Origin of the sequence: Actinorhabdospora filicis (genome assembly GCF_030269765.1) — a bacterium.
Taxonomy (GTDB): Bacteria; Actinomycetota; Actinomycetes; order Mycobacteriales; family Micromonosporaceae; genus Actinorhabdospora; species Actinorhabdospora filicis.
Genome location: NZ_BSTX01000005.1, coordinates 214,554 through 304,032, shown reverse-complemented (window position 1 = coordinate 304,032; position 89,479 = coordinate 214,554). Strand labels below are relative to the sequence as shown.

The window sequence follows — 89,479 nt, the reverse complement described above, 5'->3', positions numbered from 1 at the left end:
CTGGCTGGCGAAGGTCGTGGCGCGCAAGGGGAGGCTGGTGCCCGCCTACGCGGTGCCGGACTCCTCGGCGGTGCTGACGCCCGGCGCGCTGTCCGACCGGGTCCGCAAGGCCGCCGACAACGAGCAGTTGCTCGGCGGGCGCATCCCGATCCGGGACTAGAACGACGAAAAGCGCCCCCGCCAATGTGGCGGGGGCGCTTCAGTATGGGCCGTTCAGATAGTCGACGAGCCGCCCAACGGCGCGCTCCAGGCGGCTGACGATCGTTCGGCGGGGCGCCTGCTGTATCTGCGCGATCTCAACGGGGATAAGGTCCCGCGCGTATCGCAGGCGAAGGGCTTCGCGCTCCTCGGGTGGCATGTGCGTGCGCGCTACGGCGGTGCTGACATCGATGATGGTCGCCAGTACCGTGCCGGTCTTCGACGGGTCACCGCTCGCCCGCGGCATGTCGCGCGGGGCCGCAGTGGGATCGGGAACACCGTAGGCGTAGGCGTGGGACCGGTCCCAGACGTAGGGCAATGCGCGCTCGATCGTGGCGCGGTCATACGTTAGAGGCAGCGGACCTCCCGGTTAGCGCGCCGTGCCTGCGGCCGGGCCCGGTCGATCAGCCGAGACCACAACCAGCGGTGCAGACCGCGGGGCCCGAGGTAGCCGCCCAGGTAGTCGCGCACGGTGTCGTGGTTGGTCGCCAGCAGAATCGCTCCGTCCTGCCAGACGTCATCGCGCTCAAGGATGGTCGCGTAGTCGCGGGCGACTTTGGTGGCCACGGAGTCGAGGACTCCGCGCACGCCGGGCAGCCCCAGCACGCTCCAGTCGACATACGGCTCATCGAGAACTTCGCAGGCGTTCGGCAGGCCCATTGCGCGCGAAGCGGTATCAGCGGTAATCGTGGTCGTCTCCCTGCTGTTCGATGTGGACGGATTCGATCTGGTGGAGCCGGCCGTTTCTGGTGACGGCGACGATGAGGCCGGGGTCGCCGGTGCTGCCCTGCTTGTGCCGCCACCAAGTCGATTCGGCTTCGAGCGCGGGAACCTGCACGAAGCGGCGCGGGCCATCGGAATCGATGCGGAATCCGTGGTAGTGCCCGGCAACCAGGAGATCGGCGTGGTGCATTGGCGAGTCGGCGTTGAACGCCTGCCCTTTCCACCAGGCGAAGTGCTGGTTGGGGCGCCACTGGTGTCCGTGTGCGTGGGCGATGACAGTTCCGGCGACGGCGGTCACCACGGTCAGTTCGTCGCGTTCGGGTAGGTGGTACTCGACGTGCCCGTACGCAGCCGGGTTCTGAGCGGTGGCTTCGGCCACCGCCATCACGGTGTCGGTGTCGTGGTTGTCGTCGTAGCGGGTGATCCCGGCTCTCCCGAAGCGCTGCGGTTCCCCGTGGTTACCGGGAACGGCGGCCACAGATACGCGCTCGGCCAAGGGGGCGAACGTGGTCACCGCGTGCAGAACCAGGCGGCGGGTGAGCCGCAGCTGCTCGGTGAGCGTGAGGCCGGTTCGCCACGCCTGGGCCCCAGCCTGGGAGGTGAATCCCTCGATGTGATCCCCGAGCAGTCCGATGTGTACGTGCCCGATGTCGAATCGCTGCCGGTAGGTCTCCAGCAGGTCGGCCGCCTCGTTGATGCAGCCGATCGTGCGGGCGACGGTGCCGCCGGCACCGTCGCCGTCGACCTTGCCCAGTTGCATGTCACCGAGCAGGACGAGGAATCCGAACTCACCATGCGGCCGGACTGGAACGGGGGCGTGCGGTGTGATGAGTGCGGCCAGCTCGGCCACGTCGGGGCGGTCGGGACCGCGATCCACACGCCGGAACTGGCAGCGGACCGATTCGCCGAGGGTGCCGTCGGCCATGGTCCATTCGGCGGTGCGCAGGCCGGTGAGCTGCCAGCTCTCGGGGCTGAGTCCCTTCTCCGCCAGCAGTCGCCGTGCGGCGTCCTCGCCGGGTTCGGCGTCGGCTGCGGGGCGGCGCAGTTCGGCCGTGGCGGCATCGGCGCGGATCATCAGGCGAGCGGTCCAGCCGCTCGGCGGATCGCGGCGGGGTACCGCGGGCGCGGTGGGTGTGGCGAGCAGGTCTTGCAGGAGTTCGTCACTCAAGGGCATCTCCTCCGGCGCGGCGCACGGAGCGCCGATAGGTGCGGATGGTGGAGGCCGACACGGTGAAGCCGTGGCGGCGCAGGATGGCGGCAAGTCGTTCGGCGGGCATAGCGCCGAGAAGGCGATCGAGGAAGGCGGCGCGGGCGTCATCGGTGAGGGCTTCGCTGATCGCGGTGATGGTCGGACCCGGGGCACCAGGAAGCGTCACGCTGGCACCGCCTTCCACTTCTCCAGCGGGCCGCAGGCGATGAACGTCCCGTCGAAGACCAGCTCGCCGCGTAGGTTCCGCGGCTTCGCGTCGCGCTGGAAGCGGGTGTGGTCTTGGCGCTGCGTGGTCCAGGTGCCGCAGGTCGCGCAGCGCCACACCGTCACGGGCTCACTCAATCCCGCCTCGCAGTGCGATGCGGATTCCCTTCGCGGCAGCGGTGTCGATGGCGGTCTCCAGGCGCTGCCGGGCACGGCGTGCCCGTGCGGCCTCGATGCCGTACCAGGCGGCCAGCGCCGCCGTGGTGGTCAGCGCGACCGCATGGACCGGGGCCCACATCAGGCGGCCTTGTCGAGGTCGGCGACGGCTGCCAAGGCGTCAGCAGCCAGGTCGAGCAGAGCACCACGTGCCGTGCTGGCCTCGGTCGCTCCGAGCGCTCGGTAAAGGCGGGCGAGCATGTGGGCGTCGCGGCCGTCAGGGTGGTCGCGCTCGGCGTAGATGCGTTCCCAGGAAGCCGCGCGGTCGGCGTAGTGGCCCTGGGCGCGATCGGGGTTGGCTCCCCCGCGCAGCGGGATGTTCAGGCGTTCGGCGGCGAGAGCACGCACGTCGGTGATCACGGCCGTCATGGGGTCGGGTTTGCGGCCGGGCTTGCCGCGGGTCGGTGTTGGGGTGGTCACGGTGTTGTCCTCCTAGGTGATCAGGGCGTGTAGGGCGGCGGCGCCGCCGGATAGATAGGTGTCGGTCACGTCGCCCGCCGGGAGGCGGGCGGCTCGTGCTGAGCGCAGGGCGGTGCAGACGGTGCGGTTGAATGTGTCGCCGGCGTCGTCGCGATCCCCCCAGACCCACACCCGTGTGAAACCGGCCAGCATCCGCTTGTAGTACGGCTTCCAGTTGGTCGCGCCGGGGATGGCGATGGCGTGTAGTCCGAGCTGGGTGAGGATCAGCGCGTCGAGTTCGCCTTCGCAGACGTGCAGCTCATGCGCCGCGCGGTGGATCGCGCCGACGTTGAACACGCGCGAGGTCTCGCCGCTGATGGACATGTACTTGCCGTGTCCGGCATGGCGGTGGTCGTGGTCGGCCAGGCAGCGAAATCGCAGGCTCAGCGGGTATCCGGTGTGGGACAGGTAGGGGATGGCCAGCCAGCCGGTGAAGCGGGTGTGTCCCGGGCGCGGGTCAGCGACGGTGCCAACGCGGAACGAATGCGCCGTCTCGCGTGTGATTCCCCTGGCGTCGAGGTACTGGGCGGCGTCCAGCGTGAGCGCTGCCTGATAGGCCGCCGTGGCTTCCTCCAGGTCGGCCCGCGTCGAGGCCGAGAGCGGTCGCATGGGTTCGCGCTGCGACAAAGGGCAGGTTCTCCTTCAGCATGATCAGGGTGTAGACGTCGCCTCCTTCCCCGCAGCTGTGGCATTTCCAGACCTCGCGGTCGAGGTCGTAGCTGAAGCTGGGGGTGTCGTCGGTGTGGAGCGGGCAGTTGGTCATGCCCCGCTCGGCGCGGTGCTGGATTCCGTAGTGGTCCAGCACCGCCGCCAAGGCGGGACGACTGTCCTCAGTCGTCATGGGCAGCGCTCGTACATCTCCCGCAGCGTGGTCAGGACATAGGAGTCCAGCGGGCTCTTCATGCGGCGCTTGATGACGGCCAGGCCCAGAACGTCGCGGCGATCAAGGCCGCGATGGGCGGCGAAGTGGTTCGCCTCGCGGATCGCCTCCTCCACGAACTCGCTGGCTTTCAGTGCTCCGGACTTCGCCTCCCAGATGTGCAGGCGCGGGATGTGGAATCCGGCGGGGAGCCTGACCAGGTGGTCACCTTCGTCTTCGGCGCCCGCTCTCGCGGTGCGCTCGACGTCGAGCCCGAAACTGCGGCCGGCGTGCATCGCGTCGACCTCGAATCGGCTGCCACGCCGCTTGTTGGCGCGGTTGCGGTCGGCGGGGCTCACGTGCAGTGCGGCTCCTCGAATGCCGCAGGCCGGATCTTCGCCAGCTCCTCGGCGAAGCTCGTAACGTACTGGTCGGCGAACTCGGTGGGGTCCTGCTTCATCAGCTCCACCGCCGCCGCCCAGGAACCGACCGGCGTGAGGTCCGATTCGGTAAGGCCGTACCCGAACCAGGTGCAGGAGCAACCGGAGTCGGAGGCGTAGTAGAGCTTCCCGTCGGGGCCGCGCAGCAGGGCGGCTTCGTTCCAGTCGTAGCCGTACATGCCGGAGCTGGCGATGACGCGGAAGATCTTCTTGTTGATCTCAACGGCGTTCTCGTAGATCACGTGGTGGTGTCCTCCTCTGGGTTGGGGATGCCCCAGTACCCGTGTGCGTTGGGGGCCAGGCCGATGGCGGCCGGAGCGTCGCAGGGGGCGGATCGTCGGCCGCTGCGGTGGTAGTCGAAGTCGGCGACGGTGGCGAACGTCTGGTGGCAGCCAGCACAGTGAGCGGCGCGCATCCCGCTCCAGCTGGCAGAACAGTCGGTGCAGGTCGTCACTGCGGTGTCTCCTATCGGTTGAGCGGTGAGTGGTCGTAGAACCGGGTGCGGGCCGGGTCGGCCCATAGCAGGGCATAGGTCTGCCCGCTGGGGTCGCAGGGGCCGGAGCGGTTCTTCACGACCGCCACGCGGTAGGTCAGGTCGTCGGGGTGGAGCGCAACGGTGAGCGTGATCGTCGGCTTCTCGGACAAGCCGCCCTTGATCTCGCTTCTGGAGGGCGGAAGCCAGGGATCGACCTTGCTCCAGGTCTTGTCCGAGGCGTGATGCAACACGAACACCGCCGCGCCGGTGGCGCGTCCCAGCTCGGTGATGGAAGCCATCGCCGCCATCTGAGCGGCGTAGTCGGATTCGGCCTCGGCAATGTCCATCAGGTTGTCCACCACGATCACGCTGGGGTACTCGTTGTGCAGCTCAACGAAAGCGTCAAGCTCGGCGTCAAGCCCGTCCCAGGTGATCGGGGAATCGAACGAGAACGTCATCGGCAACCCGGCCAGCTTCTCGGCGTAGCGCGACGGCATGTCGCCGGACTGGATCGCCTTCGAGACCTCCTCGAAGGTGTCGCCCGAGCCCATCGCCGCCAGCCTTGCTGAGGCGGTGACCCGCTGCATGTCGGCCGACAGGTACAGCGTCGGCAGGCCCATCGCCGCAGTCCAGTACAGCGCCAGCCCGGACTTCTGCGACCCGGACCGCCCGGCGATCATGATCAGGTCACCCCGCCGGGGGTGGCATCCGAGCCGGTACAGCGGCTCGAATGCCTTCACCCGTGGCAGCAAGGCCCCTTCGTCACCGCGTTGCGCCAGCGCCCGTATGGGGGTCAGCACTGCGGCGGCTCCTAGAAGGGCGGTTCGTCGTCGAAGGCCGGGGCCGCCGGCGGTTCGTCGAAGCTCGGCACGGGATCGGGCTGGCTCGCGCCGCGCTTGTCGTAATACGCTTTGAGGAGCTGCGCGACCTGGCTGCTCGGTGCCCGCCACACGAAGCCCTTGCGCTTGGGCTCCAGGGACGCCACGACCGTCGGGAAGGCCCCGCCGATGAGACGCGAGGCGTCGGCAGCAAGCATCCGATGGGTGATCTTCTGGACGGAATCACTCGCGGGGGAACCGGCGCGCAGCTCGTCCATCGTGGCGAAAACCGTGACGCGCGCGGTGACCTCGTCGCGCCGGGTCTCTTCGCCCATGTAGACCGAGGGAACGTCACGAGCGATGCTGCGCGGCTCGATGAGCAGCGCGGTGTGGTTCAGGTGCTTCTTGGGATCGAAGAAGGGGGCCATGCCCCCGAAATCATCGAGAGACTGAAAACCGGTCAGTTGGGTCCTCCAGGTTGTTGGGTTAGTCGGGTAGCGTGGCGCCCTTGCGGCGCCACGCGGCCAGCAGCTCGGGATCGGCCGTGAAAGCCGCAGTGTGCTGGGTGTACAGGCTGCGCAGCTCGGCTCGGCTGCGCGCCGCCTCGATCGCTGCCCGAAGGTTCGGGGACTCCGGGGCCCCGGCGATACCAGCCCTCGGGCCGGGGTCGTCACCGGGCGGAGTGATCGGCTGAGCGTCAAATGCGGCGGCGATGCGGTCGGCGGCCAAAACCGCGATTCCCGCGTCGGCGATTACCTTCGCCAGCGGCACGCCGCGATACTGGGCGGGGTCGAAGCCGATACCGGCGACGATGCCTTCCTTGACCTCAGCCTCGCCGCCTCGCACCGTCCACCATGGAGCCGTGCCAGCGCCGAACTTGATGGTCACGCTGTGTTCGAAGTGCTCCCATGGGCAGGTCACTGAAACCCCCTTTCGTTGCTCCCACTTTCACTTTGATGTATCCAACCTAGCCAGACGAGCCCCGGGACGTCCACGCATCGTGACGACCATCACTCCCACTTTTACTTTAGGGCGGCGGGAACAAGCTTGGGCCTCATGCGTCGAGATGCCCGAATGGCACTTGCGAACTGGGCGTTAGCCCAGCCACTTCGCAGGTCGGCCCAGTACAGATCGCAGCGAGCCTTTCCGGTGGGAAGGTGGATCACCAGGCCCCATTGCTGGTTGACGTCTGGCAGGGGGCCATATGCTGCGGCGGCTTCCTCCGCCGTGCGCGCCGTCTTCTTCCACGCGGCGAAGCCTCGCGGGTCGGTGGTGTCGACCGGGAAGCGGCGGTGGTCGTACTTGCGGCCGCGCGAGTAGGAGGCCAACTGTGCTTCGATCTTGGCGATGCCGTAGTCGAGGCGGCCGGTCTTGATGTCGGCCACGACGATGCCGGCGTCCTCGCCATCGGGGGTGCGGGCATCGACATGCGCCAGACGATCGGCGGTACCCGCTGCGGCCAACTCTGGGATGACCACGAAGGTCTCCACCGCCAGGTGAGTCAGACGCGCGGTCGTCAGTAGGTAGGCTGCCAGGTCGTCGAGGTCGGCCCGGGATGCTCCCGCTGGAAGCGGGAGGCCCTTGTCTGCGTGCTCGGTCAGGGTGTGTCGCCAGGTTCCTTGGTCGGCTTTGGTGTCCTTGCCGCTCAGTCGGTCGGCGGTCAGCACGAGCTCATCAAGGCGGCGCTTGTCGGCCTCGGGGTCCAGGCGTGCGGCCTCGCCGACTATGGCGGGTGAGCAGCTCGCTCCGTAGAGGGTCATGCGCTTGTCATAGCGGCGAAGCGCCGTCTCATCCTCAAGGCAGGCGATATGGGTCGTAACGCGCGTGTGTGGCCTCGGCCGTCCGCCGCCGGGCGGGATGACCAGTGGCCGGTTTCGTCCGTCACGCGGGACGTCGCTTCGGGTGAAGTCGATGACGATAAGAACTCCTCGATGTCGAAGGGGTTGGAGGGTGTCAGGTGGATGACGTACGCCCCGTCCTCCAGGACGTCGGCCTCGTAGTCGCCCCAGTGCTCGACCAGGCACAGACCCATCCCTGCGGCGATCTGGATGCAGGCCGCAAGGTCACCGCGGGCATAGCCGGGACGCGCGATGATGTGCATCTGCCAGTCGGCACGCTCAACGTGCACGGTTACGCGCCCGTCGCCGGATCTGTGTACTTCGGGCACCGCGTACGGGTCGTGGGCCACTCGACCGCCCTCCCAGGGTAAAAGTGGGAGGCGGCTGGGCAGCCGCATCCCGTCTCAACTTCCCCCCGGTCGTGGGCACTTCCCGGTGGGGTTGATCACAATACAGTCCGCTCGGGGAATGTGTCCACGCAGTGTGCGGTCCATGACAAGGCGCAACCGTGTGACTGTCCACATAGTGCAGTCACGGTTCAGAATATGTGCGGTGATAGCCGGATCGGCTATATCTCGCCGGGAATCTCAGCGCCCGCAGGGAGAAGTTCGCGCGAACCTGGGCGCGCCACGAGGTCACCGTCGCCGGGCTCGCGCGGGACGTAATAGAAGCCATTGGGCCAGGTTGCGTCATAGTAGACGACTTGGCCGAGTTCCTGGCGTTTCGCCTTCCAGAGCTGGAGCTCATGGGAACGTGCGGTTTCCTTGCCAGCGCGCACTCTCGCCTCGGCACGGAGCATCTTGGCGGGGAACAGATGACGATGTTCGGGCGCCAGGCTCCAGGGCATCAGTTCGGGGTCGTGCACGATGGTTGAGTCGTAACCGAGCTTTCGGCGAATCGCCGTCCACATTGCCGGCGAGGTCTCCTCGTGATAGTTCTCAAGGTAGAAGCGCCGCATCTCGGCCATCGTCCAGCCGTCTTCGAACCAGCGGCGGACTTGTTCCATATCGCGGATCTTGGTGCGATTAGCCATGCCGACATCCAGCCGCAGTCATCCCGACTCCCCTAGAATCCCATGCAAGACGCGCACCTAGTCACCGACGACGTCACGGTACCCGTGGGCATTACAAAGTGCAAGGTGGGAGCAACGAGCGCCCACATACACTTTACGTCAAGAGACGATGGTGCGTCGCGAACTCTCGCCTGTTGAGAGGATCGGAATGCGAGTAACGGTAAGACATACGGTGTGTGACCTCTGTGGTGGCAAGGAGGTCAAAACCCGGCGTTACGAGGTGAGTCGGACACGCCGCAAGGTGACACTGGACATCTGCCAGTCCTGCGCGGGCCCCATCGAGGCAGCGTTCGGCCGCGACACTTCACCACCACGGCAACAGCGAACGCCAGTACTGTCGCGCGACGATGTGCGCCTGACCGGGGACTGACGAGACGACCGCCCCGCCACATGGCGGGGCGGTCGCTTCCGGGGCCTACTTCGGCTGCGTCACCAGCGAAGCGAGGACGCGCCGGACGCCGGCCTCCACGGCCACGACCAGGGCGTCGTTGCTGATGCCGTCCGCCAGCCCAGCACGCACGGCCGCCACCAGGGCGGGAGCAAGCACCTTCGGCAGGGAATCCAGGCGGGCTTCGAGGCCAGCAACACGTGTGTTCGCCTCGGATGCCGCCACGTAGGCGGCGTGGGCCTTGTCAACGGCGAGCCACCACGCGAACCTGGCCTGAACCGTTGTATTGGTCTTCGCGTCGTCTCGCCAGGGCCAGTTGTTGACGCCGGTTTCGTCGTCACCGGGGTCCCAGGTGAAGATGTTGGCGATGTCGTTCTTGGTCAGGTCTTGTCCTCCTTCGTGCATGGCGCGCAAGATGCCGCGCCCGGTCGATTCTTCGAACGTACGTTCGTAGGACAGGTGCAAATGCTGGTCGTCGCTTCGAACATATGAGCTAAAGTTGTTGTTCTGGTTGTAGTGGCGGCCCGCGATGTTGAAGTACTTGAGCTGCGGAAGTTCGCCACTTCGGGCGAGTTTGAGGATCTGGTCGCGGACCCAGGTCTTGCGGGCTTCGGGTACACCGATGTCGATGGCGTAGACCCATCCGCGCAGAGGTGCGCCCTTGCGGCCGACGTGGGTGGAGCGGGCGGTGTGGTCGCCGGCGGGGACGTCTTGCCAGTGCTGGGTGTTGCCGATGATCCCCAGCAGGGGCCACTTCAGGACGTCCGCCATGTAGTTGGCGTCATCGCAGACGGGCTGCACGATGCGGACGCTGAGTTTCGTGCCCGTCTTGGGGTCGCGGAAGGACCGCGCTGCGGTGGTCCAGGTCATCGGTTGGCCTCGCCGTCGAGGTGGGCGCTGAGGCGTTCGGCGAGGGTGGCGCGTTGTCGGCGTTCATCGGCGAGGTCTTCGCGGACACCGTTGAGGGCGCGGCCGTGGTCGAGGAGTACGGCGTCCTGGCGGGCGAGCCCGGCGAGGATTTCGGCTTGGCCATCGGCGATCTTGTCGATGTCCTCGCGGAGATTCGACTTATGGCCGTTGCTGACCTGTTCGGTCACGGTGGTCAGCTTCGCGGAGGTGGTCTTGTTCTGGCGGGCGGCCAAGACGCCGCCGGTGCCGCCGAGGGCGGCGATGACGGCCAGGATTCCGGTGATGATGGCGTTGGGGTCGAGGTTCAGGGGCGGGCTCCTAGTGCGGCTTCGAGGGCGGTGACGCGTTCGGTGAGGGCGCGGACGTGATCGAGGAGGGCCAGGCCGATCAGGTCGTAGCGCACGGCGTCGGGCTCACCGTTGGCGTCGATGACGGCCAGTTCGGGAACCGCGGCGGCGACGTCTTCGGCCACGAGGCCGTATTCGTCACGTGGGCCGGGAATCTCCTCACCCGTGTCGGGGTCGGTGGTGGGGCGCCGGTCGTAGAGCAGCGGTGCCAGCTGGCTCAAGCGGTTCCAGCCGATGACGTGGCGGCGGAAGTTCTGCTTGTGGGCCCGGCGGGATGTGTTCTTGGTGAACCGATCGGAGCCGTCGATCCAGACGGTGTACCACGTTGCCGAACCGCCGGGAGTGCTGCCGCGTACGCGGCGGGAGCCGTTGCTCCAGGCCACGGTCCCGTCGGATTCGACGTATTGGTCGTGGTCGTGCGGGTCGGGGTTGTACGACCTTGGGGTGTTGAGCAGTTCCCGCCATTCGTGGCGGTGGTCGCCGGCGGCAACGGTGCCGGTTGCGGTGCCGACTGGCAGGCGGGCGGCATTGATGGTGCCGGTGGAGATGTCGGCTGCCGCATGTGCGTGCGGTGATGGCGGCAGGGTCGCGGGCAGGTCGGCGAGGGTGTGGCTGTGGGTGGTCGGCTGGAACGCGGTGGGGCGTCCGGCGATGTCGCCCCATGCGATGCTCGGGGCGAGGTCGGACCAGTCGGTGCCGGTCCAGTACTCCCACCTGCCGGTGGTTTCGTTGAGGCCGAGTCGCGCTTTTCGGGGGTTGGTCGGCCTGGTTGCGCTCGTCCAGCAGCCGAGGCGATGCCCGACGTAGCGGCGTTCGTCGCTGATCCGCTCGGCGCTGATGGTGACGGCGTTGGCATCGACGTAGACCAGCGCCAATGGCAGCTCGTACAGGTCGGTGTCGGTGGTCGTCAGGACTGGTGCGCCTGCGCCGGGTGTGCCGGTGAGGACTGCGAGGCTGATGCCGTTGGCGGCGGGGTCCAGTCGCAACACCACGCGGTCGATACGGCTGGCGGGCCCGGCGTTCTCGATCGGCAGTGCCTCAGGCGCGGTGGAGTGCGCGGCGTGTCCGCGCAGGATGGCCAGTCCGGGTGCGACGGTGACGGCCATCGCCGAGGAGTCGGCGCTGACGCGGTAGCCCGCACCGCCTGCGGAGTCGGCGACGCCGGAGTCCTGGAGCTCGCGGAACAGCCGGGAGAAGTCGGTCTCGGTGGTGTCTTGGGCGTCGAAGGGGTAGCTGTGCAGCAGTCGCGGCCTCCTAGGTTCAGGTGGTCCACGGATCACCCGGCAGTACGCCTTCGATGGCGCCGCCGGTGGTGATCGTGGTTCCGGGGTTCTGGTCGCGCAGTAGCGCGAGGGTGGTTTCGGCGATGGCGCGCACGTGCGCCACGCAGGCGTCTTGTGTCGCGCCGGGCAGGTCGAGGGTGATGTCGATGCGGCCGGCGGACAGGTCCGCGCGGATGGTCGCCGACGTTTCGGTGGCGGCATCGGCCAGGGACAGGCGCATACGGGTGGCGGTGTCGGGGACGGGCACGTGGGTCTCCTATTGGATGGCGATCCAGCGGACGCCGGTGTCGGTCTGGTTGGTGCGGGCCATCTGGATCACGGCTCCCGTCGTGGTGACCTGGTCGACGGTCACCTCAAGGACCACACCCGGAACCGACGACATGGCCGAGGCGACCAGAAATGGCGGGACGGTGAAGCGTCCCGCTGGGAACGTGATTGTGAGAGAGCCGCGGTAGTAGGTGGACACCGCCGTGCTGAGCACTACGAGCCCTTCGCCCACCGCGATGCGCGGCATCGCCGACGCTCGGATCAGCTCGTCCCACGGACCCCAGGCGGTGCCGTTCCAGTGGCGCAGCCATGTGCGCCCGGTGGCGGGCGTGCTATATCGCTGTTCGGCGGTGGTGGCGGTGCGGGTGGTGACGGCCTGGCCCGATGGCGCCGGCCATCCTGCGGTGCTACCGGTCGGCAGAATCGACACGCCGAGCGGGAAGGCGCCGGCCGGATCGGCTGGACCTCGCGCGTCCTGGCTGAAGGTGGTGACTCCGGGCGAGGATTCGACCGCCGCCAATCGTGCGTCGAGCTGCGCGGCGGTTTCGGTGAGGCGGGTATCGAGCGGGGCGAGGTCGGTGGGTTCCGCGCTCTGTTCGAGGGCGGCGACCCGGGTACCGATCGCCTTGATGCGCTTGCCGAGGGCGGCGCGCATGTCGTAGCCGGTGGGGTCGCCCAGTAGTACGCCCGCGCGGAATCCGTCGCTGTCGGCCTTGATGGTGTAGCCGGTGACGGTGGCGGTCACCTCTTGGTGCTCAACGACCACCGCCACGTCGTCTCCCTGGCGCCAGTCGGAACCGAACCGCATCGGCCTGGTCCCGTTGGTGTCCTCCATGGGTACGGCCTGCACCGCCAGAGCGGTGCGTCCGCCGTCGTCGAGGGCTTCGAGCCCGGCTTGGCGCAGTTCCTCGGTTTCCTTGGTGGCGCGCTTGTCGATGAACGATTCGATCCGCCGTCCCCATGCCGCCTCCGCGGCAGTGGCCTCAGGGGTGGTGACGGCGATGAACTCGCGTCCGGTTGCCTGTCCGTCGCCGCCGACGATGGCGCGCGTCAGCTCGGGCGTGGCGATGGTGACGCGGTGCCCGGCGAGGCTGTTGTGGTCGACGTCCAGGCGCACGAGCTTCGTACGGTCGCGGATGCCGAAGGTCTCGAACACCAGGGCGTTGCCGCGCTGGATGATGCGGAATCCCAGGCGGGCCGGTCCCGCCAGTTCACCCAGGACGTTGCCGAGAACAGCGAAGCGCGCTCCCTTGGTGACCTGCGGTCCGCGGCCTCCGTCCGTCCCCATGGTCAGGTGCGCGGCGAGGGTGCTACGGCGCGCGGATGGAGCGGCCGGGCCGATGTTGGCGCGCACGAAGGCGTGCATCACGGTTTCGGCCGGGCCGGTGCGCACGTCGCGGGCGACGGCCTGGGTTTCGGGATCGGGGTTGGCCGGCTGGGGCCAGGCCAGGGCGTCACCGAGGAGAATCGAGTCGGTGACTCCGCTGTAGACGATCACGCCGCTCGGTTCGTCGGGGGTGGCGGCGTACTCCGATGCGCTCGTGGGCCCGGAGTACAGCTCGTGTCCGTCCGGGCCGGTGACGACGATGCCCGATCCGGGTTGCCGCAGGTCGTCGGCGAGGTGGTGGTCCGCTGGGAGGCGGATCGACCATTCCCCCACTCCGTTGTGAACGTCGGTGAAGGCGATGTGCAGGTGTTCGGAGGTGATCTGCCCGAGGCGGTGAAGCGCGCGGTCGCGCACTTCCACGGTGATGTCGCTGAGTCTGATCAGACCACCGCCCATCTGCGCGCCTGCCAGGCGCACGTGATCGAACTGGCGGAGGTCACCCCGAGCAGGGAGGCCCGCACCGTGGTGACTCCCGCCGGAAGTGAGAACAACTTCGGGGCAGGGGCAAAGTCGGCGTAGGCGTTGGCGCTTCCCCGGTAGGCGGTTCCGGCTTTGGTGTCGATGACCAGGCGCTCCCCTGCGGTCAGGGTGCCGCGCCAGGTGAACCCGACGCCGCCGGGAAGTCGGACGTCGAGGTCATGGCCGGGGCCGTTGACCGTCCATGCGGGGTATGCCGGTGCATCGGAGAGGGTGTTGTCGATCGCCATGGTGCCGATGGCCTGTGAGCCCGAGACGCGCAGTGCGACCAGGCGCGAGACCAGTCCCCTGCCGCCACCGGCGTTGCTGATCCGGCGGGTCTGGGTGCGTGAATGCGTCCAGAACGGGTCGGCGGCCCGCAGCGTGATGACGGTCTGGAGATCGCGAGTGCCGGTGGTGTCGGCACCGTACACATAGGAGCCTCCGCCGACACGGTGCACGCGCAACGTCCAGGAGGTGCCGTCATCGTCGACCAGGCGCAGCACCGCTTCCTCTGCCAGGGCAAGGGAGAGGCGGCGCTGGAGCTGCTGTAGCGCGGGCCGGTTGGCGGCGAACAGGTAGAGCGGGAGATCGATGTCGCGGGGCTGGACGCGGGTGCCGCGGTAGACCGCGCCGTGTCCGGCGCCTGCGAGGTACTGCACCGCCACGGGCGGCAGGCCGAAGCCGGCCGCTCCGGCGAGGGCTTCGAACCCTGCGCCGGAGCGGGAGATCCCGCCGAGGTCGATGACGTCGCGGGGTGTTTCGAACTGAAGAAACATGGAGTCACCACCCCACCATTCGGGATCGGCCCACAGCGTCGAACAGCTCCTCTTCGGAGCTGAGGGAGTTGCCGGGGGCGGCGTAGTAGTTGAAGACGCGCCCACCGCCGCTCAGGGCGGCGTCGAACTGGCCGGGAAGGCGGCCGGTGGCGATGCCGGGTGACACGGGGTCGAGGGCGGCGATGTCGGAGGTCAGGCCGCGAAGCGACTGGCGCACCGCGCCATAGCGCGACTCCATGCCGATGATCAGGCCGTCGATGATGAGGCGGCCCGCGCCGGTCAGGAGCGTTGCGTCCCGGCTTGGCGGGCCCTTCCAGGACGTCAGGCTGTCGGTCAGGCCGGACAGCTTGTCCTTGACGGTCCCGAACATCGACGTCAGTCCATCGATGAAGCCCTGGATCAAGGACTTTCCCGCTTCGAGCAGGGCCGTTCCGATGTTGACCAGCGCTTCCTTGGCCTTCTCCGGGAGCTTGCGCACCCAGGTCACGGCGTTGCCGACGCCGGTGGAGATCGCCTCTACGGCGTCGGTCCAGCAGCCGGCGATGAACCCGCCGATCATGGACCAGAAGCCAGAGAAGATTTCCCACCACTTCTGCGCGGCCCAGACCACGACGTCGACCGCCAGGCCCAGGCCCTTCTTCAGTCCGCCGAGGATGAACCCGAGGCTGACTTGGAGGAGCCCGAGGACGGCCGACCACAGCCCGGCCCACGCCTGCTTGACGCCCTCCCAGGCGGCATCCCAGTCGCCGCGGAAGATCGCGCTCCAGGCGTTCCAGATGCCCATGATCACACCGAAGGCGCCTTCGAACACCTGTCCGAGTCCACTCAGGGCGATGATCAAGCCATCGAGAGCACCGCCGACCAGGACGCCGATCGCCGGACCGAGGACATCGATCAGTGTCGATGCAATGACTCCCAGCATCTCGATCAAAGGCTGCGCCGAGGCGCTGAGCTGGGAAAACGCCTCTTGGAGGCCGGGCATGGCCTCGGAAACGATGCCCATGATCATCTCGGCGAGGGGCTGGATGATCGACACGCCGAGGTCGAGGAGCGCCACCGCGAGGGGCAGGACGGCGGTGAGCAGTCCGCCCGCCAGGGCGGCGAGCTGCGCCACCAGGGGCATGACGGCCTGAAGGGCCGTGAGCAGCGCGCTTCCCAGGGGCGCGATGAGCGCGTTGACGGGGCCAGTAAGGCTGCCGAGGGCGGTGGACAGTCCGCCATCACCGAGGATCGCGCCCAGCAGTGGCCCGAGGGCGGCCAGCAGCGAGCCGATGATCGGGCCGAGGGAGCCCAGCGCGGCCCCTACGGGGCCGAGTGCGGGCGCCAGGGCCGACACCCCGGATTGCAGTCCGGCGAACAGGGCTTGGAGCCCGCCACTGTCCACAAGCGACTTCAAGCCGGTGGCGACGGCGGCCAGGGCGGTGCCCAGGGTATCGCCTACGACGGGCAAGATCGCCTGTACAGCGGTGCTCAGCGACTCGAAGAACGCGATCACCGATGGGCCCGCGATACTGCTGATGCGGTTCATCGCGTCGTGCGCGGCAGACAGGACTCCGATGAGGTGCGCCTGTCCGGTGGTGCTGTTGAGGGCGTCGCCGATGGCGTTGATCGCGTCGGCGAGGGTCGCCAGCTGCGTACCGCCTGCGGCGGTTGCCGCGGTGCCGATCGCCAGCAGGGTCTTCCCGACGCCGCCGAGGACGCGCCCGAGGTCGGACAGCGCGGTCATCGCCGTGTCGATCCAGGTCTTGAGGCGTCCGTCCTCGCTGGCTCCGGTCAGGAACTCAGAGAAGCGCACACCCAGGTCCACGAACCAGGCCGAGAGTTTCGGCAGGTAGCCGGCGCCGACCTGGCCGAGGATGGCGATGATGTTGGCCAGGGCCGAGGTTCCGCCGCGCGCGATGTCGATGGATGAGCTCAGGTCGGCGAACATGCCCGGAAGCGCCGGGCCCAAGGCGGTGCCCAGGTGCACAGCGAGGTCTCCGAAGAGCCCGCCGAGCTGGGTGGCGGTCTGTTGCAGACCGGCCCGGAAGCCGGGAAGCAACGTCGTGGCCATCTCGCGGATCGGCGCGGCTGCCTGCGCCCAAAACGCCGTGGAGATGGTGTTCTGAAGGCTGGAGAAGGCCGACTTCACGTCGGGCAGGACCGTCCCGAAGTCCTTGAAGGCCGCGGCGAGCACGCCTCCGGCGATCGCCGCACCCGCCAGAATCCCGGGGATCACCAGGGCTGCGGGGGCGATGCTGGCCAGGCTCGCGCTGAGGGAGGCGAGATTGCTGGCCGCGCTCAGGGCCCACGCGCCGACACCTGCGATCGCTGCGGCGATGGTGCCGATGATGGGCGCGGAGCGGTCCAGACGCATCAGGCTTTCCCCGAGCGACTTCACCCAGTCACCGGCGACTCGCGCGCCGGACAGCGCGGCGAACGCGGCGACCACTTTGGACATGGCGACCTGGGAGACGTTCGGCTTGAAGTCCACCGATCTGGGGCGGGCCAGGTACATCAGCGTCGCGGTGACCTTCGCCGCCCACGGCTGCGACACATCCGGTTTGATCTCGCCCCGAAGGTCTTTGATCTTGTCCTGGAGGTCTTCGATCTGGCGTTCTGCGTGCCGCCGGGAGAGCGGGTCCATCTCCCACGTGATCGTCGCGCGGAGCCGTTGGATCGCTTCGAGATGTGTTTCGATCTGGCGTGTGGCACGGCGGATCGAAGCATCGTCGGCTTTCGCGCCGACCGGGACGACGACGGGATTGCGGGCGACTTCGACGCGCAGCGCGGTCAGCTCCACCCGCGCGGCGTCGAGCTTGGCGTGGGCCTGGACGTCGAGCGCCTGCTGTAGGCGCTGGCGCGCGGTGGCCAGGGAGGCGTCGTCGAGGGTGACAGCGATGGCGGTTTCGCGGCGGCCGGCGATCTCGGCGTCCAGTCGCGCCAGCTCGCGCTTCAGGGACTCCTCCGAGCTGTGGTCGACGCTGAGGCGAATCGCGGCGGTGGGGGTGACCCAGGCGATTTGGCGTTCGAGTTCGGCGCGCACCGCGGCGAGGTCGCCGGAGGCGAGGTTGATGTGGAGTTCGGTTTCGCGGACGCGGCCTAGTTCGGCGTCGATCTGCTCGACCGCCCGGCGAAGGGAGTCCGCCGAGGAGCGATCAACCCGGATGTCGAGGGAGGCAGTTTCGGCCAGGCGCTCGGTCAGCAGCTCGCGCGCGGCTTCGAGGTCGCCTTGGTTGAGGTTGACGCCGATCTCGATCTCGGCGAACTTCTCCAGCTCGCCGGTCACGGTGGCAAGTGCACGCTTCACCGATGCCGTCGAGGAGGTGTCGACGCTGAGCTTGACTTCGGCGACGTCGGCGAGGCGTTCGGCGAGCAGCGCTCGCGTGATCTCCAGGTCTTCGTCGTTGAGCGAGACGTCGACCTGGATCTCTCGGCGCCGGGCGATTTCCGCGTCAACGGTGGCCAGGGCCCGCTTCAGCGAATCGGCGGCCGACTCATCGACCTGAATGGTGATCGTGGCGGTGGCGTCGAGGTCGGCTTGCAGCATCTCGCGGGCGGCGGTCAGCTCGGCTTCGTTGAGCTTGACGCCCAACTCGATCTCGCGCAGCCTCTCAAGCTCGGCGTCGATCTGCCCGATGGCGCGCTTGAGGGACGCGGTCGAGCCTTCGTCGATGCGGAGCTTGATGTCGGCGATCTGGTCCAGGCGCTCGGCGAGGAGCGCTTCGGCTGCGGTCAGGCTGTCGCGGTCGAGGTCGACGTGCAGGTCGATCTCACCGAGCCGCACGAGTTCGCGCCGAACGTTGGCCAGAGCCGACTTCAGGGAGCCGGCGTCATCGACGTTGACCTTGAGGGTGAGGTCCTGCATCGCACGCTGCGCGGCTTCGCGGGCGGCTTTGGCGTGCTCGGTGAGTCCGGCGGCATCGAGGGTGATGCCGACTTCGATCGCCTTGACGGAGTTCTCGATCCGCTTGAGATCGCGGTACAGGCGTCCCTTGAACTCCCCCGTTTCGGGCATGATCTTCACGCCGAGGCGGCCGACGAGGGGCAGGTCAGATGCCATGCATCACCCCCTCTGCTGGAACTGGGCGTAGATGGCGGCCAGCGTCGCCTTCGGCTTGGCGGTGTCGGTGTCGGTGTTCCCCACCGTCTTCGGGCGTGGCTGGGTGGGGAGTTTCGGGGCCTTCTTGTTCCAGTTCCCGGCCGCGCGGGTGTTGAGCTGCACGGCGTCGAACAGGTCCGCCAAGAGATGCCGATCGCGTCCCCAGCCGAAGTGTTCGCGTCCGCCGGTGGCGTGGGCAACGGTCAAGCTGGTGTCGGGAAGCCTCATGATCAAAGCGAGGACGAGCATGGGGGCCGGGCCGCGGCCATCGATGACGGCGGTCAGATCAACCTGGTAGTGGTACATCAGGTCGGCGTACAGCGCGGCCCCGTACTCATCTACTAGCTCTGCGAGGCGCTGGCTTCCCCCACCTGGGCACCTTCGCTGTAGCGCTCGATGATGGTCGCCAGGACCGCCAGGTCTCCGCCGGTGGCCTTGATCAGGGCGTCGCCGGCACTGCGGGTCTCGGCCACGCAGCGGATCATGTCGGTGATCGCCTTCTCCTGGTCGGCGCCTTCGGCCTGGATCGCCTCCTGGAGCGCGGCGAGTTCATCGCGGCGGGCCCTGGGCAGGCGAAGGGGGTTGAGCAGGCGGACGGTGCGGGCCTCGTCGATGGCAATGTCGGTGGAGCCGTAGCGCGCTTCGGCGGCGTTGCGGATGTCGTCAAGGGTGAACTGCAAAGGGGTGCGGACCTCTCCTCGTATATATAAGGTGTCGCGCGGACCTGGGGGCATGGCGAGGGGCCCGGCTGGCGGTCGGTCCGCGAGGCATCCGCCAGCCGGGGAGCAAGGTGGTTAGGGGGCGATGCCGGTCGCCCAGGCCGTTCCGGTCCAGTGGGCTCGGGAGTTGTCGGCGAGAGTCACGTACTGGCCGGTGGTCCATGCCGAGGCCGGGGAGGCGGTGACTTCGGCGATCAGCTCGGCGAGATTCGCCGGGGCCAGGGAGTCGGCCGGGGTGAAGCTCCCGGGGGTTCCGGCGGTTGCGCCGGTCGCCTCGGTGCTGGCGCCCATCGGAGTCAGCGCATACGTCCAGCTGTTCGAGCCGTAGGCGACGGGCTTGACCGAGATCGGCAGGCCCGCCAGTGACTCGGTATCGGACAAGGCGAGGTCATCGCCGCGGAAGATCTCCGCCTTGGGAACGTAGATCGCGAAGTGGGCGTCACCGTCGCGGAACACCGCCAGAAACGCGGCGATCGTGGGGATCGGGTCGAGCGGGACGCCGAGGTTGCCGTCAGGCAGGGTGACGGCGTTGGCTCCGTAGTACAGGCGAAGCCCGGGGGTGTCCCACTGCTGGAGCGTGAGACCGAACGCCTCAGTCCTCGGGCTGTAGCGGGTTCTCAGGGCCTTGGCCTGAAGAGTTCCGAGGGTCGTGCCCTCGCCGCCCTCACTGGTGAGGGAGAGAACGTCTTCGAGGGAGGTGTGGCCCACGGTTTCCCATGGGGAGATCGGAGCCAGGAGGTCGGCCGGCATGGGCGCGCCGACGGGTGCGGTATAGAAATGGCCACCGCTGACTACGAGGGTGGCTGCGTCGTTAAGGGCCAGGTGTACTCCAGGGCATGCAGAAACGCCCCGGTCCCTTGCGGGAGCGGGGCGTGTATCGGGTGAGGGTCAGGGGATGTGGCGGGCGCGGGGACGGCGGATCTCGACGCGGTAGACCGTCTCGTAGCGCCACACGCCATCGGGCAGGGAGGCGTACTGGACGGGGCCCTGCGCGGAGGCGAAGTCGGGCGCACGGCGCGGCGCCGAGGTCATGGCGAATCCGACGAGGTAGCCGATGCCGGGTGTGCCTGCTTTCGCCGCTGCGGCGTCACGCAACGACACCCGGACGGCTTCGGCGAGGATCGCCGCGTCCTGGTCGCCATCGGGATCGACGGCGAAGCAATGGATCACGACGTCGGCCTGATCGACGAACCGCGCATCGCCTTCCCAGATGCCGATCTGGGGCATGCGGCGCACTAGGACCAGCGGCCAGGACTGCCGGTTGGAGATGAGCGTTTGGACGTGCACGCCGGGTAGGCGCTCGCGGAGGATCGCGACGAGAAGGTCTTCGACGGGGGACATCTCCGCCACGCGGCGCACGATGTCAGGAAGGCCGGCCACGCGGGTCGACCTCTACCTTCGGGCGCTTCTTCTTCGGCAGGTTCGACGCCCGGGTGAGGACGTAGAGGCCCTCCATCGCGCCGTAGGTCACTTCGATCTCTTCGCCGTTGACGACCTTGATGTAGGACCCGGCTGCGCGGCCCCACTCGATCGACTTCGCCGCGTACTGGCCGCGCTTGTCGTTGAGGATCACGTAGTGGTCGACCCAGCCCTTGTCGATCTCGATCTTGGCGTCTCCGTCGTGGCGGTGCTCGGCGAGGATCGCTTCTGCACGGGCCTTGATCTCGAAGGCCCGACCACGAAGGTCGGCTTGCACCCCGCGCATCTTGGCGATGTATTTCTCGGTCTGGACACCGTTGATCGACCGGAACACAGAAGGCATGTGTCAGTCACCTCCTGGGCGTTCGCGGATGTCGATGGACCAGTGCCGTGTGGCGCGGGTGCCGGTGTGCAGGGCCGGAGGTGCGGCGATGTCCCAGTGCCGGCCGTCCCAGACCACGCGGGACTGCAACGTGACGTTGGGGATGTCGGCGCGGCACAGCAGGCGCACGACGTTGATGGCGAGCTGGCCGGGAAGCTCGGCTTTGCCTGAGCGCTGGGGGATGATCGCGGCTCGGACGGTGTGTGGTGTGTCCCAGTCAACGATGTCGATGGAGTTTCCGCGCGCATCCACCACGGTCTTGCTGGGGTAGATGGTCACGAGGTGCCCGCGGCGGCGTTGCACGCTCACCATGGCGAGTCCGGCGAGGGATACAGCGGGAAGTCCGTGCCGTTCTCGGCTGGCACGTATCCGGGTTCGCCGCGCAATCGGCGGCGGGCGCTGGCACGCATCGGGCCCCATGCGGTCAGCGGGACGGAGATGACGCCGGGGCGGTCGGCTCGGCCCGCAAGGATGCGCAGGGTCGCGATCTCGTCAAGGGTGAAGGCGACGGTCATGGACGCCTCGGCGGCGTCCTCTCCCCAGGCAACGGTTTCGTCTCCTGCGCGAGACTGGACGTGGCCTTCGGGGTTGGTCAGGTGCCGCCGGACGGCGGCCAGGACGATCGTTTCGACCAGCGGCGGCGCGGTCTGCGGGTCCGGCCAGGCGGCACCGTAGTGCCGGGCCCAGCGAGAGGCGTCATCGAGGGCGGCCAGGGCGAGGCGCTGTTCGTCGGTGTCGAGTTCACGATCGAGGCGGGCGGTCAGGGCCGTGAGGGTGGCCAGCGGTGGAACCACGAACCTCCTAGCTTCAGCGCGGCCCGACGGTTCCGCGTCGGGCCGCGCTGCGGTTAGGCGTTGGCGGGGTCGGTCTCCGCGGCGCGCTTGGTGGGGGTCCACACGTCGGCGTCGGTGATGCCGGTGATGCGCGCGAGTTCGCCGCTGGCGGGCGGGTAGTTCGACGCGCCGTCGAGGGTGAGTTTGATGCCGCGCACGAAGTGCTCGCCTGCCGAGACGATCTCGGTCTGGTTCGCCTCGTCCCAGCCGACCAGGACGTCGGTGACGGTTCGGGTGCCGGCGTAGCAGTTGACGACGGAGCGGTCCTGCATGTAGGCGGAGTCGTAGTCGCGGACCCAGCGGAGTGCGTAGTCCTCGAAGGTCGTGGTCGCACCGAACGGAACGGACGCCGGAACCGAGGGCGCCGCAGTGGCCAGGACAAAGCCGGACGAGGAGAACGCGTAGGCGTCGTTGGGGCCGATCTCGTTGGACTTCACGATGCGGAAGCCGAATCGGTCGTCGATGACGGCCTTGGTCAGGGAGGTTTCGGCCTGGCGGTCGCCGACGTTCTGGGCGAGGTTCAGGTCCTTGTCGGCGAGCATCGCGGCGCGGAAGTTCGAGCCGACGAGCATGTACCGGTCCTCGCCGGGGGCGTGGAAGGCGTCGAGAACGCGTTCGGCCTCGATGAGCGCTCCGCGAAGGTTGGCGCCCGTGTTGCCGATGACCACGTTGTAGGTCTGGCCGGTGAGGGTGGACACGCACTTGCGGCTGAGTCCTCGCGCGACGGCCTTCGCCTGCGGGTTCATGAGCTTGGCCCACTGGGCGATGTCGAAGTCGAGCTGCTCGTCAGTCGCCCGGACGCCGGAGTAGTAGTTGCCGCTGAACGAGATCGAGATCTTCCGCTCGGCGTAGGTGTCGAACACGATCGGCTGCGAGCGGTCGTTGCGCCACGCATAGCTGTGGAACGGGAGCACACCTTCAACGGCAAAGGAAATCGAGTCGTTGTCGGCGCCCTTGAACTGGTCGACGCCGGTTCGGGTGAACAGGCCGGGGACGACGAGTCGGGCTTCGAGCATCCCGACCGCAGCGGACACGATCTTCTCGGGCTTGACGATAATGTGTTGGGGCGTAGCCAAAGGCCCTCCGGGGCATGGGGATAGCCCCCGGCCTTGTGGCTCGGGGGTGGTCTGGGATGGGGTTTAGCGCAGTCGCGGGCCGTAGAGGCGGGCGAGTTCGCGGGGGTCGCCGGGACCGTCGTCACCGGGGGTGCTCGGGTCGAGTCCGCCGCTAAGGGCGGCGGGTGCAGCGGCGGCGATGTGGGCGGCGACGGTTTTTGCCGCGGCCTCCAGGGCGTCGCGGTCGCTGCCGTTGAGTGCGGCGGCGACTGGCGCGGGGAGGCCGTACTGTGCGGCGAGTTCGGCGCGGGCCAGGTCGAGTTCGAGCGCGGCGGTCTTGGCGCGTTCGGCGTCGAGGGCGGTGCGGATCTCGGCGGGGTCGTCGAGCCCGGACAGTTTCTCTTCGAGTTCGCGGAGCCGGACGCGGAAGCCTGCGGCCTCTGCATTGGCGCGGGTGAGGCGATCGCGCAGAACTGCGGCCGGGATCTCCTCGGTCTCGGGCTCGGGAGCCAGTGCCTCCGGGGCGGATGCATCGGCGGGAATATCGGTGCTGGGCGTGGCTTCGTCGGTCAGTGTGTCTCCTGGACGGTGCGCGCCTCCTGGGCGCGGGATTCTCTGATGAAGCGCCGCCAGGCGGCCACGGCCGCCGTTCCGGCGTGGCCCTTGGTGGCCTTCTCCCACCGCGCGGCGTAGTGGCGGTTGAGGTCGTAGGCGGGGCTGTTGTACTGCTCGCGGCTGTGGATCTGCTCCGAGATGCACCAGCAGTGTTCGTGGAAGAGGTCGCCCTCGGCGTAAGCGCCGGTGCGGCCTGTCCGGTCGACGCCTTTGCGGACGGTGGCGGCCTTCGCCGTCTTCGCCCCGCCGCTGGCGGACGACTTGTAGACCGCGCCTCTGGACAGCAGCATTGCGCACCAGTCGCAGGGGGTTCCGGTGGTGGAGCGGCGAATCCAGCCCAGCACGAGGCGGTCTCGCCGGGCGAGGCGCGATGTCGTGTGGCGGGCGCCGTTCATCACCAGTCGCGCCGTTGAGGCGGCTTGGGCTCGACCGGCCTTGCGGTGGGCATCGTTGCGGGCGGTGTCGATCTTCTTGGCGGGCTTGTCGGTGTCGAGGGCGGCGAGCAGGGTTTCGAGCCGGTGGGGGCCGCGGGCGATGAGGGTGTACCGGGCTTCGATCTCGTCGCGCTCCTGGCGGACGTCGTCGGTCTCGGTGTCCTCATCGTCGAGCACATCGACGGGGATGTGCTCGACAGGCTCATCGCCTGGTGCTGGCCGGTCGGGTTCGTCGCGCGGTTCCTGCGGAGGCGTTGGTTTCGCGGCGACGGGAGCCGGTGTTTCCACAGGTCTGTCCACAGGTGCGGCCGGTTGTGGGGTGGGCGGTGTCGGGTTGTTGTACTCGGGGGCGAGTAGGGCAAACTCGTGGCGCAGGCTCGCCAGCGTGACCGAAGCGGGCACGGGTAGGCGTGGGTCGGCGATGGTGCGGCCTGTGCGGAGTGCCCGCACGAGGCGATAGAACGCGATCGCGAGGGAGCGCGCGAGGGCGCGGCGGGTCATGATCAGGGTGATCGCCTGCCGCAGCCAGGCCGATGTGGTCGCCGCGGCGAGCGTCGCCGGCATCGACGCCCACAGTTTCGCGGCTTCGTCGAAGGCGGCAACGCCCATCGCGGCGAGGGCAAGCTGATAGGCGCGGGTGGCGCGCTCGGCTTCGGCTTCGCGGGCTGGTGTCGTCATGACGGCTCCGCCGGGCTGAAAGCGTCACCACCGGTCACCCGGTCAATGGCGCGGGCAAGGGCCCCGTCTGAGTCCTCGGCCGCAATCCGCTCGAAGTAGTCCAGTTCCTCGCCGGTGATGCCCGGGATTCGCGTCCACAAGGCACGGGGCGGAACGCCGAGCTGTGTCGCCAGCTTTCCGAGGGCATCGGCGATGGCCGCCATGGAGCGCGAGCCGATGTCGCGCCAGACGATTTCGCCGTCGTCGGCGAGGGCAGCTTCGGCCTGCCCGTCGAGTTCGGCGGCCAGGCGGAAGACGCGCTTCCAGGGGGCGCCGAGCATGGTTTGCAGGCCGCCGAGCATCCGTAGGAATCCGGCTTCGCTGGCGTCAAGGGCTTCGGCTGCGACGTTCACCAGCTCGCCGACCAGGTAGGCGGGTGGAAGCTGCGCGAGGGCGCTGAGGTGGCGGAATGCCATCCCCACGGCCTCGATGTAGCCGGACAGCGGCGTGCCGGGCAAGGAGCCGAACTTGCTGTCGGGGTCCGGCGCGAACAAGAAGCGGCTGGCGTTGTGGTTGATGGGCGCCGGGATCGGCTGGCCGTTGGCGTCGAGGCGTGGCTTGGTGCCGATGATCTCGGAAGTCGGGTCGTCAGGGTCGGCGTATACCGGGTCGGTGAGCATGGGCGGGGCCATGCCGGTGGCCCAGCGCACGGCCCACGAGGCGTAGGACTGCGCAATCAGAAGATCGAAGATCACCTGGTTGATGCGGTCCTGGAGCCTGCGGAACGGGCCAATCACGCCGGTGGTGCGGCCTTCAAGGTCGACGTTAACCGCGAAGCGCGTCACGGGGCAGGCCGAAGAGCCGTGCTTGAAGCCGCGTGAGATGCGGACATCGGTGCCGCGGCCTTTGAAGTGCACCTCGTATCGGTGGGTGGCCGTCCACAGGATCGCGTGGCCGGGCACGCCCTTCCCGTCGGTGTTGGTCGGCCAGGCCGTCACGGTCAGGGCGCACACCGGGTCGAGGTCCGAAGCTGGATCGGTGTAAAGCGCGGCGGTTCGCATCGGGCTAAGGCCCCGTGTGCGCGCACCTTCGGAGGTCTGCTCGGTGACGGTGAAACTGTGCCCGAAGATCAGCGCTGCGCGGTGAATCGCATCCTGACGGATCGCCAGGTCAGAGGCGCGCCAGTGGTTCCATTCGGTCGAGTCGGCCGAAGAGCCGCGTCGGTAGGAGTCGACGGCCAGGGACTGCGCGGGGGCGTTGACGAGCAGCTGCATCACGTTGGTGACGGCGCGTCGGGCGAGTAGGTGGTACTCGTCGGAAGCGTTGGCCGGCATGTAGGGGTCGGGCTGGATGCCGCGGTGGTAGTTGTCGAGGTCGCGCAGCTCGTGGAGGTCGCTGTACAGGGTGTCGAGCAGCTGGCGGGCGTAGGCCAGGGCGGTGCGCGCGGCGGGGAGGATCGGCAGGTGTCACCCCCAGGGGATCAGAGGAAGTAGCCGACGCCCGCGCGCGCGGTCGTCTGGGCACCACGGCTTCGCAGGTCGCGTAGGGCTTCGTGGGCAAGGAGGAGGGCGGCGTAGAGGTCGATCTTGCGGGAGTTGTGGAGTTTCCCGAAGGAGACGCCGTGCCAGTTGGTTCGCCGGCCGACGTTGAGAACGTGGCGGCGAAGACGGGCGTCTCCGTCGTGGTGAAGGCGGCCGTCGAGGATCGCGCGGACTAGCCGCTCGTTGGCGAGGGTTACCCGCTTGAGCGATTGCCTCATGTCCCAGGCAACGCTGTTGCGGCCATCGGAGCGCACCGCCAGGCGGTCGCCGTAGGTCTGGGCCCACTCGCTCACGTGGCTTTCCCATAGAGCAACGTCGGCGTAGAAGCCCTTCACGTCGTAGAGGCGGAACATGTCGTGCACCGCGCTGTCAACGACATCGCGGTTGACCTCCCAGCCGTCGCCGGCCGGGCCGTCCGGGCGCTCCCACAGCCCCAGCACGAAGGCCGCGCCGTCGCTGATTCTGATCGCAACCAAGCCGGTCGCATCGTCGCGAAGACCACCGTCGAAGCCAGCAACAATCGCGTCGTCAGGGGCCAGTACCGCGCCCGGCTTCTCCAGCGGCACCCAGTTCTCAGGACCGAAGAGAGCGTCTTCCTCGGCAACCACCTGGTTCAACCACATTCGCCGTGAACGCGATGGCGCCATGGTCGTGTCGAGAACAGATTGAATGATCGTCTCGATGGGAAGCCACACGGCATCGCCGCGGATGCGAGGCAACACGAGGCGCAGTGCATCCGGCGTGAGCGGAGTCAAGACGTGCGCTTCGATGCTGTCGTACAGGAAGGCGACGTCGGCCGCACGGCCGTCCTGGATCTTCTGCCAGGCGTCGCGCATCTGCTCGGCGACACTGTTTTCACCAGGCTGAAAAGCGTTGGTGATAGCCAAGTAGCGGTTGTTCTTCTTGGTGGCGTTGCCGTCGATCGTCTGGTACATGCGATCGCCGGAGTTGCCGGTAACCCAATGGTGGGTTTCATTCAGGACGATGAACGTGGAGTAAAGACCGCGCCCCCTCAAGGGCGCGATAACTACTGGTCACCGCCTCAAGCCGTTGCCTGCCATGGTTAGCGCGGATGACCTCGATACCGGGCTTGATGCCGTAAGCGGCGATGAGCTCGTCCGACATCAGCGACGGCATCAGAGTCATCGTGTTACGGGTCTGGTCCCGCGAGACGGCGGCGACCTGGACCCATGCCTGTGGGTGAGCCTTGCCTACGGGCTCGCCGGTGAGCGGGCTCCAGTGAGAGAAGCGACTGGGTCCGACGAATTCGACGATCGCCAAGGTGGCGGCGAGGGGATCTTTTCCCCACCCTTTGAGTCTTTGCAGAACGGCTTTCCGATGAAGGAACCTGCCGTAATTGTCCACGGCATAGAACCAAAGCAGGAAGCGCATCTGTTCATCGGTGAACTTCCAGAATCCACCGTCTTCAGCGCGCAGGTAGCGGCTGCACCATCCGGCGATTTCCCAGCCGAGGCTGAATTCCGGTAGGCGCCAGGTGCCATCTGGATGCTTGGCCCAGGTGGGGCCCAGATAGGTGGGTTCGAGTTCGGCAATTCCTTCGAGGGTGAGCGCGATGCGGCATCACCCCCGGACCTGGCTAGGTGGCTACGCCCAGGCGCCTTTTGTAGTCGGCGATCGCGGTCACGCTGGCGTCGTCGTCGGCATCGGCGGGTAGGTCCAGCTCGATGCGGGCACGCCGGCGGTCTCCTTCGGTGACCAGGAGCGAGCCAAGCGCGGAGTAGATCGTCTGCGCCATCTGCGCCGACCGCTTGGCGGAGCGCTTGAAGTGCGACAGGTCATCGCACAGCGAGAACAGGACGGCGTAGTCGGACTGCTGGTAGAAGTCGGCCTGCCCGGAGGCGATCACGGCTTCCCAGAGCTGTGCGGCGATCGGGTGCCAGGACGGATCGGATTCAGGAGCATGTGTTTCGCGGGCGGTGCCGCGGGTGACGGCCTGTGTCTCAACGCCCTTGCGGCTTCGTGGTCGGGCAAGGTCGTCTTCGCGGTTGGGGACGGGCCCCCTGGAGGAGAAGGACATGGCTCACCTCCTGGGTTCGCGTATGCTCGCGCGATGACTCCCCGCCTGCGTGTTGCCGCGCATCTCTCCGGCGGTGCCCTGCTGCTGATCGTCGGTCTCGCAGTTCAGCGGCTCGCGATCGTTGCCGTGCAGGGGTTCACGGTGCCTGACGGGATGTCGTTGATGCTCCTGGTCGCGGTCGGGGCTTTCGACGCTTGGGTGTGGGTGAAGTGCCTGCGGCTGGCTCGGGTTCGAGCTGCGCGGCGGTAGTAGCGGAGACCGGAGTCGAACCGGCTAACGGCGGCTTATGAGGCCGATGTGCGACCGACGCACCTCTCCGCGCTGGAGGCAGGCTAGACCCATCCCCCGGTGAGGAAGTGAAGGCACAGCCAGGCGAGGCCGGCGACCAGGCCGACGCGACGAAGCTGTACCCAGCCGCTCTTTCGCGGGCGGTCGCCGGGGGTTCCGATGGCGAACCACTTCCAGATGTGTTCGCTCAAGGTGTCGTTCTTCTCCTTGCGAGCCAAGGCGACGCCTTCGAGCACGCCGAAGATGCCGAACCAGGCGAGCCAAACGATTTCCCAGAAGTCCATGTGCGCTCCGATCGAGAGAAGGTGTCCCCGCTCGGCGGGGAGGAAGACCGAGCGGGGACAGCAGGAGGGGACCGGGAACCGGTCACACCCTCCGCGCTCAACAGGCCGAAGACCTGGAGCGCTGCGGGGTTACAGATCGCCGGGGTGCCGCTCGTGACGGCGAAACCGGCGAAGGTGCCGCCGCCGAACCGCGGCGGAAGCCGCGGCGCCTTCGGCGGCCGACTTTCTGGCGTGGTGCCAGGTGCACAAGGAAGTCAGGTTGGTGTCGCGGTGGTCGTCACCGGCCTGGCGGTGATCGACGTCCGAGGCTGGTTCCGTGCAGCGTTGGCCGTAGCCGTTTCGCGCTGTGCACCTGCCGCCGTCTCGGGCGAGAATGCGGCGACGAATAGCTTCCCAATTCGACGGCAGGCGTCGGCGGCGGTCAGAATTGGTCCAGGCGATAGCGGCTCCGGCAGGTTAATCCTCGGCGGCGTGTGCGAGTCTTCGCGGACCGACCCGAGGCAAGATTTACAGACGGAAGGATTGAGCAGCTAAACCGTCTATCCCCAACCCCCTAAAAGGGGGGTTGGGAGATGAGCTGTTAAACTCGCTCTCCTTGTTCCTCTGTATGGATTACGGCCCCAGCTCGCCGAACTGGCGACGCTTGTGGTGGCCGTCACCAGACGAACAGAGCGAACGGCTCTGACCAGGGATTCCTTTTCCAGCCGGGATCGGCCGGCGGCCCTGGTCGACCCTGAAACCGTGGCAACCAGCCACCGCCTAACACGCAGTGGTCCAGATTTTCTTGCCGCAGGGGGTTACCCCCCTGTCTCCCTGCACCATGGCCAGCCATGGATACGCGCTACGTGCGCGTATTGATCCATCACACGGGCACTCAGGCTCGGGCGCGAACGACGTGCGCTCCCACCGCCACTTTCGTCGTCAATGCCGGAAATGCTCACCACTAAGGAGTGTTGACCTGGGCAAACGCTGCGCTTGACCGAAAGTATGAGTCGGAGATAGCCGATCATCCGGTACCAAAGTGAAAGTGGGAGCGTAGGTTTTGAGACGCACCACCGAGCACTGCCGGAACCGCAAGGCTCCAACACGTTGTTTCACAAGTGAATGCACGGGCGCACTACCGATAACCGACCGCGACAGCGGTGGGTGTTTGGAAGTCAATCGAGAGATGATCGCGTTAGAACGGGTCCAAGGACGCCGCATCGCAATAGGTCACGCTCGACGTGATGAACGCTTGACCGCATAGCGGTGGCCTTCATTGCGAATCTTGAAAGTGCGCCGGTCATTCACGAGTAATCGCACGATCCGTAGGGACTTCAGGTAGCGGGGCGGAAACGCTTCAGGACCTGTCGCTTGCCCATGTTACTTGAGTCATCCATAGTGGAAAGCTTGCTGATTGATTCGGCTCGCTAGGAGTATCCGCCTGTTCTGTGCGTCGTCCGACGTGCCAGGGGATCACCGCGTCGCATGCGGCCAGCGAGACCGAATCCGATCGGGCGGCAGGACAGTTCACATCCGTCTTGCCGCCCGATGCCCAAAAGTGAAAGTGGGAGCGATGGATTGCCCTGCCCGCCTGGTTGAACCCGACAGGCAGGGGAGCTCATCGCTCCCCGAACGAAGGGATCTGATCATGCCGACAGAGATCATTCACACCGTCCTCGGACGGAAGACCTACCTGTATCCGAGCCGCAGTGGGCGGCGCTGGGAGGTCTGGGCATGCAATGTCGACGATTCGCCGGGTGAGGTCGGTGAAGTCCTCCGTAAGGGCGACATCTGGATCTCCTATCTGTACCGCATTATCGGCGATCCCGGGGCCATCAATGACGGGCCCGACCCGGAATCACTCGCGCTCGAACTCGCCGATGTCGCAATACGCAGCGGGAACGTCTAGCCCGCCAGCGATGCATTGCCGTTCGGAGTCCGGATTCACCGGACTCTGTTCGGGAGCGCATCGCTCCATTCGCGAACTGAGAGGCGAAGATCAGTGACCGCACTAACCCGTGACCACTGTTTCACGAAAAGCGGAGATGCCGTCTACGTCGTACGCAACGGGAAAGTGATTCCCGTGGTCATCGATTCTATCGAACGCGACCGGGCAGAGGTCTCCACGGAGGACGGTCGTCGACTAACGGTCTTGATTTCAGAGGACATCTACAGCGATGCACAGGAGATCGGCCGGTGGCCCTAGGGGACCGCCTACTCCGGGTCTGCATGGTGGTGGACGGCTCTCGGGCCGTCCGCTCGCCACGGGCACCCGGCCCGAACGGAAGAAGGAAGTCATGTCAGCAATTCGAATCAGCCGCGATCACGTCGACCTGTTGCTCACTCTCGCATATATCCAGCGCGAGCCGTTGTCATATCGCGGCGGGGAACTGCGGCACTGGGATGCAGAGTGGTTCCGGTTCGCCGGTATCGACCTTATCCGGACCAACCTGAGGAGCGTCCAAATGGTCGACACTCCCGAATGGGATGAAGCGGATACGTACATTCCGACGTTCACTTACGGCATCCCCAAGAATGGGATCTCACCAGCATTCGCACTCAAGCAAGTTCAGTACTACGAATACCAGACCTGCGACTGGAGCGAGTGGGACAAGAGCGACGCGAAGGCGTTCTGTGACGCACTGAAATCCCGGCTCATCTCTCGGCTTCCCGGTTGGGAAGAAGCTCCCTGGGGATGGCATCGCGACATGGGCCTGAGCTAGTACCGGGTCTTCATGGTGGCAGACGGCTCTAGAGCCGTCTGCCCGCCACGGGCACCCGGCCCGAACAGGAGAATCAGGAGAGATTCATGGCGGACGATGACGTCTTCTTCATTGTCTACTACTACTTCGGTCCGACCTGGGATAACGAATCTGGATGGCGTCCCGTATGGGCACCTAACGGCACGTACGCGCTAGCACTCAAGATCGCTCGTCGGATTGCTACCGAAGGGCGTCAAGCTCAGGTGCACGCATATCGAAACGGCGAGATGTACACGCTAGACCGGCCCGTCTATCAGGCGGGGTGACCAGAGGTGGACGAGAACTGGAACCCCTTCCATGCCGTTCTTGACACGATCGCCAAGTACGACCCTGAGGGTGGGGAAACGGAACCGACCGAATCAGACCGTGATGCTCATGAAGCGTGGGCCCGAGAACGGTATGGGGACGAGACTTGGGAAGCCTACCGCCGTGGTGGATGGCACGACCCTTACGCGTTCTAAAAGCACCAGTTCCTGCGTAAAGCCGAAACGCCGTGAGGCGTCGGCGCGAGCGGATCTCGCGTCCTGATGATAGGCAACCATCGCAAAGGAAGAATCATGTTCGAAGGCAAGCTGTACAAGTCGACGCAGTCTCTCTCCGTTCCGGACGTCGCTAAGCGCCTGAGGGTGGATGTCCGCCGGAAGCGAGAGCAGCAGGTGATCACGCCGATGGCGTCGTACTCGGTTACCTCCGACCCGGGCGCTATCCGGATCGTCGTGAAGGACCGCCCGGACTCCTGGGTGTTCACAACCGACGATCAGGGGGTGCGGCGGTACTCGTCCGACGCGGAGCGGCTGCACAGGCAGCTCAAGGGGATCGCCGACACGTACAACTACGAGAAGAACGGAGAGTTCCGTTTCCACTTGTCGATCGACTTCCAGTCCGACGCCGAGGCCGCTCGTGAGAAGGCGGAGAAGTACCGGCGCGACATGGAGAAGCTGATCAAAGAGGCGGAGGACCGCGAGCGGCTGGTGTACAGGCCCGCCGCAGATGGGCAGTCGGTCAGCATCGACGGCAAGCCGGTGGGTCACATCGGCTTCACCAAGCTCGGGCACGAGGATGCCCCCTGGCACGCCACGCAGAATGAGCCCGGGTCGGTGACCGAGTGGTTCCCCGACCGCATTGCAGCCTTGATCCACGTGTTGAAGAAGCGCGAGGACAAGCCGCAAGCCGCCCCGCCTGCCGCACCGTCCAAGCCGCTCGCCGAGGCACCGAAGGTCACCTTCTCCGCGCCCGAACCGTCTGCGCCTGCGGTCACGCCGCCCGCTACGCCCTCGGGGCCGGTGACGGTCTATGAGAGCCCCACCGCGGGCGCGGCCCCGGAGAAGGTGATCGTCATCGAGCACACTCGGGCGCTCGGGACGCTCGTGCGGAACACCGTCTTCCCCGACGGCTCCCGCTACGTCCTGCGCAAGGCCGGATGGCAGTGGGACAAGAAGGGCGGGACCTGGCACAACGCAGACACGATGAATCAGGCCGCCAACCGGCCGCTCATCGACAGAATCACGGCCGCGCTGGAGACGCTCGACCTCGCGGTCCGCGTCACGATCGACGACACTCCCGCCGCGCCGGTGAAGCCAGAGGCGACGACGGCACCGATCCCCACCCCCGCACCGAAGGTCATTCCGGCCGTCCAGGCGGCCACCGACCCGGTTCGGCCTGCACACGTCGTCGGCACAGGGAACCGCCTGGTCCGGGCCGTGGCCGAAGCCAAGACACCGATCGTGGAATCCCGTTCCGATGGGGCGCCTGAGGAGTGGCGGCTTGTCCAGCGCATCGCACAGCTGAAGGAGCGCGCCGAGCGGGTTGAGAAGGCAGCGGGTCTTCTGGCCCCGACCGCCTTGGCTGAGGCGGCATGGTTCAAGCGAGAGGCCATGATCTACGACGAGGAGATCGCCGACCTACAGGCCGCGCTCGACGCTCTTGACGAAGAGGCCCCGGTCTGGTTGCCGGAGCACTTCCAGACCGGCGACCTGGTCTCCAAGGCGGGAGAGTGGATGCGCGTGGTGTCGGTCCATCCCGATGGACTGCACGTGATCACTCTGACCAGCTCCAACAAGTACCGCCCTGCCTACGACTCGATCCGGGGCCGCATGCGAGACGGTGTTGTCGAGACCTGGCCTCCCGCCCCGCAGCCCGTGAAGCCCGATGAGCCGATGGCGAACGTCTTCATCGTCAGCGCGGGCAAGAACCCCGCGAAGTCCCGCTGCCTATACCGGGTGAGCGTCGCCGACGCACGCAAGATCTGCTCCGACCCTCGCACGGCCGGTCGGCACTTCGGGCTGCACTACACCAGCGCCGACATCGACTCCACCGTCTTGTACTCCTGGGGTCACGACGACGGCCGCTATGACGAGCTGCTGGCAGAACTGGGAGTGAAGCTCCACCCCACGCCCGAGCAGCACTGAAAGTGAAAGTGGGTGTAAAGCCGCACCCACTTTCATCAACAAGAGCCGCCGACACGGTGCATGTGTCGGCGGCTCCCCAACCACGAAAGGCCCCTTGAGGATGGAAGCTACTTTCGCAGCGACCAGCGTACTTGCCTGGATCGACTGCATCGGCTGCGCACGGGAAGGCCGCCCACTCGGGCGCGCGATCCCCGCCGCCGAGCTGAGCCGCTACAGCACCGCCGACCTGCACGACGGCGGTATCGCCCCCGCCGGACACACCGAGTTCGCCGTTACCGAGCTGCGCGGCTTTCACGGCATGGCCGTCCACACCGACCCCGTGGACGTCATCGAGAACACCGCCCGAGCCCTGGCATTCCTGGAGCCCGACGACCGCCCGCGATTCGCCGCCTACATGCGCCTCCGCCGCAATCGCACAACCCCTGGCGACGGTCTGCGCTTCCGCAATCGGATCACCATCGAGGCGCTGATACGCCAGCGCGAGAAGGCCACCTACGGCTATCCGCTTCCCCGCCCGGCGGACCCCACCGACTAGCAACTCCCCCGGCGGCATCGAGGTGATGCCGCCGGGCCGACCCCTGGAGACCAGTGCCAGCACGAACCACCGACGTCCGTTCCATCGTCCTGGACTACCTGTCCGAATCACCCGTCAGCGGCCTCACGGTCTACGAGATCGCGGACGTCCTGCGACTCAGCACCCGGGATCTCAAGTACCTGCTGTCTGAGGCATGGCACGACGGTCAGGTCATCGAGATCCGGCGGCCCGCCTGGGTTCGTCCCACGCCGCGCCCCGACTCAGAAGGCGACTGGTACATCCGACGCTGGTCGATCCCACCGCACCCGGAGACATGCGCATGAACGACACCATCCGCGCGATCCTCGCCGACATCGACGTCGCACACACCCGCTGGGAATCCGAGCGGGCACCACACCAGGTGAACGGCACTCCCACCGACTATCGCCGCTGGGACGAGCTGATCGCCGATCAGAACGAAGAGGCCGCCGAACTGCTCGCCACCATCTACGGCCGTCTCCATGACGCACTGACGCCGCCGTCGACCTGACCACTTCACCCAACGCAAGCACAGGGCTCCGCCATCAGGCGGGGCCCTTTCTTACGCCCTGGAGCACGCACATGACCTTCTCGATCACCGATCGGGTCGTCTCCCTGATCGAGGCGCCTGATATCGAACGCGGCGAACCCGGCCGCATCATCGCCGTCAAGAACCGCCGCTTCCCGGTCGACACCGAGTATCAGGTGGAGTTCCGGTCCTTCGTGCACCGCTGGATGACGGCGAATCATCTCGGCGCGATCCCGGATGACGTCGCCTATCCCGCGCCGTCCCTCCTGATCCGCCCCCTGCTCAGCATCGGTGGATGCGACGTCGCCATGCTCCTAGCGCTGCACGTGTACCACAGATGCGCAGAGCTGGTGCCGATGAGCCGTGACGAAGTCATGCGGGTTGTCACGACCTTCCTGTGGGACCACGGACGGGGTGCGTTCGACGACTTCTACGTGGAGTTCACCCCCAGCGAAGCCGCCCCATTCATTCAATGGGCGGTAGGTGAAGTGCGCCGCCACTTCCCGCACCTCGATGACGCCGAACTCGCCGACCTGCTGGCCAGCTACGGCCCCGAAGCCACCACGGAGAACCCAAAGTGGTGACCATCGACGCCCGCCCGGCCAGTTGGCAGCCGCGCCACCGCCGCCCGCAAGCCCTGGTCTCCGGCCCCGTGGCGGCCCTTGCCGTTGTCCTGGCGTGGCTGGCGATCCTGGGATCGGGAGTCGCAGCGGGCATCGATGCCCGCAGCGTCACCGTGGGCCTGATGACCGGCGCCGCCGTCCTGTTCGCGCTCCTGGGATGCAGCGTGGTCGTGCTGGGATTCGCAGCCCTGATCCGCGGAGGCCGCGACTGAGAATCACGCCCCGCCGCGACGAGATCGCCGCCATCACCGAGATCCTGACGTCACAGGACTACCCGACGCCCGAGGCGATGGCCAAGGCCGTCATCGCCGCCGCGGCCGACCTGCTGGAGATGCGCGACTGGCAGGCGCTGACGCTGGTGAATCCCGACGGCTCGCGCTGGCTCTCATTCGGGCCCATGTCGTCGGTGAAGGAAGCCGAGAAGCTTGCCAAGAGCATGGCGATCGGCGGCCGGTTCGGCATCACGACCCTCTACAGCGTCGGACACATGCGCGCCGCATGTACCGGCAAGGCCGGACTCAAAGGGTTCTGCGGTCACGCCGGCTGCGGACACCCCCCGTGGGCGCACGCCTTCGATGCCGCCTCGCGCGGACGGTGCGTCATAGGCGGATGTGCCTGCCCGAAGTTCTGCAAGTAGACGCCCGGCCGACGTGTGTCGGCCGGGCCCCACTCCGAGAGGAACCCATGTACCTGCCCGAAATCCCGAGCATCGCCCCGGACTTGCCCGTGGCCGAGATCTACTTCATGCACTGCCGGACGTGCGATGCACACGGCCCCTGGGTCGGTGCCCTCGACTATGGGACCCGAGACCACCTTTGGGACCTCGACCACCGACAGGCGACCGGTCACACCAAGTTCTACCGCTGGTCCGTGACCCGCCAGACCGCCGACATCATCTGACCCGCAGTCCGACACGAAAGGAGACGGCTGTGACCAAATGCGTCCCGTACGAAGTGTGCGGGTGCGGCAAGCGCGGATTCTTCGACGAGCACGACGCGGCCAAGAGCCTTGGGCGCGCACAGACCAAACGCGACCGCGCCGCCCAAGCCTGGCCGACCAGACGCGGCATGGTCCGCGAGTCCCGCTACTACGCCTGCCCGGACTCCGGGCTGTACCACCTCACCAGCGAATCCAAGCAGCGGAAGGCGGCGCCCATGACGAACTACTAGGAGGACACCCCTGATCGAGTTCCAGAAGTACCCCAAGACGCCCCGTCTCTACCGGAGCGTCACCATCACCGAGAAGATCGACGGCACCAACGCCACGGTCATCGTGAATCCCCTGTTGCCGATCTTCACGCCGGGCGACGCGTTCGCCGATGGCGTGGTCGTGCAGCTAGGCGAACACCTGTACCTCGTCGGCGCACAGTCCCGGAACCGCGTGATCACCCCGGACGCCGACAACTACGGCTTCGCCGCATGGGTGCACGCCAACGCCCAGGCGCTCGCCGATGTCCTCGGCCCCGGCCGACACCACGGCGAGTGGTACGGGCACGGCATCAACCGCGGATACGAGATGCCGCAAGGCGTCCGGCGCTTCGCGCTGTTCGACGTGAACAGGTACGCCGAAGCGCTCGCCATGGCGGTGCACCTCCCGTACGGCCTCGGCATGGTCCCGCTCCTCTACGACGGGCCGTTCGCCGATGTGTCCGTACAGCAGGCGCTAACGCGCCTGAAGGTGCGCGGGTCGTTCGTGACACGTCCCCCCGCCGACCACGCCGGCGGCCCCCTGCCGCCGTACCGCAACCCCGAAGGCGTCATCGTCCGACACGAAGACGCCAGGGCGGTCTTCAAGGTCCTCATCGACCGCGATGAGCTCCCGAAGTCCATGGCCGCCTAACAACCCCTCGCGTCAGCAAGCGCCGCACGGTGACTTGCTGACCATGTGGCGCTTGCTGGCGCTCCCAACCCCAGCAAGGAGCGCCCAACGTCCATGCCGAAGAAGTCCACCACCGAATCCCGCCCGTACATCAGCTTGGCCTACATCCTTGATGACCTCGGGGACGAGACTGGGCCTCTACCAAAGAGCACCTTTGCTGACTGGCTGGTCAAGGGCCGCGCGCCTCATGGAATCAAGTTGCCTAACGGCCAATGGAGGTTCAATCGTGAGGACTACCGGGCATGGAAAGAAGCGCTCCCCCATAGCAAGGGAGCCACATGCAGAACTTGAACATCAAGTTCAAAGAACTGGACGTCAGAGTAGGAAAGAAGCGAACCACCTATACCGTCATCTGGACCATCGAGGGTGTAGTCAAAGAATTCCGGGCCCCCTACGGCTCGAAGACAGTCGCCGATGCAGAGCGCTCGCGGCTCATGACCGCCTATCGCAACGGGGAACCGTTCAGCATCGAGACCGGCCGACCGGTTGCCGACAATCCGGCGCCAGAATCCGAGCCGGAGCAAGAAGGAATGCGCTGGTTCGAACTCTGTTGCACGTACCTGGACGTGAAATGGAAGTCAGCATCGGGCGGCTATAGACGAGCCCTGGCCGACGCCCTGGTCGATCTCACAGAAGCACTGGTGGTCAGCGCACCTGACCCGAAACCCCCGCTCAAGGAGCTGAGGGCCGCCATGCGTTCCTGGGCGTTCAGCGGTCGGCTGCAACAGAAGAGCGCGACGGCTCCGGAGGAGTTCGAAGCGGCGCTGAAGTGGCTCGCTGAGAACACTCCGCCCGTCGCCGCCCTGAAGAAGCCCCGGGTTGGGTCCGAACTGACACGGGCCATGTTGACCCGGATCGGCAGTAAGAAGAACGGTAAGCCGGCCGCGGCCAACACCTCGACGCGTAAGCGTCAGACGATGACCAACATCATCAACTACGCGATTGAGCTCGACATCTTGGAAGCGAGCCCAATGGTCAAGGTACGCAAGCGAACGGTCAAAGCCGACAGCGTGATCGACCCTGCAACGCTGCCGAACGACGAACAGGCGATAAGGCTGCTTGCGGCCGTCGAACGCCAAGGAGAGCTAGCGAAACGGCTAGTAGCGTTCTACGCCTCGATCTTCTGGTCCGGGCACCGCCCGGAAGAACTCATCTTCGCACGAGATTCCAGCCTACCCGCAGAACTGCCTGTCCCTGGAGAAGTGGGGGAATGGCGATTGACGGGCGCCGAACCAAAGCCAGGTGGAATGTGGACGGATGACGGTAGCCCCCGAGAGGCTAGGGGTCTTAAGCATCGAGACGAGGGAACGGTGAGGACCCCGCCCATCCCCCCCGAGCTGACGCCGTACCTTTCTCGGCACCTAACCCTCTACCCAGTCCCCAAAGGGGGCCGCCTCTTTGTCGGCCCGCGCGGCGGCATCCCTGGCCCGGAGGGATACGGCGAGATTTGGCGAAGGGCACGAGAGGAGGCGCTGACGCCGGAGGAGTTGAAGCGTGGCGTCGCAAATGAAGTCCGCTCTCTCCGCCGGGCATGCGCCTCACGCTGGCTGAGGAAGGGAATCCCTAGCACCCAGGTTGCCGATTGGATGGGCCACTCTGTTGCCATTCTTCACCGCAACTACGCCAAGGTGATCGACGGCCAGGCCGAGGAGGCGAAAGAGAGCCTTCGCCGCGTCGAGTCCCCCCGTCGTCGCCGTCGCCGGGGTCGACCTCGTCGCTAACAGCCGTGCGTTAAATACCAGGTCAACCCCAAGATCAATCCCAAGGTTGACGCATCAGCATTTTTTCGATTTTTTTCTCGGCCCGGCCGGAAGTGACCGGTAGGAGCCGGACACAGCCGAGACGCACCAAGATCAGCCTTGCAACAACGGAACGCCCCCCGACCTGGATAAGTCCAGGTCGGGGGGCGTTTTTGCTGCTCCAGAGCGGAAGCTGTGGGATTCGAACCCACGGAGGCTGTGACACCTCAGCAGTTTTCAAGACTGCCGCCCTCGGCCACTAGGCGAAGCTTCCCGTGTCGGGCCCCACCGTTGAGGTGAAGTCTTCTCACCCCGGTGGTGAAGGTCCGGTCGCGGTCCAGTTTGCCAGATAGCATCCAGATCATGCGAGCGGTGGTAGTGCGGGATGGCGAGTTGAGCTGGGGTGCGGTCGCGGATCCGGAGGTGGGTGAGGGCGAGGTGCTCATCCGGGTGGCGGCGGCGGGGGTGAATCGGGCGGACCTGCTGCAGCGGCGGGGTTTGTATCCGGCGCCGGTGGGGGCGCCGGCGGGGGTGGGGCTGGAGTGTTCTGGTGAGGTGGTCGCGGTTGGGCCGGGGGTGACGCGTCGGCGGGTCGGGGAGCGGGTTTGCGCGCTGTTGCAGAACGGTGCTTACGCGGAGCTGGTGGCCGTCCATGAGGGACTGACGATGTCGATCCCGGCGGGGTTGTCCATTGAGGACGCCGCGGGGGTGCCGGAGGTGGCGTGCACGGTCTGGTCGAATGTCTTCGAGGTGGCGCGGTTGCAGCCGGGTGAGTCGCTGCTGGTGCACGGGGGTGCCGGGGGGATCGGGACTTTCGCGATTCAGCTGGGGGTCGCGAAGACGGCGAGGGTGTTCACCACGGCGCGCAAGGAGAACCACGCGGACCTGCGGGAGCTGGGCGCGGAGGTGACCATCGACTACCGCGACGGGGATTTCGTGAGCGTGGTGCAGGGGCTGGGTGGGGCCGATGTCATCCTCGACAACATCGGGGCGGCGAACCTGGCGGGCAACATCGACGCGCTGGCGCCGGACGGGCGGATCGCGGTCATCGGGTTCCAGGGCGGGCGGCACGCGGACGTGGACTTGGCGCGGCTCATGGGGAAGCGGGGGACGCTGTACTCGGCGGGGCTGCGGCAGCGGCCCCTCCATCAGCGGGTGTCCATTGTGGAGGCGACCGAGCGGGGGGTGTGGCCGCATTACGCGGACGGCACGATCCGCGCGGTGACCAGTGAGCGGGTGCCGATGAGCGAGGCGGGCCGGGCGCACGACCTGCTGGACGCCGGGGGCAACCTCGGGAAGGTGCTGCTCATCCCGGGCTGAGCCATGGGACGCGGCCGCGCGACGAACGAACCGAACAGGCCGAACAGGCAGCGCCGAAACGAGACGAACGGCGAGCCCCTACATCCCCGCCAGATGCGCCAGCAGGTACGCCTCCGTCCCCGCCAGCCCCACCGAGCAGAACAGGACCCCCGGCCCCGGCGCCGTCACCTCCCCCGCCAAGATCGCCCCCAGCGACACCGCGCGTTCCGCGTGAGGTGTGCCCACCAGCACGAACGGCGGGTCGTACGCGTTCAGCTGGGCGATCGAGTCGGTGACCACTGTGGACGCTCGCGCGGCGAGCCGGACGTCGAACTCCGCGCGTCCGGCCTGTTTGGGCCCGAGGGTGGTGACGAACGCGTCGGGTGCGATGGCGTCGGTGTCGACGACGGGGGTGCCGGAGTCGGTGGCCAGGACCACGATGGCGGCGTCGCTGACGGCCTCCTCGGCGGAGGCGGCGGCCGCCACGTCGATGCCGTAGCGGGCGGCGGCGTGCTCGGCGAAGCGCTCGCGGCGTTCGGTGGTGCGGCTGTACACGCGGACGCGGGTCAGCGGGCGGACGGCGTTGATGGCCCACAGCTGCATCCAGGCGTGGGCGCCGGTGCCGATGATGCCGACGGTGGACGCACCGGGCGCGGCGAGTTCGCCGGCGGCGAGGCCGCCGATGGCACCGGTGCGCATGCGGCCGAGGTCGGCGCCGAGGGCGATCGCGGCGACCGCGCCGGACGGTCGCTTGTGGACGACGGTGAGCTGGTCGCCACCGGCGATGGTGTCGTAGGAGCGGTATCCGAACCACGAGGACGTGGCCCCGGCGGTGTAGACGAGCCGGCCGTCGCCGAGTTCGGCGTGGACGCGGGGTGGCGCGGAGAGGGTGCCGTGGTGCGCGGCGAGGAGCGCCTGGCGCATCACGGCGACGGTTCCGGCGGCGTCGATCAGGCCCGGCAGGTCCTCGTCGGTCCAGATGGTGACCATGTGGGCAGTTTAGGCGCTGGGGGACGCCACGGGGCTCGGCGCGGGAACGGGCGTGGCCGCGCGGGTGCGTCCGGCCAGCAGGAACACGCCGAGCACGGGCACGAGGAGCAGGGCGAAGGTGGCGGGGTAGGAGCCGATGGTGAAGAGGGCGGATCCCACTGCCATGACGGTGATCTGGCCGAGGTTCTGGGTGGTCTGCATGGCGCTGGACGCCTGGCCCTGCCGGTCGGCGGGCGCGTGGCCGAGGGCGAGGAGGGTCAGGGAGGGCGCGAGGAGTCCCATGCCGACGGCGGCCAGGACGTAGGCCGCTCCGGCGAGCCAGGCGGGCCCGATGAGGGCCGATCCGGCCACCAGGACCGCCAGGCCCATCACGCTCGCGCCCGCCGAGACGAGGCGGTGGCGGGGAACGGCGGCGAGGGGGTGGGCCTGGAGCCAGGAGGCCCCGGCCCAGGCGAGGGCGCCGCCGGTGAAGGAGATCCCGATGATGATGGTGGGTACGGGCCGCCCGACCTCCATCAGCAGTGGCACGAAGGCTTCGAGGGTGAAGTAGGAGCCGGAGGCGAATCCCCGCAGCAGCACCGATGCCGGTAGTCCGGGGGCGGCGCGCCAGGTGCCGGTGGGCACGAGGCGGCGGACGAAGGCGACCACGAGCGCCAGCGCGACGGCGCCGGACGCCAGGTGCCACCAGTCGCGGCCGGACACCGCGTACTGCCCGAGGGCGGCGCCCAGGCTGACGGCGATCGCGGGGAGCAGCGCGGGCCGGGGTGGCTTGTCCCCAATGGACCCGGGCCGCCGTCCGAGCACGTAGACCAGGACCAGTGCGGGGATCGCGGTGAGCGCGGCCAGTCCGTAGAAGACCGCGCGCCACGACCAGACCTCCACGATCAGTGAGGCCAGCGGCGGACCGGCCAGGGACGGCACGATCCAGGCCGCGCTCATCAGCGAGAGCATCCGGGCGCGCAGTTCGGCCGGGTAGGACTGGGCGATGGCGGCGTTGATGGAGACCGCGACCATGCCGGCGGCCAGCCCGTCCAGGAAGCGCCCGGCGGCCAGTTGCCACACCGACTCGGCGGCGGCCGAGATGAGCAGAGTCGCCACGGCCAGCACGACACCGGCCGCGAGGGGACGCCGCGCGCCCGAGCGGTCCGACCAGTACCCGCCGATGACGCCGCCGAGCAGCGAGGCGGCGATACTCTGCTTTTTGAAACTCAGTCCCCTGACACCAGGGGATACAGCCCGATGCCGTCGAGGTCCCCGGCGGCGGCCGGGAGGATGGGGATGACGGCCAGCCCGGCGAAGCCGGTGAGGAACATGACCGCGGTGAAGGCCAGGGTGGGCACGCGATAGGGGCGGGTGAAGATCACGAGCCCAGAAGCTGTCACATGGCGGCGAGTTCTGGCAAGAGACTTACCAGAGGGTTAAGCCCGAGACGCAGCAGCTACGGCAGGTGCTCAGCCCGTCCACGGTGAAGGCCAGGCAGCACGTGCGGCGGCGCAGGTCCATCGCGCCCTCGGCGTCGCAGGAGACCTCGACGAGCCCGGGGACGCGCAGGGCGTCCACCAGGGTCTGCACACTCTCCACAATGGACAGCGGGGCGATGTCGGCGGCGTACTCCACGGCGTGCGCGACGCCGGACGCCAGGGAACCCCACAGGATCCGCCGCCCGACCCGCACCTGCCCGCGGATCTGCGTCAGCAGCGGCGTGAGGTGCTGGTCGACGAGGGTGGCGCGCAGGACGTCCAGCAGCGCGGCCTCGTCGTCGACGACCCGCACGCCCGGCATCCCGGCGGCCGGGTCGTTGCGCAGGACGGCGACCATCGCCCGGCGCATCCCGAAGTGGTAGTACGGGCGCTCGTCGTCGATGCGGACGTGCACGTTGGACGCGTGCAGCAGCGGCACGCGGCGGCAGGTCGTCCAGCCGACCACGGCGGGCAGCGCCAGCCAGAACGCGTAGCCCTTCCAGGCCAGCGCGGCGGCGGCGTGCGGGGCGGCGCCCCAGCGCTCGCGGGGAGCGTCGAGGAGGCGGCCGATGGCCGAGCCGTCGGTGAGGCAGGAGGCGGGGATGTACCCGTCGAGTGATTCGAGGACGAGGCCCTCGGCGACGCCGGCGACCCGCTCGTCCCCGCGGCTGCGCCGGATCGCGTCCATCGCGCGCGTGATGGGCGCGAGGGGCGCGGGGGCGACATAAGCGGGGGGCAGGATCGTGGTCACACGTGACTCCGCGACACTCGATCCTCCCGATGGCTTAGGTTCGGCTTACCTTAACTCGCCCCGGGGGGATGTGGCGAAGTGGGGACGAATTCGGGGTGTCAGGCGTCACCCGGAAGTGGCGGCAGCGGCTCGCCCCAGTGCGCGCCCGGGCCGAGGACGGCCTTGCGGTCGTCGGGGTTGTACAGGTTGCACTTCTTCATGGACAGGCATCCGCAGCCGATGCAGTCGGACAGGGTGTCGCGCAGTTCGGTGAGCCGCTGAATCTGCGCGTCCAGCCGCGCCCGCCAGCTGCCGGAGAGGTTCGCCCAGTCCTCGGGGGTGGGCGCGCGGTCGCCGGGCAGCGAGTCGAGGGCCTCGGTGATCTCGGTGAGGGTGAGCCCGACCTGCTGCGCCGAGCGGATGAACGCCACCCGCCGCAGCTGGTCGCGCTTGTAGCGGCGCTGGTTGCCGGTGGTCCGCTCGGAGCGGATGAGGCCGCGCTGCTCGTAGAAGCGCAGGGCCGAGGTCGCCGCACCCGAGCGTTCGGCCAGCTCGCCGATGGTGAGGCGGGTGTGGGGAGCGCCCGGCATGAATCCTCCCGGAGGACTTGACTTCAAGTTAACTTCAAGTTGAAAGATTAACCAATGACCGCAGCTCCGTACACCTATGACGACCTCCTGCCGCTCATGCGGCGGGCCGTCGACCCCCTGTACGGTCCCGAGGACTCCACCCTCGACGTGATCTGGACGCTCTACGACCGGATCCTGGACGTGACGCCCGCCACCGCCGACGACATCGCCCGCGACCGGTTCTACCTGTCCAAGGGCCATAACGCGCACGCCTTCTACTCGGTGCTGACCGCCAAGGGCTTCATCCCGGCCGAGTGGATGGACACCGCCTTCGGCCCGGACTCGCGCCTGGGCACCCACCCCGACCGCACGCTCGTGCCCGGCGCGGAGATCTCCGCCGGGTCGCTCGGGCACGGACTGCCGCTGGCCGTCGGGACCGCCCTCGGGCTGCGCGCCCAGGGCGTCGACGCGCACCTGTACGTGCTCATCGGCGACGCCGAGCTCGACGAGGGCTCCAACCACGAGGCCATCGCCTACGCGGGGGCGACCTCGCTGGGCGCGCTGACCGTGATCGTGCTGGACAACGACTCCGCCAGCCACGGCTGGCCCGGTGGCATCGCCTCCCGCTTCACCGCCCACGGCTGGACCGCCACCGACACCGACGGACGCGACCACGACGCCATCGAGAAGGCCGTCCGCGCCCACGACGGGCGCCACCCGCACGTCGTCATCGCCCGCGCGACTTCGAGGATCTGACATGACCACCACGGCAACCCGCGCCATGCGGGACGTCTTCTTGGACACCACCGCCGCGCTCATCGACGAGAACCCGCGCGTGGCGCTGGTACTGGCCGACATCTCCTCCGGGGTCCCGCAGGTCGTGCGGGCCGCGAAGGCGCATCCGGACCGGGTGATCAACGTCGGCATCCGCGAGGCGCTGATGGTGGGGACGGGCGGCGGCCTGGCCATCGCCGGGCTGCGCCCGATCGTGCACTCCTACGCGCCGTTCCTGGTGGAGCGCGCCTACGAGCAGATCAAGCTCGACTTCGAGCACCAGGGCGTGGGCGGGATCCTGGTGAGCATCGGGGCGTCCTACGACCGGGCCGCGGCCGGGTACACGCACTTCTCACCGGCGGACGTGTCGCTGTTCGACAACCTGCCCGGCGAGTGGATCGTGCACGTGCCGGGGCATCCCGGCGAGGTCGAGGGACCGCTGCGGGAGGCGGCCGCCACCGACGACCGCGTCTACATGCGACTGTCGATCGCCGCCAACGGCGTCCCGCGCGAGACCGGCGGCAAGCTCCTGCCGGTCAAAGACGGGGACGGGCCGCTCGTCATCGCCGTCGGGTCCACTCTGGACGCCGTGCTGGCGGCGGCCGAGGGCACCGGCTGGCGGGTCGCCTACGCCAACACCGTCCGGCCCTTCGACACCGAGGGACTGCGGGCCATGGCCGGGCGGGACGTGGTGATCGTCGAGCCGTACCACGAGGGCACCTCCGCGCACGTGCTGTCGGAGGCCCTGGCGGACCGTCCGCACCGGCTGCTGTCGATCGGTGTCAAGCGCGTCGACCTGCACCTCTACGGCTCGGCCGCCGACCACGACCGGCACCACGGCCTGGACGCGGCGTCCCTCAGCGCGCGGATCGGGGCCTTCGCGCGGTGACCCGCTCGCGGCCGAGGATCCAGAGCGCCTCCACCCCGTCCTTCCAGGTGATCTTCTTGCCCTCCTCGCGCGTGCGGGCCCGGTACGACACCGGGACCTCGTACGGGCGGATGCCGCGCTGGAGCAGCTTCGCGGTGACCTCGGCCTCCATGCCGAAGCCGTGCGAGGCGATCCGCAGGGACCGGTACAGCGGCAGGGGCATGAGCTTGAAGCAGGTCTCCAGGTCGGAGAGATAGCAGTTGTACAGGACATTGGCGGCCGTCGTGATCGCCTTGTTGCCCATCACGTACCAGAAGGAGTAGGAGCTGTGGCTGCCGAAAGTGCGGTTGCCGAAGACGACCTCGGCGCGGCCGTCGAGGACGGGCGTCAGAAGCGTGGGAATGTCGGCTGGGTCGTACTCCAGGTCCGCGTCGAGGATGATCAGATAGTCCCCGGTGGCCTTGTTCGCCGCGGTCCGGATGGCGGCGCCCTTACCCCGGTTGCGGGGATGCCGTAGCGGGTTGACCCGATCGTCGGCGTAGTTGGCCAGGATCTCGGCGGTGCGGTCGCGGCTGCCGTCGTCGACGACGATCAGCTCGATCTCGCACGGGTACTCGACCTTGAGGGCGGCGTCGAGCGCGCGTTCGAGCCGCTCCTCCTCGTTGAAGACGGGCATCAGGATCGACAGCTTCACGGCGTTGGCCCCCGGCGGTGTTACGGTGCGGCAATGGGCGACATCACCGGAGACACGCGTCTTCAATCGCGCATCCTGGAGGATGTCGGCGCGGCCTCACATTACCGTGCCTGGCTCGTCTCGCTGGCTCTCGACGCCCTCGGGGACGAACCGGTGGAGATCGGCTCGGGTCACGGCGACTACGCCGCCGAATGGCTCCCGCACGCGCGCAGCTTCACCGCGACCGACGCCGACGAGTCGCGGGTGGCGTTCCTGAAGGAGCGGTTCGCCGGGGATTCACGGGTACGCGTCCGCAAACTTCTTCTTCCGTCCACTCTGGACGGCGGGTTTTCCTCGGCGGTCGCGTACAACGTGCTGGAGCACATCCCGGACGATGTGGCGGCCCTGCGCTCGATGGCGGCCATGGTCCGGCCCGGTGGTGCGGTGATCGTGTTCGTGCCGGCGTTCCCGCTGCTGATGAGCGACTTCGACCGGGCCGTCGGGCACGTCCGGCGCTACCGCCGGGCGAGCCTGCGCAAGGCTTTCGAGGACGCCGGGTTGCGCCCGCGCGTCCTGAAGCACGTGAACTGGGCGGGGTTCTTCGCCTGGCTGCTCATGATGCGGCTGCTGCGAGGCGTGCCGAGGGATTCGCTGGCGCTGCGGACCTACGACCGGCTGATCGTGCCGGCCGTGCGCGCCTCGGAGCGGCTGATGGCGCCGCCGTTCGGGCAGAGCCTGCTGGCCATAGCGGACGTGTAACCCTTTCGGGTCGTCCCGCACTCCATGTGCGTCACGTCCGGAAAGCCCGGCGGTTATATGACTGGGAGCGACGATGCCCCCGCATGACTGCCAGGGAGATGGTCCCCATGAAGAACCCCGATCCGATCCCCTCATGGCGTGCCAAGTACGCCGCCCACGATCACACCGGCGGTTTCATGCGCTGCAAGGCGGGGTGCGCGGAGGGGTTTCCGTGCGCGGACCGCATCGAGGCGGCGCGGATGCTGACCGAGCTCGGGGTCCGGCTGTACTCGAAGAGCGACTACCTGAGCCCGGCGGGACGGCTGAAGCCCGCCTAGGCGCCCACCGGCTCGCCGTACCGCTTGTACGGAGCCGTGTCGCGGGGAAGCCCGTGACCCAGGTGTGCCACGGGCTTCCCGCAACTTCCGGACGCGATCCCGCCGCTAGGGAAAAGCTCGGCGGCGCGCGGCCGATCGGCGCGCGTGGGCCGGGAACCCACGTTCCAGGCGAGGAACCGGGTGTCCGACCGGCGTCGCATGCCGCGTCCGGAGGATCTGGGGGTTGGCAGTCGGCTGCTAGACCAGGTGGCAGACGCCGTCGTCGTCGCACTGGCGCTTGAGGCGGCCGCGCGAGATGGTCGCGATGAGCCCGAGGGTCCAGCACATCGGGCAGCCCTTCAGGGCGACCACGCCGAGTGGGAGAAGTAGCAGCGACCACAGGCCCACGAAGGGCATGAGGGCGAAGGCCCCGATGAGCGAGCCGAACCCGAGGACGCCCTTCAGGATGTGCCCGGCGAGGGTCTTGCTGGAGAAGTCGCGTTCGGCCATTAGAGGATCTCCTTGGGTCCGATGGCTCCTTGGAGGGCGCTGCGGGCCCGGTGGAGCCGCGATTTCATCGCGGGGAGGGACAGGGCCAGCGCCTCGGCGGTGGCGGCGCCGCTGAGTCCCCGGACGTCGCGCAGGATCAGCACCTCACGCTGTTCGGTGGGCAGCGCGGCGATCGCGCGGGCGACCTCGGCGGCGTCCAGGCGGGTGAGGACCTCCTCCTCGACGGAGCGCGCCACCACCGGTTCCGGTTCGGTCATGGTCATGGTCATGGTCATGGTGAGTGCGCCCGGACGGAAGAGCCGCAGGCATTCGTGCCGGACGATCCGGAACAGCCAGGAGGCCAGGGCCTTTGAGGCGCGCAGCATCCCGATCTTGCGGTACAGGATGATCAGCGCTTCCTGGGCGGCGTCCTCGGCGTCCTGGGGGGTGGCGCACAGGGCGTGCGCGAAGCGCCGGACGTGGGGGTGGGAGGCGCGGATGAGTTCGGCGATGGACTCGACGTCCCCGTCTTTGGCTGCCTCGACGGTGGCCTCCGCCGGCCAGGAGGTGGCGGTGCTAGCCACGGGTGGCCTTGGCCTTGCGGCGGCGCAGCAGGGTGACCGTGCAGACGCAGATGAGCAGGGCCACGACGACGATGGCGGCGACGATGACGGGGGTGGACATGTGCGAAGACCTCCGGGTTCGGCCCGGCGGGCGTGCCGGGAACGATCATAAGAGCGGGGTGGGGGCGGAAAGGATTCACCTCAGCTCTCGGGGGTGAGGGTGTGGAAGTCGGCGCGGATGTGGCGCTGTCGGCTGTAGAGGTCTTCGAGCCGGTGGCGGCCGTGGTGGCGGTCGAGTTTGTAGGCGAGGAGGCACGCGAAGCAGCGGCAGGCGCCGAAGAGCGTGAGGTCGTGCTCGTGGGCGAGGGACACGAGGTAGGTCCATCCGGCTACGAGAGGTATCGCGCCGAGGAGGGTGTAGCCGAGGATCGGTGCTAGCGTTTCGAACGGCATGAGAGATAACGCCTCTCTGTCAAGGCAGCCACCCGGGTTTTCTGAGGACGTCGGGTTGGCTGCCGTTTCTTTGTCAGGGAAGTTGTGCGCGGATCTGGGCGATGAGCATGGCGAGGGCGATGGCGTCGGCTTCCCACGCTGGGACGACGTAGGGCGCGTCCGGGTTGGGCGTGATGAGGTAGCTCGCGTCATCGGTGGGTGTGACGGTGAAGATGTGGGCACGGTGGACGTAGCCGGAATGGCTGATGCGGTGGACCGTGACCGGACCCGGCCAGGTGCCGTGGGCTTCGAAGTTCATGCGGAAGCCACGGTGCCGGGAGAGAAAGCGGAGTGGCTCCATTAAAGCCGATGGATCATGACGGCGCCACCCACGAGGGCCGCGAGAAGTGTCGAAAGCACGACACCGGCGATGATTGCGGGGGCGGAGTGATCATTGCCCGCGTAGATCCAAGCGGTTATCGTGATGCCGCCCGTGAAAAGGGCAGCAAGAGACGACGCAATAATGTGTCTGGTCATGGCTCCCGCCGATGGGTTTGGACGGTACACACAGGACGGTAGGCCCGCTTGACCTGGACTTTCAAGCGAAACACCCGTATCTTATTTTTCGTCGCTTTAGGAGACAGGGGGACAGGAGACAATGCAGATAGGCAACCCGGGGGATGCGCCACTAATTCGTAGGCACTTGGCCGCCGAGCTCAAGAGGATGCGGCTCGCGTGTGGCTTCGATGTCAGCGAGGTCGCCGATATTCTCGGCATGGGGCGGGCGTCGATCTACAAGATCGAGAACGCGACGACCATTCCGCATCAGCCGACCTTGGTGATGCTCTGCCAGGTCTACGGCGCCGGGGAGAGCGTGACGGCCCACCTCATCGAGCTTCGCAAGAAGGGCAAGGAAGTAGGCCACTGGGAAGCCCATCAGGCGGGCATGGATCCGGAATGGGCTCTCTACACAGCTGCTCTACGCGACGCGAAGGTCTTGCAGGTGTGGGAGCCGGAGCTGGTTCCGGGCCTTCTCCAGCTCGTGCCGGACTACCTCGAACGGCTCCAAGACGTGCAGGACGTCGAGCCGGAGCAGGCTGCCGCTGTTCGGGCGTACCGAGCCAACCAGCAGGAGGAGTTCTTCCGGCATCGAGCGCGGCGGCGCGTGGAGATCCTGCTCGGAGCCGGGGCTCTGCGCAATCTCGACCCGGATCCCGCACTTCAGAGCGCACAGATTCAGCACATTTTGGCGCTCCGGGAGACGCACGGCATCGACGTGCGCGTTACGGGTGGGCTGCACGCCTGCATGTACGGGGGGTTCCACATCCTCACGCCGGGCCTGTCTGGTTTGGGTGGTTCACCGTTCGTCTACGTAGAATCACTAGACGGCGCGCGCTACATCGAGCATGCTCACGTCGTTAGTCGATACGAGTCGGCACATGCCGAGGCGTTCCGGCTGGCTACACCGATCGAGGAGTGGAAATGAAGCCCGAGTGGCGCAAGTCGAGTCGCAGCCAGGGAAACGGTGCGGCCTGCGTGCAGATGCGCCTCACCGGTCCGGCCGGGTCCGTCGAGGTCGGCGACAGCAAACTCGCCGAGACCCCGGTCCTGACCATCTCCCAGTCGAACTGGTCCGGCTTCCTGGCGACCCTCACGCGCTAGAACCGGTCGGTCGGCACCCAGCTCCCGTGCACCCCACGCAACCGGGTCACGACCTCACCGATCGTCGCGTACTCCTTCATCGCCACCACACACCCCGGCACCACGTTCTCCCCTGCCTGGGCCGCCGCCTCCACCGCCACCAACGCGGCGGTCACCTTCGCCTCATCGCGCACTTCCCTGACCCGCCTCACGGCTTCAACCTGGGCCTTCTCGGCGGCCGGATCGATCCGGAACACATCCAGGGGCTCCGGCTCGCTCTCGAACCTGTTCACCCCAATTACGACCTTCTCGCCACTCTCCACGGCCCGGGCCTGCCGGTACGCCGCATCCCCCAGCCGCGAAGCCTGATACCCGGCCTCGATGCACGCCAGCGCACCCCCGCGCGCCGCCACATCCTCCATCACCGCCAGGATCCGCTTCTCCGTCGCATCCGTCCGGGCCTCCACCTCATACGACCCACCCAGGGGGTCGGCCACATCGCCGACCCCCGTCTCCGCCGCCACGATCTGCTGCGTCCGCAACGCAAGCGTGGCCGCCTCGGACGTCGGCACTCCCAGAGCCTCGTCGTAAGCGCACACATGCAACGTCTGCACCCCACCGCAAGCAGCGGCCAGGGCTTCGATCGCGGTCCGGGCCACGTTGTTCATGGGCTGCTGGGCCGTCAATGACGAACCCGCGGTGAACGCGAAGATCCGCAACTGCGCCGAACGCGGGTCCTTCGCCCCGTACCTCTCGGTCACCAGCCGCGCCCACACCCGGCGGGCGGCCCGCAGCTTCCCCACCTCGCCGAGGAAGTCCAGCCCGACACTCAAAAACGTATAGAGACTCGGCGCGACCTCATCGATCCCCACACCCCGCGCGGTCAGCTCATCCAGGTACGCGATGGCATTGGCGAACGTATAACCCACCTCGGTCGCGGCATCCCCGCCCGCCTCGGCGATGTGGTACCCGGACATCGCCAGCGGCACCCACCGCGGCACCACCCTCGCCAGATGCTCCATGACGTCCACGGCCAGCTTCAAGGACGGCGCCGGCGGGAAGATCTGCGTCCCGCGCGCCATGAACTCCTTCAGCACGTCGTTCTGGATGAACAGCCCGAACTCCGCAGGATCCGTCCCGCGCTTCTCGGCCAGGGCCAGAAACAAGGCCGCCCAGAGGTAGCCGATGGAGTTCGCCGTCGTCCGGACCTGCCCGATCCTGGTCAGATCGATCCCGTCCAGCAGCACCTCGATGTCGGCCAGCGAATCGAGGGCGACGCCCACCCGCCCGACCTCACCGGCCGCGCGCGGGTCATCGGAATCGATCCCCAGCTGCGTGGGCAGATCCAGCGCCACCGAGAAGCCGGTCTGCCCCGCCGCGAGCAGGTCCCGGAACCGCTTGTTCGACTCGGCCGCCGTCCCGAAACCGGCGTACTGCCCCATGATCCACGGCTTCGGCTCGGCCGAGATGCCTCGCGTATAAGGGAACTCGCCCGGCCGCTCCATCAGAGCTCACCCCCGTGTTCCCTGAGCGACTTCTTGTCGATCTTCCCCGTCGAGTTCAGGGGGAACGTCTCCAGCCGCCGGTACTCCTTGGGCTTCTTGTAGGACGCCAGCTCGCGCCGCGCGAAGGCGTCCAGCTCACCCCGCTCCGCCGAGCCCGTATAGAACGCGACGATCCGCTGCCCCCAGTCCGCATCGGGCACACCGATCACCGCGACCTGCCCGACCCCGGGCGCGCTCGCCAGAGCGTCCTCGACCTCACGGGGATACACGTTGTAGCCACCGGTGATGATCATGTCGTTCTTGCGGTCCACCAGGTACAGATACCCGTCCTCGGACAGCCGCCCCAGATCGCCGGTGTGCAGCCAGCCGTCGCGGACCGCGCGAGCCCCGGCGTCGCCACTCCAATACCCGCTCATGATGGCCGGGCCGCGCAGGATCACCTCGCCGATCCCGTCCACCGCCTCATGAATCGCCACCTCCACGTGCCCGGTGGACCTACCCGCCGAGGCCAGCAGCTCCGGACGCGAGGTGAGCCCCAGCCGGTGGTCCTCGGCGTCCAGCACGGTCACCGGCGGGATCGCCTCCACCAGGCCGTAGTACTGCACCAGGTTCGGCGTGAGCCGCTCGTGGGCGGCCCGGATGTGCTCACCCGGCATGGGCGCGCCCGCGTAGGCGAGCATGTCCAGCCCCAGGGAATCCACGCCCGCCTGCAAGAGCCGCGCGACCATCGTCGGCACCAGCGCCGTATGCGTCGCCCCTCGCTCCCGCACGGCCTCCACGACCGCGTCCACGTCGAAGGACGGCAGCACGATCTGCCGCATGCCCCGCTTCAGCGCGGGCATGATGAACAGCCCGGACGTGTGGGTGATCGGCCCGGCGTGCAGGTAGGCCGCGTCCGGCTTCACGTCCCCCAGAACCGCGCCCATCGCCGCCATCGACGCCATCCGGTTGCCGTGCTCGCGGCGGACGCCCTTGGGATTGCCGGTGGTCCCCGAGGTGTAGTTCAGGGACACCAGGTCGCGCACGTCGTAGGGCATCGCGGGCGAGTCCACAAGCGACTCGTAGGACACGCCCGGACCGTCCCCGATGGACACGTGCGGCAGCCCCGAGCGCAGGGCCTCGGTCCGCGCGGCGAAAGACCCGTCGTAGACCAGCGCGACCGCCCCGGAGTCCTCGGCGATGCGCTCCCAGTCGCGTTCGTGCAGCCGGTAGTTCAGGTGCACGCGGACGAGCCCGGCCCAGGACGTGGCCAGGTCCAGCTCGATCGACGTATTGCGATTGGGCTGGAGATCCAGGACGCGGTCACCCGGTTTCAGCCCGAGCGCGCGCAATCCCGCCGCCACCCGGGCGACGCGATCGCCCAGCTCGGCGAAGGTCATCGTCCCCTGTGGACCATCGATCGCGGTCCGCCGCGCGTGCGCGGCGGCGGCCCACTGGAGAAGTTCGGAGGTGCTCCGGCCCGCCATGAGGCGAGCGTGTCACGTCCGCGCGACGCCCGTCAAGGATTCGCTACACGCGGCGGTACAGCTCGGTTCGGGCCACCGGCTTGAAGCCGATCGACCGGTACAGCCGCCCCGGAATCGGGTAGCCCTCGTCGCCGCGCGGGCAGACCCGGCCGAGGGTCGCCCCGGCATCCCGGAAAGCCTGCAGAACCGCCAGGTTGGTGGCCCGTCCCAGGCCTTTACGGCGGTGCTCGGGGACGCAGCCGACCGGCTCCAGGAGCCCGACGCCGGTCTCGCGGTCGAGCCAGCCGAGCGTGGTGGCGACCATCTCGCCGTCGTCGGTCTCGGCGACGATGTCGAAGGCCGGGTCATAAAGGGACTCGCTCATCACCGCGGTCATCTTCTCCACCGAGAACGTGGACGGCCCGAGGTCCGACCAGCTGCGGCGGTGGACCTCCGCGCGGGCTTCGGCCTCGTCCCGGGTGACCGCGCGCAGCCGGTAGCCGGGCGCGAGGTCCACCGAGGGCAGCGAGTCCAGCGCGATGTGATGGTGGCTGAACCAGTTGGCGTCGTCATCGCGCTCGAAACCGGCCTCGACCAGCGCGCGGGCGACGGCGTCCTCGGTGCCGTTGACGGTGGCCGACGTGGCCCCGGGAGCCCAGGCGATCACCTCGGCCGGGTCGATGCGCGAGGGGTCGATGAGCACGTCGAGGTGCTCGCCCATCAGCCGCGCCCAGGCGGCGTCCGGCCACACGTGCTCGGTGGCGGGACCGCCCGTGGCGGCCTGCCAGGCGAAGTCCCCGGGGTGCCAGTGGGCGTCGGCGGACCAGAGACGGCGGGCGAGAAGCTGCGGCGAGCTGAGCTGAGGGGTCACGGACACGACACTAGAAGCGCTGACAAGGGATTATTGGCCAATGGTGCCGGAGAAGCGAGTGTGCCGAGTGTCCGGAGGCGCGCGCGGGACGGGCTTACTCGTCGCGCGCGACCTCGTCCTGACCGCCTCCCACTGCGTCCCGTCGAAGGAGGTCAGGACCTCCTTCGGCGCCGGACGCGTCGTGTGGCGGGCCCGCAAACCCGACGCCGCGCTCATCCGCCTCGACGCGCCCGTCGACGTCCCCGGCCCGCTGCGGTGGGGACGCGTGGTGGGCGGCGCTCCTCTCGTCGCGCACGCGATCGGCTTCCCGCGCGTGTCGCATCCGCGGGCCCACCACCTGGAGGCGCGGCTGCGGCCCGACTTCAGCCTCGCCCCGCTCACCGCCCCACCGCAGGAGGACTCCTGGCGCGGCTTCTCCGGCGCGGCCCTGTTCGCCGAAGGGCTGCTCGTCGGCGTCGTCACGCACACCCCCGAGGACTGGGAGAACCGCGAGCTGCTCGCCCTCCCCGTCGCCACCCTCATGCGCGACCCGAGCTTCGCGCGGTACGTGGGCGCGCCCAGGCTGCGGGAGGTGGAGCTGGAGCGGCTCCAGGTCCCCGACGTCATCGCGCGCTCCCCGGCGATGCTGCTGCGCGCCGACGTGGAGGCCACGACCTTCCAGCCCGGCCGCGAACGCGTGCTGGCCGAGCTGGACGCCTGGTCCGGCGGCCCGAAACGGCAGGACGCGCTGCTGGTCACCGGCCCCGGCGGGCAGGGCAAGTCCCGGCTCGGGCTGGAGTTCGGCCACCGGATGCGCGCCAAGGGCTGGGCGGTGCTGCACCTGCGCGACGACACGCCCGACCTCGTGGCCCTGACGAGCGTCACCACCCCGCTGCTGGTCGTCGTCGACTACGCCGAACGCCGCGACCTCGCCCGGCTCGCCGAGGCCCTCCCCGAGCAGGAGCCCGTCCGCGTCCTCATGCTCGCCCGCCACGACGACGGCTGGCGCGAGCACCTCGGCCCGCACGCCTCCCTCCTGTCGGCCGCCGGGCAGATCGCGCTGCCCGAGCTGTTCACCGAACCACCGGACGTGCGCGGCCTGACCGGCGAGTACACGCGCGGCCTGCGGTCCCTGGGCCTCGACCCGCGCGGAGAGGTCACGCCACCACGCGAGGCGCGCACCGCCCTCGGCGTCCACATGCACGTCCTCGCCGGGCTCCTCGACGACGGCGACGAACCCGCACAGGGCCGCATCCTCGACCACGAGGCCCGCTACTGGGCCGCCACCGCCGTCCGGCACGGGCTCGACCTGTCCCCCGGCACCATGCGGACCGCCGTCGCGGTCGCCTCCTCGATCCCCGCCGACACCCGCGAGGACGCGCTCAGCGCGCTCGCGCTGGTCCCCGGCGTCCGCGACCTGCCCGAGGACGCCCGCCTGCGCGCCGCCGGCTGGCTGCGCGGCCTCTACCCCGGCGGCGAACGCTGGTGGGGCGCCCTGCAACCCGACCGGCTCGCCGAGTGGCTGTACGCCGAACGGCGGCGGGCCGAGCCGGAGGTCATGCGCGAGGCGTTCCGGCTGGCCGTGCGGCTGGGCGGCGTCCTGGACCGGCTGGGGCTGACCCTCGACCTGGCCGAGGCTGAGGCCATCGGCGCCGGCGACGCGATCGCGGCCCTGCGCGACCTGGCCGCCGAAGCCGACCTGGAGAACTCCGGGGGCGTGCTCACCTACCTCGACTCACTCCTGATGGGCGCCGGGCACTACGCCGACGCCGTCCGTGTCCGGCAGCAGCTCACCGAGATCGGGCGCGCCACCGCCGACAACGACACCAACCGGTGGCGGCTGATCCGGGACCTGGTGGCGCTGGCCGCGCTCGCCGATCCCGACGCCGCCGAGCGGGCCGCGTTCCAGACGGGCGGGCGCAGCCCGTACCTGCGCGCCACGATCTTCCGCCGGTACCTGCCCTACGACTACCGCAAGCACACCGAGGGCGTCACCGACCCCGTCACGCCCGAGCGGCGCGCGCTGGCCGCCCCGGCGCTGGTGGAGGCGCTCACGCTGGCCGCCGCGATGTACGACGGCGAGCCCACCCACCACGGCTGGCTGGGCGCCCTGCACTTCTGGATCATGGACGCCGGGGAGACCGCCGACGTCATCGCCGCCCACCGCGTCCTCGCCGAGGCCCACCGGCGGCTGGAGGACGATCCGGAGCAGGCGCGCTACCTGACCAACATCCTGGCCGGGCTGGGCGCGTCGCTGGCCAACGCGGGCCGCTTCGAGGAGTCCCTGGCGGCCTTCACCGAGGCCGTGGAGCGCTACCGGCGACCGGGCGCGCCCGATCAGGAGCTGCGGCGGCGGGCGGAGAAGGACCTGGGCCGGGTCCAGCAGATCCTCAAGCACGACACGAGGTGATTCCCGCACACTTAACGGGCATTCAGCGCATACTGCTCACATGTTCGCCACGCCCAAGCGCCCCCGCAAGTCCGGCGGTGCCTCCGCGCGCTTCCTCGCGCCCGGTTCGGCCACGCCCTCCGAGGAGCAGCTCAGTTACGACCCGGCGGCCTTCCGGGCCAAGCTGGCCGCCTCACGCAAGCGAGGCAAGCGCGTCGAGGACGACGCCCCAGACGCCTGACTCGGGGTCGATCAGCGCGAAGTGGTCGACGCCGGGCAGCTCGACGAGCCGTCCATGCCCGTAGCCGCGCGACTGGGTCACCGGCACCTGCGCGTCGGCGTCGCCGTGGATCAGCACGGCCGGGACGCCCGGGTCGCCCGGGGTCGCGCCCGCGTAGCGCTCGGGGACCTCCTCCGGCGAGCCGCCGAGCAGCGCCAGGGCCGCGCCGCCGTCCAGGTCGTCGCGGTAGGCCGTCACCACGTCCGTCACCGGCGCCAGGGCCAGCACGCCTTTCACACGCGCCCTGCGGGAAGCGGCCCACAGCGCCAGGTGCCCGCCCGCGGAGTGGCCCGCCAGGACCGGCTCGCCACCGATGAACCTCAGGGCCGCCAGGACGTCGTCGAAGGTCGCCGTCCAGCCCGGCACGCCCGGCGCGGTGCGCCGGAACTCGACGGCCGCCACGTCGTATCCCCGGGCGGCCAGGTCATTGCACAGTGGACGGACGTGCGTCCGGTCGTACTCGGCCCGCCAGAAACCGCCGTGGACGAACACCACCGTCGGCCCCTCGCCGGGCCAGCGCTCGACGACCTGCTCGGGCAGGTCTCCATAAGGGACGATCGTCCCGGTGGGCGCGAAACGGCTCAGGACGTCACGAGACACCGGCGGCCACTCCCTCGTAGATCTTGATGAGCTGGCCGGTCACGACCTCCGGCGCGAAGGTCGACTCCCAGCGGGCGCGGGCGATCCCGGCCAGGTCGGCCGCCTCGTCGCGGGCCCGGGCCAGGCCATTGGCGAGCCCGTCCACCGTCGGCTCGACGATCCAGCCGGCGTCGCCGACCAGGTAGGGCATCCCGCCCAGGTTCGTGGCCAGCACCGGGCGGGCGTTGGCCAGGGCCTCGATCGCCACGGTGGGCAGGATGTCCTCCCACATCGAGGGCAGCAGCAGGGCCGAGGCGTCACGGACGGCGGCGTCGACGTGCTCGCGCGGCTGGCGTCCGAGATAGTTCACGTCGGCGCGCAGGGCGGCGGCCTCTTCGACCATGGCGCGCAAGGGCCCGTCGCCGACGATGGTGAGCTGCCCCAGGGAGCCGACGGGGAAACGGCTCCAGGCCGCCAGCATCGCCTCGATGCCCTTCTCCGCCGACAGCCGCCCGACGTAGACGAAGCCGTCGCCGACCGCGGTGGGCGGCCCGGGATCGGGCGAGGAGTTCGGTTTCACCACGATCCGCTCACGCCCCACACCGAACGTGACCAGGTAGTCGGCGATCCAGGGGGTCAGCGCGACGAAAGCGTCAACACTCCTCCACGTCCCCTTGTGCGCGGCGAGAGAAGTGGCCATGATGACGCTCTGCGCACGCGAGCCGCGATAGCAGCCGTGCAAGATCCCGGGCAGGTCCACGCGCTTGCCCGCGCAGTCGTGACAGATCCGACCGTCCCGGAAGTAGAGGCCGTTGAGACATTCGTGCCGTACATTGTGGATCGTCTGGACCACCGGCACGCCGTGCCGGTGCGCGGTCCGCACGACCGCCGGGGACAGGAACGGGTAGACATTGTGCAAGTGCAGGACATCGGGGCGCTCGGCACGCAACAGGGCCGAAAGCTCCTTCTGGGCGCGAGCCGCGTACACCGGCGACACCGCGAGCGCCAGCTTGCCCACAGTGGACAGGTCGGCGATCTCGTCGGAGGAGCGCAGGAACGGCACGACGGTGAGTCCGGCCGCCCGCAGCGCGGCGATCTCGGCGTCCACGACCGTGTTCTCTCCGGACGGCTGCGCCGAGGAGTACCGGTTATGCGCGATGACGATTTTCATGCGGCCCACGTTCGTCTGACGGTCGACAGGACACGTCACCCTAACCCCCGGCCGGAGGCGTGGGAACGCGCGGCGAACCGGACATCCGGGGAATACGGGGAGGTCGGGCTGGCCGCGGCCGGGTTGCGTGGCAGACTGTCTTGCGGCCACCGCAGGGCACGTGCGCGGAGGGATGAACATTGACAACGAGCCTCCAGCGTCCGATCCAGGGGGGCCGGCGAGCCAGGATTCCGGGTGACGTGAACGCCGAGGAGCCGATCACCAGCGGCATACCCCGTGTCGCATGGCAGCGCAGGGTTCGCGCGGCGACTTGGCACCGTACGTACGTGATCGTCCTGTTCGGCGTGGACATGCTGGCCGCGATCGCCGCGTCCATGACCGCCGTGATCACCACCGGGACCGCCGCCACCGGCTTTACCGAGTTCGGCCGCGGCATCCACGCCGAGGTCGACACCACCTTCTACGTCATCGCCTACGGCCTCCTGCCGCTCACCTGGGTCCTGACCCTGTGGGGCAACGGCGGCTACGACCGGCGGTACCTGGGCGTCGGCACCGACGAGTTCAAGCGCGTGGTGCGCTCGGCGGTCATCGTGGTGTCCATCGTGTCGTTCCTGGCATTGATGTTCAAAACGGACCTCTCGCGACTGGCCGTGGCCATCGCGCTCGGCTCGGCGCTGCTGTACCTGGTCATCGGGCGCTTCACCGCCCGCCGCGTCCTGCAGTCGCTGCGCCGCCACCAGCACTTCGTGCACCACCTGCTCCTGGTCGGCACCCTGAACGAGGCCCTGGAGGTCGGGACGGCCGTCTCGCGCGTCCCGCAGGCCGGGTTCCTGCCGATCGGCATCTACCTCACCGAGGGGCCCTCCGCCGCGCGCGGCGTCGACACGCCCGTCCCGGTGTACAGCGGCACCGACCTCGTCCAGCTCGCCGAGACCCTCGGCGCCGACACCATCGCGGTGTGCGGCTCGGCGTCCAACGAGCAGGGCGGCCTGCGCCGCCTCGCCTGGCAGCTGGAGGGCACCGGCATCGACCTCGTGGTCGCGCCGCAGCTCACCGACATCGCCGGTCCCCGCGTCCACATCCGGCCCGTGGAGGGCGTGCCGCTGCTGCACGTGGAGGAGCCGACGCTCTCCGGCATCGGCTGGGTCATCAAGAACGCCCTCGACAAGATGGCGGCGTTCCTGGGCCTGCTGATCCTGTCGCCGCTGTTCATCGCGATCGCGATCTGGATCAAGTCGAAGGACAAGGGCCCGGTCTTCTTCCGGCAGCCGCGCGTGGGCATGGAGGGCAAGACCTTCCACTGCTGGAAGTTCCGCAGCATGTACGTCGACGCCGAGGACCGCCTCGCGCTGCTGATGGACCAGAACGAGTCCGACGGGCTGCTCTTCAAGATGAAGGACGACCCGCGCATCACCCCCGCCGGGCGCTTCCTGCGCCGCACGTCCCTGGACGAGCTCCCGCAGCTGATCAACGTCCTGCGCGGCGAGATGTCCCTGGTCGGCCCCCGGCCCCTCGTGGCCGAGAACGGCGACTTCCTGGGCGACGTCCGCCGCCGCCTGCTGGTGCGTCCCGGCATCACCGGGCTGTGGCAGGTCTCGGGCCGCTCGGACCTGTCGTGGGACGACGCGGTCCGGCTCGACCTGTACTACGTCGACAACTGGTCGCTGACCACCGACCTGCAGATCCTGTTCCGCACGGTCCTGGTGGTGCTCCAGCGCAAGGGCGCGTACTAGATCACAGTGCCTTGACCTCAACATTGGTTCAGGTCGTCTCCTCAAGTAGTTGATCCAACCGCTTGAGGAGACGACGATGAACCCCGAATGGGTCATGATCCTGCGCTACACGACCACCGACGCCTCCGCCCAGCGTGAACTCGTCGAGGGCCTGTCCGCCCTCATCGACACCTGGGTGCGCCCCTACCCCGGCTGGCTCGGCACCCGCTTCCACGGCAGCGAGGACGGCCTGGGCGTCGTCAACACGATCTTCTGGGCCACCGAGGCCGACTACCGGAAGTTCCTGGAGGTCGCCGACAACACCGGCCGCGTGGCCCAGCTGGAGGCGCTCTTCGAGCGGCTCGGCGAGCGGGTGGCCTTCGTCGAGGGACAGGTGCCGGGGCATCACGTGCTCAAGGAGGCGTGGGCCTAGGACGGGCCCATCGAGGGGCGGCGGATGCGCCGCCCCTTTAGCGTGCGCGGGCCTCGGTCAGCGGCGACCGCGTACCGGGACGGCGGCCCGGCGGCGTTGGGTCACGCGGAGGGCAGTCGGCGTCGGCCGACCCCGTGTCCCACGATGCGACCCGACCCCGTGCCCCCACGCCCCGGCCTCGTGCCCCATGGCCTGGCCCCGCCCCCGTGCACCCGAACCCGGCTTGCGTTCAGACTCAGAATCATTTAGACTCTGAATGATTCCGCCACTGAACCACCCCGGAGCCCCTCATGACCGTCATCAAGCCCGCCGCGCAGACCCTCTTCTTCCTCCTCGAACTCGCCACCTACGCCACCGCCGTGTGGTGGTCGGTGAAGATCCCCTCCGGCGTCCTCCTCAAGATCGCCGCCGCCGTCCTCACCCTCACCGTGCTCATCGGCGTGTGGTGGACCCTCGGCGCGCCCGGCGCCACCCACCACCTCACCGGCGCCGCCCGCGCCGTCCTCCTCGTCGCCTGGTTCGGCTCGGCCGTGGGCGCGCTCGTGTGGATGCGCCACCCCGCGCTCGCCGGGGTCTTCGCAGCGCTGGCGATCCTGGCGTCCGTCTACGACCTCACCGCCGGTTAACGGCCGCCGGCCACCCGCAGGATCGCCCCGGTCGTGTACGAGGCCTCCGGCGACAGCAGCCAGGCGATCGCCGCGGCGACCTCGTCGGCCGTCCCCGCCCGGCCCAGCGGCGTCTGCGAGCCCACGCGTGCGGCGCGGTCCGGGTCGCCCATGGCCGCGTGCATCTCGGTGTCGATGAGGCCCGGCGCCACGGCGTTCACGCGGATCCCCGACTCGCCCAGCTCCTTCGACAGGCCCACCGTGAGCGCGTCCACCGCCGCCTTCGAGGCCGCGTAGTGCACGTAGTCGCCGGGGCTGCCCAGCGTCGCCGCCGCCGAGGAGACATTGACGATCGACCCGCCCGGGCCCAGCGTGCGGGCCGCGCGGCGGCAGCACAGCAGCGTCCCCAGCACATTGACGTCCAGGACGGCCCGGATGTCCTCGGTGCGCGCCTCCGCCAGCGGCCCCAGGCGTCCCGACACCCCCGCGTTGTTCACCAGGCCCGTCACCGGGCCCAGCGCCTCGGCGGCGTCGAAGAGCCGCTCCACGTCCGGCTCGTCGGCGACGTTCGCGCGCAGCGCCAGGCACCGCACGCCCTTGAAGCGCACCGCCCCCGCCACCTCGGCCGCCGCGACGTCATCGCGCGCGTAGGCCAGAACCAGGTCGTGCCCCTCGCCCGCCAGGCGCAAGGCCGTGGCCGCCCCGATGCCCCTGGTGCCACCGGTGATGACGGTCAGCATGGCCGCTCCTCTCGACAGTCCTCACTAAGGTCGCCAGCATGACCGATCCACGACAGGCGGCCGTGATCGACCGCGCGCGAACCGTCCTGCCCCAGGACGAGCGCGTGCTGGCCGTGTACCTCGTCGGCAGCCACGCCTCCCACGAGGACGACGCCTACTCCGACGTCGACGTGCACGTCGTCGTCACCGACGAGGCCGCCGAGACCTACGACTTCGCCACCGCGATGGAGTCCATCGCCGGCCGGCTCGTGCTGACCGACGGCATCCCCGGGCTCTCCGGCGGCCTCGGCATCACGCCCGACTGGCTGCACGTCGACCTCATCGTCCACCCCCTCTCCGAGTACGACCCCGATGACTACGAGGCCGTACTACCACTCTTCGACCGTTCCGGGAACCTCCTCCCCGAGGCCCGCGTACCGGGAGGAAACGGTGATCCGTACTACCCCCGCCGCAACGTGCGGCTGTTCTTCTACTTCCTGGGCAACCTGGTGAACGTCCTGGGCCGCCGCGAGTACGTGGTGGCGAACATGGGCGTGAGCGCCGTCCGCGATCAGCTCATCGCGCTCATGCGCGCCGAGCGCGGCGTCCGGCGCAGCGGCGGGGTGAAGCGGCTGAACGCGTTCGTGTCCGATGAGCAGCGCGAATTCCTGGAGTCGATCCCGGCCGTGGGCTGTGAACCGAAGGACATCATCGCGGCCAACCAGATGATCTGCCGCGAGTTCATCCGGCGCGGCACGGCCCTGGCGGCGGCCACCGGCGAGGAGTGGCCGCAGGAGTTCGTGGACGCCACGCTGACCCATCTGCGGGAGGCCTTCGGCGTCGAGTTCGGCTAGCGTGGAGCCGTCCATACCGGGGAAATTCCGGTGACCGTCCGGGAAACCGCGCCTGAACGAAACACGAAGGACGCATTTCCGCCCGGCCGCCAACCGGATCACCCCCTGTACGCGTCTTTATGCGTGCGGTGCCGGTGGTCGTACACCGGCATCGTCCATATTGCGGAAGGAGCGCGCGGCATGGCCCGCACCCTGGTCACCGGCGGCGCCGGTTTCATCGGCTCGCACCTGGTGCGCGCGCTGCTGGCGCGCGGCGACGAGGTCGTGGCGATCGACAACCTCGTCACCGGCCGCAAGGAGAACCTGCCCGAGCACGAGCGGTTCGCCTTCGTCGAGGCGGACGTGTCGGAGGGGCTCCCCGTGGACGGGCGCTTCGACAACGTCCTGCACTTCGCGTGCCCCGCCAGCCCCGTCGACTTCACGCGCATCCCCATCGAGATCCTCAAGGTCGACTCGATCGGCACCTTCCACGCGCTGGACCGGGCCGCCGCCGACGGCGCCCGGTTCATCCTCGCGTCCACCAGCGAGGTCTACGGCGACCCGCTGGTCCACCCCCAGCCCGAGAGCTACTGGGGCAACGTCAACCCCATCGGCGTCCGCGCCGTCTACGACGAGGCCAAGCGCTTCTCCGAGGCGGCCACCTTCGCCTACCACCGCGACCGGGGCGTCGACGTCGGCGTCGTCCGCATCTTCAACGCCTACGGGCCCAACATGCGCGCCGACGACGGCCGCGCGGTGCCCACGTTCATCACGCAGGCCCTGCGCGGCGAGCCGCTGACCGTGGCCGGCGACGGGACGCAGACCCGCTCCCTCTGCTACATCGACGACCTCGTCCGCGGGATCCTCCTGCTGCTGGAGTCGGGCGAGACCGGCCCGGTGAACTGCGGGACCACCTTCGAGGTGAGCATGCTGGAGCTGGCCGCGCTGATCGTCGAGCTCACCGGCAGCGACTCGCCGATCGTGCACGTCGACCGGCCCGCCGACGACCCGAGCCAGCGTCGTCCCGATTTGTCCAAGATCCGGGATAGGCTCGGATATGAGCCCTTGATCACGCTGGAGCAGGGACTACAGGCGACGATCGGCCATTTCCGAACCGACATTTCGGCCATTTCAGGCCGTCATGCGTTCGCACGGTTGTGACCGGACCGTAACCTGGACACATGACCGACGATCCTCGCCTGCGAGGGCCGCGGGGTTCGGCCCGCGTCCCCAACTCGGGCCGCGCTCCCGGCGTCTACCGCAGCAGCGGTGGCGGTGGGAACAACCCCCCGCCCCGAGGCACCGCCTACGGCCGCGGCGGGCAGCGACCCCCGCGCCGCGGCGGCTCCGCGCGCCCCCGCTGGGGCCGCATCGCCCTCGTGGGCGCCGTCGCCCTGTCGGTCATCGCCACGGTGATCGGCATCGGGCTGTGGTCCTACGCCAACGGGCTCAACGACGACCTCAACCGCGTGGACGCCTTCGCGCAGCTGGTCGGCGACCGCCCCGTCGACGAGGTCGACGGCGACCTGAACATCCTCGTGGTCGGCAGCGACTCCCGCAGCCCCGACAACCCCACCGACGGCGGCAACGCCCGCACCGACACGATCATGCTGATGCACATCCCCGCCTCGCACGACAAGGCGTACATCGTGTCCATCCCCCGCGACCTGTACGTGTCGGTCCCCAAGGACGCCAACGGCAACGGCGGCGAAGACGCCAAGATCAACGCGTCCTTCGCCTGGGGCGGCGTCCCCCTGCTCATCCAGACCGTGGAGAACTACACCAACGTGCGCATCGACCACGTGGTGGAGATCGACTTCTCCGGCCTGAAAGAGGTCGTCGACGCCCTCGGCGGCGTGGAGATGAACGTCGAGCAGACCATCGACTCGATCCACAAGCCGTACCGGACGTTCGAAAAGGGCGTCAACAAGATGAACGGCGAAGAGGCCCTCGACTACGTCCGCCAGCGCTACCAGTTCAGCGACGGCGACTTCGCCCGCATGCGCCACCAGCAGCAGCTGATCAAGGCCATCATGGACAAGGCCACCAGCATGGGCGTCATGACCGACCCCTCGACCCTGAACGGCTTCCTGAAGACCGTCATCAAGGCCGTCCGGGTGGACGAGAACTTCAACCTGCTCGACGTGGCGATCCAGTTCCGCAACCTCCGCTCCGCCGACCTGGTCTTCCTGACCAGCCCCAACCAGGGCACCGGCGAAAGCCCCACCGGCGAGAGCATCGTCGTCTCCGACGACGGCGCCGCAGCGGAGATGTACGCGAAGATGCGCCTCGACTCGATGGCCGAGTGGGTGACGGCCCACCCCGAGGCGGTCAAGAAGGACAAGTGACCGCCGTCCTGGGCTCCCGGCGGCGCGACCTCCCCGCCCCGCCGGAAGTCGTCTGGGGTGACCTGATGTCACCCGCGTGGCTGGAACTGCTGGAGGACGAGGTCACACCGGCGGTCCTGCGCGGGACCCGGCACTCGCTGGTCGAGTGGGGGTCCCTGTGGCCCGACCGGCCCGAGGATCGGGTCCGGTTCGAGCTCGCGGCGACGAACGGCGGGACGTCGCTGCGGTGGACGCTGACCACGACGGGGGAGAAGCCGGGGGAGAGCCGGATCGGGCATTTGCGGTACCGGATGAACTTGCTGGTGCACGGGGTTTTGCGGGGGGTTTACGGGCAGTTAGGGGTGGGGCCTTGTGTCGCGCCCCTGACTCCTCAGCCCTGGGCCCCTGGCTGGCCCGGCGAGTTCCGGAGGCGGAATCCGGTTCCGCCTCTCCCCATGACGAGTTCCGGAGGCGGAAGCCGGTTCCGGATCAGCACCAGCGGCAGCGCCGTCGCCCGGGGCACGTGCTCTGACTAGTCGATGCTGACCATGCTCGCCTCGCCGCTCGGCACGTGTGGCCTTTCGCCACCGGCACCAGTCTGGGTTCGCGCGAGCGGAAGCGGAATCCGGTTCCGGGCCAGCGCCACCGGCAAACGAACTGGTGAAACGCACGTGCCCCAGCCGGCCGATGCCCGCCCTGTGGCCCGGCGCGTCCACTTTCACCACCGCACGCGGCACTAGTCGTGCCTCAGCCGGCGGAAGCGGATTCCGGTTCCGGGTCGGCTCGTCACCCCGATGCTCGCGTCCGGGCGGCCTGGCGCAACTCGCACACCACAAGCGGCGCCACGGACACATCGCACGAACGGAACCGGATTCCGGTTCCGTTGACCAGGTGTGGCGACTCTGCACCGGAAGCGGAATCCCCTTCCGTTTGAGCCGGAACCGGATTCCGGCTCCGCACGGCCAGTCGCTCATACCCCGGTGCGACCGTGACCCCCGATCCTCGCCTTCGCCGAGCGCGTTCCGGCGACCCGCCGCGCCTCGGGCATCCGCGCCACGCCGCCCGAACCCCTCGCCCATCCCTCCCGCAAGCGGGCGGGTTCTCCGAGCGAGCCACGTCGGGCATGGTCACCCGCCCGGCCAACTGCGGCCTCCCGGCGAGCGCGCCATCCTCCGTCGGGCGGCCACGTCACCCGACCAGGCTCTTCGCCACCGCCACCGCCACCCCTCCCCGCACGAGTCGCGCCGGGCACGGTCACCCACCCCCACCGACAGCAGCCTCACCGGCGGGCGGCACGTCCCACGGGTCTCCCGGTCCCGGGCCGCTGGTCGAACTCACGGGCGGCACATCCGCGACGCGTCGACGGCCAGGCCCGCCCGCCCCGGGCATCGGGCCATTGCGGGCCAGCCCCAAGCCGGGTGCGGGCCGTACTCGCCCGCCCCCTCCCCACCCCTAAACCACGAACCGCAGCACCGAAGCCTCCCCCGCCCCCAGCCTCGCCGCGTGCTCCGCCACGTTCAAACACTCCCCGATCCCCTTCCCCGCGGCCATCGCCGCCAGGACCCGCTCCTCCCGCGCCACGACCTCCGCCGCCCGCGCGAACACCTCCTCCACCGTGGACGGCTCCAGCACCACCAGCCCGTCCTCGTCGGCGATCACCACGTCCCCCGGCGACACCACCACGCCGCCGCACACCACCGGCACGCCCAGGTGCCCGGCCTTGCCCGTCGTCCCGGCCATCGGCGTCACCCACCGGCTGAACACCGGCAGCTCCGACCCGCGCACGTACGCGATGTCGCGGTACCCGCCGTCGACGACGATCCCGGCGAGCCCGCGCGCCAGCGCCGCCCGCGCGAACAGCTCGCCCGCGTAGGCGACCTCGCGCCCGCCGCCGTCCACCACCAACACATCACCGGGGGCGGCGGACTCCAGGGCGTGCAGGGCCCCGAAGAAGTCGCCGTCGCAGCGGACGGTGAACGCCGTCCCCCGCATCGCCGCCACCGACGAGCGGTGCGCGATCGCGGGCGCCATCACCCGCAGGGACTTGTCGGTGTCGCAGACGGCCGCCGTGCCGGGATGAAGCGCGCTCATGTCGCGCAGGCTACTCTGCGCGCATGCCGGAAATCCTCGAACTCGCCGACCCCTCGCGTCCCGCGCTCGACGGCGGCGGCGACCGTCCCGTGCGCGTGCACCTGTTCCGCGGCGACGGCCCGACCGTCGTCGTCTCGCACGGGACCGGCGGCGCGGCCATCGAGATGCGCTGGATGACCGAGGCGCTCGCCGAGGCGGGCTTCACCGTGGCGTCCATCGACCACCACGGCAACAACTACGTCGACGGGTACATCCCGGAGGCGTTCGTGTGGTGGTGGGACCGCGCGCGTGACTTCTCCTTCGCGCTGGACCACCTGGGCGCGAGCGGGCCCGTCGGCGCGGCCGGGTTCTCCATCGGCGGGTACACCGCCGCGACGCTGCTCGGCGCGCGCGTGGACGCCGGGGCGTTCCAGGGCCTCATCCACTTCGTGTCGGCCAATCCCGGCGCCGCCGACCACCAGACGCCCGAATACCCCAACCTGACCGGCGAGCTCCTCGCCAAGTACTCCATCGACGAGGCCCTCGCCTGGGCGGACGCGGCATCCGGCGACTACGCCGACCCGCGCGTCACCGCCGGGTTCCTGGTGTGCCCGGCGCAGCGTCCCTTCATGTCCGAGGCGAGCCTGAAGGCGATCGGCGCGCCCGTCGAGGTCCGCTGGGCCGGGGCCGACACCGTCACCCCGCCCGACGAGGTGCGCGGCTACGCCGAGGCCATCCCCGGCGCGGCCGGCTCCAGCGCCGGGGACGATGTCAAGCACTCGCACTTCTTCGGCGGCAAGCCCGCCGGCGAGGCCGTGCGCGCCCGGGTCGCGGGCGAGGCGGTGTCCTTCTTCAGGCGGGTGCTCCACTGACCGCCGACGGCTCCCTGCTGATCGGGCACGACATGCACCTCGGCCCGCCCCGGCCGGAGCCGAGTTCGGAGCCGCTGATCGCGATCACCTCGATGCCGGCGCCCATCAGCCGCTCGTTCGTCTCCACATTGCGCTCGTAGGCGACGCACACACGCGGCGCGATGGCGAGGGTGTTGTTGCCGTCGTCCCACTGCTCGCGTTCGGCGGTGACGGGGTCCAGGCCGGTGTCGATGACGCGCAGGACGTCGATCTGCATCGCCTTCGCCGCCGCCGTCAGGAACGGCTCGGGACCCGTCACGCGCGGCTCCACACCGTCCGCGGTGAGGGTGTACGCGACGAGAGTGTCGGCGATGTTCGGGTACATGACCACCGCGTCGACGTCGACCATCGTGCACACCGTGTCCAGGTGCATCGTGGCGCGCTCCTGCGCGATCGGGACCGCCAGGACCGTGTGCGCCAGCCCGCCCTCGAAGATGCGCCGGGCGAGCCGCTCGGCGCCCGCCGGAGTCGTCCGCTCCCCCACACCCACCGCGACGACCCCGGGCGCGAGCAGCAGGACGTCGCCGCCCTCGACGCTTTCGAGGCCCGGGTGGTACAGCCGCTCGGTGCCCACGAAACGCGGATGGTGGGCGTAGATGAGGCCCGTCAGCGCCGTCTCCCGCCGCCGCGCGGGCATCGCCAGGCTCGTGACGGCGACCTGCCCGCCGATCCACACCGACGAGTCGCGCGTGAACAGCAGGTTCGGCAGCGGATCGATGACGAAGTCGTGCCGGTTCATCATCGTGTACGCCAAACCCCGCCCCGAGCGCAGCTCATCGTGCGACAGGCCCGCCATCAGGACCGCCGCGAGCGCCTCGCCGTCCAGGTCCGCCAGGTGACTCTCGACGGCACCCCGCAACGTCTGCCCCAGCCGCTCATCGGCCAGGACGCCCGCCACGGCCTTGCCCCGCGCCTCCGGGATCGCCAGCGTCTTCGCCAGCAGCTCGCCCAGGTAGAGGACCTCGACGCCCCGGTCGCGCAACGCCTGCGCGAACGCGTCGTGCTCCTCCTGCGCCCGGCCCACCCACGGGATCGCGTCGAACAGGAGCGAGTCGTTGTTGCGCGGGGTGAGCCGCTTGAGCTCGGGTCCCGGGCGGTGCAGGAGCACCGTCCGCAGCGCGCCCACCTCACTGTCGACGTAGTGGCCCATCGGGTCCCCTCTCGAAGTCGGTACCCCAGTTTCTACCGCACCCGGTCGAGGCGGGTGATTTCGCCGCGTAACCTTTCGAACGCCTGTTCGTTAGATGTGAGAAGGTGTCCGCGAATGGGACACTGGACCCCGGCACCCTCGACCACCGCATCTCGACCACAGCACCCCACCCACAGCACTTCCCCCCGTGCGGCACGCCCGCCGGGCGAAAGGAGCGCGGCCATGCCCTTCGTGGAGCTCACCCTGTCCGGCGACGAGGCGTCCGCCGAGGCCGACGGCGCGATCCTCGAACGCTGGACCACCGCCGTCCGCGGTGCCGGTGACCCATGCCTCCTACTGAACGCGCGCGGACTCATCGCCGCCACCTCGCCAACGGCCCGCGAACTGCTCGGGCTCGCCGAAGGCGTGGACGGCTCCGGGCGCGGCCTCATCGACGGCCTCCTCCGCCTGGTCGACTTCACCGTCGCCCAAGGCACCCTCGCCGACTGGGAACTGGAACGGATCCCCCCACTCCAGGCCCTCAGCTCGGGAGCACTGGCCCGCGGCCTGCTGCGCATCGCGGTCCGCCAGACCGTGTACACACTGGACGCGGTGTCGACGCCACTACGGTCGGGGGAGCACCTGTGCGGATCCCTGACGTTCTTCAACCGCTGCTGAACCGAGAACCGCGGGACCCGGCAGGACCCTGCAGGACCCGGCGGGGCCGAGTAGGGCTTGGTTGGGCCTGGCGGGGCCTAGTGGGGCTTGGTGGGGCTCAAAGCGGGATCGGGCCGGGCCGGCGGGCGAGCACCGGCCGGCGGGGATCGCGGTATGCGGACCAGGGTGGGCGCGCACGAGCTCGGCGGCCGTATCGCATGACGCAGGCTCGCTGCGGAACGCATGCGGCACGACCAAACCCACCGCGAACGCATGGACCCGGCGGCCATGCCGCGTGACGCAGACGCGCCGCAAGACGCATGCGGCTCAGCGGGACACACGGCCGATGCACGGGCCCGGCGGCCATGCACGGGCAGGGTGGGCGCGCACGAACTCGGCGGCCGTGCCGCGTGACGCAGGCTCGCTGCGGAACGCATGCGGCACGACCAAACCCACCGCGAACGCATGGACCCGGCGACCGTGCCGCGTGACGCAGGCTCACCCACCCGCCGCATGCGGCACGACGAAACCCACGGCGAACGCACGGGCCCGGCAGCCATCCCGCGTGATGCGGGCGCGCCACAAGGCGCATGTGGCTCAGCGAGACTCACGGCCGATGCACAGGCCCGGCGGCCATGCACGGGTGACGCGGGCTCGCCACCCGCCGCGTGCGGCACGACGAAACCCACGGCGAACGCACGGGCCCGGCAGTGATGCCCCGTGCTGCAGGCTCGCCACCCGAAGCATGCAGCTCAGCGGGACTCACGGCCGATGCGTGGGCCCGGCAGCCATGCACGGGTGACGCAGGCTCCCCAGGGGCACACCGGCCCGGCGGCCATGCACGGGTGACGCGGGCTCGCCGGAAGCACACGGACCCGGCGGCCCTGCCGGGTGACGCGGCCCCACGGCTCGCGCATGTGAGCCGGTGGCCGTGCCGCTTGAGGCGTTCGCCGTGGCACCGGGGATCGGCGGGCATGGGCTTTCCGGCGAGTCCGTGCGAGCCGACCGTCTCCGGGCGGATTCGGCGTCCAGCGCCACCGCCGTCCGCCCAGCGGTCAGGTGGCCGTGCGCCCGGGTGGCTCGCGCGCGCTGGCGAGCCGGATCAAGACGAACCGCTCGGGGCGCGCCCGAACCCCGTGCCCGGCCCGGCATGTCCGAGCCCACGTCAGGCCCGGCTCGTTCGTCCCACACCGCTCCACCCGGGGGCGACCGGCGCATCCCCAAGCCGCCTTCGCCGCCACGCGGGCACGCCGACATCCCGCCCGGGAGCATCAAGGCGACGCCTCCCGGGCTTACGCCAGTCCCGGTGAGGGCGCTCGGCGAGTTCGGCGACGCCGGTTCGTGCGTCTCGGTCCGGCCCGGCCCGGTGTTCCCGGGATCCCCGCTGGGCCCGGCGGTGCCGACGCTCCCGGTGGCCGGGTGAGCCGGGTGGGCTGGGCGGGCCCGGCAGTTCCGGCGGTTCCGGCCCGGGATCTCCAGCATGGCCGCTCGCCCGGCCGGGCGCTCTGGCCCGCTCGCACTGCGTGGTCAGCAGGAGGGTCGTGCCCTCGCGGACGCCCGGCCGTCCCCTCTGGCGCGCTCGCCCTGGCCCGTCCACCCCTCAAGCCGGGCGGAAGGCCGCCCGGTACGCGCTCGGGGTGACTCCCACCTGCCGCAACATGTGCTGCCGCAGCGATTCGGCGCTACCCAGCCCCGAACGGCGGGCGACCTGCGGCATCGGCAGGGTCGTCGACTCCAGGATCTCGCGCGCGCGTTCCAGGCGCTGCCGCAACAGCCACTGCTGGGGCGAGACTCCCGTCTCCGCACGGAAGCGCCGGGTGAGAGTACGAACGCTCATGCGCGCGTGCGAGGCCAGCGCGCGCAGGTCGAGCGGGAGGTCCAGGCGGCGCAAGGCCCATTCGCGGGTCTCGGCGAGCGTGCGTCCGCGTTCGACGGGGACGGGCGCCTCGATGAACTGGGCCTGCCCGCCCGCCCGAAACGGTGTCACGACGGTGGCGCGGGCGGCGGCGGCCGCGACGGAGGAGCCGTGGTCCAGGCGGACGAGGTGGAGGCACAGGTCGATCCCGGCGGCCGCGCCGGCGGAGGTGAGAATCGCGCCGTCGTCGACGTAGAGGACGTCGGGGCGCAGCTCGACGCCGGGGAACAGCGCGGCGAACTCCTCCGCGAGTGCCCAGTGGGTCGTGGCGGGACGGCCGTCGAGGAGCCCGGCGTGGCCGAGCACGAACGCGCCCGAGCAGATCGAGGCCACGCGCTTGCCGGACTCCGCCGCGCGCCGCAGGGCGTCCAGCGCGCGGGCGTCGGCGCGGTCGCGGACGGTGCTCGGCACGATGACGGTGTCCGCCGACTCCAGCAGCTCCAGGCCCTCGCCGACCCACACCGACGGCCCGACCTCGGCGGGGAGCATCCCCGGGTCCGGCGTGCAGTAGCGCACGTCGTAGGGCGAGACGCCGTCCACGAGGGTGTTGGCGAAGACGGCGGCGGGCATCGCGATCTCGAAGCTCTTCACCGGCGGCAGGGCCAGCACGGCGACGACGTGCCCGCCCGCACCGGCGCTGTCGGATGGCATCACAGTGGCTCGATTCTTGGGATCTATGGCTTCCGGGCCACTAGCCTACGTCGAACGTGTGACGCAATCTTGGGGCCACGGGCCGCGCGCGGGCCCGCCCATCAGGACTTCACCGATTGGACCAAGTCATGTCCACACACGTCATCGTCGGCGCCGGAGGCACCGGCGCCGCCACCGCGCGACTGCTCGCCGAGCGCGGGGACCGCGTCCGGCTCGTCACCCGCAAGGGCACCGGACCGGCGCATCCGCTGATCGACCTCGTCCGCCTCGACGCGCTCGACACCGAGGCCCTCGCCGAACTCACCGAGGGCGCCGCCGCCCTGTACAACGCGGCGATGCCCGACTACACGCGCTGGCCGGAGCTGCTGCCGCCGCTGTACGCCTCGATCCTGCTGGCCGCCGAACACACCGGCGTGCCCTACGTGATGCTCGGCAACCTGTACGCCTACGGGCCCAGCGAGGCGCCGCTCACCGAGGACACGCCCCTCAACCCGGTCAGCGTCAAGGGCCGCGTCCGCGCCGACGTGTGGCGCGCCGCCCTCGACGCCCACCGGGCGGGCCGCGTGCGCGTCGCCGAGGTCCGCTCCGGGCAGTTCCTCGGCCCCGGCGCGGTGAGCAGCTTCAGCCTCCTGGCGCAGCCGAAGGTCCTCGCCGGGCGCCTCGCCCTCATCGACGGCGAACCGGACGTGCCGCACTCCTACACCTCGACCGTCGACGCCGCCCACGCCCTGATCGCCGTCGCCGGAAGCACCGACGACGCCGACTGGGGACGCGCCTGGCACGCCCCCGCCATCTCCGCCACCCCGCGCGAGCTGGCCACCCGTCTGGCGGCCCTCACCGGATCCCCGGAACCCCGGCTGGAGGCGCTGACCGAGCGGGAGATGGAGCTGCTCGCGGTCAGCGTGCCGTTCTTCGGCGAACTGCCCGAGATGGCCTACATGAGCCACAAGCCGCTGCACGTGGACGCCACGGCGATCGAGAAGCGCTTCGGGCTGCGGGCGGAGGATGTGGACGAGGTGCTGCGCTCGGGGTTGTAGGACCGCGGGCGCTCGCGGGTTGAGTCACCGGCCCGGCCCGGCCCGCCCCTGCCCGGCCCGGCCCGGCTCTGGCTACAGCTACAGCTACAGCTACAGCTACAGCTACAGCTACAGCGCGATCGTGAGCTCCGCCCAGGGTTGTTGGACCGAGGGCGCTCGCGGGCTGAACCACTGGCCTGGCCGCAGCTCGATCACGAGCTCCGCCCGGGGTCGTGGAACCGCGAGCGCTCGCGGGGGCGAGGTGGCGGCCTGGCGGGACGTCGTGGGATGTCGTGGGATGTCGCGGCGGAACCGTGGGACGTCGCACGCGGCGGCGGCCGGGATCGGCCTACGACGCCGCTCGTGCCGCCGCACGGCGAGCACACCCGGGCACCGGGTGAAACGGAACCGGAATCCCGTTCCGCACGACCACACCGCGCTGCACCACCCGACCAGGCCACACCAGGCAAGGCCACGCCACGCCACGCCGGGCGGGCTGAGCTGGGTCACGCTGCGCCGGGCTGGGCTGGGCAAGGCCACGCTGCGCCGGGCCGGGCCGGGCTGGACCACGCTGCACCACGCCACGCCAGGCCACGCCAGGCCACGCCACGCCAGGCCGGGCTGGGCGGGCTGAGCTGGGCTGGGCTGGGTCACGCTGTGCCGCGCCGCGCCGCGCCGAGCCGGGCTGGGCCACGCCAGGCTGGGCCCGCACATGGAACCGAGGCGGAACTGGAATCCGCTTCCATGCCACCGCATCGCGCGGCACCGCCCAACTGCGCCGCGACCCCAGATGGAACCGGAGGCGGAACCGGAATCCGCTTCCGTACCACCGCACCGCGCAGCACCCCGACCGCGCCACGCCCACGCCCACGCCCACGCCCACGCCCCCACATGGAACCGGAAGTGGAAGCGGAATCCGCTTCCGCACCACGCGCCATCCCACAACCAACCACCCCACCAACCACCCACCCACCCACCACCCGACGATGGCGGAACCGGATTCCGGTTCCGCCATCGCGTCCAGCGATCCCTACCCCCTCACGCGCCCTTCCGCCCCCTCCCGAAAGCCACCCGCGCGCCCCGCGCGCTGATCGCCACCAGTCCGACCAACACGCCCCCGAAGATCACCACCGCCCGGGCCACCTCCAGCGCGGGCAGCCAGGCCGGGTAGGCCGCGAAGGCCGCGTCCACGAGCCCCCGGGCGTCCAGCGCGGCGAGGCGGGCGTCGCCGGAGTCGGCGAAGACCTTCCCCAGGGTCTCCACGACCGCCGCGTTGCTCGCCATGATCGCGATGTTCCCCAGCGCGACCAGTGGCAGCACGATCCAGGCCAGCACCCGTCCCGCCCGTTTCGCGGCCAGGGTCAGCGAACCGGTGAGCGTGAGCAGCGCGGCCACCGCGACCGGGACGATCAGGGCCTTGCCGGTCTCGCCGAAGGCCAGGCCGTGCTCGGCGAGGACCGCCGGGTCCTGCCCCTGCCGGGCGACCTCGGCCCGCGCGGCGGCCTGGACGTCGCCGCCGAAGACCAGTCCCAGCAACGGAATCGACAGGAAGGCCAGCGCGATCGCGAACTGCGCGAACGCGGCGACGGTGAGGGCGCGGGGGCGGCGGGAGGTCGTGGCGGCGGTCATCGTGGGCTCCTTGCGGGTGTCGAGGAGAACCGGGAAACGGCTCGTGCTCAGGTCCATGCCGACACGTTCGCCGGGGCCGCTGACACGCCACTGATACGGCCGCCGGGCCCGCTGACGCCGGGCTCCCCTAGATTGGTGCCGTGAGCAAGCGAAACAAGAAGAAGAACGTCACCCGCGAGCCGAAGCAGCGGGTCAAGGACGTCTACGTCGCCCGGCCCTTCGAGGGCCTCCCCGACGAGGTCGACTGGATCGCGCTGCGCGAACTCGTCCCGGCCGCCACGGCGCCGCTGAAGCTGGCCGAGCCCTTCGCGTCGCAGTACCCGGACCGCGAGGTCACCCTCGCCACGGTGCTGCCGCTGGCCTGGCCGGCGATGACGAAGCCGGACGGGCGGGTCATCGTGGCGTTGCAGCGGCAGTTCCAGTCCGGCGACGTCAGCCGCGACATCGCCGCCTCGCTGCTCGCCGCGCTGGAGACCGAGCCCGGCCAGACCGTCGGCGTTCCCGCGCTGCCGGGCGAGGGCCCGCGCCTCCAGGACCTCCTGGTCGCCGAGCCGCTCGACGTCACGCTGCACGACACCTTCGAGTTCTGGATCGACGAGGAGGCCGCCGGCGACCCGCAGGTCAAGGCCAGCCTGGAGCGCGCCAACGCGTCCATCTACCCGACCGTGCGGGTCGAGTCGATGCCCGGCGCGTACTGGTGCGACGTCACCGACCGCTGCCACCTGCGGATCGTGCTGCCGGACTCCGAGCCGACCGCGCTCGCGGCGCTGGCCCGGCTGTCGGCCGACGGCGGGCTGCGCATCGGCATCGACACCAAGTTCGCGGGCATGTTCCGCGCGCACGGCGTCCTGGTTCCCGTGTGGGACCTGCCGATCGACGTCAAGGCCGCCGACTGCGAGGGACCGGTCGCCGAGTTCGCCAAGCGCTACGCGGCCGCGCTGGCCGTCGAGGAGCCGCTGGACGCCGCGCAGCGGCGCGCCCGCGACGGCCTCATCGGGCGTCAGCTGACCCTGCGCTAGAAGCGGTGCGCGGCCCGGTCACCGGCCGGGCCGCGCCACCCCGTTCTCAAAGGCCCACACCACGACCTGGACGCGGTCGCGCAGCCCCAGCTTGGCCAGCACCCGCCGCAGGTGGCTCTTCACCGTGGTCTCGGTGATGTGCAGGTCGGCGGCGATCTCCACATTGGACCGTCCGGCGGCCAGCCGGGCGATCACCTCCCGCTCGCGCTCGGTCACGTCCGGCGGCCACGGATCGTCCACAGTGGGCGGTGGACCCTGCGCGGTGAAGGCCGCGATCAGGTCCCTGGTCACGCTCGGGGACAGCACCGAGTCGCCCGCGGCGACCGCGCGGATGGCGTCGATCAGCCCGGCGGGCGGGACGTCTTTGAGCAGGAAACCGGACGCGCCCGCGCGCAGCGCGTCGTAGACGTAGCGGTCGACGTGGAACGTGGTCAGCACCAGGACCTTGGCCGGCAGGCCCTCGTCGGCGATGCGCCGGGTGGCCTCGATCCCGTTCAGCAAGGGCATCCGGACGTCCATGAGGACCACGTCGGGATTCAGCTCGGCGGTGAGCTTCACGGCCGCCTCGCCGTCCCCTGCCTCGCCGATCACCGCGAAGTCGGGCTGGGTCTCCAGGACCAGCTTGAACCCCACCCGGAGCAGGGACTGGTCGTCGACCAGCAGAATCCGGATCACCCCGTGCCTCCAGTTTCCAGCGTCGCCAGGACCCGCCAGCCCCGCCCGGGACGCGGCCCGGCCTCGACCACGCCACCGTACGTGGCGGCCCGCTCGGCCATCCCGGTGAGGCCGTGCCCGCTGCCGGGACGCTGGGCGCCCAGCCCGTCGTCGGTGACCTCCAGGGTGGCGCGCTCACCGTCCCCGGCCAGGCGCAAGTGGACGAACGCACCGGAACCGGCGTGCTTGATGACGTTGGTGAGCGCCTCCTGCGCGATCCGGTACAGCGCCAGCCCCGGCCCCGGCGGGCAGTCGAGCGGGTCCAGGTCGGTGGTCACCGTCAGGCCCGAGGCGCGGACGCGGTCGACCAGCGCGGGCAGGTCGGGCAGGCCCGGCATCGGCTCGTCCTCGGGGGTGCCCTCGGCGCGCAGGACGGCCAGCAGCCGCCGCATCTCGGCGAGGGCCTCGCGGCCGGTGGCCGCCGACTGCCGCATCGCGTCGGCCGCCCGCTCCGGCGAGGACTTCGCGGCCAGGTGCGCGCCGTCGGAGAGGGCGACCATCACCGCGAGGTTGTGGGCGACGATGTCGTGCATGTCGCGGGCGATGCGCTCGCGCTCAGCGAGGGCGATGCCGCGCCGGACCTCGGCCGCGTAGGCCTCCCGGGACCGCAGGACCAGCGCCAGCAGGATCACCGCGGCCGTGGCGATCAGGATCGCGGTGACCGTGGACCACGCCAGGCCCCAGGCGATCCCGCCCACCACGATCGGGACGGCGAAGGCCACCGCCCCCACCACCGCGCGCCACAGTGGACGGTTGCGCGCCACGGCGTAGAGGGCCTCGATGGGCAGCACCATCATGTAGGCGCCGTTCCAGTGCAGCCCGCCGGCGAGCATTGTGCCCGCCCAGGTCAGCCAGAACGCCCTGGTGGGGAACTTCCGCCGCCACAGCAGCGGGACGTGGCAGGCGATCATGAACGCCCAGCCCCACGGTGGCAGCGGCAGCCCCGAATCGCGCTGCATGAGGATGTTGAACGCGGTCAGCAGCACCGCCGAGGCGGTGTCGTAGAGCCGTTCGTGGCGTCCCAGGAACGCCGGGACGCCACCCCGCACCGGCTTCACGGCCACCGTCCCCTCAGCCGGTGACGGCCTGCCATCCGGCGATGATGGCGAACACGGCGAAGACGCCCGCCGCGCCGCGCTGGATCCACTGCAAGGGAACGTACCGGACGATGACCCGGCCCAGCAGTACCGCGATCGTCGCGATGGCCAGCAGGGCACCGAAAGCGCCGGCGAACACCGCGACCGGGGCCTGGTAGCGGGCCGAGAGCGCGGCGGTGGCCAGCTGCGAGGCGTCGCCCCATTCGGCGACGAACAGGACGAGGAAGCTGGTCAGCGCGATCCGGCCGAAACCGGTGACGGCCTTGGCGTTCCCGTCCTCCTCGTCGTCCTCTGTGGACATGCTCTCGCGGATCATCAGCACCGCGCCCACCGCGAACAGCACCGCCACCACACCGAGCACGATCCGCTGCGGCAGCAGCGCCAGCAGTCCACCGGCGGCCACCGCGATGACGGTCTGGACGAAGAAGGCCGCCGCGACGCCCACCAGGACCGGCAGGGGCCGGTACCGGCTGGACAGCACCAGCGTGGCCATCATCGTCTTGTCCGGCAGCTCGGCGACGAAGATGAGCCCGAAGGTGGCCAGCAGCGGCACCCAGTTCACGGCGCCACCTCGGGATAGCGGCGGTAGGCCTTGGCGGTGGCGGCGGCCAGGACCTGCTTGGCGGGACGGCCCAGCTCCAGCGCCAGCGCGGCGACGTCCTCGTACTCCACGGACACGTTGACCACGGTCTCGCCGACGCGGGCGAGCTTGATGCGCACGGGCCTGCCCTCGACGTCCACGGTGGACATCTCCCGGTCCAGGGCGTGCTTGCCGACGGTCAGGACGCGCAGGCCGATGGCGGTGGTGTGGGCGAAGATCGCCTCGCGGACGGCCGGGGCGACGTCGTCGCGGCACAGCACGTGGAGGGTGTGTGCGGGACGGCCCTTCTTCATCAGGATCGGGGTGAGCCAGGCGTCGGAGGCACCGGCGGCGAACAGCGCGGCCTGGACCGGCGGCCACAGGCGCGGGTCGAGGTCGTCCACATTGGTCTCCAGGACCGTGGCGGTCCCGGTGGCCTGGGCGCCCACGGGTTCGCCGAGGACCAGGCGCAGCAGGTTGGCGCGCTCCTTCGGGTCGCGCCCGCCCGCGCCGACGCCGATGGCCTTGACGCGCATCGGCGGCAGCGTCCCGTAACCGGTGGCGAAGGTGGCGATGAGGGCCGCGCCGGTGGGCGTGCACGCCTCGTAGGGGACCTCGCCGCTGACCGGCGCGTCGGCGGCGCTGAGCACGGCCAGCGTCGCCGGTGCGGGCAGCGGGATCCCGCCGTGCGCGCCACGGGTGACGCCGCCGCCCACGGTGACCTGGGACGCGGTGACGCCGGTCAGTCCACGGTGGACGCGCAGCCACTCGATCCCCGCGCAGGCGGCGACCACGTCGGCGAGGGAGTCCAGGGCGCCGACCTCGTGGAAGTGCACCTTCTCCAGCTCGACGCGGTGGGCGATCGCCTCGGCGCGGCCCAGGCGCGTGAACGCCTCGATCGCGTCGGCCCTGGCGCGCTCGGGCAGGTCGGCGGCGGCGATCAGGTCGCGGATCGCACTGAATCGGCGGTCCACTGTGGTCGGCGGGCATTCGACGCGGACGTGCGTGGCCGACAATCCGTGGCGCGTCACGGGATCCGGGTGCAGCTCGACGCGCTCGACGCCGAGGGCGTCCACGGCCTGCTGGAGGATCTCCACCGGCACCCCGGCGTCCACGAGCGCGCCCAGGAACATGTCCCCGGAGGCCCCGGCGCCGCAGTCGAGCCAGCCGATCATCGGTTCTCCTTCCGTCCCCGCACGATGCGCGCGGCGGCGAGTCCGGCGCCGAAACCGTTGTCGATGTTGACCACGGTGACTCCCGGCGCGCACGAGTTGAGCATCGTCAAGAGTGCCGCCAGGCCGCCGAAGGCCGCGCCGTACCCCACCGAGGTCGGCACGGCGATGATCGGGACGCCCACGAGGCCCCCGACCGCGCTGGGCAGCGCGCCGTCCATGCCGGCGACCACGACCAGGCAGTCGGCGGCGGCGAGGGTGTCGCGGGCGGCCAGCAGCCGGTGGATCCCGGCGACGCCGACGTCGGTCACCTGGTTCACGTCCGCGCCGCACACGCGCGCGGTGAAGGCGGCCTCGGTGGCCACGGGCAGGTCGGAGGTCCCGGCGCACACGACCGTCACGCGCCCGCCCTGCGGCCTGGGCGGCGGGCCGACGGAGACCATGCGCGCGATCGGGTCGTCCACGCACAGCCCGCCGAAGGCCTCGCGCAGCGCGGCGCGGTGGGCGTCCTCGGCCCGCGAGACCAGCACCGGGTGCTCCGGGTGCGCCTCGTGCAGGCGCGCGGCGATGGCCGTGACCTGCTCGGGCGTCTTACCGGCCGCGTAGATGACCTCCGGGTCGCCGGTGCGCAGGGCCCGGTGGGTGTCGACGCGCGCGTAGCCGAGATCGGCGAAGCCGTGCCCGTCGCCCATCACCTTCGTCTGGAGCTCCTCCAGGGCGGCCTGGACGGGCGTCCGGCCGGTCGCGACCCCCTCCAGGAGCTCGCGGGTGGCCTCGGCGTCCATGGGGTCCCTCCGGTGAGTTGATCTCGTACCTCGCCATGCTGTCATGCCCTTGTGGGTTAGCCTTCGGAGATGCGCAGGCAGCCCATGATCGTCGCCCACCGCGGTTCGAACGCAGTGCTGCCGGAGCACTCGCTGGCCGCCTACGCCGAGGCCCTGGAGCTGGGCGTGGACGCGCTGGAGTGCGACGTCCGGCTCACCAGGGACGGGCATCTCGTCCTGCACCACGACCGCCTCGTCAACCGCACCAGCGACGGCCAGGGCGCGGTGTCGGACCTGAGCCTGCGCGAGCTGCGGGCGATGGACTTCGCGGTGAACCGCGACGTCCCGGACGGCCCGGAGTACTCGCGCATCGTGACCCTCCCGGAGCTGCTGGAGCTCATCGGCGACCGGCCCGTGAAGCTGCTGGTGGAGACCAAGCACCCCACCCGCTACGGCGCGCGCGTCGAGCGTCGGCTGTTCGCCACGCTCAAGCGCTACCCGCACGTGGACGCCGAGGTCATGTCGTTCTCCCGCGCCGCCCTGCACCGGGCGCGCGTGATGTCGCCCGCGACGCCGCTGGTGTGGCTGTTCCAGTACCCGCTGGGGCCCGCGCCGAGCTTCGCGCGCACCATCGGCGCCGACGTCCGCATGGTCCTCAAGCGCCTGGAGATGATCGACCGCGCGCACCGCGCCGGGCGTCAGGTGTACGTGTGGACGGTCAACGACCCCGGCGAGGCGCTGATCCTGGCCAAGCACGGCGTCGACGCGATCATCAGCGACCGGCCCGACGTGATCCGCCAGGCGCTGCTGCCCGCCTGAGCGCGGCGCGGCGGGTATCGCCGGATGGCGCCGGGCTGCTAGGTTGTCGGGCATCGCGCCGCCGGAGACGGCGGGGCGGAGCCGCCCGGAAGCTGCCAAGCGGGGCGGCTTTTTCATGACGTGATTAGCCCCCGCGCCATCTCGGCGCGGGGGCTGATGTCTTCGACGTGCCTTACTCGGCGCTCAGGGCCGCGGTGATCTTGCCGGTCATCGCCGCCAGCGGCGGCGTCACGCCCTTCTTCGAGCCCCGGGTCGCGGCCTCGACCGCGGTGAGCACGGTGGCCCGGAAGTTCTCCGCCTCGGCCGGGTCCTGCGCCTTCAGCAGGGCCACCGACGCGGTGAGCGCGGGCAGGACCTGGTCGGCCAGGGCCGCGCTGTTGCGGTGGTCGAACTTGAGGTCGCGGGTCTTCTTCGCCAGGACGTGGCCGGTGGCGCCGGTCGCCGAGTACAGCGAGAGCGACCCGTTCGTGGCGACGCGGTGCGGCGAGGCCGAACCGGCCGCGAAGGACAGCAGGGTCACGGCGCCGTAGGCGGCGGTGCGGATGGTGGTGGCGTCCTGGGCGGAGATGGTGATCGACATTTCGGTGGCTCCTCGTTCGGTCGTTCCCGGTGATGTGAGAACTATCGACCGGCCGCCTGACACCGTCCTGCCCTCGCGCCGTCACCGGTCCTGACACGCCGTGTCAGCCCTCGTAGAGCACGTTCCACAGCTCCTCGGCCCACCCGCGCGGGTGCGTGGTGTTCCCGTTGTGGCCGCCGGGGAAGTACGCGAGGGGACGCCCCACCAGCGCCGCCAGCCGGTGCGCGGCCACGTGGTCGTACACCGTCGGGATCGTCGTGCGCCCGGCGGCGGGGACGATGCGCGTCGTCGTCGTGGCGAGCCCGTCCAGGCAGCCCGGGTCCTCGCGCAGGGCGGTGAACTCGGTGGCGATGAAGTACCCGAAGTTGGCGCGGCGGCGCTCGTCCATCGGCTGCGGGGTCACGCCCGGCTCGGTCTCCTGGTCGCGCGGGTCGATGCCGAGCGAGGCCGCGATCGCCGGAAACGCCGCGGCGAGCCCGCCCTCGGCGTAGACGGCCTGGAGGTGCGCGAGCTCCTCGCGGTGCGCCCGGGCGTCCGCCTCGGCCAGCAGCCACGGCGCGACGGGCTCGTGGGCGACGAGCGTCTCGACCTGCCCCGGGTGCCCGGCGGCCAGGTGCAGGCCGATGACGGCCCCGAAGCTGCACCCGAGCATCAGCGCGGGCCCGCCGGCGACGTGCGCGAGCAGCCGGTGGGCGTCGTCCACATGGTCGGCCATGGTCACCACCGGCCGGTCGAGGGTGCTGCGCGAGAGCCCGCGGCGGTCGTAGGTGAGGCACGTGAAGTCGCCTTCGAGCGCGTCGACCAGGTCGACGGTGCGCCCGGCGTCGCCCTCGCCGCTCTGCGAGATGAACAGCAGCGGGCCGGTGCCGCGGAGCTCGTAGTGGATGGTGGCGCCGTCGGTGGGGAGCAGCATGGCGGGACCTCTTTCGGGGGTGGCTGACGTCGTCCAGCCTAATCCATCATTTCTGATGTATCTAGTCTGATGTATCGTGGATCTCATGAACGGCATCGAGCTCGCCCTCCTCGGCCGGACCCTCATGAAGCTCGGCGAGGCCGCCATCCCCACCGACGGCATCGGCTCCCACGGCACCAGTGAACAGTCGGTGATCATCGTCGCCGCCGACATCCGCGCCCACCCCGGTACACCCGTCAAGGACATCGCCACCCGCACCGGCTTCCCGCAGAGCAAGGTCTCCGCCTGCGTCGCCCGCCTCCGCGAAGCCGGCGCCGTGGACACCACCACCGACCCCGCCGACCGCCGCCGCACCCTCGTACGGCCCGCGCGCGAGGTGTCCCCGCGCGTGGCGGAGGTCCGTGCCACCGACATTGAGACCGTGCTCGCGACGGTGCTGGCCGACCCGGGGGCGGTGGGGGAGGTCAAGGCCGCGCTGGAGGTCCTCGCCGGGCATCTGGACCCGGGGGTGCTGGCGCGCATCAGCAGTTGATCGCCACGTCCGATACCCGCCAGCACCACGACTCCCCGGCGGCGAGGCTTGCCCGGTATCCCCGAGCGGAAGGGCCGCCCACATGCACGTCGTCCCAGGTCACAAGGTCCACTACTACGGCACGCCCGTCGTGCTCCTGTCCACCCGCAACGCCGACGGCAGCGCCAATCTCGCCGCGATGTCCTCGGCGTGGTGGCTCGGCGAGTTCGGCATGCTCGGCCTCGGCGCGAGCGCGCACACCAGCACCAACCTGCTCCGCGAGGGCGAGGTCGTGGTGAACCTGGTCCCGGCCGGCATGGTCGCCACCGTCGACCGGATCGCGCTCACCACCGGCGCCGACCCGATCGCCCCCATGCGGGCCGAGATGGGCTACGTCCACGTCAAGGACAAGTTCGCCCACACCGGGCTCACCGAGCAGCCCTCGGAGCTGGTGAGCCCCCCGCGCGTGCTGGAGTGCCCGATCCAGCTGGAGGCGCGCGTCGTCGACCACCACGTCATGAAACGCAATGACCGCCTGATCTCCTTCGAGATCGAGGTCCTGCGCGCGCACGTCGAGGAGGACCTCGTCGTCCCCGGCACCCACTACATCGACGCCGACGCGTGGGACCCGCTGATCATGAAGTTCTGCGAGTTCTACGGCGAGGGCCGCAACCTCCAGTCCTCGCGCCTGGCTCAGGCCTGGAACATCCCCCGCAGGCCGCTCAGCCACGCCTCCGAGGCCAGCAGGTCGGCGTCCGACATCCCCGCCGGGGCCGGGACGGGCGCGTCGTCCACGTCGCGCGGGTAGGACCCCAGGAAGCGGATCTCGGCGCACACCCGCCGCAACCCCAGCAGCGCCTCCCCCACGCGCGGCTCGGCGACGTGCCCGGCGCAGTCCAGCAGGAACACGTAACGGCCCAGGCGCTCGCCGGTGGGCCGCGACTCGATGCGGGTCAGGTTGACGCCGCGCACGGCCAGCTCGGTGAGCACCGACAGCAGCGCGCCGACCCGGTCGTGGGCGATGTACACCGCGAGGGACGTGACGTCATTGCCGGTCGGGGCCGGTCCGGGGGCGCCGGTGACGACCTGGACGAAGCGCGTGGCGGTGTCCGGGCGGTCGCCGATGTCCTCGGCGGCCAGCGGCAGGCCCAGGGTGGTGGCCGCGATCGGCGCGCAGATCCCGGCGTCCACGGTCCCCTCGGCGACCGCGCGCGCGGCGGCGGCCGTGGACAGCACCTCCACGGTCGTCGCGTGCGGGAGCTTCGCGCGCAGGAACGCCCGGCACTGCGCCAGCGCGTGCGGGTGGCTGGCGACGGTGCGGACCTCGTCGAGCGGGACGCGCGCGGTCAGCGCGAACGACACCGGCAGCACGACCTCGCCGACGATGCGCAGCGGCGGTCCCGACAGGAGGTTGTCGAGGGTGACGGGGACCGAGCCCTCCAGCGAGTTCTCCAGCGGCACCAGCGCGGAGTCCACCGCGCCGTCGCGGACGAGGTCGAGCGCCTCGGGGATCGAGCGCGCGGGCAGCGCGTCGACGTCTCCCAGGCGGCGGACGGCGGCCTCGCTGAACGTTCCGGCGGGTCCGAGGTATGCGACGGTGGCCATTACGCGAGGCTAGCCGCTCCCCTGCCGCACGCCCGGCACGCGGGCCGGGTCAGGCGGAAGTACGAGAACGCCGCGGCCCCCATGCCCAGCCCCCAGAACCAGTACGCCGGGATCGCCACCCACATGAACGCCCCCTCACCCTTGCCGGTGAACTCCGCGATGATGACCTGCGACAGCCCGATGCCGAAGTACACGACCAGCCCCGCCGAGAACACCGCGCCCGGGCCGAGCACCAGCCAGCGCGGCACCCGCCGTCCCGCCAGCCCCAGCACCCAGCGCGGCCACACACGCCCGAAGCGGTAGGCCAGCGCGAGCGGCAGCAGCGTCCCGGCGAGCAGGAAACCGCCCTCGAAGACGAACAGCGAGACGGTGGGGAAGAAGCCCTTGTCGTCGAAGCCGACGCTCAGTTGCGCCACGATGCGCACCGCGCAGCCCAGCACCGCGATCCACGCACCGGTGACCGCCCACCACGGCGTCTCGGTGTGCCGCACGTCGTGGACGCGCCCGCAGCGCACGCAGGCGCCGCGCATCCGGCGGAGGTAGCGCAGCGTCGCCAGGCCCAGCGCGATCGCCAGTGCCACACAGGCCGCGCGCGAGGACATCGAGACCACCGCGTTCTCGCCCGCGAAGAGGTGGCCGATCAGGACGCCGACGATGTCCAGCAGGAACATCGCGCCCGCCGCGAACAGCCCGGCGGTGACGGCCGCCGCGGCGGCGACGGCGACCCGCGAACGGCGGGTCAGCAGGAGCGCGGCGGCGGCGAGCGCGGCGGCCCCACACAGCCCGGCGGCGCCCCAGCCGCGGAAGAAGACCAGGTCATCGGGCATCGGGGAGAAGGTGGGGGCGCCGGTGATCGCCCAGTAGACGCGGACGGCGCCGTAGGCGAGCGCGAGGAGGAGTGCGGTCATGGGGCGAGTCTGTCGATCTTGCGTGGCCGAGACGTCCCGCGCGGGAGGTGGAGGGGTCCCCCGGGCGGGGGAGCGTGGGGGGGCTTGGGGGCCGCGCTTGCGGGGGCGGAGGGGCGGCCGTGGGGACGGTCATGGGGACATCGCCGGGCTTGGCGGCGCCGGCTTGTGTGCCGCACGCTGCGGCACCGCCCGAGCCCGGCGGCGTGGGGCCATGCGCCGAGCACCACGACCGCACCCTTGGCGGCTGCGGCGACATCGCCGGGCCCGCGCGGCGTAGGTCTACGTGCCGCGCGCTGCGGCGGCGCCCATGCCGGGTGGCCGAGCGTTCGTGTGCGGCGGCTTGGCCGGTACCCACCTCGCGCCGGCGGTGGGGCGGCGGTTGCGGTGGGGCGGCGGTTGCGGTGACGCCCGGGCCGCGTAACCGTGCATCCGCGTGCCGTACCCACCCGGTCCCCCTCAGCGGCGGCACCCGTGTCGGTGGCCGTGGCGACATCGCCGGTCCCGGGCGGCGTGCGTCCGTGGCGATCCCCACCCGTGCCGGCGGCGGTGCCACGACTCGACGGCCCCGAGCCCGCCCCGGAGCCGTGCGGCGTCGCCGGAAGGCGGTGCCGTGCCCACGGATCCCGCTCGCCGGGCGCCCGTCCGTCACCCGCGACGTTCACCCGATCAGGGCCGCCCGAACGGGGGTCCCTTCGCGTCGGCCGCCGCCGTCCTCATCGCGGCCATGACCGTCATCGGCCCGGGCGGGGTCCGTGGTCCGGTCTCCCGGGAGCCGCCGAACCGCGTCGGCCGCCGTCCTCATCCGAGCCGGAGGTCCGGGCGATCACCGCGACATCCCCCGCGAACCGGCGCGCCGGGCACGCTTCATCCGCGCCACCGTCTCCCGCGTGACCGATCTCACGTCACCGGGGTGGGCAAAGTCGCCCGAACCGGCCCGAGCCAGGCCCACACCGACTGCCCGTCGTTGCCCATCCGCACGCCCCAGCACTGCGCGAGCGCGTTGACTATCGTCAGCCCGCGCCCGTCCACGTCGTCCATCGAGGCGCGTCTGGGGCGCGGCGTGGAGTCCGAGCCGCCGTCGGTCACGCTGATCTCGATGTGGGTGTCGGTGACCTCGCAACCGACCGAAACCACGCCCCCGGGGAGGGGTGTCGCGTGCCGGACGGCGTTGGCCACCAGCTCCGTCCCGATCATCGCCGCGTCGGCGACCAGCTCACTCGACAGGCCCTGGAGCTGCTCGGTCAGCCAGCGCCGCACCAGGGCAGCGCTGCGGGCATGGTGTGCCACCCGCATAACCCCGCGGGTCGGTTCACCTCTGCTCGTGTGCAATCGCGTCGCTCCTTATCGTGGCTCCGCGTGTGCCGCGCGGGGCCACCGCACTTCGACGACCGTCCCCCCGCCCCGCCGGGGCGCGAGGGTGACCCATCCGTGCTGCCTTTCTACGATCTGCCGTACAAGGTACAACCCCAGGCCGACACCGCCGTACCGTCCGCCGTCACCGCGGTCGGCGCGCCAGAACCGGCGAAAGGCCAGCCGGGCCTGTTCCGGGGTCAGTCCATCGCCCCGGTCGCTCACCTGGAGACACGCCGTCGGGCCCGCAGAGGTGGCGAGGATTTCTATGGGCGTGCCTTTCGGTGAATAGCGGCCCGCGTTCGTGGCGAGCTCGCCGAGCACGAGCGGGAGACTGCCGGGGTCCCCAAACGCGACGCTACCCGGGCTCAGCGTGACGTGCAGGCGTACCGCCAGGTCGGCGGGGAGGGTGGCGACGGCGCCCCGGACGGCCTCGGCCAGGTCGAAGTCGCGCAGCTCACCGCCGGTGCCGAGGTCGCCGTCGAGGATCCGGTCGGCCAGCGCGGCCAGCGCGTCGGCCCGCGCGGCGATGACCTCGACGGCCTCCCGCCGCGCGTCGTCGTCGAGCCGGTCCCAGCGGTACCGGAGGGTGTCGGCGTAGCCCTTGATGACGGTGGCGGGCGTCCGCAGCTCGTGCCCGGCGGCGGCGATGAAGAGCTCCTCGGCGGGCGGCGTGGGCTGCGGCGCCGCCTCGTGGTCGCCGACGAGGTGCGCGGCGACGACGGCGGCGAGGCGCAGCACGTCCGGGTCGTGCTCGCCCTCGGCGAGCTCCAGCCGCCCCACCGGCCGGTCACGCAGCCGCACCGGCAGGTACCGGCTCGCGCCCGCGACCGGGTCCTCACCCGCCCACGGGCCCCGCCCCAGCGCTTCGAGGTCGGCGTCGGACAGGTCGAGGTGCCGCCCGAGCAGATGCCGCCCACCCCTGGTCGCGGCGATCGTCCGCGCCGAGCGGCCCACCACGTCGGAGTACGTGACCCGCCCGACCCCGAGCACCTCACCGAGGACGTCGACCAGCCGCGTGAGCGCGCTGACGCCGTGCGAATGCGGGCCGCCCGCGTCGGCGGCGGCGAGCACGTCGGCGACTCCGGTGAGGAACGTGGTGTGCCGGGCGCTCATGCGTCCACGCTAGCGGGGTGACGGGCGGGGGTGCACGGAGTGCCTCCGGCCCGGGCATCCCGGCCTGCCACCCCTCGCCGTCTTCGAGGCCACGAGGCCTCGGGCTCACCGACGCCCCGCGCGAGGTCGGCGGGATCATCGCCGCCGAGCCCCAAGCCCGCCGCCCCCCGAGCCCACCGACCCCGCCGAGCCCGCAGGGTCGCCGGGGCGTGGGCGCCGCCGGACCGGGTCGGCCGTACGGAAGCGGAAGCGGATTCCCGTTCCGCTCAGCGGGCGGACCGATCTACCGGAACCGGAATCCGGTTCCGCTCGGAGGTGAGGGCGACCAGCCGGAAGCGGACTCCGATTCCGGTTCCGGTTCGCGTATCCACCGACCACGCCCCGGGAGGAGCATCACGGCCCCGATCGCATCGCGCTCACCGCCGCACCCGCCGCGCCACCCGACGCACACGAACTCGACCAGGACCCCGGCCAGAGCCCAGCCGGAGCCCGGCCGGGGCTCGGGTCGTCCCGCCTCGGGTCACCGCACCTCACCGCTCGTGCCAACCGGGGCCGGGGTTCTGGTTCCCATGCCTCCCACACCCGGGAGCCGGGGCCGGGTTCGGATCCCGGCAACCGCGCCACACCCCACGCGCGGGCCACGGCCGGGGATCCGGTCACCGCGGCCCATCGCTCATGCGCTGGACAGGGGCCAGGGCCGGATCCCAGCAACCACGCCACACGCGCAGGCCGCCGCCGAGGATCTGCTCACCCTGGCCCATCCCGCATGCGCTGGACCGGAGCCAGGGCCGGATCCCGGCAACCACGTCTCACC

At 69.9% G+C, this 89,479-nt stretch carries 108 protein-coding genes and 2 tRNA genes; 37 read left to right on the top strand and 73 right to left on the bottom strand.

All coding sequences use genetic code 11. The features are described from left to right. Nucleotides 1-199 precede the first annotated feature (199 nt). The 39 genes from QSK10_RS30710 to QSK10_RS30525 all read right to left on the bottom strand — a co-directional run bounded on the left by QSK10_RS30710 (nucleotide 200) and on the right by QSK10_RS30525 (nucleotide 28,102). The gene (locus QSK10_RS30710; RefSeq protein ID WP_285666895.1) at nucleotides 200-517 is read right to left on the bottom strand and encodes a sigma factor-like helix-turn-helix DNA-binding protein; all 318 of its coding nucleotides are present in this window, start codon (nucleotides 515-517) and stop codon (nucleotides 200-202) included. 29 nt (nucleotides 518-546) lie between these two features. Beyond that, the gene (locus QSK10_RS30705; RefSeq protein WP_285666894.1) at nucleotides 547-858 is read right to left on the bottom strand and encodes a hypothetical protein; all 312 of its coding nucleotides are present in this window, start codon (nucleotides 856-858) and stop codon (nucleotides 547-549) included. Between the two features lie 16 nt (nucleotides 859-874). Beyond that, the gene (locus QSK10_RS30700) at nucleotides 875-2,089 is read right to left on the bottom strand and encodes a hypothetical protein (protein ID WP_285666892.1); all 1,215 of its coding nucleotides are present in this window, start codon (nucleotides 2,087-2,089) and stop codon (nucleotides 875-877) included. Then, nucleotides 2,082-2,315 (bottom strand): hypothetical protein, encoded by a 234-nt coding sequence (locus tag QSK10_RS30695; RefSeq protein WP_285666890.1) that lies wholly within the window; start codon nucleotides 2,313-2,315, stop codon nucleotides 2,082-2,084. Before QSK10_RS30695 ends, QSK10_RS30700 begins: the two co-directional genes overlap by 8 nt. After that, nucleotides 2,294-2,461, bottom strand: coding sequence for a hypothetical protein (locus QSK10_RS30690; protein ID WP_285666889.1), 168 nt, complete (start codon nucleotides 2,459-2,461; stop codon nucleotides 2,294-2,296). Before QSK10_RS30690 ends, QSK10_RS30695 begins: the two co-directional genes overlap by 22 nt. A gap of 4 nt (nucleotides 2,462-2,465) precedes the next feature. After that, nucleotides 2,466-2,633, bottom strand: a complete 168-nt coding sequence (locus QSK10_RS30685) for a hypothetical protein (RefSeq protein ID WP_285666888.1) — start codon at nucleotides 2,631-2,633, stop codon at nucleotides 2,466-2,468. Then, entirely contained in the window at nucleotides 2,633-2,971 is a 339-nt protein-coding gene (locus QSK10_RS30680) for a hypothetical protein (RefSeq protein WP_285666887.1), read from the bottom strand. Before QSK10_RS30680 ends, QSK10_RS30685 begins: the two co-directional genes overlap by 1 nt. 12 nt (nucleotides 2,972-2,983) lie before the next feature. Then, the gene (locus tag QSK10_RS30675; RefSeq protein ID WP_432705382.1) at nucleotides 2,984-3,586 is read right to left on the bottom strand and encodes a toprim domain-containing protein; all 603 of its coding nucleotides are present in this window, start codon (nucleotides 3,584-3,586) and stop codon (nucleotides 2,984-2,986) included. Next, on the bottom strand, nucleotides 3,468-3,773 hold the full coding sequence (locus QSK10_RS34335; RefSeq protein WP_432705381.1) for a CHC2 zinc finger domain-containing protein: 306 nt from the start codon (nucleotides 3,771-3,773) through the stop codon (nucleotides 3,468-3,470). Before QSK10_RS34335 ends, QSK10_RS30675 begins: the two co-directional genes overlap by 119 nt. Nucleotides 3,774-3,847: 74 nt before the next feature. Next, nucleotides 3,848-4,228, bottom strand: coding sequence for a hypothetical protein (locus QSK10_RS30670; RefSeq protein ID WP_285666882.1), 381 nt, complete (start codon nucleotides 4,226-4,228; stop codon nucleotides 3,848-3,850). Further along, entirely contained in the window at nucleotides 4,225-4,551 is a 327-nt protein-coding gene (locus QSK10_RS30665; RefSeq protein ID WP_285666880.1) for a DUF7574 domain-containing protein, read from the bottom strand. The genes QSK10_RS30670 and QSK10_RS30665 overlap by 4 nt, the downstream gene beginning before the upstream one ends. Continuing rightward, nucleotides 4,548-4,763, bottom strand: coding sequence for an FDXHR family putative zinc-binding protein (locus tag QSK10_RS30660; RefSeq protein ID WP_285666878.1), 216 nt, complete (start codon nucleotides 4,761-4,763; stop codon nucleotides 4,548-4,550). The genes QSK10_RS30665 and QSK10_RS30660 overlap by 4 nt, the downstream gene beginning before the upstream one ends. A gap of 11 nt (nucleotides 4,764-4,774) precedes the next feature. Next, nucleotides 4,775-5,584: an AAA family ATPase gene (locus QSK10_RS30655; RefSeq protein ID WP_285666877.1), complete on the bottom strand. Its 810-nt coding sequence runs from the start codon at nucleotides 5,582-5,584 to the stop codon at nucleotides 4,775-4,777. An 11-nt stretch (nucleotides 5,585-5,595) separates the two neighbouring features. Further along, the gene (locus QSK10_RS30650) at nucleotides 5,596-6,030 is read right to left on the bottom strand and encodes a hypothetical protein (RefSeq protein WP_285666876.1); all 435 of its coding nucleotides are present in this window, start codon (nucleotides 6,028-6,030) and stop codon (nucleotides 5,596-5,598) included. A 58-nt stretch (nucleotides 6,031-6,088) separates the two neighbouring features. Beyond that, complete coding sequence (locus QSK10_RS30645) at nucleotides 6,089-6,490, bottom strand: hypothetical protein (RefSeq protein ID WP_285666875.1); 402 nt, start codon at nucleotides 6,488-6,490, stop codon at nucleotides 6,089-6,091. A gap of 134 nt (nucleotides 6,491-6,624) precedes the next feature. After that, on the bottom strand, nucleotides 6,625-7,362 hold the full coding sequence (locus QSK10_RS30640; RefSeq protein WP_285666874.1) for a hypothetical protein: 738 nt from the start codon (nucleotides 7,360-7,362) through the stop codon (nucleotides 6,625-6,627). Further along, complete coding sequence (locus tag QSK10_RS30635; protein ID WP_285666873.1) at nucleotides 7,359-7,790, bottom strand: hypothetical protein; 432 nt, start codon at nucleotides 7,788-7,790, stop codon at nucleotides 7,359-7,361. The genes QSK10_RS30640 and QSK10_RS30635 overlap by 4 nt, the downstream gene beginning before the upstream one ends. A 218-nt stretch (nucleotides 7,791-8,008) precedes the next feature. Next, entirely contained in the window at nucleotides 8,009-8,473 is a 465-nt protein-coding gene (locus tag QSK10_RS30630; protein ID WP_285666872.1) for a hypothetical protein, read from the bottom strand. Nucleotides 8,474-8,927: 454 nt separating this feature from the next. After that, the gene (locus tag QSK10_RS30625; RefSeq protein WP_285666871.1) at nucleotides 8,928-9,770 is read right to left on the bottom strand and encodes a hypothetical protein; all 843 of its coding nucleotides are present in this window, start codon (nucleotides 9,768-9,770) and stop codon (nucleotides 8,928-8,930) included. Continuing rightward, complete coding sequence (locus QSK10_RS30620; RefSeq protein ID WP_285666869.1) at nucleotides 9,767-9,997, bottom strand: hypothetical protein; 231 nt, start codon at nucleotides 9,995-9,997, stop codon at nucleotides 9,767-9,769. The genes QSK10_RS30625 and QSK10_RS30620 overlap by 4 nt, the downstream gene beginning before the upstream one ends. A 116-nt stretch (nucleotides 9,998-10,113) precedes the next feature. Continuing rightward, nucleotides 10,114-11,436 carry a hypothetical protein gene (locus QSK10_RS30615; protein ID WP_285666868.1) on the bottom strand — a complete coding sequence of 441 codons (1,323 nt, stop codon included), beginning with the start codon at nucleotides 11,434-11,436 and terminating at the stop codon, nucleotides 10,114-10,116. Further along, nucleotides 11,417-11,686, bottom strand: a complete 270-nt coding sequence (locus QSK10_RS30610; protein WP_285666867.1) for a hypothetical protein — start codon at nucleotides 11,684-11,686, stop codon at nucleotides 11,417-11,419. Before QSK10_RS30610 ends, QSK10_RS30615 begins: the two co-directional genes overlap by 20 nt. 9 nt (nucleotides 11,687-11,695) lie before the next feature. Next, nucleotides 11,696-13,489 (bottom strand): Gp37-like protein, encoded by a 1,794-nt coding sequence (locus QSK10_RS30605; RefSeq protein WP_285666866.1) that lies wholly within the window; start codon nucleotides 13,487-13,489, stop codon nucleotides 11,696-11,698. Continuing rightward, nucleotides 13,474-14,328, bottom strand: a complete 855-nt coding sequence (locus QSK10_RS30600; RefSeq protein WP_285666865.1) for a phage tail family protein — start codon at nucleotides 14,326-14,328, stop codon at nucleotides 13,474-13,476. The genes QSK10_RS30605 and QSK10_RS30600 overlap by 16 nt, the downstream gene beginning before the upstream one ends. 4 nt (nucleotides 14,329-14,332) lie before the next feature. Further along, complete coding sequence (locus QSK10_RS30595) at nucleotides 14,333-18,370, bottom strand: hypothetical protein (RefSeq protein ID WP_285666864.1); 4,038 nt, start codon at nucleotides 18,368-18,370, stop codon at nucleotides 14,333-14,335. A gap of 3 nt (nucleotides 18,371-18,373) precedes the next feature. Then, nucleotides 18,374-18,715 (bottom strand): hypothetical protein, encoded by a 342-nt coding sequence (locus QSK10_RS30590; RefSeq protein ID WP_285666863.1) that lies wholly within the window; start codon nucleotides 18,713-18,715, stop codon nucleotides 18,374-18,376. A 35-nt stretch (nucleotides 18,716-18,750) separates the two neighbouring features. After that, entirely contained in the window at nucleotides 18,751-19,089 is a 339-nt protein-coding gene (locus tag QSK10_RS30585; protein ID WP_285666862.1) for a phage tail assembly protein, read from the bottom strand. A 114-nt stretch (nucleotides 19,090-19,203) separates the two neighbouring features. Beyond that, nucleotides 19,204-19,950: a phage tail tube protein gene (locus tag QSK10_RS30580; RefSeq protein ID WP_490246406.1), complete on the bottom strand. Its 747-nt coding sequence runs from the start codon at nucleotides 19,948-19,950 to the stop codon at nucleotides 19,204-19,206. A 66-nt stretch (nucleotides 19,951-20,016) separates the two neighbouring features. After that, nucleotides 20,017-20,508 carry a hypothetical protein gene (locus QSK10_RS30575; RefSeq protein ID WP_285666860.1) on the bottom strand — a complete coding sequence of 164 codons (492 nt, stop codon included), beginning with the start codon at nucleotides 20,506-20,508 and terminating at the stop codon, nucleotides 20,017-20,019. Beyond that, nucleotides 20,492-20,890, bottom strand: coding sequence for a DUF5403 family protein (locus tag QSK10_RS30570; RefSeq protein ID WP_285666858.1), 399 nt, complete (start codon nucleotides 20,888-20,890; stop codon nucleotides 20,492-20,494). Before QSK10_RS30570 ends, QSK10_RS30575 begins: the two co-directional genes overlap by 17 nt. A 3-nt stretch (nucleotides 20,891-20,893) precedes the next feature. Then, complete coding sequence (locus QSK10_RS30565) at nucleotides 20,894-21,208, bottom strand: phage head completion protein (protein WP_285666855.1); 315 nt, start codon at nucleotides 21,206-21,208, stop codon at nucleotides 20,894-20,896. Between the two features lie 26 nt (nucleotides 21,209-21,234). Next, nucleotides 21,235-21,723 carry a hypothetical protein gene (locus QSK10_RS30560; RefSeq protein WP_285666854.1) on the bottom strand — a complete coding sequence of 163 codons (489 nt, stop codon included), beginning with the start codon at nucleotides 21,721-21,723 and terminating at the stop codon, nucleotides 21,235-21,237. Between the two features lie 53 nt (nucleotides 21,724-21,776). Further along, the gene (locus QSK10_RS30555; protein ID WP_285666853.1) at nucleotides 21,777-22,796 is read right to left on the bottom strand and encodes a phage major capsid protein; all 1,020 of its coding nucleotides are present in this window, start codon (nucleotides 22,794-22,796) and stop codon (nucleotides 21,777-21,779) included. 105 nt (nucleotides 22,797-22,901) lie between these two features. Beyond that, on the bottom strand, nucleotides 22,902-23,498 hold the full coding sequence (locus tag QSK10_RS30550) for a hypothetical protein (RefSeq protein WP_285666852.1): 597 nt from the start codon (nucleotides 23,496-23,498) through the stop codon (nucleotides 22,902-22,904). Further along, nucleotides 23,387-24,544: a VG15 protein gene (locus QSK10_RS30545; protein WP_285666851.1), complete on the bottom strand. Its 1,158-nt coding sequence runs from the start codon at nucleotides 24,542-24,544 to the stop codon at nucleotides 23,387-23,389. The genes QSK10_RS30550 and QSK10_RS30545 overlap by 112 nt, the downstream gene beginning before the upstream one ends. Continuing rightward, nucleotides 24,541-25,926 carry a phage portal protein gene (locus tag QSK10_RS30540; RefSeq protein ID WP_285666908.1) on the bottom strand — a complete coding sequence of 462 codons (1,386 nt, stop codon included), beginning with the start codon at nucleotides 25,924-25,926 and terminating at the stop codon, nucleotides 24,541-24,543. Before QSK10_RS30540 ends, QSK10_RS30545 begins: the two co-directional genes overlap by 4 nt. Before the next feature lie 77 nt (nucleotides 25,927-26,003). Next, complete coding sequence (locus QSK10_RS30535; RefSeq protein ID WP_285666850.1) at nucleotides 26,004-26,999, bottom strand: hypothetical protein; 996 nt, start codon at nucleotides 26,997-26,999, stop codon at nucleotides 26,004-26,006. A gap of 37 nt (nucleotides 27,000-27,036) precedes the next feature. After that, nucleotides 27,037-27,456 (bottom strand): hypothetical protein, encoded by a 420-nt coding sequence (locus tag QSK10_RS30530; RefSeq protein WP_285666849.1) that lies wholly within the window; start codon nucleotides 27,454-27,456, stop codon nucleotides 27,037-27,039. A gap of 205 nt (nucleotides 27,457-27,661) precedes the next feature. After that, complete coding sequence (locus QSK10_RS30525; RefSeq protein WP_285666848.1) at nucleotides 27,662-28,102, bottom strand: phage terminase small subunit; 441 nt, start codon at nucleotides 28,100-28,102, stop codon at nucleotides 27,662-27,664. A gap of 33 nt (nucleotides 28,103-28,135) precedes the next feature. Between QSK10_RS30525 and QSK10_RS30520 the strand changes: the two genes are divergently transcribed. Next, nucleotides 28,136-28,351: a hypothetical protein gene (locus tag QSK10_RS30520; protein ID WP_285666846.1), complete on the top strand. Its 216-nt coding sequence runs from the start codon at nucleotides 28,136-28,138 to the stop codon at nucleotides 28,349-28,351. Here the strand turns inward: QSK10_RS30520 and QSK10_RS30515 are convergent. Both QSK10_RS30515 and QSK10_RS30510 read right to left on the bottom strand, forming a co-directional pair. Then, nucleotides 28,352-28,423, bottom strand: a tRNA-Met gene (locus QSK10_RS30515). Nucleotides 28,424-28,434: 11 nt separating this feature from the next. Further along, entirely contained in the window at nucleotides 28,435-28,674 is a 240-nt protein-coding gene (locus QSK10_RS30510) for a hypothetical protein (protein ID WP_285666844.1), read from the bottom strand. 1,630 nt (nucleotides 28,675-30,304) lie between these two features. Here QSK10_RS30510 and QSK10_RS30505 point away from each other — a divergent pair. The 14 genes from QSK10_RS30505 (at nucleotide 30,305) to QSK10_RS30440 (ending at nucleotide 39,130) form a co-directional block, all read left to right on the top strand. After that, entirely contained in the window at nucleotides 30,305-30,565 is a 261-nt protein-coding gene (locus QSK10_RS30505) for a hypothetical protein (RefSeq protein ID WP_285666843.1), read from the top strand. Nucleotides 30,566-30,953: 388 nt separating this feature from the next. Then, nucleotides 30,954-31,379, top strand: a complete 426-nt coding sequence (locus QSK10_RS30500; RefSeq protein ID WP_285666842.1) for a hypothetical protein — start codon at nucleotides 30,954-30,956, stop codon at nucleotides 31,377-31,379. An 86-nt stretch (nucleotides 31,380-31,465) separates the two neighbouring features. Then, a complete protein-coding gene (locus QSK10_RS30495; RefSeq protein ID WP_285666841.1) occupies nucleotides 31,466-31,684 on the top strand; it encodes a hypothetical protein in 219 nt (72 codons plus the stop codon). A gap of 291 nt (nucleotides 31,685-31,975) precedes the next feature. Beyond that, entirely contained in the window at nucleotides 31,976-33,826 is a 1,851-nt protein-coding gene (locus QSK10_RS30490) for a hypothetical protein (protein WP_285666840.1), read from the top strand. A 100-nt stretch (nucleotides 33,827-33,926) separates the two neighbouring features. Continuing rightward, nucleotides 33,927-34,361: a hypothetical protein gene (locus QSK10_RS30485; protein ID WP_285666839.1), complete on the top strand. Its 435-nt coding sequence runs from the start codon at nucleotides 33,927-33,929 to the stop codon at nucleotides 34,359-34,361. Nucleotides 34,362-34,414: 53 nt separating this feature from the next. Beyond that, on the top strand, nucleotides 34,415-34,684 hold the full coding sequence (locus tag QSK10_RS30480; protein ID WP_285666838.1) for a hypothetical protein: 270 nt from the start codon (nucleotides 34,415-34,417) through the stop codon (nucleotides 34,682-34,684). After that, complete coding sequence (locus QSK10_RS30475; RefSeq protein WP_285666837.1) at nucleotides 34,681-34,890, top strand: hypothetical protein; 210 nt, start codon at nucleotides 34,681-34,683, stop codon at nucleotides 34,888-34,890. The genes QSK10_RS30480 and QSK10_RS30475 overlap by 4 nt, the downstream gene beginning before the upstream one ends. A gap of 71 nt (nucleotides 34,891-34,961) precedes the next feature. Further along, complete coding sequence (locus QSK10_RS30470; protein ID WP_285666836.1) at nucleotides 34,962-35,492, top strand: hypothetical protein; 531 nt, start codon at nucleotides 34,962-34,964, stop codon at nucleotides 35,490-35,492. After that, nucleotides 35,489-35,743 (top strand): hypothetical protein, encoded by a 255-nt coding sequence (locus tag QSK10_RS30465; protein WP_285666835.1) that lies wholly within the window; start codon nucleotides 35,489-35,491, stop codon nucleotides 35,741-35,743. Before QSK10_RS30470 ends, QSK10_RS30465 begins: the two co-directional genes overlap by 4 nt. Nucleotides 35,744-35,820: 77 nt before the next feature. Then, the gene (locus QSK10_RS30460) at nucleotides 35,821-36,168 is read left to right on the top strand and encodes a hypothetical protein (protein WP_285666834.1); all 348 of its coding nucleotides are present in this window, start codon (nucleotides 35,821-35,823) and stop codon (nucleotides 36,166-36,168) included. A 47-nt stretch (nucleotides 36,169-36,215) separates the two neighbouring features. Next, nucleotides 36,216-36,431, top strand: a complete 216-nt coding sequence (locus QSK10_RS30455; protein ID WP_285666833.1) for a hypothetical protein — start codon at nucleotides 36,216-36,218, stop codon at nucleotides 36,429-36,431. 29 nt (nucleotides 36,432-36,460) lie between these two features. After that, complete coding sequence (locus tag QSK10_RS30450; protein ID WP_285666832.1) at nucleotides 36,461-36,700, top strand: hypothetical protein; 240 nt, start codon at nucleotides 36,461-36,463, stop codon at nucleotides 36,698-36,700. Nucleotides 36,701-36,710: 10 nt separating this feature from the next. Then, on the top strand, nucleotides 36,711-37,370 hold the full coding sequence (locus QSK10_RS30445) for an RNA ligase family protein (RefSeq protein WP_349497716.1): 660 nt from the start codon (nucleotides 36,711-36,713) through the stop codon (nucleotides 37,368-37,370). Between the two features lie 317 nt (nucleotides 37,371-37,687). Then, the gene (locus QSK10_RS30440) at nucleotides 37,688-39,130 is read left to right on the top strand and encodes a tyrosine-type recombinase/integrase (protein ID WP_285666831.1); all 1,443 of its coding nucleotides are present in this window, start codon (nucleotides 37,688-37,690) and stop codon (nucleotides 39,128-39,130) included. A 205-nt stretch (nucleotides 39,131-39,335) separates the two neighbouring features. Here QSK10_RS30440 and QSK10_RS30435 read toward each other — a convergent pair. Beyond that, nucleotides 39,336-39,422, bottom strand: a tRNA-Ser gene (locus QSK10_RS30435). A gap of 89 nt (nucleotides 39,423-39,511) precedes the next feature. On the opposite strand from QSK10_RS30435, the gene QSK10_RS30430 reads away from it, so the two are divergent. Continuing rightward, nucleotides 39,512-40,468 (top strand): NAD(P)H-quinone oxidoreductase, encoded by a 957-nt coding sequence (locus tag QSK10_RS30430; RefSeq protein WP_285666830.1) that lies wholly within the window; start codon nucleotides 39,512-39,514, stop codon nucleotides 40,466-40,468. Between the two features lie 78 nt (nucleotides 40,469-40,546). On the opposite strand, the gene QSK10_RS30425 is transcribed toward QSK10_RS30430, so the two are convergent. The 5 genes from QSK10_RS30425 to soxR form a co-directional block, all read right to left on the bottom strand. Further along, nucleotides 40,547-41,437 (bottom strand): ornithine cyclodeaminase family protein, encoded by an 891-nt coding sequence (locus QSK10_RS30425; RefSeq protein ID WP_285666829.1) that lies wholly within the window; start codon nucleotides 41,435-41,437, stop codon nucleotides 40,547-40,549. Between the two features lie 9 nt (nucleotides 41,438-41,446). Further along, complete coding sequence (locus QSK10_RS30420; RefSeq protein ID WP_285666906.1) at nucleotides 41,447-42,616, bottom strand: MFS transporter; 1,170 nt, start codon at nucleotides 42,614-42,616, stop codon at nucleotides 41,447-41,449. 29 nt (nucleotides 42,617-42,645) lie between these two features. After that, nucleotides 42,646-42,801 (bottom strand): hypothetical protein, encoded by a 156-nt coding sequence (locus QSK10_RS30415; RefSeq protein WP_285666827.1) that lies wholly within the window; start codon nucleotides 42,799-42,801, stop codon nucleotides 42,646-42,648. Nucleotides 42,802-42,844: 43 nt separating this feature from the next. Continuing rightward, entirely contained in the window at nucleotides 42,845-43,648 is an 804-nt protein-coding gene (locus tag QSK10_RS30410) for an IucA/IucC family C-terminal-domain containing protein (RefSeq protein ID WP_285666826.1), read from the bottom strand. Between the two features lie 98 nt (nucleotides 43,649-43,746). Continuing rightward, a complete protein-coding gene (gene soxR / locus QSK10_RS30405; protein ID WP_285666825.1) occupies nucleotides 43,747-44,217 on the bottom strand; it encodes a redox-sensitive transcriptional activator SoxR in 471 nt (156 codons plus the stop codon). Between the two features lie 96 nt (nucleotides 44,218-44,313). On the opposite strand from soxR, the gene QSK10_RS30400 reads away from it, so the two are divergent. Together QSK10_RS30400 and QSK10_RS30395 are read left to right on the top strand one after the other, a co-directional pair. Continuing rightward, nucleotides 44,314-44,952, top strand: a complete 639-nt coding sequence (locus tag QSK10_RS30400) for a transketolase (RefSeq protein WP_285666905.1) — start codon at nucleotides 44,314-44,316, stop codon at nucleotides 44,950-44,952. 25 nt (nucleotides 44,953-44,977) lie between these two features. Further along, nucleotides 44,978-45,859, top strand: a complete 882-nt coding sequence (locus QSK10_RS30395; RefSeq protein ID WP_285666904.1) for a transketolase family protein — start codon at nucleotides 44,978-44,980, stop codon at nucleotides 45,857-45,859. On the opposite strand, the gene QSK10_RS30390 is transcribed toward QSK10_RS30395, so the two are convergent. Next, nucleotides 45,828-46,532, bottom strand: a complete 705-nt coding sequence (locus QSK10_RS30390) for a glycosyltransferase family 2 protein (RefSeq protein WP_285666824.1) — start codon at nucleotides 46,530-46,532, stop codon at nucleotides 45,828-45,830. The two genes, QSK10_RS30395 and QSK10_RS30390, sit on opposite strands and share 32 nt — an antisense overlap. A gap of 33 nt (nucleotides 46,533-46,565) precedes the next feature. Here QSK10_RS30390 and QSK10_RS30385 point away from each other — a divergent pair, with 33 nt between their 5' ends. Beyond that, nucleotides 46,566-47,270 (top strand): class I SAM-dependent methyltransferase, encoded by a 705-nt coding sequence (locus QSK10_RS30385; protein ID WP_285666823.1) that lies wholly within the window; start codon nucleotides 46,566-46,568, stop codon nucleotides 47,268-47,270. A gap of 83 nt (nucleotides 47,271-47,353) precedes the next feature. Continuing rightward, a complete protein-coding gene (locus QSK10_RS30380) occupies nucleotides 47,354-47,587 on the top strand; it encodes a hypothetical protein (RefSeq protein WP_285666822.1) in 234 nt (77 codons plus the stop codon). Nucleotides 47,588-47,824: 237 nt separating this feature from the next. On the opposite strand, the gene QSK10_RS30375 is transcribed toward QSK10_RS30380, so the two are convergent. From QSK10_RS30375 to QSK10_RS30360, 4 genes are all read right to left on the bottom strand, one after another. Beyond that, nucleotides 47,825-48,076 (bottom strand): hypothetical protein, encoded by a 252-nt coding sequence (locus QSK10_RS30375; RefSeq protein ID WP_285666821.1) that lies wholly within the window; start codon nucleotides 48,074-48,076, stop codon nucleotides 47,825-47,827. Continuing rightward, nucleotides 48,076-48,639: an RNA polymerase sigma factor gene (locus QSK10_RS30370; RefSeq protein ID WP_285666820.1), complete on the bottom strand. Its 564-nt coding sequence runs from the start codon at nucleotides 48,637-48,639 to the stop codon at nucleotides 48,076-48,078. Before QSK10_RS30370 ends, QSK10_RS30375 begins: the two co-directional genes overlap by 1 nt. A gap of 180 nt (nucleotides 48,640-48,819) precedes the next feature. Next, a complete protein-coding gene (locus tag QSK10_RS30365) occupies nucleotides 48,820-49,071 on the bottom strand; it encodes a hypothetical protein (protein ID WP_285666819.1) in 252 nt (83 codons plus the stop codon). Nucleotides 49,072-49,144: 73 nt separating this feature from the next. Then, entirely contained in the window at nucleotides 49,145-49,369 is a 225-nt protein-coding gene (locus tag QSK10_RS30360; RefSeq protein ID WP_285666818.1) for a hypothetical protein, read from the bottom strand. Between the two features lie 384 nt (nucleotides 49,370-49,753). On the opposite strand from QSK10_RS30360, the gene QSK10_RS30355 reads away from it, so the two are divergent. Together QSK10_RS30355 and QSK10_RS30350 are read left to right on the top strand one after the other, a co-directional pair. Next, nucleotides 49,754-50,536, top strand: a complete 783-nt coding sequence (locus tag QSK10_RS30355; protein ID WP_285666816.1) for a helix-turn-helix domain-containing protein — start codon at nucleotides 49,754-49,756, stop codon at nucleotides 50,534-50,536. Beyond that, complete coding sequence (locus QSK10_RS30350; RefSeq protein WP_285666814.1) at nucleotides 50,533-50,712, top strand: DUF397 domain-containing protein; 180 nt, start codon at nucleotides 50,533-50,535, stop codon at nucleotides 50,710-50,712. The genes QSK10_RS30355 and QSK10_RS30350 overlap by 4 nt, the downstream gene beginning before the upstream one ends. On the opposite strand, the gene QSK10_RS30345 is transcribed toward QSK10_RS30350, so the two are convergent. Genes QSK10_RS30345 through QSK10_RS30335 form a run of 3 tightly spaced genes read right to left on the bottom strand, consistent with a single transcriptional unit; the run spans nucleotide 50,709 to nucleotide 54,512 of the window. Next, nucleotides 50,709-52,196, bottom strand: a complete 1,488-nt coding sequence (locus QSK10_RS30345) for an acyl-CoA mutase large subunit family protein (RefSeq protein WP_285666813.1) — start codon at nucleotides 52,194-52,196, stop codon at nucleotides 50,709-50,711. The two genes, QSK10_RS30350 and QSK10_RS30345, sit on opposite strands and share 4 nt — an antisense overlap. Next, nucleotides 52,196-53,662, bottom strand: a complete 1,467-nt coding sequence (locus tag QSK10_RS30340) for a class I adenylate-forming enzyme family protein (RefSeq protein ID WP_285666812.1) — start codon at nucleotides 53,660-53,662, stop codon at nucleotides 52,196-52,198. Before QSK10_RS30340 ends, QSK10_RS30345 begins: the two co-directional genes overlap by 1 nt. Before the next feature lie 43 nt (nucleotides 53,663-53,705). Further along, entirely contained in the window at nucleotides 53,706-54,512 is an 807-nt protein-coding gene (locus QSK10_RS30335) for a GNAT family N-acetyltransferase (protein ID WP_285666811.1), read from the bottom strand. A 67-nt stretch (nucleotides 54,513-54,579) separates the two neighbouring features. On the opposite strand from QSK10_RS30335, the gene QSK10_RS30330 reads away from it, so the two are divergent. Together QSK10_RS30330 and QSK10_RS30325 are read left to right on the top strand one after the other, a co-directional pair. Continuing rightward, nucleotides 54,580-56,901: a P-loop NTPase gene (locus QSK10_RS30330; protein WP_285666810.1), complete on the top strand. Its 2,322-nt coding sequence runs from the start codon at nucleotides 54,580-54,582 to the stop codon at nucleotides 56,899-56,901. Between the two features lie 40 nt (nucleotides 56,902-56,941). Beyond that, complete coding sequence (locus tag QSK10_RS30325) at nucleotides 56,942-57,121, top strand: hypothetical protein (protein ID WP_285666809.1); 180 nt, start codon at nucleotides 56,942-56,944, stop codon at nucleotides 57,119-57,121. Here the strand turns inward: QSK10_RS30325 and QSK10_RS30320 are convergent. After that, nucleotides 57,074-57,760, bottom strand: a complete 687-nt coding sequence (locus tag QSK10_RS30320) for an alpha/beta hydrolase family protein (protein ID WP_285666807.1) — start codon at nucleotides 57,758-57,760, stop codon at nucleotides 57,074-57,076. The genes QSK10_RS30325 and QSK10_RS30320 overlap by 48 nt on opposite strands. Further along, the gene (locus QSK10_RS30315) at nucleotides 57,750-58,910 is read right to left on the bottom strand and encodes a glycosyltransferase family 4 protein (RefSeq protein ID WP_285666805.1); all 1,161 of its coding nucleotides are present in this window, start codon (nucleotides 58,908-58,910) and stop codon (nucleotides 57,750-57,752) included. The genes QSK10_RS30320 and QSK10_RS30315 overlap by 11 nt, the downstream gene beginning before the upstream one ends. Nucleotides 58,911-59,236: 326 nt before the next feature. Here QSK10_RS30315 and QSK10_RS30310 point away from each other — a divergent pair, with 326 nt between their 5' ends. The 3 genes from QSK10_RS30310 (at nucleotide 59,237) to QSK10_RS30300 (ending at nucleotide 61,681) form a co-directional block, all read left to right on the top strand. Further along, on the top strand, nucleotides 59,237-60,643 hold the full coding sequence (locus QSK10_RS30310) for a sugar transferase (protein ID WP_432705379.1): 1,407 nt from the start codon (nucleotides 59,237-59,239) through the stop codon (nucleotides 60,641-60,643). A gap of 76 nt (nucleotides 60,644-60,719) precedes the next feature. Then, complete coding sequence (locus tag QSK10_RS30305) at nucleotides 60,720-61,055, top strand: hypothetical protein (RefSeq protein WP_285666803.1); 336 nt, start codon at nucleotides 60,720-60,722, stop codon at nucleotides 61,053-61,055. Nucleotides 61,056-61,345: 290 nt separating this feature from the next. After that, nucleotides 61,346-61,681: a YrdB family protein gene (locus QSK10_RS30300; protein ID WP_285666802.1), complete on the top strand. Its 336-nt coding sequence runs from the start codon at nucleotides 61,346-61,348 to the stop codon at nucleotides 61,679-61,681. Here the strand turns inward: QSK10_RS30300 and QSK10_RS30295 are convergent. Continuing rightward, nucleotides 61,678-62,400, bottom strand: a complete 723-nt coding sequence (locus tag QSK10_RS30295; protein ID WP_285666801.1) for an SDR family oxidoreductase — start codon at nucleotides 62,398-62,400, stop codon at nucleotides 61,678-61,680. The genes QSK10_RS30300 and QSK10_RS30295 overlap by 4 nt on opposite strands. A gap of 38 nt (nucleotides 62,401-62,438) precedes the next feature. Here QSK10_RS30295 and QSK10_RS30290 point away from each other — a divergent pair, with 38 nt between their 5' ends. The 3 genes from QSK10_RS30290 (at nucleotide 62,439) to QSK10_RS30280 (ending at nucleotide 65,560) form a co-directional block, all read left to right on the top strand. After that, nucleotides 62,439-63,233, top strand: a complete 795-nt coding sequence (locus tag QSK10_RS30290; RefSeq protein ID WP_285666800.1) for a hypothetical protein — start codon at nucleotides 62,439-62,441, stop codon at nucleotides 63,231-63,233. Nucleotides 63,234-63,413: 180 nt separating this feature from the next. After that, a complete protein-coding gene (locus QSK10_RS30285; RefSeq protein ID WP_285666799.1) occupies nucleotides 63,414-64,373 on the top strand; it encodes an NAD-dependent epimerase/dehydratase family protein in 960 nt (319 codons plus the stop codon). A 20-nt stretch (nucleotides 64,374-64,393) separates the two neighbouring features. Further along, nucleotides 64,394-65,560: an LCP family protein gene (locus tag QSK10_RS30280; protein WP_285666798.1), complete on the top strand. Its 1,167-nt coding sequence runs from the start codon at nucleotides 64,394-64,396 to the stop codon at nucleotides 65,558-65,560. Between the two features lie 1,431 nt (nucleotides 65,561-66,991). On the opposite strand, the gene QSK10_RS30275 is transcribed toward QSK10_RS30280, so the two are convergent. Next, on the bottom strand, nucleotides 66,992-67,630 hold the full coding sequence (locus tag QSK10_RS30275) for an RraA family protein (protein WP_285666797.1): 639 nt from the start codon (nucleotides 67,628-67,630) through the stop codon (nucleotides 66,992-66,994). Nucleotides 67,631-67,653: 23 nt separating this feature from the next. Here QSK10_RS30275 and QSK10_RS30270 point away from each other — a divergent pair, with 23 nt between their 5' ends. Next, the gene (locus QSK10_RS30270) at nucleotides 67,654-68,481 is read left to right on the top strand and encodes an alpha/beta hydrolase family protein (RefSeq protein ID WP_285666796.1); all 828 of its coding nucleotides are present in this window, start codon (nucleotides 67,654-67,656) and stop codon (nucleotides 68,479-68,481) included. On the opposite strand, the gene QSK10_RS30265 is transcribed toward QSK10_RS30270, so the two are convergent. Continuing rightward, the gene (locus QSK10_RS30265) at nucleotides 68,462-69,670 is read right to left on the bottom strand and encodes an arginine deiminase (RefSeq protein ID WP_285666795.1); all 1,209 of its coding nucleotides are present in this window, start codon (nucleotides 69,668-69,670) and stop codon (nucleotides 68,462-68,464) included. The two genes, QSK10_RS30270 and QSK10_RS30265, sit on opposite strands and share 20 nt — an antisense overlap. A 222-nt stretch (nucleotides 69,671-69,892) precedes the next feature. Here QSK10_RS30265 and QSK10_RS30260 point away from each other — a divergent pair, with 222 nt between their 5' ends. Next, entirely contained in the window at nucleotides 69,893-70,327 is a 435-nt protein-coding gene (locus tag QSK10_RS30260) for a hypothetical protein (RefSeq protein ID WP_285666794.1), read from the top strand. Nucleotides 70,328-71,906: 1,579 nt separating this feature from the next. Here QSK10_RS30260 and QSK10_RS30255 read toward each other — a convergent pair. Continuing rightward, nucleotides 71,907-72,872 (bottom strand): GlxA family transcriptional regulator, encoded by a 966-nt coding sequence (locus tag QSK10_RS30255; protein ID WP_285666792.1) that lies wholly within the window; start codon nucleotides 72,870-72,872, stop codon nucleotides 71,907-71,909. Between the two features lie 128 nt (nucleotides 72,873-73,000). On the opposite strand from QSK10_RS30255, the gene QSK10_RS30250 reads away from it, so the two are divergent. Further along, nucleotides 73,001-73,909 (top strand): NAD-dependent epimerase/dehydratase family protein, encoded by a 909-nt coding sequence (locus tag QSK10_RS30250; RefSeq protein ID WP_285666791.1) that lies wholly within the window; start codon nucleotides 73,001-73,003, stop codon nucleotides 73,907-73,909. A gap of 1,017 nt (nucleotides 73,910-74,926) precedes the next feature. On the opposite strand, the gene QSK10_RS30245 is transcribed toward QSK10_RS30250, so the two are convergent. Further along, nucleotides 74,927-75,574: a hypothetical protein gene (locus QSK10_RS30245; protein ID WP_285666790.1), complete on the bottom strand. Its 648-nt coding sequence runs from the start codon at nucleotides 75,572-75,574 to the stop codon at nucleotides 74,927-74,929. 83 nt (nucleotides 75,575-75,657) lie between these two features. On the opposite strand from QSK10_RS30245, the gene QSK10_RS30240 reads away from it, so the two are divergent. Next, nucleotides 75,658-76,536: a DUF5926 family protein gene (locus QSK10_RS30240; RefSeq protein ID WP_285666789.1), complete on the top strand. Its 879-nt coding sequence runs from the start codon at nucleotides 75,658-75,660 to the stop codon at nucleotides 76,534-76,536. Between the two features lie 18 nt (nucleotides 76,537-76,554). On the opposite strand, the gene QSK10_RS30235 is transcribed toward QSK10_RS30240, so the two are convergent. Genes QSK10_RS30235 through larB form a run of 5 tightly spaced genes read right to left on the bottom strand, consistent with a single transcriptional unit; the run spans nucleotide 76,555 to nucleotide 80,884 of the window. Then, nucleotides 76,555-77,211, bottom strand: coding sequence for a response regulator (locus tag QSK10_RS30235; protein ID WP_285666788.1), 657 nt, complete (start codon nucleotides 77,209-77,211; stop codon nucleotides 76,555-76,557). Continuing rightward, nucleotides 77,208-78,308, bottom strand: a complete 1,101-nt coding sequence (locus QSK10_RS30230; protein WP_285666787.1) for a sensor histidine kinase — start codon at nucleotides 78,306-78,308, stop codon at nucleotides 77,208-77,210. Before QSK10_RS30230 ends, QSK10_RS30235 begins: the two co-directional genes overlap by 4 nt. Before the next feature lie 13 nt (nucleotides 78,309-78,321). Then, nucleotides 78,322-78,909, bottom strand: a complete 588-nt coding sequence (locus tag QSK10_RS30225; protein ID WP_285666786.1) for a TMEM165/GDT1 family protein — start codon at nucleotides 78,907-78,909, stop codon at nucleotides 78,322-78,324. Beyond that, nucleotides 78,906-80,102 (bottom strand): nickel pincer cofactor biosynthesis protein LarC, encoded by a 1,197-nt coding sequence (gene larC, locus QSK10_RS30220; protein ID WP_285666785.1) that lies wholly within the window; start codon nucleotides 80,100-80,102, stop codon nucleotides 78,906-78,908. The genes QSK10_RS30225 and larC overlap by 4 nt, the downstream gene beginning before the upstream one ends. After that, nucleotides 80,099-80,884 carry a nickel pincer cofactor biosynthesis protein LarB gene (larB, locus tag QSK10_RS30215; protein WP_285666784.1) on the bottom strand — a complete coding sequence of 262 codons (786 nt, stop codon included), beginning with the start codon at nucleotides 80,882-80,884 and terminating at the stop codon, nucleotides 80,099-80,101. The genes larC and larB overlap by 4 nt, the downstream gene beginning before the upstream one ends. A 69-nt stretch (nucleotides 80,885-80,953) precedes the next feature. Between larB and QSK10_RS30210 the strand changes: the two genes are divergently transcribed. Then, complete coding sequence (locus QSK10_RS30210; RefSeq protein WP_285666783.1) at nucleotides 80,954-81,682, top strand: glycerophosphodiester phosphodiesterase; 729 nt, start codon at nucleotides 80,954-80,956, stop codon at nucleotides 81,680-81,682. A 172-nt stretch (nucleotides 81,683-81,854) separates the two neighbouring features. On the opposite strand, the gene QSK10_RS30205 is transcribed toward QSK10_RS30210, so the two are convergent. Together QSK10_RS30205 and QSK10_RS30200 are read right to left on the bottom strand one after the other, a co-directional pair. After that, a complete protein-coding gene (locus tag QSK10_RS30205; RefSeq protein ID WP_285666782.1) occupies nucleotides 81,855-82,262 on the bottom strand; it encodes a hypothetical protein in 408 nt (135 codons plus the stop codon). 103 nt (nucleotides 82,263-82,365) lie between these two features. Then, nucleotides 82,366-83,175: an alpha/beta fold hydrolase gene (locus QSK10_RS30200; RefSeq protein WP_285666781.1), complete on the bottom strand. Its 810-nt coding sequence runs from the start codon at nucleotides 83,173-83,175 to the stop codon at nucleotides 82,366-82,368. 85 nt (nucleotides 83,176-83,260) lie between these two features. Here QSK10_RS30200 and QSK10_RS30195 point away from each other — a divergent pair, with 85 nt between their 5' ends. Both QSK10_RS30195 and QSK10_RS30190 read left to right on the top strand, forming a co-directional pair. Then, nucleotides 83,261-83,707 carry a MarR family transcriptional regulator gene (locus tag QSK10_RS30195; RefSeq protein WP_285666780.1) on the top strand — a complete coding sequence of 149 codons (447 nt, stop codon included), beginning with the start codon at nucleotides 83,261-83,263 and terminating at the stop codon, nucleotides 83,705-83,707. A gap of 82 nt (nucleotides 83,708-83,789) precedes the next feature. Further along, nucleotides 83,790-84,494, top strand: coding sequence for a flavin reductase family protein (locus tag QSK10_RS30190; protein WP_285666779.1), 705 nt, complete (start codon nucleotides 83,790-83,792; stop codon nucleotides 84,492-84,494). Here the strand turns inward: QSK10_RS30190 and pheA are convergent. The 4 genes from pheA to QSK10_RS30170 form a co-directional block, all read right to left on the bottom strand. Continuing rightward, nucleotides 84,380-85,291, bottom strand: a complete 912-nt coding sequence (gene pheA / locus QSK10_RS30185) for a prephenate dehydratase (protein WP_285666778.1) — start codon at nucleotides 85,289-85,291, stop codon at nucleotides 84,380-84,382. The two genes, QSK10_RS30190 and pheA, sit on opposite strands and share 115 nt — an antisense overlap. Next, nucleotides 85,291-86,199, bottom strand: a complete 909-nt coding sequence (locus tag QSK10_RS30180) for a hypothetical protein (protein WP_285666777.1) — start codon at nucleotides 86,197-86,199, stop codon at nucleotides 85,291-85,293. Before QSK10_RS30180 ends, pheA begins: the two co-directional genes overlap by 1 nt. Nucleotides 86,200-87,096: 897 nt before the next feature. Beyond that, complete coding sequence (locus tag QSK10_RS30175) at nucleotides 87,097-87,486, bottom strand: ATP-binding protein (protein WP_285666776.1); 390 nt, start codon at nucleotides 87,484-87,486, stop codon at nucleotides 87,097-87,099. A 54-nt stretch (nucleotides 87,487-87,540) separates the two neighbouring features. After that, nucleotides 87,541-88,665, bottom strand: a complete 1,125-nt coding sequence (locus QSK10_RS30170; protein WP_285666775.1) for a sensor histidine kinase — start codon at nucleotides 88,663-88,665, stop codon at nucleotides 87,541-87,543. Nucleotides 88,666-89,479: the final 814 nt, after the last annotated feature.

Bases quoted from the DNA above. Each gene is read 5' to 3' on its own strand.
- QSK10_RS30340 (WP_285666812.1), bottom strand. From the start codon at position 53,662: ATGGCGGGCCGGAGCACCTCCGAACTTCTCCAGTGGGCCGCCGCCGCG.
- QSK10_RS30350 (WP_285666814.1), top strand. From the start codon at position 50,533: ATGAAGCCCGAGTGGCGCAAGTCGAGTCGCAGCCAGGGAAACGGTGCG.
- QSK10_RS30525 (WP_285666848.1), bottom strand. From the start codon at position 28,102: ATGTCCTTCTCCTCCAGGGGGCCCGTCCCCAACCGCGAAGACGACCTT.
- QSK10_RS30200 (WP_285666781.1), bottom strand. From the start codon at position 83,175: ATGCTGCTCCCCACCGACGGCGCCACCATCCACTACGAGCTCCGCGGC.
- QSK10_RS30605 (WP_285666866.1), bottom strand. From the start codon at position 13,489: ATGGGCGGTGGTCTGATCAGACTCAGCGACATCACCGTGGAAGTGCGC.
- QSK10_RS30460 (WP_285666834.1), top strand. From the start codon at position 35,821: ATGGCCAAGGCCGTCATCGCCGCCGCGGCCGACCTGCTGGAGATGCGC.
- QSK10_RS30255 (WP_285666792.1), bottom strand. From the start codon at position 72,872: ATGCCATCCGACAGCGCCGGTGCGGGCGGGCACGTCGTCGCCGTGCTG.
- QSK10_RS30500 (WP_285666842.1), top strand. From the start codon at position 30,954: ATGTCAGCAATTCGAATCAGCCGCGATCACGTCGACCTGTTGCTCACT.
- QSK10_RS30485 (WP_285666839.1), top strand. From the start codon at position 33,927: ATGGAAGCTACTTTCGCAGCGACCAGCGTACTTGCCTGGATCGACTGC.
- QSK10_RS30325 (WP_285666809.1), top strand. From the start codon at position 56,942: ATGTTCGCCACGCCCAAGCGCCCCCGCAAGTCCGGCGGTGCCTCCGCG.
- QSK10_RS30455 (WP_285666833.1), top strand. From the start codon at position 36,216: ATGTACCTGCCCGAAATCCCGAGCATCGCCCCGGACTTGCCCGTGGCC.
- QSK10_RS30295 (WP_285666801.1), bottom strand. From the start codon at position 62,400: ATGCTGACCGTCATCACCGGTGGCACCAGGGGCATCGGGGCGGCCACG.
- QSK10_RS30170 (WP_285666775.1), bottom strand. From the start codon at position 88,665: ATGAGCGCCCGGCACACCACGTTCCTCACCGGAGTCGCCGACGTGCTC.
- larB (WP_285666784.1), bottom strand. From the start codon at position 80,884: ATGGACGCCGAGGCCACCCGCGAGCTCCTGGAGGGGGTCGCGACCGGC.
- QSK10_RS30250 (WP_285666791.1), top strand. From the start codon at position 73,001: ATGTCCACACACGTCATCGTCGGCGCCGGAGGCACCGGCGCCGCCACC.
- QSK10_RS30595 (WP_285666864.1), bottom strand. From the start codon at position 18,370: ATGGCATCTGACCTGCCCCTCGTCGGCCGCCTCGGCGTGAAGATCATG.
- larC (WP_285666785.1), bottom strand. From the start codon at position 80,102: ATGATCGGCTGGCTCGACTGCGGCGCCGGGGCCTCCGGGGACATGTTC.
- QSK10_RS30470 (WP_285666836.1), top strand. From the start codon at position 34,962: ATGACCTTCTCGATCACCGATCGGGTCGTCTCCCTGATCGAGGCGCCT.
- QSK10_RS30315 (WP_285666805.1), bottom strand. From the start codon at position 58,910: ATGAAAATCGTCATCGCGCATAACCGGTACTCCTCGGCGCAGCCGTCC.
- QSK10_RS30275 (WP_285666797.1), bottom strand. From the start codon at position 67,630: ATGAGCGCGCTTCATCCCGGCACGGCGGCCGTCTGCGACACCGACAAG.
- QSK10_RS30400 (WP_285666905.1), top strand. From the start codon at position 44,314: ATGCGGCGGGCCGTCGACCCCCTGTACGGTCCCGAGGACTCCACCCTC.
- QSK10_RS30495 (WP_285666841.1), top strand. From the start codon at position 31,466: ATGGCGGACGATGACGTCTTCTTCATTGTCTACTACTACTTCGGTCCG.
- QSK10_RS30685 (WP_285666888.1), bottom strand. From the start codon at position 2,633: ATGTGGGCCCCGGTCCATGCGGTCGCGCTGACCACCACGGCGGCGCTG.
- QSK10_RS30205 (WP_285666782.1), bottom strand. From the start codon at position 82,262: ATGTCGATCACCATCTCCGCCCAGGACGCCACCACCATCCGCACCGCC.
- QSK10_RS30375 (WP_285666821.1), bottom strand. From the start codon at position 48,076: ATGGCCGAACGCGACTTCTCCAGCAAGACCCTCGCCGGGCACATCCTG.
- QSK10_RS30260 (WP_285666794.1), top strand. From the start codon at position 69,893: ATGCCCTTCGTGGAGCTCACCCTGTCCGGCGACGAGGCGTCCGCCGAG.
- QSK10_RS30300 (WP_285666802.1), top strand. From the start codon at position 61,346: ATGACCGTCATCAAGCCCGCCGCGCAGACCCTCTTCTTCCTCCTCGAA.
- QSK10_RS30360 (WP_285666818.1), bottom strand. From the start codon at position 49,369: ATGAACTTCGAAGCCCACGGCACCTGGCCGGGTCCGGTCACGGTCCAC.
- QSK10_RS30490 (WP_285666840.1), top strand. From the start codon at position 31,976: ATGTTCGAAGGCAAGCTGTACAAGTCGACGCAGTCTCTCTCCGTTCCG.
- QSK10_RS30630 (WP_285666872.1), bottom strand. From the start codon at position 8,473: ATGGCTAATCGCACCAAGATCCGCGATATGGAACAAGTCCGCCGCTGG.
- QSK10_RS34335 (WP_432705381.1), bottom strand. From the start codon at position 3,773: ATGACCAACTGCCCGCTCCACACCGACGACACCCCCAGCTTCAGCTAC.
- QSK10_RS30290 (WP_285666800.1), top strand. From the start codon at position 62,439: ATGACCGATCCACGACAGGCGGCCGTGATCGACCGCGCGCGAACCGTC.
- soxR (WP_285666825.1), bottom strand. From the start codon at position 44,217: ATGCCGGGCGCTCCCCACACCCGCCTCACCATCGGCGAGCTGGCCGAA.
- QSK10_RS30305 (WP_285666803.1), top strand. From the start codon at position 60,720: ATGAACCCCGAATGGGTCATGATCCTGCGCTACACGACCACCGACGCC.
- QSK10_RS30195 (WP_285666780.1), top strand. From the start codon at position 83,261: ATGAACGGCATCGAGCTCGCCCTCCTCGGCCGGACCCTCATGAAGCTC.
- QSK10_RS30650 (WP_285666876.1), bottom strand. From the start codon at position 6,030: ATGGCCCCCTTCTTCGATCCCAAGAAGCACCTGAACCACACCGCGCTG.
- QSK10_RS30245 (WP_285666790.1), bottom strand. From the start codon at position 75,574: ATGGACCTGAGCACGAGCCGTTTCCCGGTTCTCCTCGACACCCGCAAG.
- QSK10_RS30210 (WP_285666783.1), top strand. From the start codon at position 80,954: ATGCGCAGGCAGCCCATGATCGTCGCCCACCGCGGTTCGAACGCAGTG.
- QSK10_RS30425 (WP_285666829.1), bottom strand. From the start codon at position 41,437: ATGGTCACCATCTGGACCGACGAGGACCTGCCGGGCCTGATCGACGCC.
- QSK10_RS30180 (WP_285666777.1), bottom strand. From the start codon at position 86,199: ATGACCGCACTCCTCCTCGCGCTCGCCTACGGCGCCGTCCGCGTCTAC.
- QSK10_RS30395 (WP_285666904.1), top strand. From the start codon at position 44,978: ATGCGGGACGTCTTCTTGGACACCACCGCCGCGCTCATCGACGAGAAC.
- QSK10_RS30505 (WP_285666843.1), top strand. From the start codon at position 30,305: ATGCCGACAGAGATCATTCACACCGTCCTCGGACGGAAGACCTACCTG.
- QSK10_RS30520 (WP_285666846.1), top strand. From the start codon at position 28,136: ATGACTCCCCGCCTGCGTGTTGCCGCGCATCTCTCCGGCGGTGCCCTG.
- QSK10_RS30545 (WP_285666851.1), bottom strand. From the start codon at position 24,544: ATGACGACACCAGCCCGCGAAGCCGAAGCCGAGCGCGCCACCCGCGCC.
- QSK10_RS30510 (WP_285666844.1), bottom strand. From the start codon at position 28,674: ATGGACTTCTGGGAAATCGTTTGGCTCGCCTGGTTCGGCATCTTCGGC.
- QSK10_RS30590 (WP_285666863.1), bottom strand. From the start codon at position 18,715: ATGTACCACTACCAGGTTGATCTGACCGCCGTCATCGATGGCCGCGGC.
- QSK10_RS30270 (WP_285666796.1), top strand. From the start codon at position 67,654: ATGCCGGAAATCCTCGAACTCGCCGACCCCTCGCGTCCCGCGCTCGAC.
- QSK10_RS30285 (WP_285666799.1), top strand. From the start codon at position 63,414: ATGGCCCGCACCCTGGTCACCGGCGGCGCCGGTTTCATCGGCTCGCAC.
- QSK10_RS30535 (WP_285666850.1), bottom strand. From the start codon at position 26,999: ATGTACCAGACGATCGACGGCAACGCCACCAAGAAGAACAACCGCTAC.
- QSK10_RS30625 (WP_285666871.1), bottom strand. From the start codon at position 9,770: ATGACCTGGACCACCGCAGCGCGGTCCTTCCGCGACCCCAAGACGGGC.
- QSK10_RS30430 (WP_285666830.1), top strand. From the start codon at position 39,512: ATGCGAGCGGTGGTAGTGCGGGATGGCGAGTTGAGCTGGGGTGCGGTC.
- QSK10_RS30280 (WP_285666798.1), top strand. From the start codon at position 64,394: ATGACCGACGATCCTCGCCTGCGAGGGCCGCGGGGTTCGGCCCGCGTC.
- QSK10_RS30440 (WP_285666831.1), top strand. From the start codon at position 37,688: ATGCAGAACTTGAACATCAAGTTCAAAGAACTGGACGTCAGAGTAGGA.
- pheA (WP_285666778.1), bottom strand. From the start codon at position 85,291: ATGGCCACCGTCGCATACCTCGGACCCGCCGGAACGTTCAGCGAGGCC.
- QSK10_RS30530 (WP_285666849.1), bottom strand. From the start codon at position 27,456: ATGCGCTTCCTGCTTTGGTTCTATGCCGTGGACAATTACGGCAGGTTC.
- QSK10_RS30265 (WP_285666795.1), bottom strand. From the start codon at position 69,670: ATGGGCCACTACGTCGACAGTGAGGTGGGCGCGCTGCGGACGGTGCTC.
- QSK10_RS30365 (WP_285666819.1), bottom strand. From the start codon at position 49,071: ATGCCGTTCGAAACGCTAGCACCGATCCTCGGCTACACCCTCCTCGGC.
- QSK10_RS30600 (WP_285666865.1), bottom strand. From the start codon at position 14,328: ATGTTTCTTCAGTTCGAAACACCCCGCGACGTCATCGACCTCGGCGGG.
- QSK10_RS30640 (WP_285666874.1), bottom strand. From the start codon at position 7,362: ATGACCCTCTACGGAGCGAGCTGCTCACCCGCCATAGTCGGCGAGGCC.
- QSK10_RS30380 (WP_285666822.1), top strand. From the start codon at position 47,354: ATGACTGCCAGGGAGATGGTCCCCATGAAGAACCCCGATCCGATCCCC.
- QSK10_RS30705 (WP_285666894.1), bottom strand. From the start codon at position 858: ATGGGCCTGCCGAACGCCTGCGAAGTTCTCGATGAGCCGTATGTCGAC.
- QSK10_RS30385 (WP_285666823.1), top strand. From the start codon at position 46,566: ATGGGCGACATCACCGGAGACACGCGTCTTCAATCGCGCATCCTGGAG.
- QSK10_RS30190 (WP_285666779.1), top strand. From the start codon at position 83,790: ATGCACGTCGTCCCAGGTCACAAGGTCCACTACTACGGCACGCCCGTC.
- QSK10_RS30570 (WP_285666858.1), bottom strand. From the start codon at position 20,890: ATGCCTTCTGTGTTCCGGTCGATCAACGGTGTCCAGACCGAGAAATAC.
- QSK10_RS30475 (WP_285666837.1), top strand. From the start codon at position 34,681: ATGAACGACACCATCCGCGCGATCCTCGCCGACATCGACGTCGCACAC.
- QSK10_RS30345 (WP_285666813.1), bottom strand. From the start codon at position 52,196: ATGGAGCGGCCGGGCGAGTTCCCTTATACGCGAGGCATCTCGGCCGAG.